Consider the following 115,343-nt stretch of genomic DNA (forward strand, 5'->3'; position numbering starts at 1 on the left):
ATCTGGCCGCGGTACTCGCGGACCTGTTTCTGCTTCGGCCCAGCCATCGCTCCACCTCTCGATCAAGGGTGTTGCGACGACCAGTTGAATTCACCGAGTGCACGGCACACCTGACCGCGCAGGCCTGTTTCCGGCACGGGCTGCGCCGATCGATGGGCGCGACCCGGATGACCTGCCGCGTGGACAAGGGCACGAGGTCCGCACTCGAACAAGGGCGTCCATTCGGGTGTGTTCCTTCTACCTTGTTGCACCGTCTGGAACGCCTGCTGCGGCCAAAGGGGGAACATCTGCCACGGACCGGTGAATCCGCCGGTTCGACGCGTGGATCGTATGTTGGCCGGTGGCACGCTCCGACCCACAGGACAGCGGACCGGTGCGGGCGGTCCGCCGGGTCGAGAAGGGATGTCATGAACGGGCACTCCACCGAGCGGCAGCATCCAGATTTCCCCTACGGGCCGAACGACGCGGCGTGGTCCTCGTTGTTGACCTCGGCCGGCTTGGGTGACGGGCGCGCGTCGGTCATCGCCGGGCCCGCTCGCGACCCGAGGGAGGTCTACCCGAGCGACCCGGAGTTGGAGATCGGGGAGTTCGAGATCCCCGCCGAGGGTTTGAACGCCCAGCAGCGGAAGCGGGCGCTCAACCGGTTGGAGACCTACCTGGTCGGCAAGCACGAGACCATGGTGGGGTTCCAGGGCAACCAGGACATGGGCCACTGCCAGCAGGACCTGGCGCGGTTCCTGGAGTTCCACCTCAACAACATCGGCGACCCGTTCCAGCAGGGCAACTACAAGCTCAACACCAAGATCGTGGAACGCGCGGTGCTCGACCACTACGCGTCGCTCTGGCGGGCGTCGTGGCCCTACGACGCCGACAACCCCGACAGCTATTGGGGTTACGTGCTGACGATGGGCTCCACCGAGGGCAACCTCTACGCCCTTGCCGCCGCCCGCGACTACCTGTCGGGCAAGAAGCTGATCACCGAACCCGGTGGCGGTGGTGAGCAGCAGGAGTCACAGATGATGTACGTGCAGGCCGCGCCGCCGACGCCGGCAGCCGGCAGCGGTGACACGGGCGCGGAGACCCCGAACAACGCCTACCGGCCGGTGGCGTTCTACTCCGAGGACACCCACTACTCGGTGATCAAGGCGGTTCGGACGCTGGCGATCGACACCTTCGCCGCGATCGGCAGGCAGGAGTACCCCGGGCTGTGCCCCATCGCGGACGAGTGGCCGATGGAAGTCCCGTCCAAGGGAGGCTCGGACGGCAGCGGCGAGATCGACGTGGACAAGCTGGAGCGACTGGTCCGGTTCTTCGCCGAGCGCGGACACCCGATCCTGCTGCTGCTCAACTTCGGTACCACCTTCAAGGGCGCCTACGACAACGTTGAGAAGATCGCCGTTCGGCTCGTCCCGATCCTCGCGGAGAACGGCCTGCTGGAGCGCGACATCGAATTCGAGCCCGAACGCGCCGATCGCCGCCGAGGCTTCTGGGTCCACGTCGACGGCGCGCTGGGCGCGGGGTTCATGCCGTACCTGCGGATCGCGGCGGCCGAGGAGCACGGCAGCGAACTGGCCATCCAGCTGCGCAGGGAGATCAAGGGCAAGATCCCCGAATTCGACTTCGGCTTGGAGGTCGACGGCGTCGACGTGATCAGTTCCCTGGTGATGAGCGGGCACAAGTGGCCCGGTGCGCCCTGGCCGTGCGGGGTGTTCATGACCAAGAACAAGTTCCGCGTCGAGCCATCGGCCAAACCGGCCTACACCGGTTCCCCTGACACCACGTTCGCCGGCTCGCGCAACGGCCTGTCACCCCTGGTGCTGTGGAACCACCTGGCGTCCAAGTCCATCCGCGAGCACGCGGCCTCGGCGGTGCGCGCGCTGCGCGTCACCCGCTACCTGGAAAGCTCGCTGCGCGAACTGGAGGACCGACTCGACCGGGAGGACAGGCTCCCCGAGGGCGGCCTGTACGTCGACCGCAGCGCGATGGCTCTGACCGTGCGCTTCCGCCGGCCCAACGAGGCGATCATCGAGAAGTGGTCCCTGTCCTGCCAACCGATGCGCATGAACTCCGGCGAACTGCGCCAGTACGCACACGTTTTCGCCATGCCGTCGGTCACCGAGGAGAAGATCGACGTGTTCGTCGAGGACCTCTTCGCGGCAGGCGCCTTCGACCGGCCCGAACCACAACCGCAGCCCGAACGACCGGTCGGCGCGCCGACCTTCGCCACCGACGTGCAGCCCCTGGCCCTGGTGCCCGTCATCGGCCGAGGGTTCCAGTGATCGGACGACGAGAAAGCTGATCCGGGTGCACAGGACGACTTTTCGAGCCGCACAACATCGACGGCGAGGTGCTGGCGCACATCTCGCCCGCGCACAGCGAGAACATCACCTTCTTCGGCGCGATCGAGCTCGACAGTGACGACGAACTCGCCCAGTTCGGCCCGACCGGCTACCGGCCGCCGCGGGTCCGCGACGCGCTGTTCCGATCTGCGTCCCGATCCGGGCACGGTGCGACCAGCTCGAGCGAGCGCAAGGCGTGCCCGGGTCTGATTCGCAGCAGCCCCGGCCGGCTGCCCCGTGTCGCCGTGCACGGCGGCTGCGGCGGTTCAACGGGGACGCGGCCGGTAGCCCGTCATGCCGGCGTAGTGCACGGTGCGGCCCAGCGGCCATGCCTGGGGTACTGGAAGATGCGCTGCCAGGTGTGGGCCAGCACGGGGCCGAACTCGGTGCGGAGGCGGTCCAGGCGGACGGCCATGACCGCGCCGATGTCGCGCCGGCTGGGCCAGTAGGCCTTGGTGAGGTCGGTCAAGCGCAGCCCGTTCAGGCCCGCGGTGCGCAGGGCGTCGCGGCAGTCGGTGGCGGGGCGGAAGCGCCAGGTGAACAGCGCGGCGAAGTCGTGCACGCGCGAGCCTGGCCGGTTGAGCACCGGCTCCACGAGGGTGAGCGGGGCGCCGGGTTTGAGCAGCGCGGCCATGGTGCGCAAGCCGTCGGCGAGGCGGTCGGGCGGGAAGTGCCCGACGACCTCGATCGCGGTGACCCCGTCGGCCTGCCCGACCAGATCGGCGGTGGCGGCCGGGTCCAGGATGTCGTCGACCCGGACGTCGACGCGGTCGGCGACGCCGAGGCGGGTGGTGATGCGGCGGGTGATCTCGGCCTGCTCGGGACTGAGGGTCAGGGTGACCACGCGGGCCGCCGGGTGGGCCAGCGCGAGGCGGGCGGCGGAGTTCCCCCTTCCGGTGCCGACGTCGACCGGCAGCGGCGCGGCCGACGCCATGGCCAGTGCGGGTTCCCAGGCCAGGTCGACGGTGTTGACCTGGCCTGCGGCCGGGCGTGTGACGGGGTCGGTCAGGGCGCGGTGCCGGGCGTCGTAGACACCCTAGCTGAGGCTGAGCCAGGCGTGCCGCATGATGCGGCCCCAGGTGTCGTAGAACTCCACCGGGCCGCCGAGGGCGCGGCCCAGCAGCGGTTTGGTCATGCTGGTCATATAGTGCCGCCGCAGCTCGGCCGGGAAGTACCTGCGGGTGAGGTCGGCGTAGTACTCGTCCTCCACCGCGTCACGAGCGTTGATGAACACGCGGGCGAAGGCCAGCTGATCGGCGACCTCGTCGGACACGCGTTCCTCCTTCCGCCAGATGGGCTTCGCCCTACCCGGGTGAACCGGGGTAGGGGTATTCGTAGTCGGCGGCCCACCACGGGGACTCCGCCAACTCCGCCACCGACCTCGGTTCCGGTCCGGGCACACGGGGATCACCCACGTCGTCCATGCCGGTCACGATGGCACGGCAGGACGCGCCCGCTGGCGCGCCACGTGTGCGCCGCGCACCGTCCGGGTGCACCACGCCGCGCTGCAACTCCGGCGCCGTCGTGGCCGCGCCCCGGAGCGCGGAACAGCCACAGCGGGTCCTCCCGGACCTGCCGCCCGGTCCGGGCGTCGATCGTCGAGCCCCACCACAACGGCCGCCCGTCCGCGTCGGTGCGGTCCAGCCGAGGCAGGCCCGGCGCCCGCCGTTGCTGCAACGACAGCAGCGAGCCCAGTTTCAGGTGGTCGTGGTAGTCGACGTCGGACTGGTCCATGGTTCCGGTTTCCTTCGCGAGCGGCGGACTCGATCGCGGACGGCTGGTCAGGGCAGGGGCAGCAGGCGGTGGGCGGCGAAGGCCTCTTCGGCGCCGGGGACTTCCAGCACGCCCGCAGAGCGGAACACCCGGACGGTGGCGCGACAGACGCGGGCAATGCGGTCGTCGCCCCCGTCGCCGCCGTAGCAGTCGGCGGCCACGTCACGGGCCGCGTCCGGGTCCAGTCCCGCCTGGCGCAGGGAGTCGACGACCGGGGCGATGTCCCAGGTGAGGCAGGCGCGCACGAGCGCCGGCAGGGCATGCGCCACCGGACCCCGGTGCGCCGGGTCGAGCTGGGTCCAGAACCGGTGGAAGAAGTCGGCGAAGAACCGGTGGTGGTGCCCTTCGTCCTTGGCGTGGTCGCGTGTCAGGTCGCGCACCACGGTGAACACGTCGGGGTCGTTGGGGATCTCGTTGAGCACGGCGGTCACCAGCGTCTCGAAGACCACCACCTGCAACAGCGGCACGATCTCAGGCGCGTGGGGGAGCAGGCGGGCACCGGTCGCCTCCAGCGCGTCAACGAAGCCGCCGTAGTCCCAGTCCGGCACCGCGACACCGGTCGCCGTGGCCACCTGGTCGGCGAGGTCGAGGCTGTAGAGCGAGTGGTACCCCTCGTCGCAGTAGACCTTGAACGCGTCGAGCCGGCGCGCGGTCGGCAGGTCGACCCCGGACCGGTCGTTCGCGATCAGCTCGGCGGCCCGGTTCACGATCCGGGTCTCCAGGTGCGCGGTGGACAGCAGGAACTGGTAGAGGTGGCGGATCGTCAGGTCGCGGCGCGCCCGCTCGGGGAGCGGGACCACCGCCTCGTGCGCGAGGTAGGGGATCTGGTCGAGCGGGTAGAACGTCTTGCCCTGGTCGGACTCGTCGTGGAACAGCCTGCGCGCGCCGCCGCGGACACCCGCGGTCTCGTACCAGGACGTGAACGGCTCGGGCATCACGCGCCCCCGGATGACGTGACGGCTCGGGCGAGGCGGTCGATGCCGACGGCGACCAGCTCCCGGGCCACCGCGTGGCACAGGCGGAACCAGCCCGGCTCCGCCGCGCCGAACGCCCCGCCCGGCAGGACGTTGACCCCGGAGGCGGCGAGGATGTGCTTCCACAACCGGTCCTCCGCGGCGAACGTGGGCTCGGTGAGCCGGTCGGTCAGGTCCACCCACAGGCTGAACCCGGCCTCCGCCCTCACGTGGTCGATGCCGTGCGCGGCGAGTCGCGCCGCGGCGTGCGTGTAGGAGGCCTCCAGCCGCCGCCTGCTCTCGGTGAGCAGGCGGCGGACGAACTCCTCGTCCTCGAGCACGTCGGCCAGCAGGGCCTGCGTGTCGGCGGAGACGGTCGCGAAGTAGGCCAGGGCCTTGGCCGCGGCGCCCGCGGGACCGGAGCTGCGCAGCACGCCGAGCTTGAGCCCGGGAAGGCTGAAGTCCTTGGCGAACCCCCAGACGACGTGCACCCGATCGGGATCGGCCTCGGGCACCACGCCGATGACCTGCGGGTCGAACACGCTGGTGAACCGGTTCGGGCCGAAGACGGAGTGGGTGTAGACCTCGTCGGAGATCAGGTCGATGTCGTGCGCGGTGGTCAAGCGGAGCAACGCCCTCAGGTCGGCGGCGGGGTGCACCCGCCCGTGCGGGTTCGCCGGCGAGGTGATCGCCACCGCCCGCACGGTGGCGCCCTCGCGGCGGAGGGTCTTCAACGCCTGGTCGATCCTGACCGGGTCCAGGGCGAAGCCGGTGTCGGAGCTCATCGGGACCGGGGCCAGCCGGGCGCCGGAACGACCGGTCAGGTCGGTGTTGAACGCCGAGTAGTAGGGCGTCGGCACCACGATCGCGTCGCCGGGGTCGCAGATGACGGTGGCGGCGATGTCGAGGGCGGCCGTGGCCCCGGCGACCACGACCAGGTGCTCCGGGTCGACGTCGGCGCGCCACGCTGTCCCGAGCAGGTGGGCCACGGCCGTCCGCAGTCGCGTGCTCCCGTGCGGGAGGCCGTAGTGGGCGTCGGCGGCGGAGCGCGGCCGTGCTCCGGCGAGCACGGGTCCGAGCAGGTCGCCGACCAGGCGGCTCTCCGCCGTGCCCAGGTTGATGTACCCGCGGGGGTTGTCGGTCGAGTGGTACGGGTTCGCCTCCGCCGCGAAGTGCGCCGCGGCGATGGCCGGGGTGTCGGCGGCGAGCCTGGCCCCGGTGCGCGACACCATCAGACCACGCTGCCGATGCCGGCCAGGGCGTCCACGGGCGGCGTCGTGCTCGCGGGCGCCTGCCGGTTCAGCAGCCCGGGGTGCACGCCGAGCCCCATCGACGCGTCGATGACGGCGCCGTGCAGCAGCGCCGCGGCGGGGAGGGTGAGCCAGTGGATCAGCTCGGCGACCTCCGCCGCGGTGATCAGCCTGCCGCCGGGCAGCCCGGCCACCAGCTCCGCCCGCCGCACGGGGTCCAGCGCCGCGAGGGTGCTGGCGTCCAGCATCGGCGTCTCCACCGCGCCGGGGCACACCGCGAGCACCCGCACCGGCTCGTGCGCCAGCTCGGCGGCGAGGTGCCGGGTCATGTACGCCAGCGCGGCCTTGCTCATACCGTCGGCGACGTCGAAGCCCGGGAAGGGGGCGACACCGCCGCCCACGCTGGACACGTTCACCACGACACCGCCGCGCAGCAACATGTCGGGGAGTAGCTGCCGGGTCAGCCACAGCGGCCCGACGCTGTTGATCCGCAGGAACGCCGCGGCCCGCTCCTCGTCGCCGCCGTCGACGTGCCGCTCGACGGTGCCGGACCCGACGGCGGCGTTGTTCACCAGGACGTCGACGGGCCCGGGCAAGCTCGCCACCAAGCGCTGGTGCGCCTCCCAGTCGCCCTGGTCGAAGGGGAACGCGACCACTGCGGACCCGTGCTCGGCCACCACCTCCTCCGCGCGATCGCGGCCGGTGCGGTAGGTGAACCACACGTGGTCGCCGGCGGCGGCGAACCGCGCGACCACCGCTCGACCGATCCCGCTGGACCCACCGGTCACGAGCACGGTGCGCATCGGCTTTCCTCTCCACGCGGTTCGGGGTGGTCGTGCTGCGGCGGTGCTCGCACCGGCCTCAGCCGTTCTCGAACAGGCTGGTGACCGAGCCGTCCTCGAAGACCTCGCGGATGGCCCTGGCCAGGAGCGGGGCGATGGACAGCACGGTCATCCGGGGGAAGCGGTGCTCGTCCGGGATCGGCAGCGTGTTGGTCAGGATCAGCTCGCGAACGCCGGAATCCGCCAGCCGTTGCGCGGCGCGGTCGGACAGCACTCCGTGGGTGGCCGCGACGATCACGTCGGCCGCGCCCGCCTCCAGCAGCTGCCCCACCGCCTTGACGATGGTGCCGCCGGTGTCGATCATGTCGTCGATCACCACGCACGTGCGACCGGCGACCTCGCCGACCACGCGGTTGGCCACGACCTCGTTGGGGCGCAGCGGGTCCCGCGTCTTGTGGATGAACGCCACCGGCCGCCCGCCGAGCTGGTCGGCCCACTTCTCGGCCAGCTTGGCGCGGCCGGAGTCCGGCGACACCACCGTGAGCGGCAGGTCGCCGTACCTGGACTTGACGTGCGCGGCCAGCAGGTGCTGCGCGAACAGGTGGTCCATCGGCCCGTCGAAGAAGCCCTGGATCTGCGCGGTGTGCAGGTCGACGGTCATGATCCGGTCCGCGCCGGCGGTCTTGAACAGGTCGGCGATCAGCCGGGCCGACACCGGCTCCCGCCCGCGGTGCTTCTTGTCCTGCCGCGCGTAGGGGTAGAAGGGCATGATCACCGTGATCCGCTCGGCGCTGGCGCGCTTGAGCGCGTCCACCATGATCAGGTGTTCCATCACCCACTTGTTGATCGGGGCGCAGTGGCTCTGGATGACGAAGGCGTCGCTGCCGCGCACCGACTCCTCGAACCGCACGAAGATCTCACCGTTGGCGAAGTCGTACACCGACTGGGGTGTCAGCGGCGCTCGCAGGTGCTTGGCGACCTCCTCCGCGAGCTCGGGGTGGCTGCGTCCGGCGATCAGGATGAGGTTCTTGCGCGGGGCGGTCGACATCGTGCTCATGGTCGGGTGTCCTCCAGGTATCGGGCGTGGGCCGCCGCCAGGCGTCCCCCGACTTCCGCGGTGCTGATGAGGACGGACGCGTTGGCCCGGGAGGACCGGCCTCCGGTCGCCGCGTCCACGGCGCGCATCAGGTACTTCGTGATGGCGCTGCCGCGGACCCCGTCGCGGTCGGCGGCGGCGATCGCCTCGGTGATGACGGCGTCCACCTCCGCGCTCTCGATCGCGTCCTCCGCGTCGATCGGCGTGGTGATGAGGAACGAGGTGCGGTTGCCCAGCGCCCAGTGGGTCTCCACGGCGCGGGCGATGACCTCGTCGTCGTCGAGCCGGCGCGGGCTGCGGATGCCGCTCGACACGCAGTAGAACGCGGGGAAGTCGTCGGAGCGGTAGGAGACCACCGGCACGCAGAGCGTTTCCAGGTACTCCACGGTCAGCGCCAGGTCGAGGATGCTCTTGGCCCCGGCGCAGACGACCGCGACTTTCGACCGGGTGAACTGGACCAGGTCCGACGAGACGTCCATCGTCCGCTCCGCGCCGCGGTGCACCCCGCCGATGCCCGCCGACGAGAAGAACGCGATCCCCGCCAGGTCGGCCGCGACCAGGCAGGACGCCACGGTCAGCGCGCCCATGCCGCCACCGGCCAGCACGACCGGCATGTCCCTGCTGCTCACCTTGGGAATCCCGGGCGTGCCGGCGAAGCGCTCGATGTCGGGGTCGGTCATCCCGACCACGATCCGGCCGTCCTCGACGCAGATCGTGGCCGGGACGGAACCTCCCGACCGGACCGCTTCCTCGACCTTCCTGGCCGTCATCGCGTTCTGCGGGTAGGGCAGCCCGTGGGTGATGACGTTGGACTCCAAGGCCACCAGGGGCCTGCCCTCGTTGACGGCGTCGGCCACCTCTTCGCTGAAGATCAACGGGGGAGCGCCGTGCCGGTCCCGTGCGGCCATGATCAGTTCGCCTCCGGCCGGGAGTTCGGCGCCTCGGCGAGCACGCCCTCGCGGTTGACGATCTCCGGGATGCCGACCTCTTCGTCCCAAGCCTCCCGTGTGACCGGTTCGATCAGGATGGAGACCGCCCCCTCGTCGCAGTCGAAGGCGTTGGTCACCGCCGTGGTCACGGCCACGACCAGTTCCGAGTGCTTCTCCCGGGTGAGCGCGGTCGGGAAGTGCTTGATGTTGACGTGCGGCAACTTGAGGCCCTTCCGGTCGGCGGTCCGCTCGTCGTGGCGGTGCCGGACCGCCCGCGCCAGTTCGTTGACGTCCGGCTGCTTGAGCATGGTGTAGTGGTCGGCTTCCAGGTCTACGACGACCGGATCGGCCGCGGAGTACCCGCTGCCGGTCTCCAACGAGGAGTAGTCGTCACCCTGGGCCTTGAAGATCGTCACGGGAGCCTGGATCCGGCGTCCGGCCAGCTCGCGGAACGTGTAGTCGAACTCGAAGGTGCGGGTGACCACGCCTATGATGCGGTGCACCAGGTCCGCGTCGAGGTCCTTGAAGGTCCTGCCGATGAACGCGGCGAAGCTCTCGTCGTCCACGGCCTCGGCCAGGCACTCCTCCAGCAGGGGGCCGGTGATGGTGCCGGCGAAGACCGAGAACAGGATCGTCACGTAGGTCTTGTCGGCGTAGTCCGCCCGCCGCCCGTGCCCCGGAGCGCTCGCCCCGCTCACCTTCGGCGACCCCGGCGCGATCAGGAACAGGTTCTCCACCCGCTCTCCGGACTGCTCGAGCTGGCGGGCGGCTTCGAAGGCCACGCGTGCGCCGAACGAGTACCCCCACAGCTCGTAGGGGCCGTGCGGCTGCACCTTCCTGATCGCCTGGAGGTCCTCGGCCGCCATCTCGACGATCGTCGAACGGGGTTCTTCGCCCTCGTTGATGCCGTGCGCCTGCACGCCGTAGAAGGGCCGGCCGACCCCTGTCTTGGCGGCCAGCAGCCGCAGGCTCATGGGGTAGCCGCCGAGGCCGGGCCAGCAGTAGACGGGCCGGCCGGAACCCCGGATCTGCAACGGCACCAGCCGCGAGACCTGCTCGACGTCGGCCCTGGTGACCAGGCGCGCCAGGCGCGCCACCGTCGGGGCCTCGAACAGCGACTGCAAGGGCAGCGCGCTGAGGAACTCACGGTTGATCTTGTTGATGATGGCGACCGCGATCAGGGAGTTGCCCCCGAAGGCGAAGAAGTCGTCCTGGGTGGAGACGCTCTCCCGCTTCAGCGCCTTCTTCCATATCTCCACGATCCGGCGCTCGGCGTTCGTGGCGGGCGCGACGAAGGGCCGGTCGCTCTGGTCCGCGTCGACGTCCGCCTCGGGCATGGCGGCCAGCGCGTTGGTGTCGATCTTGCCGTTGGCGCTGAAGGGCAGCGCGGCCATGATCACGACCTTGTTCGGGATCATGTAGTCGGGCAGGAAGTCGATCAGGTCCTCTTTGATCATCTCCGCCGGGCCCTGCATGTGGACGGCGTCCTCCTTCATCCCCTCGCTCCGGCGCTGCTCGTCGCTCACGCGCCCGCCGACGAAGAAGTACGAAGGGCCGGTGGGGCGACCGCAGGCCTTGAGGACGGCGTCGAGCCGCTTGGCCGACGGGAGGTCGTTGCCGGTCTTCGAGCTGTACCCGGAGGACATGAACCCGAGGTTGAGGTCGTTCATCGACAGGTGCTGGAGCTTGCGGCCGAGGTCGACGTACTCCAGCCGGTCGTCGTCGGTCCTGCTGACCACCGAGATCCCGATGTCGGCCCGGTCGTAGACCTGCTGGTTGATCGCGATGACGTCCTTCTTCAGCACGACCTCGTCGGCGATCCACTCCAGCCCGCCGTCCTCCCAGGCGTACATCCCCGCCGGCAGCCCGGCGACGCTACCGGCGTGCACCTGCACGTAGACGTCCACGGAGTCCGGCCGCGGCCCCGTGTGGGGGACGACCTCGAACGTGCCCAGGTAGAGGTCGTCGTCGGCGCCGCCCAGGGTCGCGGCGACGGCCGGGTCGTGCTCCAGCGCTTCGACGTCGAGCCCGTGCTCGGGCAGGACCTCCTCGAACAAGCCGATCATGTGACCGGTCTCGATCTCCAGGACTTCCCGGATGTTGTTCTTGTAGACCGGCTCGATCGCCTGGTTCTTGCCCATGAAGTGGAGCTTCAGCCGCGGCGCCGGGGAGTCGGCGGCCTCGCCGATCGGCACGAGTCGGTGGTCGACGGGGTGGTAGTAGTAGCACCCGGACTCGATGCCGGGGATCCCGCTCAGCTCCAGGAACATCTGCGTCGCGTACAGCGACCCGGGCGACGCGTAGCCGTACTTCGGCAGCAGCCGCTCGGTGCTGACGTGCTGCCCGAAGTACCTCAGGATCCCCGCGAGCTCGGGCAGGTCGAGGGTGTCGACACCGCGCGAACGCGTTCCCCGGACCTGCCGGTAGAGCAGCCGCAGGATGTCGTCCTCGGTGACGTCACCGCCCTCGTAGAAGCGGTAGGTCTTGCGGGCGAACGCCTGCGCGCGCTGCTTCGCCGTGCTCGTGCCGTCGGACAGGTCGATCGCCGGCCTGCCGCCGGGCTGCTCGACGTCGCGCAGCCCCGGGTTCGACAGCTGCGCCATGACCTGGAGCTTGCTCTCCTTCGACTGGTGGTGGGCGTCGTGGTTGCCCTGGTCCATCACCGCGGCTTCCCTGGGGTTGAGCTCGACGCAGGCGATGAGGTTCTGGAACCCGGTGCGCGGGTCCTTCTTGACCAGGACGGCGACGTGCTTGACCCACTCGTGGGTCTCGATGGCCAGCTTGATCTCGTCCAGCTCGACTCGGAACCCGCGCAGCTTCACCTGGTTGTCCACGCGCCCAGCGAACTGGACGGTGCCGTCGGCGTTCCAGTGGGCGAGGTCGCCGGTGCGGAACAGCCGCGCGAAGCGGGGGTCCGAGCTGTGCGGGTTGGCGGTGAAGCGCTCCGCCGAGAGCTCCGGCAGCCGCAGGTACCCCCGGGCGACCTGGACCCCGCTGACGCACAGCTCGCCGATCTCGCCGACCGCGACGGGCGTCCCGTGGGCGTCGACGACGTAGTACTCGATGCCGTGCGCCGGTGTGCCGATCGAGATCGCGTTCGGGCTCGCGCCGACGGTGTCCCGGTCGACGGTGAAGGACGAGGAGTTGATCGTGCACTCGGTCGGCCCGTAGAGGTTGATCAGCCGACAGCCGGGCATCGTCTCCAGGAAGCTCGTCGCGAGCACCCGGGAGAGCACCTCACCGCCCGAGAACACCTGCTCCAGCGACTTGCACGTCTGCAGCTCGTCGGTCTCCAGCAGCGCCTGCAACAACGTCGGGACGCACTGCACGGTGGTGACGCCGTGCGTCCTGATCGTGTCGATCAACGCCTCGGTGTCCCGGTAGATGCCGGGGCTGCCGATGACCACCGAGGCGCCGCAGCCCGGCGCCAAGATCTCCCACTGCGCCGCGTCGAAGCTCATGGGCGTCTTCTGCAGGATGACCTTCCCGTGGTCCAGCTCGAAGCTCTCGAGCAACCACCGCATCTGGTTGACCACGCCCCGGTGCTCGATCATCACGCCCTTCGGCTTGCCCGTGCTGCCGGAGGTGTAGATGAGGTACGCCAGGTCGTCCGGCCCGGGGCCGGCGCCGAGGTCGAGGTCGAGGTCGCCGCCGGGGGCCAGCGAGGTGGCGAACGCCGCCACGTCCTCGAGGGTGATGATCCTCGTGCCCGGCGGGGCCAGCTCGACCAGCCGCGCCCGGAGCTCTTCCTGGGCGAGGATGACCTTCGTGCGGGAGTCGTCGATCATGTACCGCAGTCGTCCCTCGGGGTACTCGGGCGATAGCGGCAGGTAGGCGGCCCCGGCGAACAGGATGCCCCACGAGCCGATCATCAGGTCCATCGAGGGGTCCACGAACAGGCCCACGCAGTCCTCGGCGACGACGCCGAGGTGCAGCAGGTAGGCCGCCAGCCGCGAGCTCGAGGTTTCGAGCTCCCGGTAGGTGAGCCGGTGGTTCCCGTAGGTGACGGCTGTGCGGTCGGGGTGGGCGCGGGCCTGGTCGCGGAGCAGGTCGGGAAGGCAGGTGTGGTCCGTTAAACCGGGCCCCGCTTCTCGAGCGGTCGAGGTCGTCATGGTGTGCTCCCCAGTGGGCGGCGGACCGAGCCGGGGCCCGGCTCAGGCGGATCTGGCGCTGGACGCGGATATCGGTTCGGGCGGTGCGGCGGGCGGCGTGCCCGCTCTCGGTTGGGAGATCACGACGGCCGCCACGATGATCACGGCCCCCACGACCTGCACGAGGGACAGCGCCTGGTCGAGGAACAGGTAGCCGAGGACGGTCGCGACGACAGGGCTGGCGAAGGCGAGGAACGAGACCGCCAGCGCGGGCAGGCGCTCCACGCCGCGGAACCACACGGTGTAGCCGAGCAACGAGCCCAGCACGGCCAGGTAGGCGAAGCCCACCACGTTCGGACCGCTGAGCTGGTCGGGCAGTCCCTCCACCAGCAGCAGCGCCGGCAGCAGCACGATCCCGCCCGCGGTGAGCTGCCAGCCGGTGAACTGGAGCAGGCCGACGCCCTCCGGGCGCTTCCACCGCTTGGTGAGCACGATGCCGGCCGCCATGCTCACCGCGCCGCCCAGCGCCGCCAGGACGCCGACCAGGTCCAGCGCCGCCGTGGGGCGCAGGACCAGCAGCGCGACGCCGACGGCGCCGACCGCGCAGGCCGCGACGTGGACCAGCTTGATCCGGTCGCCGAGCAGCGCCGCCGCAAGGAGCAGCACCAGCATGGGTTGGAAGGACATGATCAGCGCCGCGACCCCGCCGGGGAGCCGGTAGGCGGCGAAGAACAGCAGGAAGAAGAACGCCCCGATGTTCAGCGTGCCGAGCGCGAGTGCGCGCCACACCCAGATGCCGGTGGGCAGGATTCGGCCGACGCACAGCATGACCAGCCCGGCCGGGAGGGCGCGCAGCACCGAGGCCAGCAGCGGCCGCCCGGCCGGCAGCAACTCCGTGGTGACGAGGTAGGTGCTGCCCCAGATGGCCGGGGCCAGCGCTGTCACACCGGAGTCGAACAGCCGGCGGCTGCCCCTCATCGGACGATGTCGGTACCGAAGTACCGGTCCCCGAAGTCGCCGATGCCGGGCTCCATGTACGCGTTGTCGTTCAGCGCTTCCTCGATCGCCGAGGTCACCATCCGCACCTTCGGGTGGTGTTCGGACACGACCCGGATGCCCTCCGGCGACGACAGCAGGTTGATGAACACGATGTTCTCTTCGCGGACGCCCTTGTCGAGCAGGACCTCGATGGCGGCCAGGGCGGTTCCGCCGGTCGCCAGCATGGGGTCCAGGAGCAGCACGTGCCGCTGGGCGATGTCGACCGGCAGGGCCGAGTAGTACAGGTGCGGCAGCTTGCTGACCTTGTCGCGCTGGATCAGGATCTTGCCGATGCGGATCCCCGGCGACATCGCCCGCAGCTCCGCCTCCATGCTCTCGCCGGCGCGGGCGATGGACACCCCGCACAGGTGCGGGGTGAGCCGCAGTCCGTGGTAGGTCCGCCCGACCGGGGTGACCGTGTCGTGCGCCTCGAAGGGCAGCAGGTCCAGGCCCTTCTCGATGAGCAGGCGCATGATCCGGCCGGAGTGGAAGACGAAGTCGTCGCGGGTGGCGTCGCGGTCGCGGACGATCGTGTGCAGCGCGGACAGTTGGTTGGTCTGGGGGAGCAGGTGCACGGTCGTGTCGGCGTGGTTCTCCGGGGCCCGGACGGTCGTGTCGGTCATGCGGGTGGACCTCCTCGGTCAGGAGCGCGGCGAGCCGGCGGACATCAGGTCGAACGCCTTGCGGGACTCCGCCACGAACCGGCGGACCTTCAGCCTGTCCTTGCGGCCGGACGCGTCCTCGAGGCCGGTGTGCGCGTCGACGGCGGCCGGGCGGACCTGCTCGATGGCCGCCGCGACGTTGTCGGGGGTGAGCCCGCCGGCGAGCATCAGCGGACGGGGGGAGATCCGCGCGAGTTCGGCGCTGACGGCCCAGTCGTGCACCATGCCGGTCGCGCCCTTGGCCCCGGTCGCGGGGTTGAAGCTGTCGGTGATGAACATGTCGACCCACTCGGCCGCGTCTTCCACGATCTTGGCCAGCTCGTCGATGTTGTCCTCCTTGACGACCAGGCTCTTGAGCACGTAGAGGTCGGGTGCGGCGGACTTCAGCGCGCGCAGCTCGGACGTCGGCACGTCACCGTGGAGCTGGACCGCGGTCACGCCCAGCTCGGCGCAGAACGCCCCGACCTCCTCGGCGTCGGTGAGGTAGGTGATCACGACGCCCTTGTGCTCCGGCTGGATGGCCGCGATGATCGCGGTGGCGTCCTGCTCGGAGATGTCCTCGTTCTTCAGCGGCAGCCGCAGGGCGAAGCCCAGCCAGTCGGCGCCTTCCTCGCAGATCATGCTCGCCTCGGTCCGGTCGATGACCCCGGCCACCTGAATCAATCCCTGCACGTCGACCTTCTTCCCGAACCGATGGAGATCGGCTCGTCCAGAGCTGGACAATTTCAGTGACCATCCGTAGCGTTGCGATTACGCGATGATTTCCTGAAATGGTCGCCAGCATTTGCGCCGCACCGTGCCCGTGGGTCGGTTTGAGCGGCTGTACTAGTCGATGGTGTGCCCACGACGGGTGATGCGCAAGTGGTTCACTGGTGACAAAAGGGGAACCAGTCTATTCCACCTGACCGGGCCGGTGGTGCTCGTCTGTCGTATGTCGATCAGTCCAGGTCAAAGGTGCTGGAACGCGTTCCGGGTGAATCGACTCGGTTAATCGATACCTTTCCCGGGCGTACACCCGCAGTAAATGGTGCAACTCGTACCGGTTGCGACCGGTCGATTCCACCAAATGCGCTTCCGTCAACCGCTCCAGCGAACTCTCGATTTCGGAGGCTGGCAGGCCGGTGGTCGAGACCACCGCCGCCGTGTCGAATCCGGGACCGGGTTGCAGGCCGAGTAGTCGGAAGACGCGCGCGTCACGCTCGTCGAGGGCCAGGTACGACCAGGAGAACACGGTCCGCACCGCCGAGCGCGGATCGCCGAGGACGGTGAGCGCGTCCAGGACGCGATCGTCGGCCTGGAGGTCGACGGCGAACGCGCGGAACGTCGTGTCCGGGAGTGCCGCCAGTCGTCCCCCGGCCAGGCACAGCGCCAGCGGCAGACCCGCGCAGGCGCGCGCGACCGCCGCCGCGCTCTCGGGTTCGGCGTGGACGCGGTCCGCCCCCGCCAGTTCGCCCAGCAACCCGACCGAGTCGACCTCGTTCAACGGCCGCACGTCGATCCCCCGCGCGCCGTCGCGCACCGACAGGCCCGACAGGCGGTGCCGACTGGTGACCACGATCGCGCAGCCCGGAGCGCCCGGCAGCAGCGCGCGCACCTGTTGCACGCTCGCCGCGTCGTCCAGCACCACCAGCAGCTTCTTGTCGTGCAGCAACGAACCGAGCAGCGACACCGGCCGCGTCAGGTCGGCGGCGACCCGGTCGCTGCCCAGCGCTTCGAGGAAGTCCTCCAGCACGACGGCGGGGGAGCGTGGCGCACCGCCGTGACCGCCCAGGTCCGCGTACAGCACGCCGTCCGGGAACAGGTGGGTGTTCTGGTGTGCCCACCGGACCACCAAGGCGGTCTTGCCGACCCCGGGCGGACCGGTGACCGCGACCAGCGGCACGGTGCCCGACGGGCAGCGGTCCCGCACGAGCGACGCGGTCAGCAGCGCCAGCTCCGCGGCGTGGCCCGCGAACCGGGCGGGGCCCGGCGGCAGCTGCGCGGGTCGCGGCCACCGGTCGGCCGCCACCGGCGCGACGAGCAGTTGCAGCAGCGCCCCGTCCAACTCCAGCGTCCGGTCGCACTGCCGCGCGAACTCGGCCGACGGGTGCTTGACGCCGTTCTCGATCTTGGACACGTAGCTGTGGCTGTAGAAGGTGCGGCGGCCCAGCTCGCGCACGCTCAGGCGCTGCCTGATGCGCGCGGTGCGCAGCGACGGGCCGAACGCCGCGTCGCCGGGGGGCCGCGGTTCCACCTCGGTCGCCGACGGCGCCTGAGGTTGCGGCAACGGGTTCTTGGCGGTCACTCCACGATCCCCTTCCGGATCATCGAAGAACGCTGCGGGGCTCATCGGAGAACGCTGCGGGGCGCGTGGTCCCGCCGCTCAGTCCGAGCCGTCGCCGAGCGAGACCAGGAGGTTCCGCAGGACGTCGGCGAGTTCGTCGCGCTCGGCGCGGCTGAGCGCGACGAGCAGACGGGTCGAGGTCTCGAGGTGGTCCGGCAGGACCCGTTCGGTGAGCGCCAGCCCTGCCGCGGTGAGCGCGACCCGCACGCCGCGGCCGTCGAGGTCGCTGGGCGCGCGCGTCACCAGCTCGCGCGATTCGAGCCGGTCCAGGCGCTGGGTGATGGCGCCCGACGTGACCATCGAGGCGCGCATCAGATGTCCGGGGCTCGACCGGTGCGGCGGGCCGGCGCGGGTCAGCGCGGCGAGGATGTCGAACGACGCGGCGTCCAGCCCGTGAGGGTCGAACGTGCCGCGCAACGCCGTGGTGACGAGCCTGGTGAGCCTGATGAGTCGCCCCGTCACGGCCATCGACGACACGTCGAGGCCGGGCTGCTGCACACACCACTGCTCGATCACGACGTCGACGTGGTCCGCGTGCGCCATGCGGTCCCTCACCTCCGGCTTGGTCGACGGTTCACGGCGACCTGCCCGTCGAGCGGGTGTCGACTGTCGGTCATCGCTGTCCTCCTCGGCCGGCGGACTTCTTAGTGCTAAGCTACTCTAACTTAGCGCTAAGGAATCTGCTGTGCGGCTCGCCGTCGATCCCGGGAAGGCCCGCGGTCGGTCGCGCTCACCAGTTCGCGTCGACACCGACACCGATCCGACCGCCAGGTCCGCGGATGAGAGGTCCGAACCCGGCCGACGCACGATCTTTCGCCAGCCCGGAGAGGGCTCGAGTCCTAGGAGCACGCACATGACCAACGTCGACGCCGTCACCGAGCGGGCGCCAGTAGAACGGGTGCCCGTCAAGAACTGGCTCGCCGTGATAGCCGTCGCGGTCGGCACCTTCCTGGTGGTGACCGTCGAGAACCTGCCCATGGGCCTGCTCACCAGCATCGGCTCGGGGCTGCAGGTCTCGAACGGCCAGGTGGGCCTGATGGTGACGGTGTCCGGCCTGGTCGCCGCCATCACCGCACCGCTGCTGCCCGTGGCGATCCGGCGAACGGACCGGCGGATCGTCCTGCTCGCCCTGGTCCTGCTGGTGGTGGCGGCGAACGTGGTGTCCGCCCTGACCACCAGCTACGCCGTGCTGATGGTGGCGCGGCTGTTCGTCGGGGTCAGCATCGGCGGGTTCTGGTCGCTCGCGGCCGGTCTGGGCGTTCGCCTGGTGCCCGGCGCGCACGTCGCCAGGGCCACGTCGCTGATCTTCTTCGGCGCCATGGCCGCCAACGTCATCGGCGTGCCGGCGGGCACGCTGATCGGCGGGTTGACCAACTGGCGCGTTGCCTTCGCGGCGCTGGCCGGGCTCGCGCTGGTCCTCGTGATCATCCTGGCCGTGCTGCTGCCGCGCATGCCCGCGACCGAGCCGGTGCAGTTGCGCACCCTGGCCCTCCAGCTGCGCACCCCCGCCGTCCGTGTCGGGGTGATCGCCACGTTCCTGTTGGTGTCCGGGCACTACGGCGCGTTCACGTTCGTCAGCCCCCTCCTGCAGGAGGTCTCGGGCATCGACGTGAAGGCCATCGGCCCGCTGCTGCTCGCCTTCGGCGTCGCCGGCATGGTCGGCAACTTCGTCGCCGGCTCGTGGGCCGGGCGCAACGTCCGCGCGACCATCATCGCCGTCAGCATCGCGCTGGCCGTGATCCTGGCGTTGTTCCCGGTCCTCGGCGGCAGCCCGGTCGGCGGTGCGGTCCTGCTGGTCCTGTGGGGGTTCGCGTTCGGCGGCCTGCCGGTGAGCGTGCAGACGTGGATCATCAAGGCTGCGCCCCACGGCATCGAAGCGGCAACCGGCTTGAACACGTGCATGTTCAACCTCGCGATCGCCCTCGGAGCGCTGTTCGCCAGCGTCATCGTCGGCGCGATCAGCGTCTCAGCCGTCCTCTGGGTCGCGGCGGGCCTCGTGGCCCTCACCTCCCTCGCGGTGTGGAGCACCAAGCGGCTCTGATCGTGACGCGGCGCCCGCGGGCCGGGTCGACCCCCGGGCGCTGTTCGACCTCGATCGACGACCAGTCGGCCGTTCGCGCTTCGTCAAGGAAGAAGGACCATGCAGATCACGGTTTTCGGAGCAACGGGGAACGTCGGCAGCCGCGTCGTGGCGGAGGCGGTGTCCCGCGGTCACGAGGTGACCGCGGTGGCGTTGGACGCGTCGCGCTTCTCGGAGATGCCCGCCGAGGTGGACTCGCGCGTCGGTGACGCGTCCAACGTCGAGGACGTGGTGGCTCTCAGCTCGGGCCGGGACGTGGTGATCACCGCGACCGGGCCGAACCCCGGACGGGAGGACGAACTGGTCGCGGTGGCCGAGGCCATGCTGACCGCGGCCGCCGACACGGGCGTGCGGCTGGTGGTCGTCGGTGGCGCGGGCAGCCTGCGCGTGGAGGGCGGGGGCACCGTGATGGAGGAGGAGGGCTACCCGCCCCACCTGCTGCCGATCGCGGCGGCGTGCGTCGACCAGCTTGCGGCCTGCCGTGCGGACGGCAGCGCACGGTGGTCCTACCTCAGCCCGGCCCGGATGCTCGCCCCCGGCGAGCGGACCGGCCGGTACCGCGTCGGCGGTGACGAGCTGGTGGTCGACGCCGACGGGCGCTCGCAGATCTCCATGGAGGACCTGGCGGTGGCGCTGCTGGACGAGGCAGAGGAGCCCAAGCACCTCGGTGCCCGCTTCACCGTCGCCTACTAGTAGGACTTCGTTGGGTGCTGTTGAGCTGGGGTCTTGTCGGTGGTGTTCGGGTCTGGACGGGTTGTCTGCAGGTGTGGCAGTGGCCTGTCCAGACCGCGAGTAAGTGTTGGAGGTGGCGCAGGATGAGATTCCCCCGTAGCTCGGAGTCTTTGATCCTCACCTGGTGGTACGGAGTCGGGTTACTGGATGATCACTCGTCTCAGTAGCCCGGAAAACAGCCCACGATGCCCACGCGGTACCCACCCGAGTTCCGACGCAAGGTGCTCGACCTGGTCGCGTCCGACCGCCATCGCCCACCTGGAGGACTGGACGATCCTCGCCACCGGCTACCGCGCACGCCTCACCGAACTCCCGCCCCTCATCCGCATCGTCACCACCCTCGGGTACTACCGCGTCGGCTGGTGACCTTCTGAATAACGCCCCGGATCTCGTTTGCGAAGAAAGCTGTGGCACGCCGGAGGATCTCCATGTCCTCGGCCAGGCGGCGGTTCTCCCGCCGCAGCCGGGCCAGTTCCTCGCGTTCGTCGGTGGTCAGCCCGTCGGCGCGGGTCCCGGCGTCGCGCTCGGCCTGCACGACCCACTGCCGCACCGCGGTCTCGGTCAGGTCGAAGTCCTTCGCGACCTGACCGACCGACCGGTCGCCCCGCCAGCACAACTCGACGATCTCGGCCTTGAACTCCGGGGTGAACGACCGGCGAGGCCGCCGCTTCTTCCTGCCCATAGGCTCCATGATGGGACATCCTTCCGAGGACTCGCGTCCCCTGATCTCAGATGTCCGTCAAAATGGGACAAGCCCGCCGGCACTACGCCGATGCGATGGTCTCGCCTGAGCTATGCGCCCTCGGTTCCCTTAGGCCATGATGTCCGGCCATGGACACGGAGTCTGCGCAACGAGCTCAGTTACGTCCCTTGCGGTGGTGGTGGGTGGTCGTCTCTGCAGGGCTGGTCGTAGCCGCAGGGTTGGTTGTTGGCGCTTGGTTGTGGCACCAGGCTCGAGGACTAGCCGAGCCCGAACTAGTAAGGGCGCAGGCTGAGGCCATACGAACCGGGCTAGCCGCAGCCGCCGGCACCGGTGCTGCGCTGGCGCTGCTGTTGGCTGTACGTCGGCAGCGGGCAACCGAGTACGGCTTGCAATTACAGAAGGAGACCATTGCCGACACTCGGTACGACTCCGCCGAAAAGCGGATCACCGAACTTCAGACCAGGGCCGTCGACCAGCTCGGCAGCGACAAGGCTGCGGTTCGACTTGGCGGATTGTACGCGTTGGAGCGCTTGGCCCAGAGCAGCCCTGAACACCGGCAGGCGATCGTAAACGTCGTCTGCGCCTACTTGCGGATGCCCGCTCCATTGGCCACCGGCACGAACGGCCACCAATCACCGCGCCAGCGTCGTGTAGTTGCTGGACGTCCACGTATGGGTACTGCTGCAAGCATGCGAAATCAGAATATCGGCGAAGAATGGCACGTTAGACAAGCATTCCAACAAGTTTTGAAAAGTCACCTGCAAAACCCGCGTGAGAAAAAATCCGAGCAAAGCGGAGGAGGCGACACTGCGTTCTGGACTGGCATCCGGGTCGATCTCTCGGGAGCCGTTCTCCTCGACTTCGACCTCGCTGGCTGCCGTGTGACTGAGGCGATTTTCTCCAGGGCAACCTTCCTCGGCCAGGCGCGGTTTGTAGGAATCAATATTACTGACCGGGCCTTGTTTGACACTGCGACCTTTACTGGCGAAGCCAACTTCGCCCATGCCACCTTCACGCACAATGTATTCTTCGACAACGCGGAATTTCAAGGTGATTGTTACTTTGGTGGAGCGGCACTCAACGGGCTTGTCGCCTCGTTCGAAAATGTAACCTTTTGCTTCCATCCGCGGTTCTGGGGAACTCAATTCAAAGCGCATCCAATGGGTCTGGTCAATGTCGACCGCAGTAAGCAGGGAAGTCCTGCCAAGTGGTCGCCAGTAGGGTGGAAGGGTGGCGACGACAAGCTGAAGCTCGTAAGCGTCAAGCAGTTGCCCACGCTCACCGAAGAGGAGAAGCGATTCATGGTTGACGGTGTGACGCGGTCCGCGACTCCCGACGCGAAGGACCTGAAGGGCACCGACTCTTAATCAGTTTGTCAAGCGGCGGCGGTAAGGGGGTATGGCTTGGTAGGGCCGGTCGTCGCGCAACGGTGTCCACATGGCGTTGACTCGTCGGCGGGCGATGGCGAGCACGGCTTGGGGTGTGGTGGTTTGCCTTCGGCGCGTTTGCGCAGGAATTCTGCGGTGTCGCGAGCGCCATTCGGTCTCGGCACAGTTGAGCCTTTCTGATTCGACAACGGAGTGCGGCTGGTGGTTGTTTACGATGCCTTCGCCCCACGCGAGTCGGCAGGCTGCGGTGCCCTAGTAGGACTTCGTTAGGTGCTGTTGAGCTGGGGCTTTGTCGGGCTGCTTGTGGCCTGGACGGGTTGCCGGCAGGTGTGGCAGCGGCCGGTCCAGACCGCGAGTGAGTGTTGGAGGTGGCGCAGGACGGCGTAGAGCGTCAGTCCCGCGCAGGGGCTTTTGGGGTGCGGCGGAGCTTGGTGCAGATCGCTTGGGCGAGGGAGGCGAGGGTGACGTGGCGGTGCCATCCGAGCCAGCTGCGGCCTTCGAAGTGGTCCAGGCCGAGGCCGTCTTTGAGTTCGCGGTAGTCGTGCTCGATGCGCCAGCGGATCTTGGCGATCCTGACCAGGTCGCGCAGCCGGATGTCGGGTGGGAGGGTGGACAGCCAGTAGTCGGTGGGCTCGGCGGCGTCGGTGGGCCATTCCGCGAGCAGCCAGCACTCCGGGAGACTGCCGTCGGCGTTCTTCGGGATGTGCCGGTTGGCCGGACGCACCCGCAACGCCACGAACCGCGACCGCATCCGCCCGGTGGGGTTGGCCGGGCTCTTGTGGGAGCCGTAGCGCCAGACGACGAATTTCCCGGCCGACCGGCCCACGGCCGTCACCAGCGTCTTCAGGTCGGCGGGCGGGTCGGGGTAGCGGGGTTCGGGCCGACGGCCGGTCCCGCCGTAGGCGGGCGTGACCGGCGCCGCCGAGCCGGGATGCGCGGTGGCGATCGGGTTGACCGCCACCGCGTAGGTCAGTCCGCGGTCGGTGAGCCCTTGACGGAAGCCGGAAGCGTCGCCGTAGCCGGCGTCGGCGACCACGGGCCGAGCGGGCAGGCCCCACTCGGTGAGTTCGTCGATCATGTCCAAGGCCAGGCGCCACGTCTCCCGGTGCCGTTGGTCGTCCGGGATCGCGCACCGTTGCCGCCTGCGCCGGGCTTCGGCGGCCTGGTCCGGGGTGGCGGCCTTGCGGTCGTCCCAGGACTCGGGCAGGAACAACCGCCAGTCCAGCGCCGCCGACGCCCAGTCCGTCACCGCGTGCACGCTCACCCCGACCTGGCAGTTCGCGCGCTTGCCCAACGCCCCGCAGTACATCCGCGCCACCCCGGGCGAAGAGTGTCCGTCCTTGGGGAACGCGGTGTCGTCCACCACCCACGCGTCCGGATCGACGAAGTCCCGCGCCCACAACGCCAACCGCCGACGCACCTCGACGTGATCCCACGTCGAGGTCGTGACGAACTGCTGCAACTGCTGGTGATCCACCCCGAGACGCTCGCCCATCGGCTGCATCGACTTGCGCTTGCCGTCCAACAACAGGCCACGCAGATACAGCTCGCCCTTCGCCCGCTGATCACGCCGGGCGAACCCACCGAACATGCCGGCAGCGAAGTCCTCGATCACCGGGCGAACCAGCGCCATCTCCTCCGGCCTCACCGCCATAGAAGATCACACCACCGACACACCCCCACACTCGACCTAACGAAGTCCTACTAGGCGCCAGCCCGACGCACCGCGGGCGAGCCAGTGGTTCATCACGTCGGTGAGGTAGTCGAGCATGGCAGGGTGGAAGTGGTTGAGCGCCACGAGGTCCAAGGGCTTGTCGACGTAGGCAATGGGGTGGCTGCCGTGCTGGCCGCCACGTCGCGGGGCGGTCACATGCCGGGCGGCTTGGGGAACTTGACGAAGATCTTCGTCACCTTGTCCGGGATCGACGGTGGCTCGATCATTTTCGGACTCGAAATAGTTCCCGGCTTCGGTTGCATGGACATGGACGCCGGTCGGGCCGACGTAACCCTGGCCCAGGGTATAGCGGATGTCGCCGTTGCTGTCGGCATAGGCCATGGCGCTTTGGCTCCATTGCCCGTCGCGGTTGACGATGACCGCGCCGTCCAGGTAGTCGTCCTTGGCGTCCCCCAGGGCGGAGCCCTCGGTTGCGTTGGTGGGCGGCAAGGGGGCCGGTACGACCGCGCACGTGCCCTGTGGGGTGTCCTTCGGGCTTAGCGTGCTGACCCCATACTCACCCTTGCCGCTGGCCGGGTCGAACTTGATGATGCAGACCGCTATCTGCAAGGTCGAGGCGATCTCCCGGTCTGCGGCGACGAACAGGGGCACCTGCTGCTCGTCGTCAGTCGGTGCGGCGGTGACGGTGGACGGGCCGACGGCGGTCACGGTCATCACCGCGGCGAACGTCATCGTCAGAAGCTGACGGCGCATCACGATCACTCCCTGTTGTCGAGCGGGCGACGGGCCTCGTCGGATACCCACCACCGGGTACGGGGGACCGCCCCGCCCACCGATCCGCCCACTCGGTGACCTGTTGCTCGAAAGGACTCAGACACAGCACTCTCGCGGTCGCCCGGAATGCTGATCACAGCCGGCGATCGGACAGCTTCCGGGACGGGGTCGGCGAGTTCATGCCGGCACCTTGACGACGAGCGCTCCGGGGTCCACCTCGACCTTCAGCGTCCTGGTTGTCCCGCAGACTTCTCCGTCGACCTCGAACGGCTTGGTGCGGTTGCCGCGCAACTCCAGGCGTCGGAACCGGAACCGTTCCACCGCCGGTCCGTCCACCCGGCGGGAGCCGATCAGGCGTCCCGCCGTGACGAGCCACCCCCTGGTGTGCACGTCGCGCAGCAACGCCAGGTCCAGGAGACCGTCGGTGGGATCCGCCTCCGGCAGGAGGGAAACCCCGCCCTGCAAAGCGCCGATGTTGCCGACGACCGCCCCCAGGACGCGGCGGGTCAGCCACGGGCCGTCGTCCAACCGGACAGCCACCCGAACGGCTCCCGACCTCAGACCCCTGAGGACCGCCGGCAAGTATGCGGGCCATCCCAGGAGGCGCTTCATCCTGGGCGAGGTGTCACGGACCATCTCCGCGTCCAGGCCGATCCCGCCCATGCCGATGAAAGGGCGTCCGTCCAGCAGTCCCATGTCGACGCGGCGGTCCGCCCCGTCGAACGCCGACGCGACGGAGTCTTCCACCGCGCTGCCGATCCCCAGGTTCCGGGCCACGAGGTTGCCCGTGCCGATCGGCACGATGCCCATCGCCACCCCGGTGTGCGCCAACCCGGCGGCCACCGCGTTGACCGTGCCGTCCCCGCCACACGCCAGGACCAGGTGCGGGTGGTCGCGCAGGGCGAGTGCCGTCACCCCCGTCCCGGCATCGTCACGGGTGGTCTCGAACCACTGGGGCTCGCACCAGCCGCGGTCCCGGGCGGTACGGGATACCAGGTCCCGAAATCCGGAGTGATCCACTACGGCGACCGGGTGAACGACCACCGCCACACGAAGCCCGTCACGCCTTGGATCCACCCGAACCGCCTTCACGAGGTCGACACCGGACCGGATGCCCTGCGACAGGCGAACGTACACGTGGGTCACGACACGCAAAGCGCTGCGGACCCGGCCGGGTCGATCCACAGTCGCGCCCGTGTCGCCGGCGCGGATGCGGCAGGTGCCACAGGGGTGTCCGACCGGACTGAGCATTGCTCTACCAGCGGCGATGACTCTTGAGCGGCACAGGATGCCGGTGAGCAGGCTGCGGATGCGGTTGGAGATGCGGGTGGCCTCGGCGGCCAGGTCGTCGTCGAAGCCGACCAGGACGCCGAGTTCGGCCAGGGTGTCGTCGCCGATGTCGACCGCTCGGAGCGTGTGGGGCAGGGTGCGGGCGGCGTCGGCGTCGGCGTCGGCGATGACGTGGGCGTTGCGGGCGTCGGTCTTGGCGGTGACGGGGTGGAGGTCGGCGATGCGGCGCATGGCCAGGCCCGGCAGGTAGGCGACCCGGTGGCCGGCCGCGCGGGCGACCGCGACGGGCAGGGCGCCGGCCGCAGCGGCCAGGGTCACCGCGTGACCAACACGATGGGCTCGTCTGCCATCGACCGCGACGTGGTGCTGGACGAGCTGCTCGTCGAGGACCGCCCAGGAGACGCTCTCACAATCACCGAAACCCTGGCCGAGATCGACGTGCGGCTGCACACCGTCCGCGACACCGGGCACGAGTCGCCGCTGCGCGGCGTGCACCGCTACGTCAGACCGGACTTGGCCCTGTCCATCAGGACACCGAGGCGCTGTCCAGTTCCCATTGGCGCGACCGACGACGACTTGATCGTCGGGTGGTGTCCAGCCCAGTCGCAGCGGTTCTCGGTGAGCGCCAGCCGGGCGTGGTGTGCATGCGGTTGGTGACACGGCTTCACTGGTGAGGTCGGGTGCCGCTCTTGGAATTGCGGGATGGTGCGCTTGCGGAAAAGCGGCGCAAATCCCCTTCGGCCGCCCGCCGGGGGGTCAGGTGGGTTTGCGGACCAAGCCGGTGTAGGCGGCGATAGCGAGAGTGGTAAGGGCCCACAGCAGTGCCTGGAAACCCCAGAGTGCGTAGGTGAACGCCTGGCCGCGTCGGGTGGCGGTGTCGAGGTCACAGCGTGCGCGCAGCCCCGTCGCGCCTAAGGGGAGGCCACGGTCGATGCCCAGCCCGAGCAGTTCGGCGGTTGAGCAGGGCGTGCCTGGTAGGGACGGGGAGACGCGTTCGGCGGCGTGGTGGCCGGGGCGGGTTGGAGTCTGGCCGGCGACGTAAGCGGTGCCGCTGGCCAGAGTCAGGACCACGAACAGCGCGATGATCAGGCGATGGGCACGGTAGCCGTAACGGCCCAGCAACCCCCAGGCCCGATGCCTCCACCGCCCGACCCGGCCGCCGAGGGCATCGGGGTCGCGGCGACGCAGATCGTCCTGCTGGGCAACGAGGACAGCGCGGGCGTTGCCGTCGTGCCCCGCCACCCGCTCCACTGCGGCCAGCTGCTGGAACGGCTGAGGCAGGTAGTCCGGGGTGTGATGGACCAGCAAGTGCAGCCACTGCCGCCATGACACGTCTCCGAGCCGGGAGAACACGAGGTCGCGCACCTCGAGTTGCCGGCTACCGTCCGGGCAGCCCTGGCGATCCAACCCGGCCAGGGCCTGACGGCACACCGTCGTCATCGGCAGGACCAGAAGGCCGTCCACTCGCAGTTCGTCCAGGGCCATCAGCGGACCTGAGTCGTTGTCCAGTCGCGTGTCCACCACACCGAACTGCCCGCCGATGTGCGCGCCGGACAGCTGCACCGCGCCTTCCTCGCCGGTGCCGTACACCGTGGCTTCGCGCAGAAACAAGTCATGCTCGGTACGCAGGTTATGGGCGAGCAGAGCGGGGCCGCTGTCGTTGGTAATCTCCATCTGGTCGACGACCATTTGATCACCGCTGCGGACACCAAGTAGCCTCACCGCGCCTTTCTCGCCGGCGCCGCGTGCGGTGCTTCTGTACAGGAATATGGTGCGGTCGGCGCGTAGATCGTCGGCGTGGAGAGCGGGGCCGCTGTCGTTGGTGATCACCGTCTGATCGACGATCACCTGACCGCCGATGCGGGCACCGGACAGTTGCACCGCGCTGTGTTCACCTGTGCCACGGACCGTGGCTTCGCACGTCCCAGGAGGAGCACGACAACGCGTTGCGCTTCGACTTCCCGATGTTCTCGGTGCCGGTCACGGCCGACGTGATCGCCGCCCTGTCCTGACTTCGCCCTGGTCCGCGGAAGACAGCACTGGGCACCGCCGTCCGCGACAGGGATGATGGGCGGGGCCGGTGTGCCGATCGGGGGGAGTGGCGGCGATGAGAGCGTGTGTCGTGGGAGCCGGGCCGGCGGGGATCGTCACGGCCAAGGTGTTGCTGGAGCACGGCTTCGACGTCACGGTCTTCGACAAGTACGAGCGGGTCGGTGGGATCTGGTCGCCGGGTGGTTGCTACGACGGCTTGTCCAACCAGTCGGCGCTGCGCCTCTTCGAGTTCGCGGACCTCGCCAACCGCCTGCGCTTCGCCAGTTCGGTGGACAGCCAGCGCTACCTGGAGGACTACGCGCGGACGTTCGGCGTGCTCGACCACCTCCGCCCGGGCACCGAGGTGACCTCGATCCGGCCGGTCGACGGGCCGGGGCGGGTCGGGGCCTCCGGGTGGCTGGTCGACCACCGCCCGGTCGGGGACGAGGGCGCGCCGGTCCGTCGCGACACGTTCGACCACGTCGTCGTCGCCAGCGGAGCGCACCACCACGTGCACGTGCCCGACCTGCCCGGGCGCGAGTCGTTCCCCGGGACCGTGCTGCACGCCAACGAAGTGCGGTCCGGGACGTTCACCGGCAGGCGCGTGGTCGTCGTGGGCGGCGGCAAGTCCGCGTTGGACCTGGCCACCCGCGCGGCACGCGAGGCGGCCTCGGCCACGCTCGTGCAGCGCAGGGTCAACTGGATGATCCCCGAACGGCTCCTGCTCGGCACGGTCGGCTACCGGTGGATCCTGTTCACCCGCCTCGGCGAGGCGCTCCTGCCGCGCTACCACGACCCGGCCTGCGTCCGCCCGATCGACCGCCTCGACGACCGGGTCAAGCGGGTACTGTGGCGGCTCATCACCCGCGACATGCTGATCTCCGCCGGGTTCACCCGACTGCCGGAGCGGCTGCGACCGACCCGACCGCTGCCCTTCCACCTGGCCCACGCCGGCGTCATGCCACGGGGTTACGTGCGGGCCGTCCGCCGAGGCCGGCTCACCGCCGAGGTCAGCGCGGTGGAGGCCTACACCGACCAGGGCCTGCGCCTGGCGACCGGCCGGGAGGTGGCGGCGGACGTCATCGTGTTCGCCACCGGCCACCGCCGGGTCTTCCCTTTCCTCGACCTGCGGGTGCACGACGACGCCGGGCGGCTGCGGCTGTACCGGGGCATCGTGCCGCCCAGCGTCGACCGGCTGGGGTTCGTCGGGTTCCGCCAGATCTTCAACAACATCATGGGCGTGGAGCTCACCGCGCACTGGTTGGCCGGCCACTTCCTGGGCACGCTGCGCGCCACCCCGGACGAACGGGGGATGCACGGGGCCATCGACGCCCGCCTCGCCTGGCAGGAACGGGTGCTCCCGGGCACCGGCGGCTACGACTACGGTCCCTACGACATCCACTCCGCGGACGAGCTCATGCACGACATGGGCCTGCCGTCCCGTCGCACCGGCAACGTCCTGGCCGAGTACCTGCTCCCCGGCGGAGTCGCCCACCGCTACCGGGGCCTGACGGCGAGCCGCGAGCCGCGGTGAACTCGCGCCCGGGCCGAGTGGATCTCATCCTTCCGATATCTCGACCCGGTTCGGCGGGGCCGCCTACGGTTCGTCGCATGGCTTACGGCAAGGCACTGCGCGAGGCCGTCGCGGCTCCCGGGACGACGCCGCTGATCGGCGTGTTCGACATGCTGTCGGCCTCGATCGCGGCCCGGCACTACGACGGGCTGTTCGTCTCCGGCTTCGGCTTCTCCGCCTCGCACTACGGCCTGCCCGACGTCGGCTTCATCGCCTGGCCGGACGTGGTCGGGTTCGTGCAGCGGCTGCGCCTGGCGCTGCCGGACAAGCACCTGCTGGTCGACATCGACGACGGGTACACCGATCCCGAGGTGGCCTGCCAGGTGGTTCGCGCCCTGGAGCAGGTCGGCGCGTCCGGCGTGATCCTGGAGGACCAGCAGCGACCACGCCGGTGCGGGCACGTCGAGGGCAAGCGGGTGCTGCCGCTGGAGCAGTACCTGGAGAAGCTGGACCTCGTGCTGCGGACGAGGACCGACCTGGTCGTCGTGGCGCGGACCGACGCCACCGACGAGGACGAGATGCTGCGCCGGGCCGCCGCGTTCGCCGAGACGGACGCCGAGGTGGTCCTGGTCGAGGGCATGCCGTCGGTCGACGTGATCCGCCGGGTCCGGCGGGCGGTGGGCGGCAAGGCGCTGCTGTTCAACCAGATCGCGGGCGGCCGGTCGCCGAAGCTGTCGCTCGGCGAGCTGACCGGGCTGGGCGTCGACGTGGCGATCTACAGCACGCCGTGCCTGTTCGCCGCGCACGCGGCCATCGAGGACGCGATGGTGCGGCTGAAGGACCGCGACGGCGTGCTGCCGGACGACTCGATCGAGGTCGCCGAGTCGCAAGCCCTGCTGGAGCACAACATCAGCCGCCACCACCACGTGCCCGCGCCGCGCGCGTCGCGACCCGCCGTGACCCGCTGAGACCGGGTCAGCCCGGGTCGCCGCGCCGCTTGCGGTGCACCACCCAGCCGAAGTCGACGATCAGCCCGACCACGATCACCAGGAGCAGCACCGCCAGCCACGTCAGGCCGGCGCGCACGCACAGCACGGCGGCCACCCCGTTGAACACGACGCCGAACCCGGCCAGCCACAACCGCAGGGTCAACGCGCTGCGCGGCGGCGCCGGTGGCGGCAGGTCGTCGTCCGGGTGACCGCGCCCGGTCACGTCCGCCACTCCTCCTGCCACCCGTGGTGCGTGTCGTAAGCCGCGGCCAGCAGCAGGAGCACGGACCGGTCGGACCCGCCCTCGACCTCCGCGCGCAACCACCGCGCCTTCTCCTCGAACGGCACCGGCACGCGCTCGTCGGCGGTGCGCGCCTCGCCGGGCACGATCAGCAGCTCACGGCCGTCGTCGGACCGCAGGATCGCCAGCCGTCCCCGGCGCTCGGCCTCGTCCAGCAGCGGCAGCTCCTCGCGCGCCAGCCGCTCGGCGTCCTCGTCCAGCCGGTCCAGCACGAACCGGCGCAGGTCCACGTCCGACAGTCGGTTCGGCTCCACGTCCATGCCCAGGGGGTATCCAGTCCGACCCGGGCCACACGTCGTGGCGTGCGGGTGATCGTGCGGGGAGGTAGGAAGGAGTGATGACCAGGGCGAATGATCCGGACCCGCGCCGGTGGAAGGCGCTCGCGGTCACGCTCGTCGCCGGGTTCATGAGCCTGCTCGACGTGAGCATCGTGTCCGTCGCCCTGCCGTCCATCCAGCACGGCCTCGGCACCACCCCGGCGGGCGTGCAGTGGGTCGTCTCGGGCTACGCGCTGGCGTTCGGCCTGACCCTGGTGCCCGCCGGGCGCCTGGGTGACGCGATCGGCCGGCGGACCGTGTTCCTGGGTGCGTTGGGCGGCTTCGTGCTGTTCAGCGCGTTGGCCGGGCTCGCGCCGACCACGGAGGTGCTGGTCGTGGCGCGGCTCGCCCAGGGCATCTCGGCGGGCGCGCTGGCCCCGCAGAACTCGGCGTTGATCCAGCAGTTGTTCCGGGGCGCGGAACGGGGCCGGGCGTTCGGGCTCTTCGGCTCCACGGTCGGCATCTCCACGGCCGTCGGGCCGGTGGTCGGCGGCGTCATCCTGGCCGTGGCCGGCGAGGACGAGGGCTGGCGGTGGATCTTCTACGTCAACGTGCCGATCGGCCTGGTCGCGCTGGTGCTCGCGGCACGCCTGCTGCCGCCGGCCCGCGGTGGCCCGCGCGGCCACCTCGACCTGGTCGGCGCGGCCCTGCTCGGCACCGGCGTGCTGGCGGTGATGCTGCCGCTGGTGCTGGCCGAAGCGGGTGGGCTGGCGCGGCTGTGGTGGCTGTTCGGGCTCGGGGCGGCGTTGCTGGTGCTGTTCGTGCGGTGGGAACGGCAGGTCGCCGCGCGTGGCCGCGGCCCGATGCTCGACATCGCCCTGTTCACCGGCACGCCCGGTTACGGCACGGGCGCGTTGCTCGGGACGGTCTACTTCATCGGGTTCGCCGGGATCTGGCTCGTGTTCGCGCTGTACTTCCAGACCGGCCTCGGTTACACGCCGTTGCAGTCGGGGCTGGCCGTGACGCCGTTCGCGGTCGGGTCCGCGGCGTCCGCGGTGGTCGGCGGGCGGTTGGTGGAGCGGTGGGGGCGGAAGCTGACCGTCACCGGGTTGACCATGGTGGTGGCCGGCCTCGCGGTGACGGCCGTGGTGCTGCGGTTCGCGCCGCCGCACGTGGCCGGGTGGGCGGTCGCGCCCGCGTTGCTGGTGGCGGGCATCGGCGGCGGGTGGGTGATCTCGCCGAACACCACGCTGACGTTGCGGCACGTGCCGGTGTCGATGGCGGGTGCGGCCGGTGGGGCGTTGCAGACCGGGCAGCGCATCGGCGCGGCGATCGGCACCGCGGCGTTGACCGGCGTGTTCTACCTGGTGCTGACCTCGTCCGGGTGGGACTTCCCGGTCGCGGTGTCGGTCGCGGTCGGCGGTGCGACGGTGGCGGTGTCGCTGGCCCTGGTGGTGGCGATCGTCGAGCTGCGGGCCCGACCCCGTTGTCCGTCCGCTGTGGAGGGTGCGGAGCAGGCGGTCCCGGACGTGCCGTGAACCGTGCGGACCCGGGTGGTCGGGGCAGGATGGCGGGATGGACCTGCTACCGCTGACCGAACAGCTGCTCGGCATCCGCTCGACCGCCGACCGCCCCGACGACCTGCGCCGGGCGTTGGAGTTCGTGCTGGACGTGGTCGGGCCCGGGTTCACCGTGGAGCGGTTCGAGTCGGGTGGCAAACCGAGCGCGCTCGTCTACCCCGGTGAACGCCGGCCGCACTTCCGGGTGATCTTCAACGCCCACTTGGACGTGGTGCCGGGCGCGGACGAGCAGTTCCGGCCGCGTCGGGACGGGGACCGGCTCATCAGCCGGGGTGCGCAGGACATGAAGCTGTCCGCGCTCGTGCTGGCGTCGGTGTTCCGGGACGTGGCCGGGCGGCTGCCGTACCCCATCGGGCTCCAGCTGGTGACCGACGAGGAGGTAGGCGGGCGCAACGGCACGCTGCACCAGTTGGAACAGGGCGTGACGGGGTCGTTCGTGGTGATCGGGGAGCACAGCGCGCTGCGCGTCGTGGCCGAGTCGAAGGGCCTGGCCACCGTGCGGCTGCACGCGGTGGGACGTGCGGCGCACAGCGCGTACCAGTGGCTCGGTGACAACGCGTTGGTGAAGGTGATGCGCGCGGTGGACGGAGTGCTCGCCGCGTACCCGGTGGCGGGGGAGGAGGAGTGGCGGACCACGGTGAACGTCGCCCGCATCTCGTCCGGGAACCAGGCGCTCAACCAGGTGCCCGCCGACGCGACCGCGTGGCTGGACGTCCGCTTCCCTCCCGAGGACGACGACTTCACCGGCCGCTCGCGAGAGGAGGTCGCCGCGCACTTCACCGCGTTGTGCCCGCCCGGCGTCACGGCCGCGGTCGACCACGTCGAGCCGCCGCACCGGGCCGACCCGGACGGCCCGGACCTGCTGGCGCTGCAGCGCGCCGCCCGTGCCCAGGGGTACTCGGGCGACCTGCTGCGCAAGCACGGCGCGGCCGACTCCCGGTTCTACTCCCAGCGCGGCATCGACGCGGTGATCTTCGGCGTCGGCGGTGACGGGCAGCACGGGCCGGACGAGCACGCCGACCTGACCACGGTCGAGCCGTACCGGCGGGCGTTGATCGCGTTCCTGGAGGGCATTGCCTAACGTGTAACCCAGTGGTTACGCTTCAGGGGTGGACGAGGTGGCGGGTGCGATCGCCGACCGCGTACGGCGGGAGATCCTGGAGATGCTGCGTGCCGACGCGCGGCTGTCGGCCGGGCAGATCGCCGAGCGGTTCGCGATCAGCCGTCCGGCCGTGAGCAGGCACCTGCGGGTGCTGCGGGAGAGCGGGTTGGTGCGCGACGAGCTGGTGGGCCGACAGCGGTTCTACGTGCTGGACGCCTCCCGGCTGACGCCGCTCGCGCGCTGGCTGGCCGACTTCGGCGTGCTCGACCGGCCCCTGGGGTGGGCACACCGCCTCGACGCGCTGGAAACCGAGGTCTACCGCACCCGCCGGGAACGCCGCGCCGACCGGCCCGGCGTGGACGGACCGCCTGCCGACCGGTCGCGCGCTGACTACCCGTCCGCCGATGGATCCCCTGCCGACGAATCGAAGGAGCACACCGCATGACCCCCACCCCCACCGGTCGGCTGGTCCGCACTGACGCGGGCAGCGACCTGGTGCTCACCCGGACGTTCCGCGCGCTCGCCGACGACGTGTGGGCGAGCCTGACCGAGCCCGAGCGCACCGCCCGGTGGTTCGGCCCGTGGGAGGGCGAGGCCGCTCCGGGGCGCGCGGTGAAGGTGCAGATGGTGTTCGAGGAGCAGGAGCCGTGGATGGAGGTCCGCATCGACGTCTGCGACCCGCCCCGGCGGCTGGCGATGTCGATGGTGGACGAGGCCGGCACGTGGCGGATGGAGCTGCTGCTGTCCGAAGTGGATGGTGTGACCGAGTTGAGCCTCGTGCACCACCTGTCGACCGAGGAGGGCATCGGCGAGGTCGGCCCGGGGTGGGAGTACTACCTGGACATGCTGGTCGCCTCCCGCGCCGGCGCGCCGCTGCCCGCCTTCGACGACTACTACCCGTCCCAGAAGGAGTACTTCGATGGCCTGACCACCGCCGAATGACGTCAGCTCCTCTCCGTGACCACCACGCAGAACAGGTTGCCCTCCGTGTCGGCCAGCACCACGAAGTCGGCTCCCGGCGGATAGGTCCACGGCACGCGCACGGCGCCGAGCCCGATCAGCCGCTCGACCTCGGCCCGCAGTTCGGCCTCGTCGGCGACGTGCAGGTCGAGGTGCGTCCGGTCGTCCTCGTCCAGCGTGATGGTCGGCCCGTTGCCGTCCTTCGGGGCCAGGACCGGGCTCTCGTCGCCGATCGGGCCGTTGACCAGGTCGTAGCCGAGGGTTCGGGTCCAGAACTCCGCCGCGCGGCGGACGTCCGCGACCTTCAGGACCACGCTTCCGAGGTGCGTCATCGGTCCATTGTCGGCGATGGGCCGCGTCAGTCGGGGATGCGGGCGGCGACCTTGGCCTGGAAGTCCGGGCACGCGGTGATGTCCTCGGCGTCGCACCCCATCGCGTGTTCCAGCACCGACAGCGACGCCTGGAGCGCGGCGATCCGCTCGGCCAGCCGGTCGTGGTGCTCGCGGTAGAGCGCGCGGCGGGCCGGGCGGTCGGCGGTGGCGGCGAACAGCAGCCGGATCTGGTCCAGGCCGAGCCCGGCGTCCTTGGCGAGCAGGATCATAGCGATCCGAGCCTCGTCCGCCGGCCCGTACCGCCGCCGACCGTTCGCGTGGCGGCGCGGGTCGAGCAGGCCCACGTCCTCCCAGTGCCGCAGCACGTGCGTCGCCAGCCCGAACCGGTCGGCCAGCGCGCCGATCGACATCTCCTCGCTTGACTTCATGTCGACATGAAGTTGCACAGTCGGTGGTGTTGTCAACCACCGTCGTCTGTCGCGTCCAGGAGCTCCCGTGTCCGACTACCCGCAGGCCGGCTACTTCGACCGGAAGCGCAGTGCGTCCTACGAGCGTCGGGCGACCCGCCTGCTGGGAGGCCTGTACCGGCTGGTCGCCTCCGACGTCGCCGCGCTCGCGCCGCCCGGCGCCGTGGTGCTCGACGTCGGCACCGGTCCCGGACGGCTCCCGCACGCGGTGGCGGCCCGGCGTGCGGACCTGGTGCTGGGCGGCGTCGACCTGTCCGCCGACATGGTGGACATCGCCAACGCCCGTGCGGGCGCTTCGTCGTCGCGCATCACGTTCCAGGTAGCCGATGTGGCGTCGCTGCCGTACTCGGACGGCAGCGTGGACGTGGTCGTTTCGACGTTGAGCATGCACGAGTGGCCGGACCAGCGGCGTGCGGTGGCCGAGCTGGGGCGCGTGCTGCGACCCGGCGGCGTCGTGCTGGTGTACGACTTCCGCTTCGCCCGGTTCGACCGCGAGTCGTTCTCGGGGTTCGTCGATGTCCGCCGTGTCCCCGTGCGGCCGAAGTGGTGGCCGGCGGCGCTGTTCGCCAAGATCACCGCCTCCGGGGGATGACCCGTCTGCCATCACCCGTTCGAGGGGTTCCCGAAGCGTGCCGAAGTCGGGCTCTCCCGGTGGGCGGCCTGCACTGCTGCGGGGAGGTGCGGTGGCCGCTGGTGTGCCGTTGAGCTGCGGATTTGGGTGGGTGCGAGTACGGTCGGAGAACGCAGCGGGTTGACTCCACCAGTCACTGCCTTCTTCGACCCCCGAGGAGGCTGCGGGCCGTGCTAACCGAACCTTTCAGCCACTCGTTCAGGGTGGACCGCGAAGTCCACGGCTACGCCGTCGTGGTCCGCGTCGTCGGCGAGGTCGACGCGATGACCGTCTGCGGGCTGAAACACCAGATCGCGATCAGCCTGGCCCTGGCCACCCCGCCCGCCCCGGTCGTCGTGGATCTCAGCGAGGTGGACTTCTTCGCCGCCGCGGGCTTGAACGAACTCCACCGGGGTCACTTGGCGGCCCAGGCGGCCGGCGTGCCACTGCGCGTGGTCGCCAGCCACCGTCACGTCCTGCGACCGTTCGAGATCAGCGGCCTGGACCAGGAGATCACGCCGTGCTCGACGCTGGCCGAAGCCTTGGTGGTCCGCGCCCCGAGGGGCGTCCGACGTTTCGCCCTGCCCGCCACCTGACCCGGTGTCACCGGCGCGCCCGATCCGCCCCCTCCACGGCAGCCCTGCCACACCAACGGTCATGGCACACCGCTCCGCGCTCAGCGATCGGTGGTGATGGGTGTGGGTCGGTCAGCCCAGGGTGCTCACGTAGGCCAGGGCGCCCAGGGCCGGAACGGTGGTGAGGGTGAGCAGGACCGACTTGCGGGTTGGCCTGGGGCCGTCGAACGCCTGGCGGACGCCGAGTGGCACGAAGGCCGCGCACAGGCCCGCTACCGCGATCACCGAGGTGATCTCGGTGCCCTTCAGCACGCCCAACGGCAGCAGGCACATCGCGGCCAGGGCGGTGGCGCGGGCCAAGCCGAGCACACCGCTGCGGTAGGCGCCGAACGCCAGCACGAGCCAGCCGGACAGGATGGTGAACGAGAGGAAGCTGAACAGGTGCACGTCCTGGTAGGACTGGCTGACGAGGTCGGCCGCGAACGCCGCGCCCTGCCGTCGGACCACGCCGTGCGCGGCCTGGTCGATGCCCGCGTGGAACGTCCGTTCGAACAGGCCCACGAGCACCAGCGCGGCACCCCACGTCGCCAACACCGGACGCGTTCGCCCGATCCGGTGCGCCAACGCGATCACCGCGGGTGCGAGCAGCACGGTCCCGGCGAGCACCAGGGTGTGCGCCGCGGTCATCCGGGCAGGCTGCTCCGCCACGGCGACCAACTGCTGGGGGAAGAAGTAGTGGAACGGCCAGCGCAGCAGCGTCCCCACGAGCAGCAGCACCGGACCGAGGATCATCGCGCCGGCTCCTGCCCACCGGCCGGGGAATGGTGAGGTCATGGGGTAGACGATCGCAACGGTGGCTTGGGGGCGAATCGGTCCGGGGTCCGGAGTTCCGGGTCAGACCACGGTCCGATGCGGTCGCACGAACGGGTGGTCGGACACCGCCACGTCACCGATCGGCCCCGCCGCGCGCAGCACCACGTCGAGCGCCCGCGCCGGATCGGACATGTAGACCTGGCTGAACCACGCCATGTTCGCCTCCACCACGACCACCGCCGCACGAGGGTCGTCCGGTGGACCGGTCAGCCCCACGTCCACCACGACCGCGCCGGGCAGCCCGGGCAACGAGGCCGCGAACGCGCGCACCCGTGCCGCCGACGCGCACGAGTCGAGCGGCGCCGGGTCCAACCGGCCCCACGTCGCGTACCGCGAGCCCGCGCGCACCTCCCCGTCCAGCAGGAACAGCCGGAACTCGGCGGCGAACCCGACCACCTCGCTCACCAGCACGGCCGTGTCGTCGGGCAGGTCCGCGGGCAACTCACCACCGTGCTCGTACACCCGTGCGGGGAAGCTCTTGCTCGACGGCGGCTTCACGAACGCCCGACCGGACCGGACGCGGGCCTCACCCAGGGTCGTCGCACGGATCCGGCGGCCGACCAACTCCCGCGGCAGCCCGGGGAGCCAGTCGTCGGCCGGTTCGAGCAGCCCGAGGCCCAGCTCCGCGGCGACGCGGTCGGCGAACAACGGCCCGCCGCAGTAGTGCACCGGCCCCGCCGGAACGGCCGACACCGCGGACACGACGGCCAGCCCACGATCGACCGCCGCACGGGCGAGCGGACCGATGGTGGGCAACACCAGGGGAGGCACGAACAGGGAACCGGTCATGGTGCGCACATGGTGCGGCCCGCCGGCCGATCCGTCGAACGATTACCCGCCCTCGGCACGTCCCGGGTCCGTAGGATTCGCGGATGATCGACTACGAGTGGCGCGGCACGTTCGAGAACCAGGAGATCAACGCACTGCACGCGGAAGGGTTCGGCCACCGGATGCTGGACGACGACTGGTGGGGCCAGGTCACCCGGCACAGCCTGGGCTGGGTCACCGCACGCCGCGACGACGCCCTGGTCGGGTTCGTCAACGTCGCCTGGGACGGCGCGGTGCACGCCTTCGTCCTCGACGCCCTCGTCACCGCAACCGCGCGCCGTCAGGGCGTCGGACGACAACTCGTCGCGACGGCCGTGGACGGCGCGCGAGCCGCCGGCTGCGAGTGGCTGCACGTCGACTTCGACGACCACCTCGAGCCGTTCTACTTCGACAGCTGCGGTTTCCGACCCACCAAGGCGGGTCTCATCGCGCTCTGAACAACCGGGGAAGCCGCGTGTAGGTCGCTCCACCACGGGTAGTCGGCGTGAGACTGCCGACGAGGAGGAGCACGTGGACGCGTTCAAACCGGCCAAGGTCGTGAAGGAAGCCCTGGACAAGGCCGTGGAGAAGGTCGCCGACCTGGTCACGCCGCCCGTCCCCGGCACGCCGGGCAGCGCGCCGCCCCCGCTGGACCCGCCGGACGAGCCGCAGGGGCCGCTGCCGCGCAAACCGGACCAGGCCTCCCCCCGGACGCGGACCGCGACCGGCGCGGAGACCGGCGCCGCGGCGGATACCAGAGAGCAGCAGGGCGAGTACCTGACCACGTCGACCGGCGCGCGCCTGTACGACACCGACCACTCGCTCAAGGCGGGCGCGCGCGGACCGACACTGCTGCAGGACCACCACCTGCGCGAGAAGATCACCCACTTCGACCACGAACGCATCCCCGAACGGGTGGTTCACGCGCGAGGCGCGGGCGTCCACGGCGTGTTCGTGGGCTACGGCAACGCCACGAACGTGTGCAGGGCCGGTTTCCTGGCCGAAGGCGTGACCACCCCGGTCTTCACCCGGTTCTCCACGGTCGTGGGTTCACGCGGCTCAGCCGACACGGTGCGTGACACCCGGGGCTTCGCCACGAAGTTCTACACCGCCGAGGGAACCTTCGACCTGGTCGCCAACAACATCCCGGTGTTCTTCATCCAGGACGGCATCAAGTTCCCGGACATCATCCACGCCGCCAAGCCGCACCCGGACCGGGAGATCCCCCAGGCGCAGAGCGCGCACGACACGTTCTGGGACTTCGTCTCCACCCACACCGAGGCCACCCACCACGTGATGTGGCACATGTCCGACCGGGCCGTGCCGCGGTCCTTCCGGATGATGGAGGGCTTCGGCGTCCACACGTTCCGCCTGGTCAACGCCGAGGGGAGGACGTCGCTGGCCAAGTTCCACTGGAAGCCGAAGCTCGGCGTGCACTCCCTGCTGTGGGAGGAGGCGCAGTTGATCGCGGGCGTCGACCCCGACTTCCACCGGCGGGACCTGTTCGACGCGATCGAGTCCGGCGCGTTCCCGCAGTGGGAGCTGGGCATCCAGGTCTTCCCGGACACCCCCGAGCAGACCTTCGAGGGCATCGACCTGCTCGACTCGACCAAGATCGTGCCGGAGGAGCTGGCGCCGGTCCAGGCGATCGGCATGCTCACGCTCAACCGCAACACCACCAACTTCTTCGCCGAGACCGAGCAGGTCGCCTTCCACGTCGGCCACCTGCCGCCGGGCATCGACGTGACCGACGACCCGCTGCTGCACGCGCGCCTGTTCTCCTACATCGACACGCAGCTCAGCAGGCTCGGCGGCCCGAACTTCAACCAGATCCCGATCAACCGCCCGCACGCCCCGGTCAACGACATGCTGCGCGACGGCTTCCACCAGCACGCCGTGCACAGCGGCGCGGCGCCGTACAAGCCGAACACCCTCGACGGCGGCTGCCCGTTCATGGCGGGCCTGGAGACCGGCGCGTACGTCGAGTTCCCGGTCCCGGTGGCCGAAGGGGTCAAGGAGCGCCGCGCGCCCGCGTCGTTCGCCGACCACTTCACCCAGCCCCGGCTGTTCTACCGGAGCCTGAGCCCGGTGGAGAAGGAGCACCTGGTGCGGGCGTTCACGTTCGAGCTGGGCAAGTGCTACGAGCAGGCGATCAAGGAACGCGAGCTGCGCGTGCTCGCCAACGTGGACGCCGAGCTGTGCGCCTTGGTGGCCGCCGGTCTCGGGCTGCCCGCGCCGGAGGCGACCGAGCCCGCGCCCGAGGTCACGCCCAGCCCGGCGGTGTCCCAGATCGGGCAGGTGTGGCCGACGGAGGGCCGGTTGATCGGGATCGTGGTGGACGCCGACGACCCGGCGAGCCTCGACGGCCTGAACACCCTGCGCCAGGCGATCAGCGCGGGCGGCATGGTGCCGTTGATCATCGCCGCGCGCGGCGGGCAGTTGGCGGACGGGCTGGTGGCGCAGCGGACGTTCCTCACCGCCCGCTCGGTCGAGTTCGACGCGTTGCTGCTGGCCGCCGCGCCGCCGCCCGCCCCGGACGCGATCCCCGCACGTGACGACAAGGCCGGCGCCCCCGCCGTCACCGTCGACCCGCGCGTGGTGCTGATGGTCCAGGAGTGCTACCGGCACGCGAAGGCGATCGGCGTGTGGGGCGCGGGCCAGACGGCGCTGCTGGAGGCCGGGTGCGAGGCCGACGACCCCGGCATCGTGGTCGACGACACCCCGGCGGCCGTGTTCGAGCAGGTCCAGGAGCTGCTCGGCACGCACCGCGTGTGGGACCGGTTCCCCGCGACCATCGCCTGACCCGACGACGACCGGCCGCGGACGGGTGTCCGCGGCCGGTCGGTCACGTCAGCAGAGGCAGAGCGTGTAGTTCGCCTGGTACGTCGTCGCGGTCCCGGGCGCGGTCACGTTGTGCGTCTGCGCCCCGCCGTCGGACCAGCTGCTGTACCGGTAGCGGAACACCAGCGCGCCGCCTTGCGGGCTCGGCGCGCTGATCGAGTTGTTCGACCCGACGATCACCGTGCGGGTGAACGGTGTGGTCTGCGCCGTGCCGCCGACGCTGAGCTGCAATCCGCTCGGGTTCGACGTGAACGTCAGCGCCACCGTCCGCGGGTCGAGCTTCGTCGTGGTGCTCTTGGTGCGCCCCGACGAGTCCGTGGCGGTCAGCGTGAGGTCCAGGTACGACGGGTATTCGTGGTCGGGCGCGATGAACGAGCCCGACGCCACGCCCGACCAGTTCTGCACCACGTGCTCGTGGCACGAGCCGCCGGTCGCGCAGTGCTGGATGCTCAACTTCCAGCTCAACGCGGACGCGGGCAGCGCGCCGTCCTGCGGGTCGGTCGCGTGGCCGGCGAACGGCACCTGCTGACCCACCGACCAGTTCAGCGGCGCGGTCGGCGTGTCGATCACCGGCACGGGGTCCTCCGCGACCGGTGTGCCGACCGTGACGGTGACCGATGCGGTGCCCGACGCGCCGGACTGGTCGGTCACCCTGAGCCCGACGGTGACCGCGCCTTGCGTGGTGTAGGTGCGCGTCGGGGTGGCGGAGGTGGAGTCGTCGTACTGGCCGTCGCCGTCGAGGTCCCAGGCGTAGGTCAACGTGTCGCCCGGGTCCGGGTCGGTCGAGCCGGTTCCGCTGAACTGCACGGCCAGCGGCGCGGCCCCGGACTGCGGGGTGGCCGTGGCGACGGCGGTCGGCGCCCGGTTGCCGGTCGGGTAGGAGACCCGGCGCAACTGGCCCGCGCCCAGCGCGATGTAGAACAGGTCGCCACCGGGGCCGGTGGCGATCTGCACCGGCACGTTCACCCCGGTCACGAACGGCACCAGCTTGGTCGGGTCCGGCTGGCCGGCGGTCGTCTGCATGGCCCAGATGCAGCCGCGCGAGCTGTCGGCGAAGAACAGCGCGCCGTCGTAGGCGGGCGGGTAGTTGCTGCCGGACTCGAACGCGATGCCGGAGATCGACGACCCGCCGGTGGGGCACGGGTCGGTCGCGACGACCTTCGCCGAGTGGTTGTAGGCGTAGTACGGCGTGGTCTGGCCCGCTCCCGTGTACAACGACTCGCAGAGGGTCAGGTTCGCGCCGTCGTACCCGCCTTGGCGCGCCGAACCCTCGTAGCACGGCCAGCCGAAGTTCTCCGCCGTGGCGTCGTTCACGTCGGCGATCCGGTTGACCTCCTCCCAGGTGTTCCAGCCGACGTCGCCCGCCCACAGCTCCTCGGTGCCGGGCCGGAACGCGAAGCGGAACTGGTTGCGGAAGCCGTGGGCGATCACGCGCTTGGCGTTGGCGTCGGCGTTGCCCGCGAACGGGTTGCCGGGCAGTCCCGCGCCCGTGTCGGGGTCGATGCGGACGATCGTGCCGTCGAGGCTCACCGGCTCGCCCGCCGGGCGGCGGATCGACTGGGCGCGCAGGGCGCCGCCACGCGCGGTCGGCGCGGTGAGGTTCGTGCCGGCGGGCGACGGCGGGTCGGCGCACGGGTTGCCGACCTGGCCGTAGTCGGTGAAGTTGAAACTCGCGCCGTCACCGCCGCCGACGTACAGGCCGCCGTCGGGGCCGAAGACGACCGTGCCGAGGGAGTGGCTCGGGTACTGCTGGCACCAGTCGGTGACCAGCGGCTGCTCGGCGGTCATCGTGCCGCCGGCGCCCATGGTCAGCTTGGAGACCCGGCCGGTCACGACGCAGCCCTGGTCGGTGGCGCCGGGCGGGGTCGGGCACTGGTCGCCCCAGCGCGGGTGCGTGCCGCCGGGCGCGGCGTCGTAGGTGTAGGCGACGTAGACGTAGGGGCGGGCCGGGAACTGCGGGTCGACGGCCAGGCCGAGCAGGCCGCGGTCCCAGAAGTCCTGCGTCTGCGGTCGGAGGTCGGCGAACACGGTCGCGGTGGTGTCGGCGAGCGAGTCGAAGACCTTGACCAGGCCGCTCTTCTCGGCGATGAACACGCGGCCGTCCGGCGCGAACGAGACGGCGGTGGGCGTGGTGAGACCACCGATGGCGAGGGTGTCGGTGAAGCCCGTCGGCACGGCGGCGGAGGCCGTCGGCGGGAGTGCCGCCGTGGTGGCGGCGACCATGACAGTCGCGGCGGCCATGGCGGTCACGCGTCTCGAACGCGGTGAAAGTGGTGCACGGCGGAGTAAACGCATGGCCCGATTCGTTCCCTTCGTGACACTTTTGAGTGAGCACGGAAGGGTGACATGCGGGTTGCCGGTCACGCACTGCTTTGTCGGGCTGGGATCGGGTTGCTGTGTGGTCTCATCCGAGCGGGCTATCGGTCACCCCGAAAAATCGGCTCAGGCCTGGTCCTTCCGGCGTACCCGCGCTCGGCGTTCAGTCCAGCACGGCGTCGCGCTCGGCCCTCGTCCGGGACAGCAGCAACCCGGCCGCGGCGGCGAGCGGGAACATCGCCACCCCGTAGACGGCGGCCGGCACCGCCAGCTGCTCGCTGTCCAGCACGGTCATCGCGACCGTGATCGCCAGCGTGCTGTTGTGCACACCGACCTCGAACGCCGACGCGATCGCCTGCCGCTTGCCGACCCGCGCCAACCGGGGGAGCAGGTAGCCCGCGGTCAGGCTGCACGCGCAGAACAGCACCGCGACCAGCCCGACGTCGGCCAGGTACCCGCCGACGTTCTCGCGCTCGGCGACGATCGTGCCCACGATCACGGCCACCAGCACCACGGCCGAGAAGATCCGCACCGGCTTGTCCGCGCGGTCGGCGAACGCCGCCGACCGGCGGCGCACCAGCATGCCCAGCACCACCGGCACCAGCACGATCGCGAAGACCTGCGCGACCTTGCCGAACTCCAGCCCCACCGCGCCCTCGGCGGCGGGCTCGAAGTGGTCGAGGGCGAGGTTCACCACCAGCGGCAGGGTGGCCACGGCGAGCACCGAGTTCACCGCCGTGAGCGTGATGTTGAGCGCGACATCGCCGCGGAACAGGTGGCTGAACAGGTTCGCCGTGGTGCCGCCGGGTGACGCGGCCAGCAGCATCATGCCGACCGCGAGCACGGGGTCGAGGTCCAACGCGACCACCAGCCCGAAGCACACCAGTGGCAGCAGGACCAGTTGGGTGGCCAGCGCGACCGCCACCGCACGGGGCTCGCGCGCGATCCGGGCGAAGTCGGCGACCGTCAGCGACAGGCCGAGCCCGAACATGACCACGGCCAGCGCGATCGGGAGGCCGACGCTCGTCAGGGCGGAATCCACGGCGATCACCTGCGTTTCTGCGTCGAACCCGGACCGGGAGGAGCGCATCCTCCCCCAGAACGGGACGAATCGGGAGGTCCGAGTCCGGTTCGATGGCATTCGGTGATCACGGCTATGGTTGTCAGGCAGGGCCTGACAACGTGGGAGGGTCGATGACGTACCCGCCGGGCTGTTCGTTCTGCGGCAAGGCCGCCGCCGACGTGCGGAAGATCATCAGCGGGCCGGGGATCTACATCTGCGACGGGTGCGTGTCGGCGTGCGTGGCGATCCTGGAAGCCGACGACGGCGCGTCCGACGTGACGGTCCCGGAGTGGTCCGTGATGTCGGACGGCGAACTGCTGGCCCACCTGCCGCGCATCGCGGCGACCGCGAGCCAGGTCGAGACCGGGCTCAAGGAACGGGTCGCCGAACTGCGCGGCCGGGGCGTCACGTGGGCGCGGATCGGCGCCGCGCTGGGGATGAGCAGGCAGTCGGCGTGGGAGCGGTTCTCGTGAGCGTGTGGCGGGTCCGGGACTTCAGGCTGGTGTGGGCGGGGCAGACGCTGTCGTCGTTCGGCAACGGGGTGTCGCAGCTGGCGTACCCGCTGCTGGTGCTGGCGATGACCGGCTCCGCCACGGCGGCAGGTGCGTTGGCCGCCGTGCGCGCGCTGCCGTACCTGGTGCTCGGCCTGCCCGCGGGCGCGCTGGTGGACCACTGGGACCGCCGGCGCACGATGGTGCTGTGCGACCTCGGCCGTGCGGTCAACATGGCGACCGTGCCGGTGGCGTTGGCGTTCTCCGCGCTGACGCCGGCGCACTTGTTCGTGACCGGGTTCGTCGGTGGCGTGCTGCACGTGTTCTTCTCTGCCGCCGAGAACGCCGTGCTGCCCAACGTGGTCGGCAAGGACCAGCTGACCGGCGCCGTGTCCGCCGTGGAGACCGCGCAGGCGGCGACGGGTGTGCTCGCCGGGCCGGTCGGCGGCGCGTTGCTGCAGCTGTGCCGCGGGCTGCCGTTCCTCGTGGACGCGGTGTCGTTCCTGGCGTCGGCGCTGTGCCTCTCCCTGGTGCGGGCCGACTTCCGGGGCGAGCCCACCCGGTCCCGCGACGGCTTGCGCGCCGAGATCGGCGAGGGCGTCCGGTGGCTGCGGGGCCACCGGACGCTGCGCTCGATCGCGTTGACCGCCGCGGGGTTGCAGGTGGCGATCTCCGGTGTCGCGCTGGTCGCGATCGTGGCGGCGCGGGACGCGTCACCGGCCGCGATCGGCGGGTTGTTCGCGGCCCTGGGTGTGGGCGGGGTCGTGGGCGCGGTGATCGCGCCGGGGCTCAAGGCGCGCATGGGGCTGTTCCGGCTGCTGCTGACGGTGGTGTGGCTGCAAGCCGTGCTCTGGGCGGCGTTGGCGTTCGCCGACGGTCTGGTCGCGGTGGGTGTCGTGCTGGCCCTGTTCACGGTGTCGATGCCGTGCTTCGGCGTGGCCGCGCTCAGCTACCAGCTGGAGGTCACGCCCGACCACCTGCTCGGCCGCGTCGGCACCGCGTTCGGCCTGCTGATCTGGGCGGCGACACCGGTGGGAGCCGCCGCCGCGGGGGTCCTGCTCGACGTCGTCACGCCGCGCACGACGTCCCTGCTGTTCGCGGGGTGGGTGGTCGTGCTCGGGCTCGTGTCGACCCGCGTCCTGAGCGTTCAACTCGGGGGTCCTGAACGCAGGACACGGGTGACGCGAACGTAGGACACGCGGGTCAGGGTTTGTGGGACACCAGGAGGGACTGGCCGGGCGAGGTGGTCAGGGGGTGGGTGACGGGGGCGCCGAGGCCCGCCTTCGCCAGCCAGGTGGTGATCTCGTCGGCGCCGTAGACCTGGCCGCCCTGGCCGTGGAACAGGTTGAGGCTGAAGACGCGGGCGAAGGCGTCGGACGCGGGGTCGGGGGAGTGCTCGTCGTGTTCCAGCAGCACGACCGCGCCGCCGGGGCGGAGGGCCGACGCGACGCGTGCCAGCAGCTCCTCGTTCGCCGCGGCCGGTCGGCCGTGCACGACGTTGAACAGCAGCACGGTGTCGTAGCCCTCGCCCAGGTCGAGCGTGTCGTAGTCACCGGCGCGCAAGGTGATCCGCCGGGACATGCCCGCGTCGGTGACCGCCGCCGCGCCCACCGCCAACGCGTCGGGCAGGTCGACGACCGTCGCGTGGAGCGAGGGGTGCGTCGAGCACAGCCGGATCGCGTGCTTGGCGTGCCCGCCGCCCACGTCCAGCAACGTCGAACCGACGGGCACGATCGACGCCACCTCCGGCGCGATGGCGTCGGCGTGCCCGGACAGCATGCCCTGGAACCGGCGCAGCACGTCCGGCCGTTCGGCGAGCCACGCGTAGAAGTCGATCGCGGGCTTGCCGGTGCGCACCGACTCCTCCAAGCCCTCCCACGACTCGAACAGCACCACCGACCAGAACTTGTCCACTTCGGAGTAACCGCCGCCCGCCAACCACTTCGTGGTCTCGGCGGTGTTGGCGTACCCGTCCGGCCCGCGGGTCAGGTACCCGAACGACACCAGCGCCTCGGCCAGCAGCCCGGCGCCGCGCGGGTCGGCGCCGATCGCGGAGGCCAGCGAACCCACCGGACGGGGGCCGTCGGCCAGCGCGTCGAACACACCGAGCCGCAGGCCCGCCGCGACGGCCCGGTAGCCCGCGGTGGCGAGCAGGTCGTGGAACGACGGTGGACCGTCGTCCGGTCCCAGGTGCAGTGGCATGGTCAGCCCCTTTCCGGCAGCACGCCCGCGGCGGCGAGGAAGTCCACGTGCCGGGCGATCATCTCCGCGTCGGCGGGCGGGAACTGGACCCCGCACGACGCCGCGGCGGCCCACGTGGTCGAGCAGTCGAACACCGGGTGCGCCCGGTGCGTGGTGGTCAGGCCGAACGCCAGCGGGCCGAACGCGCTGTCCGGGCTCTCCAGCATCAACGACCGCCAGTCCGCGTACTCCAGCAGGCGGGTCGGGTAGCCCTTCGCGGTGAGCACCTCGCCCAGGTCGGCGTAGCTGAACCCGTCGGCCCGGTAGTAGTGGAAGTCCCGGCCGTGCAGCGACGGCCGGGTCGAGATGCCCGCGATCGCGCCCGCGAGCCGGTCGACCGGCAGCATGTCGATCACGTCCGGCGTCCTCGGCACCGCGCCCGCGTGCGCGCAGGTCGCGATCTGCCTGCTCAGGTACGACTCGGTCTTCGCCGTCCCGGTGCGCACGTCGCCCACGATCGCGGCGATCCGGTGGATCGACACGGGCACGCCCCGGTCCCGCGCCAGCACGCCCATCATGTCGGCCACCCACTTGGTGGTGTGGTACCCGGTGTCCAGGCCCGTCGGGTCCTCTGGCCGGTCGGCCTCGGTGATCAGCTGCTTGTCGTAGTTCGCGCCGAGGAACACGCCGAGCGTCGACATCAGGTGCAGCGGCTTGGTCGCGTACCGGGTGGCCAGCCGCAGCACGTCCACCGTGCTGCCCACGTGCGGCGGCATCATCCACTGGTAGGTGAGGACGAAGTTCATCACCGCGCCGTTGTGGTAGATCGCGTCCATGCTCTCGGCCAGCGCGTCGAAGTCCTTCTCCGCCAGGCCGAGCAGCGGCTGGGACATGTCACCGACCACCGGCACCACCCGGGCCAACCGCTCCTCGGGCACGTCGAGGTGCGCGCGACGCAGGTTGGCGCGGACGCGCGCGAGTGCGACGGCCGGCGTCTCCGCCCGGACCAGGCAGTGCACCTCGGCGTCCGTGCGGGCCAGCAGCTCGCCCAGCAGGTGCGCGCCGAGGAACCCGGTCGCGCCGGTCAGCAGCACCCGTTCCGCGGGCCCCGTCCGCACCGGGTGCCGCACCTCGATGTCGTCCGGCGGTGTCGCGTCGACCCGCATCTCCGCCACGGACGGCAGGCCGGACTTGTAGCGCTTGGCGAACGTGTGGTCCGACGCGGCGGCCTGCTCCACCACCTCGGCCAGCTCGGCGAGGTCGGCGGTGGCGAACAGGGCGCGCAGCGGCACCGTCACGCCCAGCAGCGAGCGCACCTTGGCGAGCACGGCGGCGGCGATCAGGGAGTGCCCGCCGAGGCCGAAGAAGCTGTCCCGGCGGCCGACCAGCGGCACGTCCAGCACCTCGGACCAGACCTCCGCCAACGTCCGCTCGACCGGTGTGCGCGGCGGCTCGTACGGCGTCAGCCGGGCCGCCGGGTCGGGATCGGGCAGCGCCGCCACGTCGACCTTGCCGTGCCGGGTGAGCGGCAGCTCGTCCAGCACCACGACCGCGCCGGGCAGCATCGCGTCCGGCAGCCGGCCGGCGCAGAACGCCCGCAGCTCGTCCAACGCGGGGGCCTCCGATCGCGGCACGACGTAGGCGACGAGGGTGTCGCCGCGCACCGCCACCGCGGCCTCGGCGACCGCCGGGTGCGCGAGCAGGGCCGACCGCACCTCGCCCGGCTCGATGCGGTGACCGCGCAGCTTGACCTGGTCGTCCACCCGGCCGAGGAACTCCAGCGTGCCGTCGGGCAGCAGCCGGACCAGGTCGCCGGTGGCGTACATCCGACCACCCAGGACGGTCGGGTCGGGCAGGTACGCCGACGCCGTGCGCTCCGGGTCGTTCCGGTAGCCGCGCGCGGGTGCGAGGCCGCCGATGTGCAACTGGCCGGGCACGCCGACGGGAGCCGTGCGCAGGTCCGCGTCGAGCACGTACGCCCGCACGCCGGGCAGCGGTCGCCCGATGGGCACCGTGGCGGCACGCGGGTCGACCTCCGACGCGTCGACCGTGCGGTAGGCCGTGGCGCAGACCGTGGTCTCGGTCGGCCCGTAGTGGTTGACCAGCGCGACCTTCCCGGCGGTCAGCGCGGCCCACTCGGCGACCGTCGCGGTGGGCACCGCCTCGCCGCCGATCATCATCACGGCCAGCGGACCGGGGTCGACGTCGAGGCCGGCCAGGTCCGACACCCAGCGCTTGAACAGCGCGGCGGGGGAGTCGACGGCGGTGATGGCGTGGTCGGCGCACAGCTTGAGCAGGTCCGCACCGCCGATCGCGGCCGGTTCGGGGTGCACGACGACCGCCGCACCCGCGCACCACGCCGGGAACACGTCGCCCACCGACGCGTCGAAGCTCAACGGCGGGATCATCAGGATCCGCTGACCGGGCCCGAACCCGTGCAGGTCGATGAACGCGCCGGTCAGGTTCGCGAGCGTGTCGTGCTGCACCTGCACGCCCTTGGGCACACCGGTCGAGCCCGACGTGTAGACGATGTACGCCAACCCGTCCTCGGGCACGGTCGCGGCCGGCGGCGCGTCGGCCTCGCCGGTGAACGCGTCGTCGGTGGTGTCCAGCAACGCGCCGTGGAACTCGCCGAACCGGTCCCGGTTGGCCGGCGCGGTGATCACCACGGGCGCGCCGCAGTCGGCCAGCAGCCCGGCGAGCCGCGCGGGCGGGTGCGCCGGGTCGAGCGGCACGTACGCGCCACCGGTCTTGAGCACGGCCAGCAGCGCCACCAACGCGTCCGGCCCGGCCTTCAACGCCAGGCCGACCGGCGTCTCCGGACCGACGCCCCACCCGGCCAGCACGTGCGCCACCCGGTTGGCCCGCCGGTCGAGCTGCGCGAACGTCACCTCCGTGCCGTCGGCCAGGTCGAGCACCGCGGTGACGTCGGGGTGGGCGGCGACCTGCTCCGCGATCCGGGTCAGGACGGCGGGGTGGCGCAGCGACAGCGCCGGGTCCAGGGCGTCCTGCGGTTCGCCGTTGAGCCGGCCCGCGGCGAGTCGGTCGGCCTTGGTCGTCGTGTCCACCGAGGACAGCCGGGCGGACGGGTCGGCGACCAGCGCGGCGAGCACCGCGAGCAGGTGGTCGGCCAGCCGCGCCACGGTGTCCGGGGCGAACACGTCGGTGCTGTAGTCGAGGTTCGCGGGCCAGTCGCCGTCGGTCTCCCGCACGTGCAGCGTGAGGTCGAACCGGCTGGTCTCGCGGTCGATCGGCACCTCCGCCGCGGCCATCCCGGCCCACGAGCCGATGGCGTCGCCCCGGTTGAGCACCAGCATCACCTGGAACAGCGGGTGGTGGGCGAGGTCGCGGCGCGGCGCGACCCGGGCGGCGACCTCGTCGAAGCTCACCTCGGCGTGGTCCAGCGCGTCGATCGCGGTGGCGCGGGCGCGGCCGAGCAGGTCGGCCACGGTCGGGTCGCCGGACAGGTCCAGCCGCAGCGCGGTGGTGGTGACGAACATGCCGACCGAGCGCTCCAGCTCGGGGAACGGCCGGTGCGTGGTCGGTGAGCCGATCACCAGGTCGTCCGTGCCCGACCGGCGGGCCAGCAGCACGCCGAACGCGGCCAGCAGACCGGCGAACGTGGTGCAGCCGTGCGCGCGGGTCACCTCGGCCAGCTTCCCGGCCAGCGCGGCGGGCACGGTGAACCGGTGGCTGCCGCCCGCGGTGGTGCGGTTCGGCGTCCGCGGCCGGTCCAGCGCCAGGTCGAGCACGGCCGGCGCGCCGGACAGGCGGTCGTGCCAGTGGTCCAGCTGCCGCTGCCGCTCGCCGTCGGCGAGCCGGTCGGCCTGCCAGTGCACGTAGTCCGGGAACTGCGCCCCGACCGGCTCGGGCGTCACGCCCGCGTAGACGTCGCCGACCTCGCCCGCCACCACGCCGAGCGACAGGTCGTCGCACACGATGTGGTGCGCGCTGAACACGACCGCCGTGTCGCCCGGACCGACCCGCACCACCCGGACCCGCAGCAACGGCGCGACGGCCAGGTCGAACGGCGTGTCCACCTCGGACACGAGGAACGCCTCCAGCTCGTCCTCGCCGTCGACCGACGAGAACGCCACGTCGACGGGCACGTCGGCCGGCACCTGCTGCTCGGGCACGCCGTCGACGTCCACGATCCGGGTGCGCAACGCCTCGTGCCGTCCCATGACGGTCCGCACGGCGGCGCGCAGCCGGTCCTCGTCCACCTCGCCGGCGACCCGGAGGGCGGCGAACATGACGTACGCGCCGGCGTCCAGGCCGAGCCGCCCGGTCAGCCAGAGGCCGCGCTGGTTGCCCGACAGCGGCACGACCGCGCCGTCGGGACGGCGCGGCACCGCCTGGCGGGGCGCGGGGGCCAGGCCGCGCTCGGCGAGCAGCTTGGCCAGCAGGCGTTCGCGGTGGTCGGAGAGCTCGGTCATCCCAGGGTCCTTTCAGGTGACGGCGTCTCGTCGGCCACCGCGTCGGGCAGGTCGTCCACGGTCCGCAGTCGCGGCCGAGTCCAGGCGTAGGCCGCCAACGCGAGCATCAGCACGCCGACGACCAGGAAGATCAGGGCGATGCCGCGGCCCTCGCCGGTGCCGATGAGCGCGCCGACACCACCGGCCAGCGGGCCGTCGACCGCCATCAGCGGCTCGGCCACGCCGTCGGTCAGCGGGCCGATCATGAGGAACGCGACGGGCATCGCGGCGGTGCCGATCATCCTCACCACGGCCAGCACCCGGCCGAGCACCGCCGGGTCGACCTTGGTCTGCAACAACGTCACGCAACACGTGTTGATCAACGGCAGGGTGAACAGGAACGCGGGCGCGGCGATCCCGATCAGCCAGGGCGACGGAGCCAGCGAGTGCAGCACCAGGAACACCCCGCCCAGCGCCACCCCCGCGTAGATGCCGTGCACCCGGCGTTGCGGGCCACCCCACACGCCCATCACCAGGCCGCCCGCGAACAGCCCGCTGCCGCCCACGGCCATCAGCACGCCGAGCGTCGCGGGACCGGAGAACGACAGGATCAGCGGCTGCACCAACCCGCCCGCGATGGCGAACAGGAAGTTCCACACCGCGAACACCGCGCACAAGGCGAACAGCCCGGGCGCGCCGCGCAGCCACCTCACCCCCGCACCGATGCCCTCGCGCTCCCCGTCCGAGGCGCCGGCCGGCCGCACGGCCTCGTCGGGCAGCCGGGCCAGCAGCAGCGCGCCGACCGCGAACACCATCGAGACGAGGTCGATCAGCAGCACGCCCCGCAGCCCCACCACGCCGAGCAGCGCGCCGGCGACCAGCGGCGCGGCGATCTGCACGCCCTGCGTGATCTGCATCAGCCCGTTGATCCGGCCCAGGTGCTCCTTGGGCACCAGCGCCGGCACCAGTGCCGTGTAGGCGATGATGTGGAACGAGTTGAGCGCTGCGGTCAGCGCCGTGGCGACGTAGATCTGCCACACGGCCAACGAGCCGGTCGACACGGCCACCAGCAGCAGGGTCGTCACCACGCCCGCGCCGGAGTCCGCGACCAGCATGATCTTCCTGCGGTCGTGCCGATCGGCCACCGCGCCCGCGTACGGCGCGAGGAGGATGCCCGGCACCACCGCGCAGAACTGGATCAGCACGAACGTCGTCACCGACCCCGTGCCCAGGTACACCCACACGCCGAGCACGAACGCGGTCAGCGCGGAGCCGATCACCGACACCAGCTGACCAGCCCACACCACGGCGAACCGGCGCACACCGGCCCGCGCGCTCATCGAGACTCACCGAGCATCGACTCGACCTCCTCGGCCGACATCCCGGCCAGTTGCAGGCGCAGCTCGGCGACCGCGGCGAGCCGGGCCGGGTCGTCCAGGGCGGCGAGCGCGGCGGCGACGCCGGCGACGGTCGGCGCGGCGAACATCCGGCCGATCGGCACCGTCACCGCGAACGCGGCCTGGACCCTGGCCAGCGCTTTCGCCGCGAGCAACGAGTGGCCGCCCAACGCGAAGAAGTCGTCGTGCACGCCCAGCTCCGGCACGCCCAGCACCTCGGCCCAGATACCGGCCAGCACTTCCTCCACCGCGTCGCGCGGCGGCACCCGGTCGCCTTCGACGTCCCACACCGGCGCGGGCAGCGCCTTGCGGTCGGTCTTGCCGTTGGGCGTCAATGGGAACGCGTCCAGCACCACCGCGGTGGCGGGCAGCATGTAGTCCGGCAGCCGTTCCGCCAACGCGGCCCGCAGCCGGGCCCACAACCCGTCCCGGGGCACGTCCGCCGGCACCACGTAGGCGACGAGCCGATCGTCGGCGGCCAGCACGACCGCCTCGCGCACCTCGCCGGACGCCAGCAACGCGGCCTCGACCTCGCCGAGCTCGATCCGGAACCCGCGCACCTTCACCTGGTGGTCGGCCCGACCCAGGAACTCCAGCGTGCCGTCCGACCGGTGCCGCACCAGGTCGCCCGTCGCGTACAACCGCCGGCCGGGCTCCCGGGCGAACGGGTCCGGCACGAACCGGCTCGCGGTCAGCCCCGGCCGGTCGTGGTAGCCGCGGGCCACGCCCGCGCCGCCGATGTGCAGCTCGCCGACCACGCCCGGTGGCACGGGTTCCAGACCCGGCCCCAGCACGTACAGGCGGGTGTTGCCGATCGGCGGGCCCAGCACCACGGGCGCGGGCGAGGGCTCGACCAGGCCGGCGGACGACCAGACCGTGGTCTCGGTCGGCCCGTACGCGTTCCACAGCACCGCGTCGTCGGTCAGCAGGTCGTCGGCCAGGTCGCGCGGCAGCGCCTCTCCGCCGCAGATCCGGGTCGCCACGACGGCGGGCACGCCACCGGCCGCGTGCAGCAGCCGCCACGTCGCCGGGGTCGCTTGCAGCGTGGTGACCCCGCGTCCGACCAGCAGCTCCCGCAACGCCGCACCGTCGGCGCTCAGGTCGGCGGGCACGACCAGCACCTCCGCTCCCGCGGTCAACGGCAGCAGCAGTTCCAGCACCGAGATGTCGAACGACAGCGTGGTCACGGCGGCCAGCCGGTCGGAGTGGGTGAGGGCGAACAGCCGCTGGAACGACACCAGCAGGTTCACCACGGCCCGGTGCGGCACCTCGACGCCCTTGGGCGTGCCCGTCGAACCGGACGTGTAGATGATGTACGCCAGGTCTTCGCCGGAGGCGGGGCACGGCACGGGCGCCGGCTCGAAGCGGTCCGCGTCGGCGAGGCCCACCACCGTGCCGGCGAACGGCAGCTCGCGGTCCGCGACCAGCACGGCCGCGCCGGAGTCGGCCAGCATCGCCGCCAACCGGTCCGCGGGCCAACCCGGGTCCAGCGGCACGTACGCGGCGCCCGCCTTCCACACGCCCAGGACGGCGGCCACCAGGTCCGGGGTGCGCGGCAGGCACAGCGCCACCGCCGACCCGAGGCCGACGCCGCGTGCCCGGAGCAGAGCGGCGATCCGCTCGGCCCGGGTGTCCAGTTCCGCGTACGTCAGCCGTGAGTCCACCCCGGACACCGCGGTGCCGTGCCCCGTGACCAGGTCCAACGCGGTGCGCGCGGGCGGCAGCGGCAGGTCGGTGGCGTTGAAGCCCTCCACCACCTCCCACCGCCGCACGCCGGTCAGCCCGTCCAGCTCGCTGATCCGCCGTTCCGGGTGCTCGGCGGCGGCGGTGAGCAGCGCGATCAGCCGATCGGTGAACTCGGCGATGGTCGAGGGGGCGAACAGGTCGGTGTTGTACTCGACGCCCAGGGCGAGCGCGTCGCCCTGCGGATCGGCGGCCAGCGTGAGGTCGAACTTCGCCACCTTCGGGTCGGGCACCAGCGGCGTGACGTCCAGCCCGGTCAGCGCGATGTCCAGTGGCGGGGTGTTGGTGAAGATCAGCTGGGCCTGGTAGATCGGCGCGTGCCCGGTGCTGCGCTGCGGGCTCAGGTGCTCCACCAGCTGCTCGAACGGCAGGTCGGCGTGCGCGAGACCGTCGGCGGCGACCTGCCGGATCCGGGCCAGCAGCTCGGTGAACGTCGGGTCGCCGCCCACCTGCGCGCGCAACGCGAGCGTGTTGACGAAGAACCCGATCAGGCCATCCAGGTCCGGGTGGGAACGTCCGGCGACCGGCGTGCCGACCACCACGTCGTCCTGCCCGGCCAACCGGCCGAGCCGGGCCGCGAACGCCGCCAGCAGCACCATGAACACGGTGACGCCGTGCGCGCGGGCCAGCTCCTCCAGCGGTCCCAGCGGGACGTAGCCGTACCTCAGCGCGCCTCGGTAGGTCACCACCGGCGGTCGTGGCCGGTCGGTCGGCAGGGTCAGCAGCTCCGGCGCGCCCGCGAGGTGACGCGTCCAGAAGTCGAGGTGCCCGGCGGCGACCTCGGCCATCCGGTCGCGCTGCCACACCGCGAAGTCCGGGTACTGCAGCGTCAGCGCGGGCAGGTCGGGGTCACGGCCGTTCAGCGCCGCGTCGTACGCCTTCCCCAGCTCGTCGAGCAGCACCGACAGCGACCACGCGTCGGCGGTGATGTGGTGCAGGTTGAGCACCAGCACGTGGTCGTCGTCGGCGAACCGGCCGAGGCTCGCCACGAACAGCGGTCCCCGGTGCAGGTCGAACCCGATGCCGCCGCGGTCGTCGGCGAACCGCTGCGCCTCCGTGTCGCGGTCGCCGTCCCGGAGGTCGTGGGTGGTGAGGGTGGCGACGCCGGTGGGCGCGACCAGCTGCACCGGCTCGCCACCCGAGTCGGGGAACGTGGTGCGCAGCGACGCGTGCCGGTCGACCAGCGTGTTCAACGCCCGCCGCAACGCGTCCTGGTCGAGCGTGCCGCGCAGCCGAAGCGCGAGCGGCACGTTGTAGACGGCGCTGCCGGGGGAGAACTTGTCCAGGAACCACAGGCGTTGCTGCCCGAACGACAACGGGTACGCGGTGGGCGCGGCGGCCCGTGCCCGCAGCCGTTGCGCCACCAGCTCCCGCTTGCGCGCCGACGCCGCCGCCGCGCCGGTGTCCCGCAGATCGGTCATGACGTGCTCCCCGATCTGGTCAGCCGGTCCGCCGCCGCGCGGACGTGGTCACGCAGGTGCGTGGGCACGCGGTCGCCGAAGCGCTCCAGGTAGGCGGCCACGGTGGTGTCGTCGTCCCGCAGGAACGGGAAGTCGGTGGGCACCATGTGCCGGATCGCCAGCAGCGGCACGGGGCTGTGCAGCGGCCGGAAGACCGGGTTCCACAGCCCCGCCTTCTGCGGCGGGCCGGGGTGGAACTCGCCCAGCATCAGCCCGTCCCGGGTGTACTGCGGTTTCAGCAGTTCCTGGGCCCGGTCGACCACGCCGAACTCGGTCAGGTCCGGGAACAGCACCACGATGGTCTTGAACTGCGCGCCCGGACCCTTCTTCGGCTCCAGCTCGGCGAACCAGTCGCGGTAGTGCAGCAGCAGCGCGGCCAGCTCGTCCGGCTGCTCCGGCACACCGGTGTGCACGGACAGGTAGAACAGCCCGCGCTGCAGGGACGTGTCGGTGAACGGGCACACCGCACCCCTCCGCCCCAGGTCCGGGTGCGGTCCGCACAAGTACTCACCGGCCCACTGGAACACGGTCCGCAGCGCCGTTTCGTGCGCCGCGACCGCGTCGGGCAGCCGAGGCGCGGCGAAGTCCGCCGGCTCGACCAGGGGGTGGGCCTGGTGGGTCGGATGGATCAGCATCAACTCCACCTGCCTTTGTTCCGGGACCGGCGGGTCAGGCCCGCCAGCGCCACACCGGTCACCGCGGCCGTGACGCCGCCGAGCACGCGGTCCTGCCGCCGTGCCCGCGCCAGCGCCTCGCCGTACGGGACCGTGGTGTGCGAGATCAGGGTGTAGAGCGGCACCCACGCGTTCGGGAACATCCGGTGCAGCGCGAGGTCCACCTTCTTGCGCACGGTGAACAGCGGTGAGCGCAGCTTGTCCCGCAGCTCCACGAAGTTGCGCTTGGACAGCTCCGCCAGCACGTCGGTGTGCGGCCGGCGCGAGCCCTCGAACTCCGCCAACGCGCGCGGCAGGTCGTGCGGGTGCGCGGCCAGGCACCGGTCGAGCACCGAGCAGTCCTCGAACGCCGCGTTCATGCCCTGCCCGAAGAACGGGTACACGGCGTGCGCGGCGTCACCGATCAACACCACCCCGCGTCCCTCGTCGGTGGTGACGTGCCAGGGCGAGGTGCGCACGGTGACCAGGCTCGCGGGCGGGTGCGCCAGGAACTGCTCGACCACGTCCGGGATGAGGACGAGCGTGTCGGGGAACCGGCGGGCGAAGAACGACCGCACCCGTTCCGGTTCGGTCAGCCCGGCGAACCCGTGCTCGCCGTCGAACGGCAGGAACACGGTCGCGGTGAGCGAGCCGTCCGCGTTCGGGTGCGCCACGATCAGACCGTCGTCACCCGGCCACACGTGCAACGCCCGCAGTTCGGTGCGCGGCCTGCCGTCGTCGCCGACTCCGATCAGCAGCTCCTTGTAGCCCCATTCCAGGAACTCCTGGTGCAGGTCCACCCGCAGGCCTCGGCCGAGGTGGGTGCGCACGGCGGAGAACGCGCCGTCCGCGCCGATGACCAGGTCCGCCGTGTGCACGGTCCCGTCGTCGGTGGTGACGGCGGGCTTGGCGCGGTCGACGGCGGTCACCCGGCAGCCCCAGGAGAACCCGACGCCGAGCCGTTCGGCCTCGTCCACCAGCGCCACGTTCAGGTCGTGCCGCAGCACGGAGTGCAGGATCTGGTCCTCGGCCAGGCCGTAGGGCTGGAAGCGCAGCGTGCCGTCGGGCAGGTGCACCGCCCGGCCGCGCATGGGCACGGTCAGCGGCGCCAACCGCTCCAGCAGGCCGACTTCCCGCAACGCCACGATGCCGCGTTGGGACAGGCCGAGGTTGATCGACCGGCCTTCCTCCCGCACGCCCGGCGCCCGCGGGTCGCCCCGCCGTTCGAGCACCCGCACGTCGAACCCGCGTCGGGCCAGGTACACGGCCGCCAACGAGCCGGCCAGCCCCGCGCCGACCACCACCGCGTCGCGGTTCACGCGTCGTCCTCGTCGACCAGGGTGCCGAGCAGGCGGTCGATCTCCTCGTCGGACAGCTCGTCGAGCTGGTCCAGCAGCGGCACCGGCCCCCGTGCCACCGGACCCGTGCCGCGGCCGAGGTTCGCGCGCAGCTCGGCGATGGTCGGCGCGGCGAACAGCGTCGCCAACGGCAGGTCCACGTCCAGCGCGACCCGGACCCGGGCCAGCATCTGGGTCGCGGTCAACGAGTGGCCGCCCAGGGCGAAGAAGTTGTCGTGCACGCCGAGCGGCGCGTCCGCGGGCATGCTCAGGACCTCGCGCCAGATCAGCGCCAGCCGCCGTTCGTCCTCGTCACGCGGCTCGACCCGGTCGACGTCGTCGGTCGTCCACACCGGATCGGGCAGCGCGTCCCGGTCGATCTTGCCGGTGCCGGTGCGCGGCAGCTGCGGCAGCACGACGACCGCCGCCGGGAGCATGTAGTCGGGCAGGCTCAGGGCCAGGTGCGGGCGCACCCGCCGGCGCAACTCGTCCTCGCCGACGTCCGGGTCGGCGGGCACCGCGTACGCCACCAGCCGCACGTCGGCGGCGTGCGCGGACCACGCGACGACGACGGCCTGCGCCACGTCCGGGTGAGCGCGGAGCACGGCTTCGACCTCGCCGGGCTCGATCCGGTAGCCGCGCACCTTGAGCTGCCGGTCGGCGCGGCCGAGGAACTCCAGCTTGCCGTCGGCGTGGCGGCGGACCAGGTCGCCGGAGGCGTAGAGGCGTCCGCCGGGCGGTCCGAACGGGTCGGGCCGGAACCGGTCCGCCGTCAGGCCGGGCAGCCCGTGGTAACCGCGGGCCACGCCCGCGCCGCCGATGTGCAGCTCGCCGATCACACCCGGCGGCACCGGGCGCATCAACGGGTCCAGCACGTGCAGCGACGTGCCCTTCACCGCCGGCCCGAGCCGCACGGGGTCGGGCGCGTGCGACACCTCGCCGGCCGCCGAGTACACCGTGGTCTCGGTGGGCCCGTAACCGTCGATCAGGGTCGCGCCGTCGGTCTGGAGGTCGTCGGCCAGGTCGCGGGTCATCGCCTCGCCGCCGCTGATCCGCAGCCGCACGCGCGCGGGCACACCACCGGCCGCGACGATCATCCGCCAACTCGCCGGACCGCCCTGCACGACCGTCGCCCCCGTCTCCTCGATGCGTGCGCGCAGCAGACCTCCGTCGGCCACGTCGTCCGCCGGGATCACCACGAGCGTCGCGCCGCTGATGAGCGGGGCGAACATCTCCACCGTGGACACGTCGAACGCCGGCGTGGTGATCGACGCGAGCCGGTCGGCCGGCGTCAGCTCCATCAACTCGCCCATCGCGCGCAGCAACGCGGCCAGCCCGCCCTGGGTGCACCGCACGCCCTTCGGCTTGCCGGTGGACCCGGAGGTGTGGATGACGTAGGCCAGCGTCCCGGGGTGCTGCTCCGCCGCAGGTGGGGGCGTGTCGGGTTGGGCGTCGAGCTCGGCGGTGTCCAGGTCGACTTCGGTCCACGGCCCGGCCAACGGTCCCGTGACCGCACGCGACGCGCCGTCCGTGACGAGCACCGCGACGTCGGACCCGGCGGCCATCGCGGTCAGCCGGGCCGGTGGCCACGACGGGTCCAGCGGCAGGTAGCCCGCGCCCGCCCGCCACGCGGCGAGGACGCCGACCACCATCGGCGCGCCCCGGTCGAGGCACAGCGCCACCGGCTGGTCCGGCCGCACCCCCGCGGCCAGCAGCACGTGCGCCAGGCGGTTCGCCGCCCGGTCCAGCTCGCCGCACGTCATCGCGCCCTCGATCGCGACCGCGTCCGGGTGCTCGGCCAACGCGGCGAACACGAGGTCGGCGGCGGTTTCGGCGGGCACCTCGACGGCGGGCTCCTGCGGTGCGTCGTCACCGAGCCACAGCTCGGCGACCCGGTCGGCGGGGGAGGCGTGCACGGCGGCGGCGAACACCGAGTGCAGCGCGGCGACCGTCTCCGGCGTGAACAGCTCGGAGTCGTACTGCCAGCGGGCGAACCACCGTTCACCGGCGCGTTCGACGGTCAACGACAGGTCGAACTTCGCACCGCCGTTCGCGACCGCCTCGGGCCTGATCGTGATCGGACCGGCCGCACGCGGGGGCGGCGCCGGCTCGACCGCGAACATCACCTGCACCAGCGGCGCGTGCGCGAGCGTCCGTTGTGGCGCGGCGATGTCCACCAGCTGCTCGAACGGCAGGTCCTGGTGGGCGAGCGCGGCGACGGTCGCTTCCTCGGCCGCAGCGACCACCTGGCCGAACGTGACCTCCGGCGTGAACCTCGCCCGCAACGGCAGGGTGTTGGCCACGAAACCGACCAAGCCCTCCGTCTCCGGCCTGGTGCGCGCCGCGACCGGCGTGGCCACCAGGAAGTCCGCCTGCCCGGTCACCCGGTGCAGCACGCACTGGAACACCGCGAGCAGCCGGGCGAACGACCCGTCCGCCACGGTGAGCTCCGCCCGCAGCTCCGCGCCACGTCCGGTGGGCGTCGCCGGCCGGGCCTTGTCGGTCGGCAACGGCAGCACGGTCGGCGCGCCGTGCAGCGCCTCGCGCCAGAACTCCTCGTCGGCGGCGAACGCGCCGCCCTCGGCTTGCTCCCGTTGCCACACCGCGTAATCCGGGTACTGCACGGGCAGCTCCGGCAGGTCGTGCGGCACGCCGGCGACCTCGGCCGCGTACAGCCCGGCCAGCTCGTCGAACAGCACCGCGCACGACCAGCCGTCGGCGATCGCGTGGTGCAGCACGAGGACCAGCACGTGCTCGTCGGGCGCGACCTCCAGCAGACCGGCGCGCAGCAACGGCCCGCCGTGCAACGCGAACGGTCGGCCGACCTCCTCGCGCACCGCGGCGTCCACGTCACCCGACAGCCGCGCCAACGGCACGGTCAACGCCGCCGACACCACCTGCACCGGCACGCCGTCCTCGGCCGCGAACCGCGTCCGCAACGCCTCGTGCCTGGCGACCAGCGCGTTCAACGCCACCCGCAACGCCTCGACGTCCAGCGGGCCGTCGATGCCGACCCGCCAGCCGATGTTGTAGACCGGGCTCGCGGGCAGCAGCTGGTCGACCAACCACAACCTGCGCTGCCCCGACGAGGCCGGGAACCGGAACACCTCGTCCTCTCTCGTCACCGCGCTCACCGCGGTCCCTCCCCCCTCAGGCCGACACCTTCCGGCCAACCCCTCCGGTCGACCGCGACCACCCGGAACTCCGCCGTGTGCCGAGCGCCCGCGGCGTCGGTCAACCACAGCTGGTCCGGTCCGGGCAGCATCTCGCCCACGCCCATCGGGACGTCCGGCTTCTCGCGGTCCAGCGCGCGCACCGCGTGCGCGAACAACTCGACCGACGGCTGGCTCTCCAGATCCACGTAGAACGGCTTGTGCTCCACCGGGCTCTTCACGAACACGAACCTCGGCATGCCGTGCTCACGCCGCCAGGCCTGCGCCCGCAGGAAGCGGGTCGCCTCGTCCGGGGCGAACGCGAACGCCGACCGCGCGGCGGGCAACCGCCACCCCTCCCTGGCGACGACCAACCGGTCCAGGCTGACCCGGGGCGTGTGCCCGCCCGCGGGCAGCAGCCGGAAGTGCTGCACCAGCTGCGCCATGATCTGCTCGTTCAGCAGCTCGACCAGGTCGACGTCCACCCGACCGTCACGGCTGCGCGCCACCAGCCGCCCGCCGCGCTCGGTCACCTCGCACGCGCCGACCGGCACCGCGTCGCGCAACCCGGGCCCGCACGCGTCGTGCCCGAACACGATCTTCAGGTCGTCCGGCGAGACGAGCGCGTCGGCGAGCCGTTGCGGCGTGCCGCCTTCCTCGCGCGTGGTGGCCAGCACGACGCGCGGGCCCGCCATGTCGTGCCGCATCGCCGCGCGCAGCTGGGCCGGGTCGGGGTGCTGGGACACGAACAACGCGGACCGCATGGTGTTCACGCCGGGGTGCACCTCGCCGAGCACCCACCGGTAGTCGCCCGCCCGGATCGCGTCCTCGTCGCGCGCCGCGATCAGGACGTCCGGGCTGTGCTGGACCGCGCCGCGCCAACCCGGCCGGGGTGCGGCGAACGCCTTGAGCACGGCGTCCCGCACGTCGCTCACCCGGTAGTGGGCCTCGCGCCCGTCCGGCGCCTGCCCGAGGGCCTTGGCCCAGCGGTCCTGCAAGGTCCGGACGAGCCTGCCGATCAGCCGTTCGTCGAGGCGGAAGATCGTGTCGTTGGCCCACAGCCAGAAGTCGGCCAGCCGCACGCGGTCCGAGCCGGTGGCCGCGACCCGGTCCCGGTACACCTCGCGCAACGCCCGCCCGTACAGGGCGGAGCCCGCGGAGGTGAACCAGCGTGCGGCTTCGAGCACCAGCGACAACGGCGTCCACAGCGTTTCCACCAGCGCGGGGGAGAGGGTGACGTCGAGGTCGCGTCGGCACTCCTCGTGCACCACCGTGCGACCGGCGTAGAAGAGGCCGGGTCGACGCACGGCCGCCGTGCCGGTGATGGCGGTGAACGTCTCGTGCAACTCGCCGATGGCGTGCACCAGCCGGTCCGGGTCGCCGACGGCTGCGGCGACCGCGTCCCGTCCCCGTTCGATCCGGTGGAGCGCCTGCTCCGCCCCGGCGCGGACGTCCGGGTCGCCGATGGCCGCGATCTGCTCGCGCAGGGCCGTTTCCGGCACCAACGCCTCCGGCGGCACCTCCAGCGTCCAGGCGATCCGCTTGGCCTGCCGCAGCCGTTCGAGCGTGGCGAGCACGTCGCCGACCGGCCGGTCGAGGTCGTGCGCGATCTCGGGCGCGCGGCGCAGGCCGTCGCAGGCGGCGAGCACGGCCGCGTCCGCCGCGGGCAGTCGCACCGGGTCGGTCATCGGGACGCGCATGGTGTCGCCCACCACGTCCACGAAGGGCATCCGCCTCGGCACCGCCCACGGCCGCACGGCGTCCGTGGTCAACGCCTCTGCCAGCTGCTGGACGGCCCAGTTCTCCAGGCAGGTGGTGCGCGAGTCGACCAGCTCGGGCCCGGGTCTCGCGGTGATCGCGGCCGGCGCGTCGTCCTCGACCCTGGCCCACCCGACCGGCCCGAAGAACCCGATCGTGTCGTTCTTGGCGCAGTAGCGCTGCAGGTAGCTGACGACCGTGTGCTCCCAGCGCCGGTAGTCGACGTTGCGGGACGCGGAGCGACCGCCGGACAACGCCTTGTGCAACGCGTCCACGGCGGTCTGGAGGGCGCGCGGGTTCTGCCACGCCACCGCTTCGCGGAACTTGGCGTCCCCGCTGACGACCCGGAGCACCTCGGCGGCTGCCTCGCGGCCGGCCTCGAACCGGGTCGCGTACTCGACGAGCAGCGCTTCGTGCCGGGTCGCGGCTTCCGCGGCCGTCGCCAACGCCGCGTCGGCCTCGTCGTTGTCGGCGGCCGTCGACCCTCCCGCGTCCTCGCGCGGTTCCGGGCCGACGACCAGCACCGCGGCCGGTCCGCCGTCGGCTTCGGGCGCGGTTCTCGCGGATCCCGTCACCACCGCCACGGGCGCTTCCCCGATCGGCAGCGTGACGGCCACGGGCGTCGGCGCCGCGGCCAGCGCCGCGCGGGCCTCGGCGAACCGTCCCTTGCGCACCAGCCGACCGATCCGGCGCAACGCGGACCGCCGCTCACCGTGCGCCCGGTCCTCCACCTCCCGCAGCACCCGGAACGCCGTCCACCGCGCCTCGCCCACCGCGTCCTCGGCCGCCAGCACGGCCCCCGCCGCGCGCGCCGCGTCCGGGCTCGCCACGGCCAGCAGCGGCTCGACGCCGAAACCCGTGCCGCGCAGCTCGACCCACCGCCACGCCGCCCAGTCACCACCGCTGGGCAACACCAGGTGGTCCGCGACCTGCCGGGCCGACGTGCGCGGCGCGGGCACCAGGTAAGCCGACCTGTCCCGCCGGGTGATCGGCGCGCCACAGGCCGACGAACCCGCCGCCGCCTCCAGCACCGCCGCGCACGCCGCCAGCGTCCGGGCCCGGTGCAGCTCGGCGACCGGCACCTCGACCCCGAACTCCTCGCGAACCCGGAACGCCAACCGCACCGCGAGCAGCGAGTTGCCGCCCACCGCGAAGAAGTCGTCCTCGGCGAACACCTCGGGCGCGCCGAGCAGGTTCTCCCACAGCGTCGCCAACCGCCGTTGCGTGGCGGTCGACGGCAAGGTCCGGTCCGTGCCCCGCGCGCCCGGGGCACGGACCGACCGCAGCGCCGCCCGGTCCACCTTGCCGCTGCGGTTCAGCGGCAGCTCCGGCAGCGGCACGTACCGCGCCGGGCAGAGGTAGGCGGGCAGCCGTTCCGCGACGTGCGCGCGCACGTCCTCGATCTCCGACGACCCGGTCGGCACGACGAACGCCACCAGGTGCCGCGCGTCGTCGTCGCCGATCGGCAGCACGGCCGCCGCGGCGACCGCCGGGTGTTCCCGCAACACGGCCTCGACCTCGGCCGGTTCCACCAGGAACCCGCGCACCTTGACCTGCCGGTCCGCGCGACCCAGGAACTCCAGCACGCCGTCCGGCCGCCACCGCGCCAGGTCGCCGGTCCGGTAGAGCCGGCCGCCGGGCACGCCGCCGAACGGGTTCGGCAGGAACTTCGAGGCGGTCAACCCCGGCGCGCCCCAGTACCCGCGCGCCAGCCCGTCGCCGCCGGTGTACAGCTCACCGGGCACGCCCACCGGCACGGGTCGCATCGACTCGTCCAGGACGTAGACGGTGGTCCGCTGGATCGGCGTGCCGATCGGCACGGTCGCGCCGAGGTCGTCGGCCGACCGCACGACGTGGCACGCGGTGAACGTGGTGTTCTCCGTCGGCCCGTACCCGTTGACCACCGGCTTCCCGCCGCGTGCCGCCAACGCCGCGCGCACCGCGTCCGGTGCGACCACGTCACCACCGGCCAGCAACTGCTCCACGTCGGCCACCAGCGACGGGTCGAGCTGGTGGAACAGCCCGGCGGTCAGCCACAGCACGCTCACCCGGTGCACGCGCAGCAGCTCGGCCAGCACCGCGGGGTCGGGCGGACCGGACGGCGCGGGCACCACCCGGCCGCCGGTCAGCAGCGCGCCCCACACCTCCAGCGTCGTCAGGTCGAACGCGGTCGCGGACAGGTGCAGGAACGTCTGCCCCGGCCCGAACCGCGCGAACGTCGGCCGCGTGACCAGCCGGACCACACCCCGGTGCGGCACGGCGACGCCCTTCGGCTTGCCGGTCGACCCGGACGTGTAGTTGACGTAAGCCACACTTGATGGATGCGCCCGGACCGCCGGAGATACCGGCGACTGCTCTGAAAGGTCCAATCCCGGCAACACGACCGACGCCACGCCGTCCGGCAGGGCACGCGGCCGATCGGACACCACCAAGGGTGTGCCGGACTCGCGCAGCGCCACCGCGTCCCGGGCCGCCGGGTTCGCCGGGTCCAGCGGCAGGTAGGCCGCACCGGTCTTCAGCACGGCCACCATCGCGGTCACGAAGTCCGCGCCACGCGGCAGCGACAGGGCCACCGGGCAGTCCACCCGGGCGCCCCGCGCCAGCAGCACGTGCGCCAACCGGTTCGACCGCTCGTCCAGCTCCGCGTAGCTCAGCCACCGCTCGCCGTCGAACACCGCGTCCCCGTCGGGTCTCAGTCGCACCTGCTCGGCGAACAGGTCGGGCACGGTCGCGTCCGCCGGGTAGTCGATCGCGGTGTCGTTCCACGCGGTCAGCACCCGCGCCCGGTCACGCGGCTCGTCCAGGTGTCGCACGGGCCGGTCCGGCGCTTCGGCCATGCCTGCCAGCAGGTCCCGGACCTGCGTCAACACCGCGTCCGGCGCCCAACCCGGGAACCGGCCGGTGTCGTGGATGAGCTGGAAGCTCAGGCGCGGCTCGGCGAAGGCGTACAAGGTCATGGCGTATCCGGGGGTGCGCAGGATGCGGACCCGCCTGCCCGGCGGCGCGGACGGCCGGGCGGCCAGCACCGTGCCGAGTTCGCGGTGCTCGAACAGCACGAGGCTGCGCATCAGCGACACGTCGTGCCCGGCCGCGCCCTGGATCACCGGCAGCGGGCACAACTGGTGGTCGCGCGCCCGCACGGACCGTTCCCGCACGGATCGCAGCCAGTCGGCCACCGACGCGTCCCGGTCGACCGGCAGCCGCAGCGGCACGGTCGCCAGCAGCAGGCCGAGCATCTCCTGCGCGCCTTCGACGGTGCCGTGACGTGCCGCCCGGGTCACCCCGAACACGGCCTCGTCGGCATGCGCGTGGGCGGTCAGCACCAGGCCCCACGCGGCCAGCACCACGGTGTTCACCGTGACGCCCGCCCGTTCGGCCAACGCCCGCACGGCCTCGGTCTCGGCGTCGGACAGGTCCAGCGCGGCCGTGGCCATGACGGGTGTGCCGGGCCCCGCGTGCTCCAGCGGCAGGGGAGCGGGCTCGGCCGACCCCGCCAGCTCCGAGGCCCAGAACCGCTCGTCGGCCAGCCGTTCCGGGTGCTCGGGCGCGATCCGGGCGTCGTGCCAGCGGGCGTAGTCGGCGAAGTCGGGGCGTGGCGCGAACTCCAGGGCGCCGCCGGCGAGCCTGGCCGCGTAATCGTCGTCGATCTCGCCCAGCAGCATCGCGAGCGACCGGCCGTCGAGGATCGCGTGGTGGAACGTCGCCACCACCACGTCGCCGGGCAGCGCCACGACCCGCAGCGGCGGCGCGGCCACCGGGTCCACCCCGGCCCGCCGGTCGGCGGCCAGGAACGCGTCCAGGTCCGTCACCGAGCCGTCGACCAGCACCGGGACGTCGTCGGCGGGCCCCGGCCACTGGTCCATGCCGCCGTCCGCCCGCCAGGTGAACCGGGTGCGCAACACCGGGTGCCGTGCGACGGCGGCGCGCCACGCCGCGAGGTACGCGGCGGTGTCCAGGCCGTGCGGCCAGTGCTGCACGCACTGGATGACGTCGGTTCCGGCCGACGGGTCGCGCAACCCGGCCGCGATCATTCCGCTCTGCAACGGCAGAGCGGGCGCGAGTCGCGGCGCAGAATCCGTGTGCACAAAGCCTCCCCGACGAATGTGTTTCGGGCGCGCACGACCGAACCGGCCGCCGGGAAATTCCCGGAGACCGATTCCGGACAGCGTGGGACACCCTTTAGTGCGGGCGTGTGGTAATGCGCGAGGTGCGGTCGGGCGGAGCGTCAGCCGCGGTGCGCGGCGATGTGCTCGCGGACGCTGCGCGGGCGCAGGTCCGTCCACACCCGGTCGATGTGGGTCAGGCAGTCTTCCCTGGTGCCGCGCGTTCCCTCGGCCCGCCATCCCGGCGGGAGGTCCCGGTCGGCGAACCAGACCGAGTACTGCTCCTCGTCGTTCACCACGACGAGGAATTCGTGGTAATTGGCGTGCTCGTCAGTCATGCAGTGATCTCCTGCCCTTGGCGGATGCGGGCGGGTTGCCGGTCCGCGCAACGTTACGCCGGGCGTCTCGTAATGTGGAATCCTCTGAACGGTCGAACCCTCCATTCGTTTTGTGCGGTGAGCACTATTTACCCTTCCTATGGAACGTCGCGCGCCGTGTCCGGTCGGTTACCAGAGGCTTTCCCGGGACCGCTGCCGACCAATTCCAGGCAGGCCTGGAATCGCGACCCTTGTTATCGCTAACAGAAGGGTGTAGCGCGGCCGAACGGCCCAGTACGTCGAAACCCTCCGACCACAGCGCGCTGTGCAGCGAGCGGAGACGTCCGGCTATTGAACTGTCGCCGATCCTGCTGTTAGCGTTAACAGACGCGAGGTCGAGTGGCCGGTGATCCCGGCCGCCCGCACCCGCCACCCGCCGCCACGCCGTTCCACCGCCCGCACCGGCTTCCACGCCGGCGGGCCGACCGCGTCCGTCCATGCAGCGTCGCAGGGAGAGCAACCATGAGATCGACTTATCGGAGCGCGCGCCGCGGCGGCGTCGTCCTCGCCACCGTGGCCACGCTGCTCGGTGGGATCACCTCGGCTCTACCGCCCACCGCGTCGGCCGCCGTGGTCGACACCAACGCCTCGTACGTGTTGGTCAACCGCAACAGCGGCAAGGCACTCGACGTCTACGACCTCGCCACCGCCGACGGCGCGCGGATCTCGCAGTACACGCGCAACGACGGCGCGTGGCAGCAGTGGCAGTTCGTGGACTCGGGCGGCGGCTACTACCGGTTGAAGTCGCGGCACAGCGGCAAGGTGCTGGACTTCGCCAACACCGCCGACCGCACCGGGCTGACCCAGTGGACCGACCGCAACGGCACCAACCAGCAGTTCCGGCTGGCCGACTCGGCGGGCGGGTTCGTCCGGCTGCTCAACCGGGCCAGCGGCAAGGCCGTCGACGTGCTGGACTTCTCCACCGCCGACGGCGCGCAGCTCATCCAGTGGCCGGACACCGACGGCACGAACCAGCAGTGGCAGCTGGTCAAGCTGGGCGCGCCCACGCCGGGCACCTTCACCAACCCGATCAAGCGCAACGGGCCGGACCCGTGGATGCAGTACTACAACGGGTACTACTACCTCGCCACGACGACGTGGAACTCCACGGTCACGATGCGCCGATCGCGGACGCTGGCCGGCTTGTCGACCGCGGCCGACCAGGTGGTCTTCAACCTGACGCGCCCGAACGGGTGCTGCAACATGTGGGCGCCGGAGTTCTTCCTGCTCAACGGCCGGTGGTACCTGTACTACGTGGCCGGGCAGAACGTGTCGGACTACAACCCGACGCAGCGGCTGCACGTGCTGGAGTCCTCGGGCACCGACCCGATGGGCCCGTACTCGTTCAAGGCCGACCTGGGCAGCACGTGGGAGCTGGACCCGAGCATCCTGCAGCACAACGGCAAGCTGTACCTGATGGGCAGCGCGATGGACGGCACCCAGTCGCTGACCATCACCCCGCTGTCCAACCCGTACACGATCAGCGGCGCGCGGCGCACCATCTCCCAGCCGACGCTGTCCTGGGAGCGGCAGACCGCGGCGGTCAACGAGGGCGCCGAGCCGCTGTACCACAACGGGCGCACGATGATCGTGTACTCGGCCAGCGCGTGCTGGGGACCCGACTACAAGCTCGGCCTGCTCACGCTGACCGGCTCCGACCCGCTGAACCGGGCGCACTGGACGAAGTCGCCCAACCCGGTGTTCCAGCGCAACGACGGCAACGGCGTGTACGCGCCGGGCCACAACGGGTTCTTCAAGTCGCCCGACGGCACCGAGGACTGGATCGTCTACCACGCCAACGACTCCGCGTCCGGCGGCTGCGACATGAACCGGTCGACCCGCGCGCAGAAGTTCACCTGGAACGCGGACGGCACCCCGAACTTCGGCACCCCCGTCCGGCTCGGCGCCACCCTCACCGCTCCCTCCGGCGAATGAGACTCCCCCGGGGCGGGTGTCTCCCGCCCGCCCCGGGGTTCCCCCGAAAGGCACACGGCTGATGCTGCAACGACGCACACTGCTGGCCGGAGGCCTGGCCTCGCTGGCGCTCGCCCGGACCGGGGTCGCCGCCGCGGCGCCCGGTGACTCCGCCTACGTGATGGGCTACTTCACCGAGTCCCCGAACAAGGTCGCCGACCGGTACGCGCTGCACCTCGCGGTGAGCGCCGACGGGCTCACCTGGACCCCGCTCAACCAGGGCAACCCGGTCGCCACGCCGACGGCGGGCACCGGCGGCCTGCGCGACCCGTTCATCCTGCGCAAGCAGAACGGCGGGTTCGTCGTGCTGGCCACCGACCTCACCGGCACCGACTTCACCAGGCAGAACCAGTACATCCACGCCTGGGACTCGGCCGACCTGCGGTCGTTCACCGGGTACCGCAGGCTCAAGATGCACTCGATGCCGACCCACACGTGGGCGCCGGAGGCGTTCTGGGACGCCGCGCGCGGCCAGTACGGCATCCTCTACTCGGCCAACAGCGGCGGCCGTGACGCGTTCTACGTCAACTACACCACCGACTTCGTCACCGTCAGCGCGCCGCAACTGTTCTTCGACCCCGGCTTCAACGTCCTCGACGCGACGATGCACGTCGGCAACGGCGCCAACTACCTGTACTACAAGAGCTTCGCCGACGGCCGTCTCTACGGCGCGCGGTCGAGCACGCTCAACCCCCGCAGCTTCGACCGGGGCACCTACACCAGCGGAGTCGTCAGCGGCGGCATCGAGGCGCCCATCGTCGTGAAGGCCCACAACCGCAACGAGTGGTGGCTGTGGGGCGACTCGTTCTCCCCGGTGAACGGCGAGCTGTACGCGTGGCGCAGCGGCGACATCAACGCCAACTCCTGGACACCGCTGACCAAGGCGCAGTACACCCAGCCGCTCAACGCCAAGCACCCCACCATCTGCGGCATCACGGCCACCGAGCACGCCAACCTGCTGTCCCGGTGGGGCGCGCCGACCTGGAACCGGATCAAGTCCTACAACTTCCCGGACCACCTGATCCGGCACGCCGCCAACGTCGCCCGCATCGACCCGTACCCGTTCGACCCCTACCAGGACTCGCAGTGGCGCCTGGTCCCCGGTCTGGCGTCGTCGGCCGGGGTGTCGTTCCGCTCGGTCAACTTCCCGGACCGCTACCTGCGGCACGTGAACTACGCGGTCACGTTGGCGGCAGACGACGGCAGCCCGACGTTCGCCGCCGACGCCACCTTCCACCGCGTCGCCGGCCTGGCGGACGCCGGCTGGACCTCGTTCCGGTCGCACAACTTCCCCGATCGCCACCTCCGGCACTCCGGTTACGTCCTGCGCATCGACCCGATCAGCACCACCTCGGACCGCGCGGACGCCACGTTCCAGGTCGGGCACTGACCCAAAGGTCAGCCCGATCGGGCTGTGGGCGCGGCACCTCGGCGGCGTGCCGCGCCCACAGAGCCCTCTACCCCGGCAGCTGGGCCAGCGCGCGGGCGATGTTCTGCTCGACGATGTCGACCATCCCGGCGCGATCGGGGAAGTCGCCGTCGAGCAGTCGCAGCGGACCCGCCACCAGTGAGAGGTAGGTGGCCAGGCGGTAGAGCGCCAGCCGGGCGCGGTCGAGGTCGACGCCCGGGTCGGCGAAGTAGTGGTAGTGCGGGCCGAAGCGGAGTTCCAGGAAGGCGTGCTCCCACTCGACGTCGAACGCCCTCGCGCCCTCGATGTCGATGAGCACCGGCTCGTCCAGGTCGACGTCGACCAGGACGTGATCGGGCCCCAGCTCGCCGTGCACCAGGCCGAACCGCGACCGCGGCGCGACGGCGGCGTGCCGCGTTCGGAGCAGGTCGGCCAGCCGTTCCCGCGTGTCGGAGATCCGGTCGACGCGGGCGGCGGCTTCGGCGAGGTGGGTGAGCGCCTGGCTCAGCACGGCGTGCTCCACTCCGTGCTGAGCCGCGTCGGAGGTCCGGGAGTGCATCGCGCGCACCGCCGCGCCGAGCTGTGCGAGCACGCCTTCGGCCCGCTGTGGATCACGAGTCATCAACTCCTCCAGCGTGCCGCCGCGCACGTCCTCGACCACGGCGACGTCACCGAGCGGTCCACCAGGCTCGCGCAGGAGCACTCGGGGCACCCGGACACCGGCCGCCGACAGCTGTTCGTGCGCGCTCTCGAACAGGCTCAACCCGGTCGTGGACTGCGTGTCGGGCCAGAAGTCCTCGTCGGGGTGCCACACGTAGGCGACCGCACCGGTGCCGTCGGCCAGGTTCAACCGGTAGACGCCCTTCCTGGTCCCACCCCGCAGCCGCTCGACCGACACCAACTCCCGTGCCCCGAACACCGCCCGCGCCACACCGCGCAGGTCATCGACCCCGAGGTGCTCCCGCCTCGCGTTCTCGCCCGAAGCCATGCCGAGCATGATCACGCACGCGCGACCGCGTTGTCGTGGGATTTCGGCCTCGTCGAGGGGGACGGTCGGGCATGATCAGGCTCGGGGTGGGAGACGTCCCGGGTTGTCACGTGGTCCGTGTGCGGGCTCGTCGTCGTCCTGGCCTTGGCGTGGAGCGTGGTGGCGCACCCGACATCCGTGCCCGGTGAGGCCCACCCGTGGTCGGGCAACACGGCGTTGGCGGACGCGGTGGCGGCGTTCGAGCGGTGTGCCGAGGAGGCCGGCCCCGACGAGACGTACGCCATGGGCCCGACCCACCTGCGCGAGGACGGCGAACTCGTGGTCGGCGCCGTCTCGGACGACACGCTGGTGCAATGCGGCGTCGCCCGGAGCGGTGTCTCGGTCAGCACCTCGAAGCCCGTCGACCACTCGGTCCGCGAGGTGCCGTTCGGCGTGATCACGATCTCGGGCTACGGGGATCGGCCCGGCGGGACCGTGGTCGGGTACGCGGGCGACGACGTGGCGGCGGTGAACTTCCGCACCCCGGACGGCCGGGTGATCCCCGCGCGCGTGCGACGAGGCGTCTACCTCTTCGAACTGCCCCGCACAGCGGACTGCTCCGACCTCACCCACGAGGCGTTCGACGCGACCGGAGCGGTGATCGCCGGCCGATGAGCCGCGTCACGGCAGGATCGAGTCGACGTAACCACCGTCCACGCGCACCGCGGCGCCGGTCGTCGCCGATGCCTGCGGTGAGGCCAGGTACACGACCAGGTTGCCGATCTCCTCGGGTTCGATGAGCCGGCCGAGCAGGGACTGCGGCCGGTGCGCGCGCATGAACTCGCGCTGCGCCTCCTCCCACGGCAGCGAGCGGTCCACCAGCTGGTAGACGAAGTCCTCCGCACCGCCGGTGTGCGTCGGCCCCGCGATCACGCAGTTCACCGTGACACCGCTGCCCGCGGCCTCCTTGGCGAACCCGCGCGACACACCCAGCAGCGCCGTCTTCGACACGCCGTAGTGGATCATCTCGGCCGGGATGACCACGGCCGAGTCGCTGGCGATGTACTGCACCCGGCCCCACCCGCGCTCCCGCATCCGCGGCAGGTAGGCGCGGGTCAGCCGGACCGCCGCCAGCACGTTGACCTCGAAGTAGCGCCGCCACTCGTCGTCGGTGATCTCCAGCGCCGGCCGCGCGCCGAAGACGCCGACGTTGTTCACCAGCACGTCCACCTCGGGCAGCGCCGCGACCAGCGACGCCGCGCCCTCCGCCGTCGAGACGTCCGCCGCGACGCCGACCACGTTCGCGCCCGGCACCACTTCCCGCAGCCGTGCCACCGACTCGTCGACCACGTCGGCCTTGCGCCCGTTCACCGCCGTGCGGGCGCCGGCCCGCGCCAGCGCCGTCGCGATGGCCTCGCCGATGCCCTGCGTGGAACCGGTGACCAACGCCGTCTTCCCGCTCAGATCCAGGTGCATGCCGGCCATGATCGCGCAAATGGCGCAACGCCGCCGTTCACGAGTACAGCGCGCCCAGGAACTCCACCAGCAGCCGCTCGCGCAACGCCGGACTCGCCGCCGCGAGCAGCGTGTTCACCGTCGCCATCCGTTCGGGCAGCACGCCGTCGCCACCGCCCATGCCCGCCGCCGCGAGCAGCCCGCCGAACTCCTCCGGCGTGAGCGAGTCCGGCTCCAGCCCGCCGACGAACGCCACGATCTCCGGCGCCACCCGCACGGGCCCGGTCTCCGCGGCGGCCTCCACCGACGCCCTCAGGTCGGCCAGCAGTTCCGACTCGTGCCCGGCGTTCGCCGCCGTCACGGTGAGGTGCAGGTTCGCGGGGGAGGAGCGGTGGGCGAACTGCGGCTGCACGTACCAGTTCCGCGCCTTCATCTCGTCGGCCACGGTGAACACGTCGAAGTCGTCCCGCGAGGCCGCGACCGCCAGCAACGTCGCCGACGGCTCGCCCAGTACCCGCAGGCCGTCGATCTTCGCGATGCCCTCGCGCAGCACGCGCGTGCTCTCCAGGGCCTGGCGCGCGAGCGAGCGGTACCCGTCGTCACCGATGTGCCGCAGCACGGCCCACGCGGCGGCCAGCGGCCCACCTGATCGGGTGGACTGGGTTGTGGAGTTCAGCATCGTGTAACCGGGCCACGCGGCGGACGCGAAGTACTGCGCCCGGCGCAGGTCGGCCGACGCGTGCAGCAGCACGGACGTCCCCTTCGGGCAGTACGCGTACTTGTGCAGGTCCACCGAGATGCTGGTGACCCCCGGCACGGAGAAGTCGAACGGCGGCGCGTCCGGCGCGTGCGGCAGCACCCACCCGCCGATGCACGCGTCCACGTGGCAGCGCACGCCGCGCTCAAGAGCGGCAGCCGCGATCTCGGGCACCGGGTCGACCACCCCGTGCGCGTACGACGGCGCACTGGCCACGACCAGCACGGTGGACTCGTCGACCGCCGCCGCCATCGCCGCCGGGTCCGCCCGGAACGTCCCCGGGTCGACCGGCACCGCGACCACCCGGACGCCGAAGTAGTGCGCGGCCTTGTGGAACGCCGCGTGCGCGGTCTCCGGCAGCACCATCGACGGTCGCGCGACGTCCGGTCGCGAGTCCCGTGCGGCGACCACCGCGAGCAGGCACGACTCCGTGCCGCCCGACGTGACCGTGCCGACCGTAGCGTCACCGCCGCCCAGCAACCGGGCGGCCGTGCGGACCACGTCGTTCTCCAGGCGCAGCAGGCTCGGGAACGCGGTCGGGTCGAGCCCGTTCACCGAGGACGCCAGCGCGTGTGCGGACGCGGCCAACTCGTCCAGGCCCGGCAGCGCGCTGTCGTACACGTAGGCCAACGTCCGCCCACCGTGCGTGGGCAGGTCACCGGCCCGCAAAGTACGCAGCTCGGCCAGCACGTCCTCGGTCACGCGGTCTCCTCACGCAGCAGGGGCAGAGCCGCCAACGCCAGCACGGCCGGGATGACGGTGAAACCGAGCAGTGCGGCCGTCACCGCGCCGGAGGGCTGCACGGCCGAGCCGTCGGTGCTCGCGACGTACCCGCCGAACTCCAGGACCAGCCCGTACACGCCGGGGCCGAGCGCCAGCCCCAACGTCTCACCGGCCGTCCACACCCCGGAGAACAGGCCCGCGCGGGTCGCGCCGGTCCGCCGCTCCTCCGCGGTGATCACGTCCGGCAGCATGGCCAGCGGGAACACCTGCATGCCCGCGTAACCCACGCCGATCACGGCCATCAGCGCCACCACCACCGCCACCGGCAGCACCCGTGACGCGGTCAGCCCGGCCACCGCGACCGCGAACAGCACGGACGCCGCGACCAGCCCGACCCGCTTGCCGTGCCGCCGCCCGACGCGTTGCCACAGCGGCATCACCAGCAGCGCGGGCCCGACGAACCCGGCGAACAACGCGGTCTGCAGCCCCGGTTCGCCCAGCACCAGCCGGGCGAAGTAGTCGACACCGGCGAGCATCGTGCCCAGGCCGACGGCCTGCACCACGAAGACCGCCAGCAGCAGCCGGAACGGCCGCGAGCCGCGCACCGCCGCCACCAGCTCGCCCACGCCGGCCGCCGCGGGCACCCGCCGTGACGCCGGCGCGCCGCGCGTGCCCGCGAACGTCGCCAGCGTGCCGACCACCATCAGCGCCGCGACGGCCGCACCCATCCCCGGGTAGCCGACCGCGTCGCGCACCGCCGGCGCGCCCGCGCCGCTGACCAGGATCGCCAGCGCCAGGAACGCCATCCGCCACGCCATCAGACGGGTGCGCTCGTCGTAGTCGTCGGTGATCTCCGCGGCCATCGCCACGTACGGCACCTGGAAGAACGCGTACGCCGTCGCACAAGCCAGGAACACCAGCGCCACGTACGCGACCGCGCCCGTCCCGGTGAACGGCCCGGCGAACAGCAGCGCGAACAACACCGCCGTCGCCAGCCCACCGCGCAGCAGGAACGGTCGCCGCGCGCCGGCCCGGTCGCTGATCCGGCCCGCCACGGGGTTGAACAGCACGTCCCACGCCTTCGGCACGAGCACCAGCAGGCCGGCGGCGGCGGCGGGCACGGCCAGGCCGTCGGTCAGGTACGGCAGGAGCAGCAGGCCGGGCACGGTGCCGAACGCGCCGGTGACGAACGACCCGGTCGCGTAGCCCGCCCGGGTGCCGCGCGTGATCTGCCGCATAGGCGGAAGAGTTTCGCATTCGACCCCCTACCTGCGCGAGGGCGACTTCGGGGTACGTGTCCCGGTCAGGTCCGTGCCACGCGGCCGGCGGGCGGCACGGCGCCCGTGAGCTCGGCGACCAGCGCCACCGCGACTTCGTCCGCCCTCTCCCCGCCGGGGTGCGCCGCGCTCGCGTACATGCCCTCGATGACGAGCCAGATCCGGTCCGCCAGCAGGTCCGGCCGGGCGGCGCCCGTCCGCGCGGCCAGGTCGGCGATGTGCCCGCGCACGTCCGCCAGGTGGTCGGCGGCGAACCCGCCCACCCGGTGGTCCGGGAACTCGGTGAAGCAGTTGCGGAAGGCGCAGCCGCGGTAACCGGGCTCCCGCACCTGACGGGCCGCCAGCTCCGCGATCGCCACCAGTTGGGCCGCGGGGTCGTCGGCCAACGGCGCCGTGACCTCCGCGACCTGCGCCAGCCAGGTCGCGCGCAACCCGGAGAGGTGGGCGAGCACCAGGTCGTCCTTGCTCGGGAACTCGCGGTAGAGCAGGTTCTTGCCACAGCCGCACTCGTCGACGATCCGCTGCATGCCGACCGCTCGCACGCCGTGCGCGGTGAAGAGCCTGGCCGCGGTGTCGAGGATGCGGTCCCGGGTGTCCGGTGCCGGCTGACGCGCCATTGCTGCCTCCCGTGCGGAGCTTAGCGGACCGTTCGGTCCGGTCGACTTGACGTGACGCCGCGGCCGGCACAGGATTGCCGGACCGATCGGTCCGGGACCGATCGGTCCGTTCAACGAGGGGGACTTGCGATGTCGGCACCCGGAGTGCTCGTGTTCGGCTCCACCGGCAGGACCGGTGGAGCCGTGGTGGACCGATTGCTGGACGCGCACCGGGCCGGTGAGGTGCGGCTGATCGCGGCGGTCCGCCGCGCCGAGGCCGCGGCGGCGTTCGAGGACCGGGGGATCGAGGCGCGGCACGTCGACCTCGACTCGGCCGAGCGGCACGGGTCGGACCCGATCGTCGCGGCGCTGCGGGACGTGCGACGGGTGTTCCTGGCGACCGGGTACGACGTGCGGATGCTGGGCCATGCGAAGGCGGTGATCGACGCGGCACGGCCGGCGGGCGTCGACCACGTCGTGCACCTCGGCGTGCACGCGGAGCCGGACACCACCGTCGTGCACTTCGGCTGGCACCAGGTGGTGGAGGCCTACCTGGAGCGGTCAGGGCTCGGGCACACGAACCTCCACCCGACCTCCTTCATGCAGAACCTCCTGATGCCGGCCATGAGCGACGCGGGATCGGCCGTGCTCACCCACTACGTCGGGGACGCCGAGACCAGCTGGGTCGACACCGACGACGTCGCGGAGGTCGCGTCGGTCGTGCTGCGGTCGCCCGCGGAACACCGGGGCCGCAGCTACGGGCTGGGCACGGAGACCGCCACGATCGGCGGGATCGCCGCCGTGCTCTCGGACGTGACCGGACGGGACTGGAGGTACGAGCCGAAGGAGCCGGCGGAGTTCTTCGCGACGATGACGGCGGCCGGCGCGGACCCGCTCTACATGGCCTGCGTCCGCACGGTCTTCGAGCGGACCCGGGAGGGTTCGTTGCCCGAGACCGCGGCCACGTTCGACACGGTCGAGCGGATCACCGGGCGGCCGGGCGCCTCGCTGCGGGACTTCCTCGAGCGCCACCGCGCGCGCTTCGCGCCGACGACCTCCTGAACCCGGGCGCCCGGGCCGGGCGACGACGCCGCCCGGCCCGGGGCCGGCTCAGCTCGCGGGCACCGTGTCCACGTGGTCCACGCCGGACGTGCGGTAACCCGCCACGCGGGACTGCACCTGGGCCGGGCTGAGCACCTGGTCCTTGGCGAAGTACACGTAGTCCACGTGCTGCTGGTAGGCGCGGTCGCCGGGCGCGCCCGCCAGGCCGCCGGAGATGAACCACAGGTTGACGTTGAGCGACATGGGGGTCTCCGGGTAGTACTTGTCACCGTGGTCGGCCACCTGCGCGCCGTCGATGAAGTACTTCACCCGGCCGCCGGACACCTGGATCACCAGGTCGTGCCAGCCCGCGTAGCTCTGCCGCTGTTCGGTGTGGACGTTGTCGGCGATCCACGGCTCGTTCTGGTAGGTCTCCCAGGTCGTCTCGTACATGATGTTGGCCGGCTCGCCCCACCCGCCGTTGGGCAGGTACTCGAAGTCCAGCTCGCCGTAGCTCGGGTCCATGTTGCTGTTCAGCGGCGTGATGGTGAAGAACGTCTGCACCACGTGGTCGCCGTCGGGACCGTAGACCGGCGCGTCGGAGAACTTCACCCGCGCCGCGTACGTGCCCTCGAAGAACTTCCGCTGGTGGTAGAGCTCGGTCTGCCGCGCGGACGAGCCGTTGTTGGACGACTCCAGCCGCATCGACTTCTGGCCGTCCACGGTCGGGAACGTCACCATCGCCGGATCCCACACCGCGCCCGGCACACCCGGACCGCCGCCGCCCGAGCGGACCGTCCAGCCGCGCTGGGAGATCCGCGAGTCGCCGGAGCCCGTGTAGTTGAAGTCGTCGAACAACGCCGGGCCGTTCGGGTTCGGCGGGGTCGTCGTCGTGGTGGTCGTGGTCGGACCGGTGCCGCCGGGCGGCGTGCCCCACAGCAGGGTCGCGCCGCGGTGCACGGTCACCCGCGACCACGCCGAGTAGGTGCTTGCCGAGCGGAACGAGTAGTCGTCGGACTGGGTGATCGGCCCCCAGTTCGACCGGTAGAACCGCAGTTGCAGGTCACCGCTGTCGGCGCCGGGCGCGAGCGAGCCCGCGCCCGCGGTGAACCCGACCTCCAGGTACCGGTCGGCCGGACCGCCGGTCAGCGCGCCGAACGCGCCGGTGACGTTGCCGCAACCGCGCACCGCCCACGAGCACGCGAAGCGGTAGCCGACGTCCGGCGTCTCGCTCTTGAAGTAGTAGCGGACCTTCAACTCGGCCAGCGGCACGGTCGTGCCGCCGGTGTTGACCAGCTTCAACCACGGTTCGACCTGGTCGGTCGTCGCACCGGACGCGCTGGTCCGGTACTGGGCGGTGACCACGTCGGCGGCCAACGCCATCGGGGCGGCCACCAGCGCGGCGACGGACACCGCGGCGGCTCCGATCGCGGCGATCATGCGTGCGTGCACTTCGTGTTCCTCCTCAAGTCAGCAGGGTGGGACAGGGGAGCGGGCGTCGTCCTCCTTCCTCGACAGGGGCACGGACAGCGCGCTCAGGCGGCCGGTGTGCGCGCGCATCCGTTCGGTGAAGTCGGCCCAGGACGGGCGTTGCGCCCAGAGCGTGTCGGCCAACGCCGCCAGCCGGGGGTACGCCAGCCGTTCCAGGTGGTGCGCGGTCGGCACGTATTCCGTCCACAGCGCGCACTGCGCGCCGAGCACGCCGTCCGGCAACGGCAGGTCGTAGACGTCCTGCGCGGTCACGGCCAGGCCGGGCTGCCCGGCGGGCTCGTCGGGGTCGGCGGACTGCGGGTAGTCCAGATAGGTCGACCGGTGCGGCGCCATCACGACGTCGTGCCCGAGGTCCAACGCCGTGCGCGCGTCCGCCGCGTCACGCCACGGCATCACCACCACTCGCGGGTCGCCGATCGGCTCCCACGACACCGGCACCCGCCCGCGCCCCGCCACGTGGTCGGCCATCGCGCGCAGGAACCAGCCGTGCAGCTCGTGCGGCCCGGCCAGCCCTTCCGTCCGGACCCGCCGTGCCGCGCCGGGGCTGGACTCCCACTCAGAGGTCGGGCACTCGTCGCCGCCGAGGTGCACGTGCGGGCCGGGGAACACCTCGATCACCTCGTCCAGCACGTCCCGGCAGAACTCCAGCACGGCGTCGTCCACCCCGAACACCTCGTCGCTGATGCCCCACCGCGTCCACACCGGCAACCGCCGCCGGGGGACGTTGCCCAGGTGGGGGTAGGCGGCCAGGGCGGCGCGGGCGTGACCGGGCATCTCGATCTCCGGCACGATCCGCACGCCGCGTTCGTCGGCGTAGGAGACCAGCCCGGCCAGCTCCGCGCGCGTGTAGGAACCCCCGTGGGGGACACCGTCGCCCATGCTCTCCGCACGCCACCCGCCGATCGAGGTCAACCGCGGGTGGCGCGGCACCGGCATCCGCCAGCCCTGGTCGTCGGTCAGGTGCAGGTGCAGCACGTTCAGCTTGTGCACCGCCATCAGGTCGACGAATCGGCGCACCACGCCGACCGGCTGGAAGTGCCGCGCCACGTCCAGCAGCACGCCCCGCCAGGGCAACCGCGGCGCGTCCCGGACGTCCACCCCGGGCAACGCCCAGTCCACACCGGACACCGGCCGCGAGCCCAATGCCGTCGGCGACACCAGCTGCCGGATCGTCTGCACGCCGTGCGCCAGCCCATGGCGCGTCGCCGCGCGCAGCACCACCGCGTGCTCGTTCACGGTCAGCGCGTAGCCCTCGTCGCCGAGCCCGACCAGCCGGTCGTCCAACGCGAGCACCACCCGGCCGTCCTCGTGCAGCGGCAACGGCAAGCCGGTCGCCGGGCGCAGCAGCGCGCGCAGCAGCCGGGCCGCGCCCTGGGCGCCGGGCGTGGCCCGGATCGCCGTGTCGCGGTCGAGCGCGAACCGGCCGTGCCGCCGGATCAGCCGGGTCGGTCGTGGCACGATCACGAGTACCTCCAACGAACGTCAGCCCTTGACCGCGCCGCCGACGATCCCGGTGGTCACCCGGCCCTGGAGCACGAGGAACACCACCAGCACCGGCAGCATGAACAGCGTCGAGGCGGCCATGGTCGCGCCCCAGTCCGTGCCGAACGTGTTGCTGAACGAGGAGAGCCACACCGGCAGCGTGCGGTCGTCCTGGTCCTTGATGATCAGCACGTTGGCGAAGGCGAACTCGTTCCACGCGGTGATGAACCCGAACAGCGAGGTCGCCAGCAGACCCGGCGCGAGCAGCGGGAACACCACCCGCCGGAACGCCTGCGCCCGCGAGCACCCGTCCACCAGCGCCGCCTCTTCGAGGTCGACCGGGATGGCGGCGAGGAACCCGCGCAGCGTCACGACGGTGAACGGCAGCGTGATCATGAAGTAGACGAGCGTGAGCATCCAGAGCGTGTCGAGCATCCCCGTGTCCCGGGCGATCACGTAGATCGGGATGAGCAGCGCCTCCCACGGCGTCATCTGCGCGACGAACACCATCAGGACGAACCCGCGCCGCCCCTTCCACCGCAGCCGCGCCACCGCGAACGCCGCCAGCAACGCGACCACCAGCGACAGCAGCACCGCGCCGCCCGCGACCAGGATGCTGTTGCGCCAGAACGACCAGAACCCCCGCGTCGACACCGCCGTGACGAAGTGCTCGAACGTCGACGACAGCGGCAGGAACGTCGGCGTCGCGGCCTGGATGTCCCGGGTCGGCTTGAACGCCGTCAGCACCATCCAGTACACGGGGAACACGGACACCACGAACACGACCACCGCCGCGACACCGCGCAGCACCCGGCCCGTCACGAGGCCTCCTCCTGCCGGTACATCTGCCGGAAGTACGCCAGCAGCACCAGCACGAGCAGCAGCACCATGAGCATCGACACCGCCGCGCCGAGGTCGTAGCGCTGCAACGACTGCGCGACCTGGAACGCGTACACGGGCAACGTGGTGGTCGCCCGCCCCGGGCCGCCCTGGGAGATGACCCGGATCTGCACGAACGCCTTGACCACCCAGATCACTTCCAGGCACGTGATCAGCCCGAACATGGCCCGCAGCACCGGGAACGTGATGGCGGCGAACACCCGCCACGCGCCCGCGCCGTCCATCCGCGCCGCCTCGTACAGCTCGGACGGGATCGTCACCATGGCCGCGTACAGCGACAGCGCCGCGAACGGCACGGACTGCCACACGATCAGCGCCACCAGGATGGCGAACGTCGCGGGACCGTCGGCGAACCACGTGTAGTCGCGGTAACCGTCGAACCCCAGCGCGACCAACGCCCAGTTGACCACCCCGAGCCGGGACTGGAACAGCCACTGGAACACCGTGGTCGCCGCGATCACCGGCGTCGCCCACACCAGCACGAGCCCGGACATCACCAGCAGCCGAGTCCACTTCCCGAGCCGCACCAGCAGCAACGCGACCACGGTGGACAGCACCATGATCAGCACGACGTTGATCGCGGTGAACACCAGCGTCCGCCGCACGACGGCCCAGAACTCGGGGTCCGTCAGCACCCGCGCGTAGTTCGCCAGGCCGACGAACCGCGCGTCGCCGCGCACCAGCTGCGGCAGGCCGAACTCCTGCACCGAGATGACCACGTTGCGCACCAGCGGGTACAGCAGCAGGAACCCGGTGGCCAGCACGGTCGGCGCGATCAGCAGGTAGGGCCACCAGGACGTGCGGCGGCGGCCCGGCGGGGGAGGGGACGGGGGCGGGCGGCGCTCGACCGCCCGCGTCAACGTCGTCGTCATCGCTAGGCACCCGAGTTGAGCGCCTGGGTGATCACCTTGTCCGCCTCGGCCGCGGCGGTCGCCGGATCGGCGCCGGTCAGCACCGCGGTCAGGAACTCCTTGATCGGGTTGCGCGCCTCGACCGCCGCCCAGTTCGGCGAGTTCGGCGTGGCGCGCCCGTTGACCGCGCCGACCGCCATCGCCGCCGCGCCGGGGTCGTCGCCGACCGCGTCCGCGAGCGACGCCCGGTTCGGCACGTAGTTCATCGCCTTGGCCAACTCGACCTGCCACTTCTCCCCGGCCAACGCCTTGACCACGGCGTACGCCCCGTCCTGGCGGGTTGAGGCGAGCGGGATGATCAGGTCCGAGCCGCCGGTGAACACCGCGCCCGGCGTGGTCGCGGTCTTGCCGGGGATGGGGAAGAAGCCGAGCTGGTCGGCCAGCGCGGGGTTGGCCTTGGCGACGAGCTTCGCCGCGCCGGGCACCGCGATGAACTGCGCGACCTGGCCGCTCGCGACCACGTCGGTCTGCTGCGGCTTGGCCTCGTCGGAGTCCTTCGGCCCGTCGCCCAGCGCCTGCAACCGCCGGTAGAAGTCCGCGCCCGCCAACGCCTCCGGCGTGTTCAGGGAACCGGACCACGCGCCGCCGTCCTGCTTGGCGAGGTCGCCGCCCTCGTCCCAGACGAAGCCGGACAGCACGTACCAGTTCTGGCCGGGCAGGTAGATGCCCTGCGTGTCGCCCTGGTCCAGCTTCTCGGTGGCGGCCAGCCACTCGTCCCGCGTCGTCGGCGGCGTCACGCCCGCCGCCTCGAACAGGTCCTTGCGGTAGATGACGACCCGGTTGGCCGCGTAGAACGGGATGCCGAACTGCTTGCCGCCCACCGCGCCCGGCTCGGCCAGGCCGGGGATCCAGTCGTCGCCGCCGAGCTCGCCGACCTTGCCCGACAGGTCGGTGACGCCGTCGCTGGACGCGTACTGGGCGACCTGCGTGTTGCCGACCTCGATCACGTCCGGCGGGTCGGTGCTGGCCAGCGCGCTGGTCACCTTCTGCGTGATGCCGTTCCACTCCTGGATCTGGATCTTCAGGTCGAGTTCGGGGTGGTCGCGCTCGAACTCGGTCTCGAAGCGGCTGACGAGGTCGTCGGTGGCCGTGTCCTTCATCAGCCAGACGGTGATCTCCTGCTTCCCGCCGGAGGCGCCCGGATCGGAACCGCAGGCGGACAGGGCGAGCAACGACGCGAGGACGAAGGCGACGGAGCGGTTCGGCACGTCTCACCTCTTATCTGACCAATTGGTAAACTCGCTGGAGCCACCCGAAGATGGCATAGACCAATGTGGCAGTCAACACCCAGTTCACAGCGGTGAGAGCGCTCTCGATCTTGGTGGTTATTGACCTGACCACTGGTCTGACATACTGGTCGACGACCGGCAAGACGAAGCGAGGCTGCATGGCCGAACCGATCCTCAAGCGCGAACGGGTGCGCGACTACCTGCTCGAACTCATCGAGACGCACCCGCCCGGCGCGCCCATCCCGGCCGAACGGGTGCTGTGCGCCCAGCTGTCGGTGTCCCGGCCCACGCTCCGCTCCGCGGTGGACGAACTGGTCAACACGGGCCTGCTCGTCCGCCAGCACGGCCGCGGCACGTTCGTCGCGCCCGCCAAGATCACCCAGGAGTTGGTGTCGGCCGACCGCGCGATGACCGTGCCGCAGGCAGGCGGCGCGTGGACCAGCCGGGTGCTGGAGCACGCCCGCATCCCGGCGGGCGCCCGGGTCGGCCGCAGGCTGCGCGTGTCGCCGGCGGCCGAGATCACCTACATCGCCCGGCTGCGCCTGGTCGACGGCGCGCCGATGGCGATCGAGTACCTGCACGTCCCCGTGGCCGTCGCGCCCGGCCTCACGGTGGCGGACATGGAGTCGGGCAACTTCTACGACCGGCTCGCCGACCACGGCGTCCACGTCAGCGACGCGGTGCAGTCCATCGAGCCGACGGTCACCAACGACGCCGAGTCGGAACTGCTCGGCGTGCCGGTGTTCGCGCCCGCGCTGCTGTTCGAGCGGCTGACCAACGACACCACCGGCCGTCCCGTCGAGTACGTGCACTCGCTGTACCGGGGCGACCGCTACCGGATCGTCTCGAAGCTGTCGCTCGCACCGTCCGCGCCCACTCCCGGTGCGCGGACCGGCCACCACCCCGGCATCCCGCCCGGCGACCTGTCCTCCGGTCAGGTCCGCTCGGCCACCACCGGTGACGTCCAGTAGCCCCTGGTGCTCTCCCGTGCGGCCGGTCGCCCGTGCTGCCAGGATGGGCCCGTCCTTACGACCTCCGAGGAGGACACGGTGACCTCTCGACTCAACCCGTACATCAGCTTCGCGGGGAACGCGCGCGAGGCGATGGAGTTCTACGAATCGGTCTTCGGCGGCACGCTGCGGCTCAACACGTTCGGCGAGTACGGCCAGGCCGACGCGCCGGAGGCGGAGAAGATCATGCACGCCATGCTGGAGACGCCGAGCGGCTACACGCTGATGGGCGCCGACACCCCGCCCGGGATGCCGCACAACCCCGGCGACAACATCACCGTCAGCCTCAGCGGCGACGACGTCGAGGAACTGCGCGGCTACTTCGAGAAGCTGTCCGACGGCGGCACCGTCACCGTGCCGCTGGAGAAGCAGATGTGGGGCGACGAGTTCGGCTCCTGCCAGGACCGGTTCGGCATCGTCTGGATGGTCAACATCAGCGGCGCGTGAGCCCGCCCGCCGCCGCGCCTCGTACCATCGCCACGTGACAGGTGGAGGTGGGCGGTGACCGGGCTCGGCGAGCTGGAGCGGGCCGCGATGGACGTCCTGTGGGACCGCGGCGAGCCGGTCGCGGTGCGGGACGTCGTCCGCGCGCTCGCCGACCGCGACCTCGCCTACACGACCGTGATGACCGTGCTGAACCGGTTGGCGAAGAAGGGTTTCGTCCGTCGCGAGGCGGGTGAGGGCCGTGCCTGGTACTACACGCCGGTGGCCAGCCGCGAGCAGTACGTCGCGCGGCTGATGCTGGACGCGTTGTCGCTGACCGGCGACCGGGAGACCGCCCTGGCGCACTTCGCGCAGTCGATGACCGCGCCCGAGGCGGAAGCGCTGAGCCAGGCGTTGGACGAGCGGTGAACGCCGCGCTGCACCTCGCGGCGACGCTCGTGCTGTGCGTGGCGGCGGCGGGACCGCTCGCCCGTGCCCGCTGGGTGTGGCGGGCGCCGCGTACCGGGATCCTGCTGTGGCAGATGCTCGGCCTGTCCTGGGCGCTGTCCGCGGTCGGGCTGCTGCTCGCCCTCGGTCTCGCGCCCTACGACGCGCCCATCCCGGTGGCGTTGGGACGGTGGGTGGACGACGCGGTGCGCGGCGACGTGACGCCGCTCGCCGTGCTGGTCGTGCTCGGCCTGCTGTCCGCGTTGGACCTGGTGATCGGGCTGCTGTGGACGTGGGGCTCGGTGCTGCGGGTGCGGCGGCGGCACCGCGACGTGCTGGCGCTGGTGGCCCGCCGTGACGACGCCGCGCCCGGCGCGTTCGTGCTCGACCACCCGCACGTGGTCGCCTACTGCGTGCCCGGCGCGCGGTCGGCCGTCGTGCTCAGCTCGGGCGCGCTGACCGCCTTGACCCGCGACCAGGTGGACGCCGTGCTCGGCCACGAGCAGGCGCACGGGCGTGAGCGGCACGACCTGGTGCTGCTGCCGTTCAGCGCGTTGTGCTCGGTGCTGCCGAAGGTCCGCCTGGTGCGGTCGGTGGCGCGGGCCGTGGCGTTGCTGGTGGAGATGCGCGCCGACGAGAGCGCGAGCCTGCGCCACGGCGCCCAGCCCCTCGCCGCGGCACTGCGCAGGTTCGGCTCGGCGCGTCCGCCCGAGGGCGCCCTCGGCGCGGCCGACGTCGCGGTGGCGGCACGGCTGGTCCGCCTGGCCGGGCTGCCGCCGCTGCCCACCGCCCTCCGGTCCTCCGCCCTGGTCGGCGGACTGGTGCTGGTCGCGACCCCGCTGAGCTTCCTGGTGTGGTGACCCTCCCCGAGGACTACTACAACGTGTAGTGCTACGTTGCGTAGTAGTCCTCTCGGAGGGGTTCCTCGATGATCCAAGTCCTGGCGACCGCGTTGACGGTCGTCGCGTTGACGGCCGCGGCCTGGGCGCTGGCGCTGGCCGTGCTCGACCACCCGATCACGTTGCGCACCAAGCCGACGCTCGGGTTGGCGGCGGTCGTCCTGCTGCTGGAGGCGGGGCTGCTGGTGCAGGCCGTGGCCGGTGTGGTGGCGATGCTCGGCTCGGACCGGGAGCTGGACCGGGCGACGTTCGTCGGCTACCTGGTCGGCGTGGCGGTGGTGCTGCCGCTCGGCGCGGTGTGGTCGGTGGCCGAACGGTCCCGGTGGGGCGCGGGCGTGCTGACCGTGACCTGCCTGAGCGTGCCGGTGATGATCCTGAGGCTCGACCAGTTGTGGGCCGGCCATGGGTGACCGCCTCGCCGTGCCCGCCCTGCTCAGCGACTGGCTGTTCACCAGCGCGTTCGGCGTCTACATGCTCGCCGCCCTGCTCTGCTCGGCCGAGTACGCCCTGACCCGGCACGCGGCGAACCCGCCCGCGTTCGCCGTGCGGCTCGGGCGCTCCGGCGTCGCCCTGACCGTCCTGGGTGGACTGCTGCACCTGGGGTCGGTGGTGCTGCGCGGTGTGGCGACCGGCCGCGTGCCGTGGGGCAACATGTACGAGTACCTGTCGGCGGTCGGCCTGATCGCCGTCGTCGCGTGGCTGTACCTGGTGTCGCGGCACGACGTGCGCCGGATGTCGGTGTTCGTGCTGCTGCCGATCGCGTCGCTGCTGTTCCTGGCGGGCAACAGGCTCTACGCCGAGGCCGCGCCGCTCGTGCCGCCGCTGCGCTCGTACTGGATCATCGTCCACGTCGCCGCGGCGATCATGGCCAGTGGCGTGTTCCTGCTGTCCGGTGTGGTCAGCGCGCTGCACCTGGTCAGCTCGGGCGAGTTCACGAGGAAGGGCACGCCGAGTCGTCGGCTGCCGCCCGTCGAGCACCTCGACAAGATCGCCTACCGCACCGGCGCGGTCGGGTTCCTGACCCTCACGTTCGCGATCATCACCGGCGCGGTGTGGGCGGAGCAGGCGTGGGGCCGGTTCTGGGGTTGGGACCCGAAGGAGACGGTCGCCTTCGTGTCGTGGGTCTGCTACGCCGCCTACCTGCACGCGCGGGCCACGGCGGGCTGGCGTGGCCGGCGCTCGGCGTGGCTCAACGTCGTCGGCCTGGTCGTGGTGCTGTTCAACCTGTTCTTCGTCAACCTGGTCGCGGTCGGCCTGCACTCCTACGCGGGGGTCGACTGAGCCGGCCGCCGGAAGGCGGAGCGGTAGGCGTGGGGTTGGTGCCGACGACCCGCTTGAACCGGTCCCGGAACGCGGTGGGCGAACCGAAGCCGACCCGCGCGGCGATCCGGTCCACGGGGTGGTCGGTGGCCTCCAGCAGGTGCTGCGCCCGGCGGATGCGCGTGCGGTGCAGCCACTGCAACGGCGTGGTGCCGGTCTGCTCGCGGAAGCGGCGGTTGAGGGTGCGGGTGCTCATGCCCGCGTGCGCGGCGATCTCCGCCAGGCCGAGGTCGCGCGCGCAGTTGTCGTCCATCCACCGCAGCACGGGTTCGAGCACGGAGCCGCGCGTCGTCGGCGGCTGCTCGTGCACGATGAACTGCGCCTGCCCGCCTTCGCGTTCCAGCGGCATCACCGACAGGCGGGCGGCGTCGGCGGCCACCGCGGAGCCGTGGTCCTGGCGGATCAGGTGCAGGCACAGGTCCAGCCCGGCGGCGGCGCCGGCCGACGTGAGCAGCCGCCCGTTGTCCACGTAGAGCACGTCGGGGTCGACCTCGACGTCGGGGTGGCGTGCGGCCAGCGCGCCGGCCGCCGACCAGTGGGTCGTGGCACGCAGCCCGTCGAGCAGGCCGGTGGCCGCGAGGATGAACGCGCCGGCGCAGATCGACGCGAGCCGCGCGCCACCCGCGGCGGCGGCACGGAGGGCGTCCAGGACCTCGTCCGGGATCGGCGCGGTCGCGTCGGCGCAGCCGGGCAGGATCACGGTGTCCGCGTCGGCCAGGGCGTCCAGGCCCCGCGGCGGCTGGAGGGTGAACGCGCCCGCGTCGACCGTCGGCGTGGCGCCGCAGACCAGCACGCGGTAGGCGGGCTCGCCGTCGGGCAGTCGGGTGCGGGTGAACACCTCGATCGGCGTGGACAGGTCGAACGGGACGACCCGGTCGAGGGCAAGGACGGCCACCGTGCGCATGGTGGAACCGTAGCCGCGCGGCCGGTCACGACGGGCGGCGCGCCTCGGGGGCTCGCGACCTGCTCGGAGGTCGCCGGAAACCTGATCCTGCCGGGTGTGGCCGATCGCCGTCCGCACCCGGCAGGCCGGGGTCAGGCCGCGATCGGCCCGAAGATCCAGTTTCCCCTGGCGTCCTCCTCCGTGCTGCGGAAGAACTGCTCGTTGGCGGCGTGCAGTTCGCCGCGGTCGAGCGAGCCGTTGCCGTCCAGGTCGAGCTTGTCGAACGCGGCGTTGCCCGCGTCCTCGGACAGGCGGAAGGCGCTGGCCGCCATGCGCACGTACTCGGTCCTGGTGATCCGGCCGTCGCCGTCGACGTCCATCAGGTCGTAGAAGGCGTCCGCGACCGGTGCGATGTGGGTCTGGTAGCCGCCGTCGGACGTGGTCACGAACCGGTCCATGCCCGAGGAGTACTCGTCGACGTCGACGCGGTCGTCCCCGTCGGCGTCCATCGGGCGCGTGACCGCCTCCCACAGCGCGTTGTAGCGGTCCCGGACGAGTTCGCTCTCGGGCGAGCCCGGCGCGTACCCGAACGCGGTGACGAGCCGATCGGCGGACGCGGTGTAGTCCATCCTGTCGATGGTCCCGTCGTCGTCCACGTCCAGCAGGGCGAAGAGGTGCGCGAGTTTCCGTTTCAGCAGTTCGTTGAGCATGCGATGCTCCCCTTTCTCCGGCGGCGTATTACGCTGGCGACGTGAACGCTACTGTTTGCGCTGTGGCCACGATAAGGTTGCCGAATGGCTGACCATGTGGTAGACGGAGCCAATGGGTTTGTCGCCTCACATCTGATCGGTGCGCTCGTGGCCCGCGGTGACGCGGTGGTCGCCTTGGCGCGCGCCAGTGGGGAAGTGGTCAGGAGGAAGGTCTCCGACGCGCTGGTCACGCTGCACCTGGACCCTTCCCTGGTGAGGAAGGTGCAGGTCAGGCCGTTCTCGCTGGCCGAAAGGGAGCTGGGGATATCGGCTTCCGACGTGTTCGTCGAACCGTGCACGTATTGGCACAGCGCCGCCCTCATCACGTTCTTCCCGCGTCGCGAGGCCGAGTTGCACGCGGTCAACGTGGTCGGCTCCGCCAATGTCACCGCCGCGTTCGCCAGGCACGCCAAACCCGGTTCCCGTTATGTCCACGTCAGCACGGCCTACCAACACGGGACCACGGACGGTAGAGCGCTCGAGCAATGGCCTGAACACGCTCACCCGTCCGAGTTCCGGAATGACTACGAACACTCCAAGAGATTGGCCGAAGTAGAGCTCTCGCAGACCGGATTAGCTCACAAGGGTGACATACTTGTCGCCCGATTGGGCGTCATGGTCGGCCACTCCGGGACCGGCCGGGCGCTGACCGACCTCGGGATGTACGACTTCCTCAGGGTCATCGCGCTGTTCGCCAGGCGCACCCCCGGCCAACGCGTCCGCTTCGTCTGCCACCCGAGGGCCGCTCTGCACCTGACACCGGTCGACGGCACCGTGGACCGGATGCTCGCGCTGGCGAGCGGCCCGCTCGACCGGCCGGTGCGCCACCTCGTGCCCCCGACCGCGGTGCCGGTGACCGACCTGTTCGCCGCGATCTCCGCGCACCTGCCCGTCGAGCTGGTCGCGGTCACCGCCGCGGAGGTCGAAGCCGAGCCCTTCAGCAGGTTCGAGGCGATCGTCAACATGCGGTGCAAGTTCACCTCCCCGTACCTGCGCTACGAGTACGAATTCGAGTCCCACGCGGACGCCGAGCCGCCACCCGTCACGCCTCGCATCCTCGACCTCCTCATCTCCTGGTACACCCGCGAGGGGCTCCCCGAATGACGGACTTCGTCACCCGCTTCCGCGCCCGCCCGCGCTCAGACCGGAAGGTCACCTACCTCCCCGAAGGACGGCCGGCGGCCGAACTGACCCACCTGGAGCTCGACCGGAGGGCCAGGGCCGTGGCGTCCTGGCTGACCGGGTCCGGGATGGCGGGTAGACCGGTGCTGCTGCTCTACCCCGCCGGACTGGACTTCCTCGTCGCGTTCCTGGGCTGCCTCTACGCGCGTGCCGTGGCGGTGCCGGCGCCCCTGCCGCTGTCCGGCGCCTCGCGAGTGGACCGGGTGGACCGCCTGCTCGAGGACTCGGGCGCGCGACTGGTGCTCACCGACGCGGCGCACGTGGCCGCGTTGGACGGGCTGTCGGCGCGGACCTTCGACGAGACGCCCGCCCCCGACTCGTGGGAGCCGCCGGAGGCGGACACCGGCACCGTCGCCTACCTCCAGTACACCTCGGGGTCGACCAGCCGGCCGCGCGGCGTCGAGGTCACCCGCGGCAGCCTGACGCACAACCTGGAGCTGTTCGGGAAGATCGCCGCCGACGTCCCCGTCCGGCGCATCGGTGGCTGGCTGCCGCACCACCACGACATGGGGCTCGTCGGGCTCCAGCTGCAGGCGCTGCACGCGGAAGCCGACCTTGTCCTGCTGTCGCCGGAGGCGGTGGTGGCCCGGCCGATCCGCTGGCTGCGCGCGATCAGCGACCACCGGGTGGACTGGACCGTGGCCCCCGACTTCGGCTACGCGTGGGCGACCCGGCGGATCGGTGACGAAGAGCTCGAAGGACTCGACCTGTCCTGCCTGACGATGGCGGTCAGCGGAGCCGAGCCGATCCGGATCGCGACGCTGGACGCGTTCGCCGAGCGGTTCGCGCCGGTCGGGTTCCGGCGCAACGCGCTGAACCCGGGGTACGGGCTCGCCGAATCCACCCTCGTGGTCACGTGCACCTCACGTGGCCTCGGACCGACCGTGCGCTCGTTCGCCCCGACGTCGCTGGCAGCCGGGGTGGCCGTGCCCACGTCGGACGCGGACGGCGTGCCGCTGGTCGGGTGCGGCGAGCCGGGCGACATGGAGGTGCGCATCGTCGACCCGGTTGCGGGCGGCGGGGTGGGCGACGGCACGATCGGGGAGATCAGGGTGGCCGGGCCCAGCCTGGCCGCGGGCTACCACCGCGACCCCGCCGCGACGCGCGCCACGTTCGTCACCGACTCGGCCGTCCGGTGGCTGCGGACCGGCGACCTGGGCTTCCTCCTCGACGGGCAGCTGTACGTCACCGGGCGGCTGAAGGAACTGATCATCGTCCGCGGCCGGAACCTGTACCCGCAGGACTTCGAGTTCTCGGCGCGGGAGGCGCACCCGGACGCGGGCCGGGGCGCGGCCTTCGGCGTGCGGGCCGCCGACGGGGAGGAGCACGTGGTGCTGGTGCAGGAGCTGCGCCGTGCCTCGCGGGTGGACCCCGCCGAGTTCGCCGACGCCGTGCTCGACGTCGTGACCAAGCAGTTCGGCGTGTCGGTGAGCCTCGCGGTCGTCCGCCCGAACACGATCCGCCACACCACGAGCGGCAAGGTGCGTCGGGGGCACATGCGCGACCTGTTCCTCGGCGGCGGGCTGTCGGCGCTGCACCGCGAGCTGTCACCCGCCGTCGCCGCCGTCCTCGCCGTCCCGGAGGTCGACCATGCCTGACGAGTCGTTGAGGGCGTGGCTCGTCGACGCCGTGGCGGGATACGTGGGTCTGCCGCCCTCGCGGGTCGGCACCGGGGTGGCGCTGCGCTCACTCGGCTTCGACTCCGTGCACGCCATGGGTCTGTGCGTCGACATCGAAGAGCGCTGGGGCATTCTCGTGGAACCCACGTTGGCCTGGGACTTCCCGACCATCGACACCATCGTGGCGCACCTCGGCCCGCAGATCGACCGGACGTGAGCCGTGGCGGTGGGCGCGACCAGCGCCACCACGACCGGCCGGGTGGTCGCCGTGGGCGGCGGGCTCACCCGGCGTCGGCTCGACGGAGGCGTTCGACGGACTGCGCGCGGACGGCCTCACCGGACACCGGCGTGCTGCCGTGCAGGGCCTCCCAACGGGCGTTGTGCGCCGCCTGCCAGAGGCTCGCCGCCCACGCGACCTCCAGCTCCTCCGCGGTGAACCGGCGTCCCCGGAGGCCCTGGTAGGCGTCGAGGAACGCGGCGGAGCTCTCGATCGGGGCCAGCGTCGGCGGCGAGGCGTGCACGAACGACCCGCACGCCGCGCCCACCAGCGCCGCCTCCGGCTGCCACGCCAGGCTGTCCCAGTCGTGCACGGCCCACACCTCCCCGTCCCGCCAGCGGAGGTTCTGCCCCTCGTAGTCGGCGTGCCCCAGCACGCGCGGCAGGTCGGCGGCCAGGAGGCGCTCGCGCACCCGGGCCGCCGTGTCCACGACGTGCTCGGGCACGGCGGCCTGGTCCCGGTCGTCCAGCAAGGAGATCGCCGGCCACAGCCCCGGATCCGCGTGGTCCCACCGCGCCCAGCGCGGGTTCGGCAGCGGCGGCGGGACGGTCACGTCGGCCAGGCCGGCCATCAGCCGGGCGAACACCTCCGCGTAGCGCACGGCGACGTCCGGCGAGTCGCCCACCAGCGGCTCGCCGCCGGGCAGGTGCTCCTCGGCGTGCACGGCCAGCGTGCCCACGGTGTCCGCGGGCGTGAGCGGCCGGGCGCACGGGAAACCCCGCTCCGCCAGCCGGGCCTGCGCGGCGACGCACGACGCGGCACGGCCCCCGTCCTCGCGCGCCTTCACCACGACCTCGCGCCCACCGGCCAACCGCAGCCCGAACACCGCCGACATCTGCCGCACCTCGAACAGCACGCCGACCGGCTCGTCGCCCAACCGGTCCGCGCACCACCCCGGCAACCAGTCCGGCAGGCCGTCCGACATCACGTGGACCACTGTGCCAGGCGGGGGCTTGCCCGCGTGTCCTGGATCACCTACCGTCGAGTAGAGGTGAAGACGTTTCGCGTATGGCGAACCGGATCGGTCGGGGAGTGCGGATGCGGGTCTCGCGACAGTCGTTGGCGGCAACGGCGCTGGTCGGCGCGCTGGTCGTGGTCGGACTGCCGGTCGCGGACGCCGCGCCGCAGCCGTACCTGGTCGGTCGAGGCATCTCCGATGTCACCGGGCCGGCCGCCGAGAACGGGATGATGGGCTACTCGGCGTTCGACCAGAAGACCACCGGCATCCACCAGCGGCAGCGCTCACGCGCGTACGTCGTGGTCGACCAGGTCACCGGCAAGCGCGTCGCGTACGTCAACGCGGACCTGGCGATGATCTTCCGGGCGGTGCAGGAAGCCGTGCTGGCCAAGCTCCAGGCCCGGTACGGCTCGCTCTACACCCGCGAGAACGTCCTGCTGTCCGCCACCCACACGCACGCCGGACCCGGCGGCTACTCGCACAACCTCGCCTACAACCTCTCTATCCTGGGCATGCAGCCGCAGACGCTGGCCGCGATCACCGACGGCATCACGGAGTCGGTCGTGCGCGCGCACGAAGACCTCAAGCCCGGTGAGCTGTCCCTGGGCCGCGGCGAGCTGACCGACGCCAGCGTGAACCGCTCCCGGGCCGCGTTCGAGCGCAACCCCGACAAGGGCCACTTCCCGCGGGCGATCGACCCCGCCATGACGGTGCTGCGGTTCCGGCAGAACGGCTCGGACGTCGGCGCGATCAGCTGGTTCGCCACCCACAACACGTCGATGACCAACAAGAACACGCTGATCAGCCCCGACAACAAGGGGTACGCGTCCTACCAGTGGGAGCACGACGACCGGGGCGTGCGGTACCTGGAGGACCGGCCCGGGTTCGTCGCCGCGTTCCCCAACACGAACGCCGGCGACATGTCGCCCAACCTCGACCTGCGCCCCGGTTCCGGCCCGACCGGGGACGAGGTGGAGAACACCCGGATCATCGGCGAGCGGCAGAACCGCAAGGCCCAGCAGGTGTTCGCGGGCCCGCAGACACCGGTCACCGGCGCGGTGGACTACCGGATGCGGTTCGTGGACATGGCCGCGGTCACCGTCGACGGCCGGTACACCACCGACGGACGACCCGGCACCACCTGCCCCGGCGTGGTCGGCGCGTCCACCATGGCGGGCAGCGTCGAGGACGGCCCGGCGATCCCCGGTTTCCGCGAGGGCATGACCAGCCCCTGGAAGGCGCTGTTCGAGCCCTTGGACGTCGAGGTGCCGCAGTGGCTGCGGGACTGCCAGTACCCGAAGGCGTCGCTGGTGCCGACCGGCCTGGTGCAGGCCACGCCGAACGTGCTGCCGCTGCAGGTGGTGAAGATCGGGCCGCTGCACCTGGTCGCCGTGCCCGGCGAGGTGACGATCGTGGCGGGCCTGCGGATCCGGCGCGCGGTGGCCGCCGAGGCGGGCGTGCCGCTGGAGGACGTGCTGGTGCAGGGCTACGCCAACGACTACAGCCAGTACGTGACCACGCCGGAGGAGTACGACCTCCAGCAGTACGAGGGCGGCTCGACGCTGTTCGGCCGCAACACCCTGCCCGCCTACCAGCAGGAGTTCGCCAAGCTCGCCGCGTCCCTGCGCGCCGGCACGCCCCTCGCGCCCGGCGCCACGCCCACCAGGCCGCCGTTCACCGAGCTCAACCTCCAGACCGGGGTGGTGTTCGACGACAAGGCCCCGTGGCACTCCTTCGGCCAGGTGCTCACCCAGCCCGCCGCCACCTACGCCCGCGGCCAGACCGCCACGGCGGTGTTCGTCACCGGGCACCCGAAGAACAACCTCCGTCGCAACGGCACGTTCCTGGAGGTGCAACGGCTGGTCGACGGCGCCTGGACGAGGCACGCCGACGACGGCGACTGGTCCACCCGCTACCGCTGGCAGCGCGACGGTGTGGCGAACTCGAACGCCACGGTCACGTGGACGATCCCGGCCGACACGGCCGCCGGCACCTACCGCATCGTCCACCACGGCGACTGGAAGAGCGGCTGGACCGGCGCGATCACCCCGTTCACCGGCGCCACGCGGACGTTCACCGTCGGCTAACCCTCGCGGTCCAAGGGACCCCACGACGTGGCGGCGTGCTCCTCGACCAGGCGCTCGCACTCGGCGAGAACCTCGTCCGTGATCCACCCGATCGGGTGACGGCATTCGACCAAGGGCTCGTTGTCCGGGCCGCGACCGACCTCGGTGCCCTCCAGGATCCACGGTCGGGTGCCCGGCCCGCGGCGTTCCCGCAGGTGGCGGTAGTCGTGCAGGCGGCGGGCGACCCAGAGCCGGAGGGGTCTGTCGCCCCACCACGGTTCGATCGCCAGCGAGTTGGCGGACAGGCCGGGCAGCCGCACGCCGCTCAACCCGTCCCGGCTGCACCGGTCGCTGTCCGCCTCCGGACCGCGCGACCAGCGCACGTACAGCTCACGGGCGGGCGCGCGGTCCTCGACCAGGGCGACCAGGTCGGCGAGATCGGCGAAGGTGCGCATGCGCCCGGGTTACCGCAGGGACGGAGGTTCGAACACGGAACGCCCGGGTACCAGCTAGAGCATGACGGAAGCGACCACGACCGCACGCCACTCGCTGTGGTCCGAGGCGGTACCGCACGGCCGGTTCCCCGTGCTCACCGGCGAGACGGCGGTGGACGTGGCGGTGGTCGGGGGTGGCATCACCGGTATCACCACCGCGTTGCTGCTCAAGCGCGCGGGCCTGCGGGTCGTGGTGGTGGAAGCCGACCGGGTCGGCAGCGGCGTCAGCGGCAACAACACCGCCAAGGTGACCGCCCTCCAATCCACTGTGTACTCGACCATCGAGCACAAGCACAACGCCGAAGCGGCGGCCGACTACGCCTCCGGCAACGCCGCCGCCGTCGAGCGGGTCGCCGCGCTGGTGTCCGAGGTGGGCATCGACTGCGACTTGCGCCGGATGCCCGCTTACACCTTCGCGTTCGACGACCGGGAACTCGACGCGGTCGAGAAGGAGGCCTCGGCCGCCGCGAAGGCGGGCCTGCCGGTGTCCCGTGACCGCGGCGAGCTGATGGGCGTGCCGTTCCCGATCGCGGGCGCGGTGCGGCTGGACGACCAGCTGGCGATCCACCCGGTGAAGTACGTGCGCGGCTTGGCGCAGGCCGTGGACGGCGACGGGTCGCGTGTCTACGAGGCGAGCCGGGTGCTGCGCATCGAGGACGGCACGCCGTGCCGCGTCCACACCGACGAGGGCACCGTCGTCGCCGAACGCGTGGTGATCGCCACGCACTACCCGATCCTGGACCGCGGCCTGTACTTCGCGCGGCTGGAACCCGTGCGCTCCTACTGCGTCGCGATCCGGTTGGCGTCGGGCACGCCGCCGACGGGCCTGGGCATCAGCGCGGGCGGCACCACGTGGTCGCTGGCGAGGTCGGGCGACCTGCTGATCGTCGCGGGGCGCGGCCACGCCGCCGGCTCGTCGCCGGGCGAGCCGTACGAGGAGCTGGCGAAGTTCGCCGCCGAGCACTGGGACATCGCCGAGGTCACCCACCGCTGGTCCGCGCAGGACCCGACGTCCTACGACAACCTGCCGATGATCGGCCCCTACCTCCCGGGCTCGTCCACGTTGTACGGCGCGACCGGGTTCATGAAGTGGGGCCTGAGCAACGGCACCATGGCCGCGGAACTGCTGACCGACCTGATCGTGGGCCGGGAGAACCCGCTGGCGGCGCGGTTCAGCCCGCACCGGCTGACCCTGGGCGCCACGCCGAAGCTGGCCAAGCTGAACGCGAAGGTGGCCGTCGACCTGGTCGGCGACCGGCTGAAGTCCGCCGAGGTCGACTCGGTCGCGGACGTGCCGGTCGGGCAGGCGCGGGTGGTGCGCGACGGCACGGGCAAGGCGGGGGTGTACCGCGACGAGGCGGGCGGCGTGCACGGCGTGTCCCTGCGCTGCACCCACCTGGGCTGCCTGGTGCGGTTCAACCCCGCCGAACGCAGCTGGGACTGCCCGTGCCACGGGTCGCGGTTCGACGTGGACGGCGCCGTGCTGGAAGGCCCGGCGACCAAGCCGCTGCCGCGGCGCGATCCCGCCTGATGACGGTGGGCGTCGAGGAGGAGTTCCTCCTCGTGGACCCGTCGACGCGTCGACCCGTGGCACGTGCGGCGGACGTGCTGGCACGCGTGCGCGACCTGCCGCCGGGCGCGCACGTCCACCTCGAGCTCAGCGCCGTGCAGGTGGAGTTCGCCAGTGGTGTGTGCGGGAACCTGGACCAGCTGCGGGACCAACTGGTGGTCGGTCGGCGCGCGTTGGCCGACGCCGCTCACGCCGAGGGGTTGTGGCTGGTCGCGTCGGGTGCGCCGCCGTTGGTCGACCCGCGACCGGCGTTGAGCGCGGGGGAGAGGTTCGAGCGGGTCGGGTCGATCTTCCGCGGGCAGGTGGACGGCTACCAGTGCTGTGGCTGTCACGTGCACGTCGGCGTGCCGGACCGGGAGACCGCCGTGCACGTGGTCAACCACCTGCGGCGGTGGCTGCCGACGCTGCTGGCGCTCGGCGGCAACTCGCCGTTCGACCGGGACCGCGACACCGGCTACGCGAGTTGGCGGATGATGGACCAGGCGGCGTTCCCCGGCTCGGGCGTGCCGCCGTTCTGCCGCACGGCCGCCGAGCACGACGATCGGGTGGCCCGGCTGGTGGACTGCGGCGCGCTGGTGGACGCGAGCCAGACGTTCTGGCTGGCGAGGCCGTCGCCGCGGTACCCGACCGTCGAGGTCCGAGCCGCCGACACCGCGGCCACGGTGGACGACGCCCTGCTCCAAGCGGGCCTGACCAGGGCGCTCGTCGACACGGCACGCACGGCCGGAGCCGCGCCCGAGCTGGACGACCAGGTGCTGGCCGCGGCCGTGTGGTCGGCGGCCCGTCACGGGCTGTCCGGTCCGGGGGTCGACCCGGTCACCGCACGTCAGGTGCCCGCCGTCGAGCTGGTGGAGGCGTTGCTGGCGCACGTGTCCGAAGCGCTGGGCGACGACCGCGAGCTGATCCACGCGCTGGTGCGCGACGTGCTCGACCGGGGAACGGGCGCGCAGCGGCAGCTGAGGGCGGGATCACCAGAAGCCGCCGCGGAGCTGCTCGCGTGCACCCCGACCGGAACGGGTAGTCCACGGTCATGACCACTGTGGACCCTGCCGTCGACCGAGCGGTGCTGCCCGCGCCGCGCGGCCCCCTGTCCGCCGCCGTCCTGGACGCCCTGCGCGGCGACCCGCCCGCCGCCGGCCTGCCGTCGCACGTGTCGGCCGAACCGTACGGCGAAGACCTGCAACTGGCCCTGCACGTGTGCTACGAGCTGCACTACCAGGGCTTCGCGGGCGTGTCGGACTCCTGGGAGTGGGATCCCGGGCTGTTGGGCTTCCGCGCCGTGCTGGAACAGGTGTTCCTGGACGCGCTGCGCGCCGACGTGCCCGGCGGCGCGGACATCGGCGGTGTGCTGGACGAACTGCTGGTGGAGCCGGTCGACGGCGTCGGCGTGAGCCACTTCCTCAAGGACGAGGGGGAGTGGTGGCACATGCGCGAGTACCTGGTGTTGCGCTCGATCTACCACCTGAAGGAGGCCGACCCGCACGCGTGGGTGATCCCGCGCCTGCGCGGTGCGGCCAAGGCGGCGCTGGTGGCCGTGGAGTTCGACGAGTTCGGCGGCGGACGCGGCGACCGCATGCACTCGCGGCTGTTCGCCGACCTGCTCGCGGGCGCCGGGCTGGACAACGGCTACCTCCGGTACCTCGATCACGCTCCCGCGGTGATGCTGGCGACGGTCAACCTGATGTCGCTGTGCGGGCTGCACCGGGCGTTGCGCGGCGCGCTGGTGGGGCACTTCGCCGCCGCCGAGATCACCACCGCGCCCAGCGCCACGCGCATGGCGAAGGCGTTGGAACGGCTGGACGCGCACCCCGACTGCGTGGAGTTCTTCACCGAGCACATCGAGGCGGACGCGGTGCACGAGCAGGTGATGCGGCGGGACGTGATCGGCGACCTGCTGGCCCGTGAGCCGGAGCTGACCGAATCCGTCGTGTTCGGCGTGCAGGCCACGGAACTGCTCGAACAACGGCTCGGCGACCACCTTCTCGGCGCGTGGGAAGAGGGGCAGACGGCCCTGCGCCTGCCCCTCTGACGCACATCGGTCAACGTCGTCTGCGGTGGCTCGTGTCGCACAGCGGGTAACGCTTGCTGCGGCGGCACGCGCACACCGCGACGACGAACCGGTCCGAGCACACCACCTCGCCGTCCTCCAGCCGCAGTTCGACCGGGCCCTCCACCAGGACCGGCCCGACGGGCACCACCCTCACCACCCGGGCGTCACGCTGCGTCGGCACGGATCACCACCAGTTCCTCGTGCTCCTGCTCGTGGTCGATGAGCCCGCGCCGGGCCAACCACTCCGCGCGCTCACGCATCACCGGCCCGAACGCGACCGTGCGGCGGGCCACCACCGACGCCTTCAGGCCACCGCCGCGCAACTGCCTCAGGGTGACGTCCGGTTCGCACAGCCCGGAGTGCACCACCAGCCCCATACCCCTTTCCTCCAACAACAACGGCATCACCGCGCACAGCCGGTCGAGCACGGAACGGCCGTCCGGCCCGGCGTCCCAGGCCCGCGCGGGCCCTCGGTCCGGCACGCCGTTGCTGGGCACGTAAGGCGGATTGGCCGTGATGACGTCGAACTTGCCCTGCCCGACCAGGTCGCCGAAGTCGCCGCGCAGCACGCGCACCGGCATGCCGCGCAACCGGGCGTTGACCCAGGCGGCGAGGAGGGCGCGTCTGCTCACGTCCACCACGGTGACCTCACGCGCACCCGCCATTCCCGAGGCGACCGCCAGCGCGCCGGTGCCGGTGCACACGTCGAGCACCCGGCCGCCACTGGGTATGCCGGCCTCCTCCAACGCCTCGGCCATCAACCACGTGTCTTCCTGGGGCCGGTACACGCCCGGCGGCCTCAACAACCACATAGGACTGTTGTTCCCGTCCTTCCCGCTGACAAACGGAAGGAATGGATCGCTCCGGATCGGGGAATCCCAGTGGCCCGGCGACGCAGGGAGGTCGGATGGGCGCGGTGGAGGTGCCTCGGGCGGTGGCCGGCGAACAGGTGCTGGTGGCGTTGCTCGGCATCCCGCGCCTGTTGGCCCATCCGGCGTGGCGCGCCGTCGACCGGGACGAGGGACGCGGGCTCGGCGTGGTGCTGGTGCCGGGCTTCGGCTTCGGCGACTGGAGCCTGCGACTGGCCAGGACGTGGCTGCGCAAGCGGGGTTACGCGCCGATCGGAGCGCGGATCGGGATGAACGTCGGCTGCACGTCGGAGTTGGTCGACCGGTTGGAACGCAGGCTGGAGAAGCACGTCGAGGCGACCGGTGGGCGGGTGGTGCTGCTCGGGCAGAGCCGCGGCGGTGGCCTGGCCAGGCTGGTGTCGGTGCGCAGGCCCGAGCTCGTGCGCGGTCTGGTCATGCTCGCCAGCCCGGTGCTGGACCAGCTCGGCGCGCACCCCAGCGTGATGCGGGTGGCGCGGACCATGGCACGGCTGTCGAATGCGGGCGTTCCGGGCCTGCTGAACGAGGAGTGCTTCGCGGGCGCGTGCTACGACACCAATTCCACCGCGATGGCGCAGCCCTTGAAGGTGCCCGCCATCGCGGTGTTCTCCCGCAACGACCTCATCGCGCCGTGGGAGCTGTGCGCCGACCCGTGCGCGGACTGCATCGAGGTGACCAGCACGCACACCGGCATGGGCCTCGACCCCGAGGTGTACCGGCTCCTCGCGCCGCGACTGGCCGAATGGGCGCGGAGCCGGGAGCCGGTGTCGACGGCGAGCTGACACGCGGCCCGAAGCCTCCCCGCGGTCGGGACGCCGGCGACCGTGAGAAGATCGAACTGCGGGTGCCGGAGACGGCGGCGTGTTCTCGGGGACTGGTGGTCCCGGTGTCCGCGAACCGGGGTCCGGAGGTGAGCACGTCATCGAACCGTCGTCGCGCTTGGAGGCGTTCGGGAACCAGCTCGTGCAGGCGCACATCGCGCTGCGCGAACGCCTGGAGGCGTTGAGCGAGGGCTTGGCGGCCGGCGCGCGCGTCACCGACCTGTGGTCGCACTGCCTGTCGTTCTGCGCCGCCCTGGAGCGGCACCACACCGCCGAGGACGACGGCGTGTTCCCCGTGCTGGCCCGCGAGCACCCCGAGTTGCGGCCGGTGCTCGACGAGCTGGGCCGCGACCACCGGATCGTGTCGGACGCCTTGGCCGCGCTGGGTGAGTTGGGCGACGTCGAGCCTGATGTGCTGCAGCGCGAGCTGGCCGGCGTGGCCGCCTTGATGGAAACGCACTTCACGTACGAAGAGCGCAAGATCGCGGACGTGCTGTCGGTGTTGACCGGGCGGCTCGGTGAGACCGACGCAAAGCTGATCACGCGTGCCACCACCGGGTACGACGCCTAAGTGCCCTTAATAGCTTCAGTGTTGACTAAAAAAGAACCAGATCTCCTGACGAATGTTCCGTGATCATTCACTCGGACGTGTGATCTTTCGTGCGATCCTGCCTGCGTGCGGCCACCCTGCGCCGCGCTTGGGAGGAGACACCCCATCGTGCGACTACGACCCCTGCTGAATCCCGTTTCCGTTGTCGTTTCCGTTGTCGCCGTCGCAGCGGCCCTGCTGATCCCCACCGCTGCCGCCGGCGCCACGCCGATCACCGTCGCCGAGGCCACCGGCCGGCAGGGCGGCGCGTCCGCGACCGTGCGCGGCTACGTCGTCGGGCAGCCCACCGCCACCAACACCGTTGTGCGGTCCGGCTTCCCGTCCGACTACGCGTTGGCGCTGGCCGACTCGCCGACCCAGACCAGCACGAGCCAGATGCTGTACGTGCAGATCACGTCGGCGTTCCGGGCCCAGTGGGGCCTGCGGACCAACCCCGGCCTGCTCGGCGCGCGGATCGACGTCACCGGTCCGTTGAACGCGTACTTCTCGCACGCGGGCCTCACCTCGCCGACCGCGTTCGCCAACGCCGGCACCACGCCGACGTCCACCACGACCCGGCCCACCTCCACGTCCACGACGACTCCCGGCGGCGGCTACGACGACACTTACTACCGCAACGCGCTCGGCAAGACCGGCGCGTCGTTGAAGACGGCCCTGAACGGGATCGTCCGGACCAACACCAAGCTGTCGTACGACCAGGTGTGGGAGGCGTTGAAGGTCACCGACCAGGACCCGAACAACAGCGCCAACGTGATCCTGCTCTACACCGGGCGTTCGCAGAGCAAGACCACCAACGGCGGTGACCCCGACGACTGGAACCGCGAGCACGTCTGGGCCAAGTCCCACGGCGACTTCGGCACTGCGACCGGTCCGGGCACCGACATCCACCACCTGCGGCCGACGGACGTGTCGGTGAACGCCGAGCGGGGCAACAAGGACTTCGACCTGGGCGGTTCGTCGGTCGGCGAGGCTCCCGGCAACTACACCGACGCCGACTCGTGGGAGCCGCGCAACGCGGTGAAGGGCGACGTCGCGCGGATGCTGTTCTACATGGCGGTGCGGTACGAGGGCGGTGACGGCTACCCGAACCTGGAGATGAACGACAACGTCAACAACGGCACCGCGCCGTACCACGGCAGGTTGTCGGTGTTGCTGCGGTGGAACGCGCAAGACCCGCCGGACGCGTTCGAGAAGCGTCGCAACCAGGTGATCTACGACAGCTACCAGCGCAACCGCAACCCGTTCGTCGACCACCCGGAGTGGGCGGCGTCGATCTGGGGCTAGGTCCGCGCTCGACACGCCCGGTCCGGACTCCCCGGTCGAGGGTCGGGACCGGGCGTTCGCGCGTCGGCGGACAGCAGATCACCCGATCCGGTGTTGACCGCTCACGCCTCCTCTGTTCGAATGAACGCATCGCTTGTTCAATCAGAGGGGGAGTCATGCGTGCCGGGATCACGATCCTGCCGGAGTACCGCTGGGCCGAGGCGAAGCCGCGGTGGTTGGCGGCGGAGGCGTACGGGTTCGCTCACGCGTGGACGTTCGACCACTTGGGCTGGGGTCCGCTGGTCGGCCACACGTGGTTCGGCTCGGTGCCCACGTTGAGCGCGGCGGCGTTGGCGACGTCGCGGATCGAGCTGGGGCTCATGGTCGCGTCGCCGAACTTCCGGCACCCGGTGCCGTTCGCGCGGGACGTGCTGGCGTTGGACGACCTGTCGGACGGCAGGATCTCGGTGGGCATCGGCGCGGGCGGGGCGGGTGGCTACGACGTCGAGGTGTTCGGCGGTGCGACCAAGGCCGCGAGCCCGGCGCGTCGGTACGAGGAGTTCGTCGAGCTGTTGGACGCCTTGCTGACCAAGGATCGGGTCGACTACTCCGGTGAGTACTACACGGCCGTGGACGCCCGGAACGCGCCCGGCTGCGTGCAACGGCCACGCACACCGTTCATCCTGGCCGCGGACGGGCCGAGAGGGCAGGCCTTGGCCGCGAAGCACGGCCAGGGGTGGGTGACCTTGGGTTCGGCGCGGGATTCGCTGGACTCGTGGTGGAAGTCGTTGGCCGAGCTGTCAGCGCGGTTCGACGAGGCGCTGGCAGCCGAGGCCCGCGACCGGGCGTCGGTCCGCCGGTTCCTGCAGACCGACGCCGCGCCGGTGTTCTCGCTGTCGAGCGTCGAGTGCTACCGGGACTTCCTGGGCCGGGCGGACGAGCTGGGCTTCACCGACGTGCTGGCGCCGTGGCCGAGAGCGGACGGCCCGTTCGCCGGTGACGAGGCGATCCTGGAGACCGTGGCCGCCGACGTGCTGCCGACGTTGTCCTGACGGGCCGGACGCCGGATCAGGCGACGACGTAGCCGGACTGGCGGGCAGGCACCGGAACGCGTGGGCAACCTGGTGGCGCGAACCGCGACCAGCGGGCCGGGGACGTGCATCCTCGCGGCACCGCCACGAACCCCGCATCGGTCGACTTGTGCTGTCTGCTCAGGCGCAGGCTGCCCGCCAAGCGTTGCTGATCTCTCGCATGACACGCCTGAGCACGTGGCGCAAGAGTCTTGTCCGAAACCTTCGGGCGCCTGGGTGAGGCCCAAGGCTCGGCGGCGGTGATGTGCCTCTCAGGGGCGGTGGCGAGTTCGCCCGGTGCCGGGTGTCCAGGAGGGCGGCGATGCGGGTGCGGACCGGCCGCCCGCCGTGGACGTCCGCTGTGGTCGCGCGGGCAGTCCGTGTATGCCGGCGGTCCGTTGTAGACGGTGAGGAAGGAGGTTTCGCTGCTCGCCGGGATGCGGCGGGCGACTTCGGCGGCACGGTCGGGCGTCGACGATCGGGCGGTGGCCGTCCTGTCCGTAGGCGGTGTGGGTGAACCACGTCGCGAGGGCGCGCAGGCGGCGGGAGTCCGCCGGGGTGAGGCGGGCGAAGTCCGGCTTACCGGTCGGCAGGCTGAGGTGCACCCTGACAGGCCCCAGCGCGGCGACGCTCGACTCGGCCACCGACACCCGGCTGCTCACCCGGCCGTTGCCTGCCCAGGCAGCGTTCGACATCGTCGCTCCGGTGACGAAAGCCCGGTGCGGACGTGGCCGAGCCCGAACATCGACGCCAACCACCGCGCGGTCTCCCGTTCCGCTTCGGACGCGGAACACCCGTCGGAAGCGGCCGGATTCTGGTCGAACGACGCCGTCAACAAGTCACCGGCGATACCCGCCGGCCTGTTCGCCATTCCCGCCGCATGGGTAGGAGTTCTGCCGCTCGTCTCCCGCCTGTGTCGAAGCCCGCCGTCCCCTGGATGGTGTTCCGGTTACTCTTCGCAGGTCCATTGTGGACCGCACGGCGACGCCACTCCGGTGCCCTTCATCCGTTCGGCCCGGACGCCGTCGCTCGTGGCCGGGTGATCCCCGACCCGGTCATCCCGCGGCCCGCAGGGCGGGCGCGATCGAGCGCAACTCCTCGTACAGCTCGACCGGCACCGGGACGCCGTGCACCCGCCGCCACCGCGCGCGTTCCCTCTCGTGCCGGCTCGGGTAGCTCACCGGCTTGCGCGGGTCGACCGGCTTGGCGCCCGCCACCGCGCCGAACAACGCCGCCGCGTCCTCCCAGAACCCCGGCCGCAGCGCCGACGGCGCGACCACCAGCGCCATCACCCCCGATGTCGTCATCCCGCGACACCGACGACAGCGGCCCCGTCGCCGCACCCGGCACCAGCGCCGCCAGCACCTCCACCAGCAGGCCCAGCCCGAAGCGCCTGTACGCGCCCGTCTCCGGGGTCCCACCCGGCCAGCGCAGCCGCCCGTCACCCCGGTCGAACGCCGCCGGGTCGGTCACCGGCGTGCCGCCGGCCGCACCCGGCCCGTGGGCACGGTCGTGCTCATGTCCAGCACGAACGGCAGCCGATCGGCCGCCGGGCAGGCCGACGCCAACGGGTTCGTGCCCAGCAACGGCTCCCGGCCGTCCGGCGCGGGCGCGATGCGCTGCCCGCCGCAGTTCGACGCGATCAGCCCGACCATGCCGTGCGCCACCGCACGCGCGGCGTGGTACCCGGCGCAGCCGATGTGCGTCGCACCGCGCAACGCCACCATCCCGATCCCGTGCCGCGACGCCCGCGCCGAGGCCGGCTCCGCCGCCTGGGACGCCGACCACGACCCGAACGCCCGACGCGCGTCGGCCAGCACGGACGCGCCGAGATCGGCCACGACCGCCGCCCGGTCCGGCGGCACGCCACGCGCCCGGAAGACACCGGTGACGGTGTCGAGCAGGGTCGGGTAGGGCACCAGGACGGTCATGTTCCCGCTTCCCGTTCCTTGATCGGAGTTGATCGGGTTCGCGTGGTCCTCGTACCTCACCCGCCGCCCGCGGCCGATGCGGATCCGGTCAGGTCCTCGGCCGTGCCGACACCGTCGACCGGGGCGTGCTCGCGCCGGACCCCGGACCGGATGAGGGACGTCCTCGAACCGGCACTAGACCGCTCCTCCGTTCCGCGCGAACCTCACGACGATGTCCCGCACCACGTCGGCGAACCGGTCGAGATCGGCGACGTCGGCGTGCTCGCCGCGCGCGTGGGCCTGGTTGCCCTCCAGCGAGCCGGGGCCGAGGACGGCGGTGTGCGCGCCCGGCACGTCGGCCAGCCAGATCGCGTCGCAGGTGAACGCGGGCTCGTGCGCGGGCCAGCGCGGCACGATGCCGTCCAGCAGCGGCACGTTCTGCGGCGGCAGCGCGGGCAGCCCGCGCTTGCGCCACACCAGCCGGGTGATCAGGGCCGCGTCGACGGCGGTGCGGTGGAACGGCGGCACGCCCCGGAAGCGGGCGGTGAACTCGGCCAGGCCTTCCCGCAACGCGGCGTCCAGCGCCACGGCCAGCACCCGCGCGGACGCCGTGCTGCCGTACGAGAGGTTCAGCAGCAGTTCGCCGCCGCCGTAAACGCGGTCGTGCATCCGTCCCGTGTGCAGCCCGGCCACGCACACCCGGCCGTCCGGCACCCGTCCGGCCAACGCGCCCGCCAGGTGCTGGGCGAGGAACCCGAGCAGCACGGACGCGTTGTGGCCGGCCTGCGGCTGGTCGCCGATCGCGTCCTCGCCGCGCACCTGCACGCACGCCGTCATCGCGGCCGTCGACCGGGGCAGGTAGCGCATCCCGGTCGGCTCGCAGAACACGTTCAAGCTGCCGCGGTACCCGGCCTCGACCAGCGGACGGGTGCCGAACACGCCCATCGCGCCGCCCTCCTCGCCGGACACCGCCTGGATCAGCACGCTCACGTCCCGCCCCACCGCCGGATCGGTCATCGCGGCGCGGACACCGGCCAGCAGCGCCACCGCGGGCCCCTTCGCGTCGATCGCGCCGCGCCCGTGGAACCGGGCGCCGTCGAACCCCGCCGGTTCGAACGGCGCGACCGTGTCCAGGTGCACGTTGAACATCACCACCGGCTCGGCCTGGCCGACCCGCAGCACCAGGTTCGGCTGCCGGGCCAGGAAGTCGGGGTCCTCGGCGATCGCCTCCCGCACCACGGAGGGCACGTCGTGCCGCAGCACGTCGGCCTCCCGCGCGGGCCCCAGGTGCACGGTGCGCATCCCGAAGCACTCGGCCGCCTCGGAGTACGCGTGCACCGCGTCCCACAAGCACACCTGGTCGGTGGTCTCCAGCGGACCCGCGGTCGGCATCGCCAGCAGCCGCAGCAACAGGTCGCGGTCCTCGCCGATCACCGCACGGCCCCCCTCGCCGCCCAGGGTCCGATCACCGCACCAGCCCGGCCATCGCCCGACCGGCCGCCACGAACGCGGGCGCCGCGTCCGCTGCGAGCGCGCCCGACTCGTGCGGGCGCAGCGACACGTGCGGCTCCAACGACCACGCGCCCCGATAACCGCCGGCGCGCAACAACTCCACGCAGTCGGCCACCCGCGCGTCACCCGAACCGGGTAGCACGAACCGGTCACCCGACGCGTCCTTCACGTGCACGTGCTCGACGTGCGCGGCCACCTCGCGCAACATCGCGTACCCGTCGTAACCGTGCGCGACGCCGTTGCCGGTGTCGAACAGCAGCCGCAACGCGGGGTTGTCCACCGCGTCGAGCAGGTCCAGCGCGCGCTCCGCGCTCGTGCCGGCCCACCCGGAGCAGTTCTCGTGCAGCAGCACGACCCCCGCCGCCTCGGCGAGCTCGGCCAGCATCGACACCCGAGTGATCACCCGGTCGCGCCACCGCCGCTCGGACAGGCCCGCGTTCGGGTAGGACATGATCCGCACGTACCGGGTGCCCAGCGCGGCGCACCGGCGCAGCAGCACGTCCAGCTCGGCCAGGTCGTCCTCGAACGGCGTGCTGATCGGCCGGGCCCACCCGCCGATCCGCGAGGCCAGGCACACCACCCGCACCTCCCGCGCCGCCAGCTCCTTCGCCACCACCGCGAACTCGTCGTCGTCCAGGTCCGCCGCCGCCCGACCGTCCACGGTGCGCAGCTCGAGGTGCGACCAGCCCAGCTCGGCGAGCACCGCCAACTGGCCCGCCAGGTCCGGCGCGGCCTCGTCCGCGATGCCCGCCAGCACCGGCTCAGCGGACATGCGCGGCCACCGGGCCCGGTGAGGCCTCGCCACGCGCCGCGGGTATCACCGGCTCGGCGCAGATGTTCTTGGCCACCGACAGCAGCTGCACGACGTCCGTGGCGAACGAGAACCCCCGCGCGTGCTGGTCGCCCGCCGCGTGGAACAGCCGGTAGGCGCGCAGCACCCACTCGGTGAGCGAGTCGTCGCGCAGCACCTCGTGCTCGCGCCGCCCGTTGAGCGTGACGGTGAGCTGCGCGTGGTCGTCGTCGTCGCTCACCGCGTAGTGGCCGACCGCGCTGCCCTTCTCGAACTCCACCGTGATCCGGCGCTCGCGCACCGGCGAGGTGAGGTCCGAGCCGATCTCCGTGCGCACGCCGCTGTTGTGCCGCAGCCCTATCCGGGCGCCGCCCATCCGCGGCACGACCACGTCGCCCACGGTCAGGTCGTAGCCGGCCGCGTGCGTGACCCGCGCGCTGCCCGCCAGCCGCAGCGCCAGCGCCACGCCGTGCGGCAGCTCCACGTCGAACGCGGTCAGGTGGCTCGGCCTGGTCAGCGACCGGCGGAAGCGCGGCTTGTTCTGCACGATCGAGATCGACTTCGGCTCGCCGAGCGTGCCGCCGCGCATCAGCTCCATCAGCCGCGCGGTGAGCGAGCTGGTCAGCCACGGCTCGACCACCGCGATCCGCAGGCCGTGCTTGCGGCGCAGCCGGATCACCCTGGCCAGGTCGTCGGTGTCGGCGGCCAGCGGCTTCTCCGCGATCACGTTGCGGAAACCGCGTTCGGCGAGCTCGGTCATCACCTCGGCGCGCACGGCCGGCGGTGTGCACAGGTGCGCCACCGTGTCGCCGGGGTCGAGCAGGGTGGCGGCCTCGGCGAGGCTGCCGACCATCGCCAGGCCCGGTCGTTCCGCGGGCAGCCGCCGCGGGTCGCACGCCACGATGGGTCGGTCGTCGAACAGCTGTCGGACCGAGGTCCGCGCCCTGGCCAGCACCGGCAGGTGCAGTTCCGCACCGGCTCGGCCCAGTCCCACGACGAGTGTGCGCACTAGTGGGCCCCGTCTTGTCTCGTCCGGTCTCGAAGGCATCAGGAATGAGTGATGTCAGCTCTCAATTGGTGGCCCCGACGTTGTCCCAATCGCGAAGGTATGTCAACTCCACAAGGGTGATGTGACCAGGAAGAGTGAACCGGCCGGTGGTCGGTCGCCGGCCCGGTGACCTGCCATACGCTCACCTCCGGAAGCGGTGACCGCGGAGGTGAGTGCGCTGACCGTGCCATTCTTCACGCAATCGGCGACATTTTCCGGATTGTGGCCGATAATGCGACGGCACATTGTGGAAGTCATCGGCAACGGCAAGTGCTCGCACGGGCGGAAAGTGCTGGAATCGGACCGGGCGCCGGTCTCGTGCACCGGGGCCGCGCACGTCGTCGGCGTGAACGGCGGCACCGACGCGCTGGTGTTGTTGGTGCGGGCGTGCGGGCTGCGCCCCGGCGACGAGGTGGCCCGCCGGCCGGACCTCACCGTTGGTCGAGGACGGCGCCGAGGCGATCGGCACGCGTCACGACGGGGCGCACGCGGGGCTGCTCGGCGCCGGGGGAGTGCTGTCGTCCTTCCCGACCAAGACCCTCGGCGCGCTGCGCCACCGCGGCCGGTTCGGCCGCACGATCGACAACCCGTGGTGGTTCACGCCCGCGCTGCCGCCGACGGTCCTGCTGCGGGCCGGGCAGCTGCGCGTCGGGTTCGGCGACGGCGACGGCCTCCGCGCCCGGCGCATCGGCATCCACGTGCACCGGGTCACCGTGGTGACGCCCGTCGTGGTGAACCTGGTGGCGCGGGGATCGCGGCGGCGCACGAGCCGGCGCGGCGCGGGTTGGCGCACCTGTCGGGCCTCGTCACCGCGGCGGGGCTGTCCGTGCGGGCACGGCTGGACTTCGCGCGGGCGTCGCGCGGCCGATTCGACACCGAACGGCCCGAGGCGTCCCGGGTGGGCGGGGCCGCCGTCGCCGTCGGATCGGTCGTCCACCGGTTCCGCCACGGCCTGCCCGGAGCCACACCGCACGCCCTGGCGCCGCGCGGCGAGTTCGCGTCCCGCCTCGGCGGGGTCATGGACCGCGCGGGCGACTGGATGACCCTGACCTCGTGCGGCGAGGCGGCGGTGCGAGCCGGCCGCCGTGCCGCCGCACGGGTCCACGCCGCGTCCCCGCGGACCGGCACGAGGAGGCAACCCGCATGAAGCCGCACGACATGGGCACGCTGTTCGACGAGGTCGCGGCGCGCGGCACGCACACCACCGTGCACCTGGACCGGCCGTTCGACATCCTCCCGACCGGGTACGGGCCGGGGGTCGACTACACCGTGCCCCAGTTGGCCGGGCTGGTCCGCGAGGCCGCCGCCTGGCTGTACGAGGCGGGCGCGCGGCGCGGCGACCGGGTGGCGGTGGTGAAGCGCAACCACTACGACTACGACCTGCTCGCGTGCGCGGCGGTGCGGATCGGCGCGGTGCCCGCGCTGCTGTCCGACCACCTCCCCGACGACGTGCTGGAGATCCTGCTCAAACGGCTCGACCCGGCCGTGCTGGTGACCGACCGCGTGCCGCCCGTCGGACTGGCGCGGCGGGTGCTGTCGCTGGGCCCGCCCGTGCCGGGCGCGTTGACGTTGGACGACGTGCGCGGCGCGCGGGTGCCCGCACCCCGGCGCAGGCGCGACGACGACCCGCTGGTCGTCAACCACACCTCGGGCACGACCGGTGTGCCCAAGCTGGTCGTGCACACCACCCGCACGATCGTGCGCCGGCTGGCCCGGTTCGAGGCGGTGCGCTGGCCCGTGATCGGCGTGCGCCGCGACGACGTGGTCGCCAACGCCGGTTGCTACGCGCACGGCCGCACGTTCTGCTGGACGGCCAGCGTGTTCTGCCTCGCGCCGCGCAAGATCGTGGTGCTCAGCGACCCCGAGTCGGCCGCACCGGTGCTGGCCCGGCACCGGCCGACGACCGTGGAGGCGCTGCCATCGGCCTACGTGCGGTGGCAGCCGCTGGCGGCGCGGCCGGACAACCCGTTCCGCGACGTGCGGCTGTTCGTCAGCGCCCACGACGCCATGCACCCGCCGGCGATCCGGGCGATGCTGCACGCCTCCCGGCGCAGGCGTCCACTGTGGATGCAGGGCTGGGGCCAGACCGAGACGGGCCCGCTGACGTTCCGCTTCTTCACCCGCCGCGCGCTCGACCGGTCGCCCGACGCCCGCGACCTGGGACGGCCGGTGCCCGGCCGGACCCGGCTGCGCGTGGTGGACCCGGTGACGCTCACGCCCGTGCCGCGCGGGCACAGCGGCCTGGTGCTGGCCCGCACGGCGGCCCGGTGCGCCGGGTACGTCGGCGAGCAGGACCGGTGGCACGCCAAGAACACCGGGGCGTGGTGGAACACCGGCGACCTCGGGGTGCTGACCCGCGGTGGCGCGGTGCGGCTGCTGGACCGCGAGGTGGACGCCGTGCCGGGCCTGAGCTGCCTGCGGGTGGAGGACCTGGTCGAGGACCGGCTGCCCGAGGTGGTCGAGTGCGTGGTGCTCGGCACGCCGGGCAGGCCGCCGATCCCGGTGCTGGTGACGTCCGGGCCGCTGGACCCGATGGCGTGGCGGCACGCGGTGGCCGACCTGCCGGCGATGGCCGACCCGCACGTGCTGGCCTGGGACGACGTGCCGCGCACCGGCACCGGCAAGGTGCGCAGGCTCGACCTGCTCACCCGGCTGGCCGGCACCGCCGCGACCCACGGCAGCGGGCGGTGGACGTGACCACCTCCGGGTTCGACCACGCGCGGCGCCGCGTGTCCGCCGCCCACGTCGCGCACAGGTCGCGGGACGAGCCGGTGGAGGCGGGCGCCGAGCGGTTCCCGGCCACGTCGCCCGTCGTCTGCTCCGTGCACCGGCGGTCGGCATGACGTCGACGTTGACGGCGACGCCGTGGTCCGGGCCGGTGGACCTGCCGCTGGGCGGCGAGCTGGACGTGCAGGCGGCGTGCGGGATCATGCACGTGCACGGCAGGCGGTTCGGGCGGCCGACGGCGCTCGGCCTGGACTACGCCTCGATCGTGGCCGCCGAACTCGACGCGATCGGGGTGTCGGCGCTGGACGTGGCGCGGTTGCGCGGTGTCCCGCTGGAGGCGGTGTCCACGTCGGTCGCGCAGGCGGCGCTGCTGGCGGTGTCGCAGTACCTGGCCGCGGCCACCGCCGACGAGCCGGACCCGGTGCCGACGGGGGTCGGCGGGCCGCCGTTCCTGTCCGCGGACGGGGTGGCGTTCGAGGTCGAGGCGTTGGACGCCGCCGTGTGGCGGCGGTTCTGGGCGGCGTTGGACGCGGACCCCGGCTCGGTGGCGTCGGCGTGGCGGCCCTTCCACCAGCGGTCCTCCACGGCGACGTGCCCGTTGCCGCCGGCGCTGACCGGGCTGACCGCGCGGCTGCCGATCGTCCGGCTGGAACGGGTCGCCGCGGCGACCGGGATGACGTTGGTGCGGGTGGCGCACCGGGCCGTCGACGACGTGCCGCCGTACGTCGTGCGGCCGTTGGGTCCGGGCGCGGGGCCGGTCGGGTCGCCGCACCCGGGCTCGCTGCCGTTGACGGGGATGGTCGTGCTGGAGTCGTGCCGCCGGGTGCAGGGGCCGATGGCCGGGCACCTGCTGTGGCAGTTGGGCGCGTCCGTGGTGCGGGTCGAGCCGCCGGGCGGCGACCCGCTGCGGGGCGTGCCGCCGATGGCCGGTGACGTGTCCGCCCGGTTCCACGCCTTGAACCGCGGCAAACGGGTCGTCACCGTGGACCTCGCCACCGTGGCCGGGCGGCGTGAGCTGCTGGAGCTGGCGTCGGGCGCGGACGTGTTCCTGCACGACTGGGGGCCGGGGAAGGCCGCCGCGTGGTCGTTGCGGGCCCGGGACGTCGCCAGGGTGCGGCCCGGGATCGTGTACGCGCACGCGTCCGGCTGGGGTGACGCCCTGGGCCCGCGACCGCCGTTGGGCACGGACTTCGTGGTGCAGGCGCACGCCGGCGTGCCGCCGTCGTTGATGGCGATCGTGGACGTGTTCGGCGGCGTGGTGTGCGCCCGCGGTGTCGTGGACGCCCTCGCGGGGCGGATCCGGTCGGGGACGGGGCAGTCGGTGGCGTCGTCGTTGCTCTCGGCGGCTTCGCGGCTCAACGCGCGGGCGACGCGGAGGTGCACGGCGCCGTTGAGCGTGCCGGTGTGCACGGATCTGGCGGAGTTGGCGCGGGACCGGCGGTTCTCGCAGGCCCTGGTGTCGGACCGGTGCGTGGTGCCGAGGTCGGCTTGGGAGTTCGGGTGACGTGGACGTCGTCTACCGGGGTGGTGTTGCGGCACCTGGTGCCCGCCGCGCTGCGCCGGTCCCGGGTCGCGGTGAAGTGGCCGGCGAGGTCACTCCGTGGTTATGGCGGGTACCAACCAAGAGCGCGGACGTGCCGGAGCAGCCGTCACTGGTAGCCCCGACCTCGTAGGAAGCCATTCCCACGAGGGAGGCATGGCGGGCGTGAGCAGGGAACGGACTGGCTGAATGAGCTTCAGCAGCTTTGTCCGCTTTGGACGTGGAACTCCAGCCTGCCCGAATAATCCTCATCGGCGCAGCGTTTGCCCTGGTCACAGGCTTGGTCGCGTTCGCGCTGAAACTGGCCCTGGGTTTGGCCGACCTAGTACTTGAAATTGTCGGCGAGGCTCTGCGGAAAGAGCTGCCAAGTGCGGACACCGCCTCTGCTCCGGACGTCCGCAATCACCTCGACAACGCCACGGGCAACATCATCCAAGCCGGCCACATCCACGGCGACGTGCACCTCCACGGTCCACCCTGCCCAGGCTGCTGCCGACGACGCCCACAACACGGCGAGCACGACGGCGCCCCTCCCGCCCTGCGGCCACCTAGCCATCCACCGGGACCCCGAAACCCAACTCGCGCCTCATCGACACCCCCGCGCTACGAGCAGTTCACCTACAGCTCAGGGACAACGCCGGTCAGCGGCCGCAGCTGCACCCCGCTGCCGCCGCGTGGTGTCGAACTCCGCCACTTCCAAACCCGGCTGGCGGCCGAACGACAGCGTGTCGACCGGCAGGGGGTCGACGCGCTGGGCCTGGTTGCCGTGGCCGGCGGTCGGCCGCGCGCGGCCGGGATGGCGATTCTCGGGATTCTCCGGAGAGGTGGAGATGAGACTCGATCCGTTCGCCGGGCCGGGGTTCGCGGCGTCGGGGGAGACCGTGACGTCTCCTCCTCGCGGACCGACCCGGCGTTCACGGAGCCGGAACGGGCGACGGTGGCGGTGACCCTGGTGCACGACGGGCGCGTGCCGGACACCGTCCTCGACGCGGCGATCCACGCGGTGGGCGAGGTGCGGACGCAGCAGGTCGTCTGGGCGGTGACCGTGGTCAACGCGACAACCGGTCGGCGATCAGCGCGCGGCTCACGTGACGGTGGTCAGCCCGTCAGCCCGTCAGCCCGACCACCGCGGCGGGCGTGCCGCCGAACGTCGTGCGCGTGACCACGATCGCGCCGGGCACGGAGACGAGCCGGACGTCGCGGCGGCCACGCGAGCCCGAGCCGTCGAGGCGGACCGGCGTGGCCGTTGGCGGTGAGCCGTCCAACGGCTGCGTCACCACGGTCAGCTCACGGCCGTTGTCCTCGCACGCGCGCACGTAGGTGGTGCGCGTGGTGAGGTCCGCCGTGCGCCGGGGGCAGGCCTCGACCGACAGCGGCGTGGTCGCGCCGGTGGTCGGGTCGAGCGCGAGGAGGCCGGTGACCTGGCCGGCTTCCGCTTGCTCCAC

At 72.0% G+C, this 115,343-nt stretch carries 99 protein-coding genes and 6 pseudogenes (1 of these 105 running past the window's edge); 44 read left to right on the top strand and 61 right to left on the bottom strand.

Features of this window, described 5'->3' with window-relative positions:
• The first annotated feature begins 407 nt into the window (after positions 1-407).
• A complete protein-coding gene (locus AB0H12_RS29540; RefSeq protein ID WP_499627230.1) occupies positions 408-2,279 on the top strand; it encodes a PLP-dependent aminotransferase family protein in 1,872 nt (623 codons plus the stop codon).
• Between the two features lie 352 nt (positions 2,280-2,631).
• Here AB0H12_RS29540 and AB0H12_RS29545 read toward each other — a convergent pair whose 3' ends face one another.
• The 14 genes from AB0H12_RS29545 to AB0H12_RS29610 all read right to left on the bottom strand — a co-directional run bounded on the left by AB0H12_RS29545 (position 2,632) and on the right by AB0H12_RS29610 (position 17,779).
• Entirely contained in the window at positions 2,632-3,273 is a 642-nt protein-coding gene (locus tag AB0H12_RS29545) for an SAM-dependent methyltransferase (RefSeq protein WP_499627231.1), read from the bottom strand.
• Between the two features lie 102 nt (positions 3,274-3,375).
• Entirely contained in the window at positions 3,376-3,612 is a 237-nt protein-coding gene (locus AB0H12_RS29550) for a hypothetical protein (RefSeq protein ID WP_499627232.1), read from the bottom strand.
• Between the two features lie 134 nt (positions 3,613-3,746).
• A complete protein-coding gene (locus AB0H12_RS29555; protein ID WP_499627235.1) occupies positions 3,747-4,073 on the bottom strand; it encodes a hypothetical protein in 327 nt (108 codons plus the stop codon).
• A 47-nt stretch (positions 4,074-4,120) separates the two neighbouring features.
• The gene (locus AB0H12_RS29560) at positions 4,121-5,047 is read right to left on the bottom strand and encodes a diiron oxygenase (protein ID WP_499627236.1); all 927 of its coding nucleotides are present in this window, start codon (positions 5,045-5,047) and stop codon (positions 4,121-4,123) included.
• A complete protein-coding gene (locus AB0H12_RS29565; RefSeq protein WP_499627238.1) occupies positions 5,047-6,297 on the bottom strand; it encodes an aminotransferase class I/II-fold pyridoxal phosphate-dependent enzyme in 1,251 nt (416 codons plus the stop codon). The genes AB0H12_RS29560 and AB0H12_RS29565 overlap by 1 nt, the downstream gene beginning before the upstream one ends.
• Complete coding sequence (locus AB0H12_RS29570; RefSeq protein ID WP_499627240.1) at positions 6,297-7,118, bottom strand: SDR family NAD(P)-dependent oxidoreductase; 822 nt, start codon at positions 7,116-7,118, stop codon at positions 6,297-6,299. Before AB0H12_RS29570 ends, AB0H12_RS29565 begins: the two co-directional genes overlap by 1 nt.
• A gap of 58 nt (positions 7,119-7,176) precedes the next feature.
• Complete coding sequence (locus AB0H12_RS29575) at positions 7,177-8,154, bottom strand: ribose-phosphate diphosphokinase (protein WP_499627241.1); 978 nt, start codon at positions 8,152-8,154, stop codon at positions 7,177-7,179.
• Positions 8,151-9,101 carry a pseudouridine-5'-phosphate glycosidase gene (locus tag AB0H12_RS29580; protein ID WP_499627243.1) on the bottom strand — a complete coding sequence of 317 codons (951 nt, stop codon included), beginning with the start codon at positions 9,099-9,101 and terminating at the stop codon, positions 8,151-8,153. The genes AB0H12_RS29575 and AB0H12_RS29580 overlap by 4 nt, the downstream gene beginning before the upstream one ends.
• Before the next feature lie 2 nt (positions 9,102-9,103).
• Positions 9,104-13,234: an amino acid adenylation domain-containing protein gene (locus AB0H12_RS29585; RefSeq protein WP_499627245.1), complete on the bottom strand. Its 4,131-nt coding sequence runs from the start codon at positions 13,232-13,234 to the stop codon at positions 9,104-9,106.
• A 42-nt stretch (positions 13,235-13,276) separates the two neighbouring features.
• The gene (locus AB0H12_RS29590; RefSeq protein ID WP_499627247.1) at positions 13,277-14,191 is read right to left on the bottom strand and encodes an EamA family transporter; all 915 of its coding nucleotides are present in this window, start codon (positions 14,189-14,191) and stop codon (positions 13,277-13,279) included.
• On the bottom strand, positions 14,188-14,874 hold the full coding sequence (upp, locus tag AB0H12_RS29595) for a uracil phosphoribosyltransferase (protein WP_499627249.1): 687 nt from the start codon (positions 14,872-14,874) through the stop codon (positions 14,188-14,190). Before upp ends, AB0H12_RS29590 begins: the two co-directional genes overlap by 4 nt.
• Positions 14,875-14,892: 18 nt before the next feature.
• Positions 14,893-15,585, bottom strand: a complete 693-nt coding sequence (locus AB0H12_RS29600) for a phosphoribosylanthranilate isomerase (protein ID WP_499627250.1) — start codon at positions 15,583-15,585, stop codon at positions 14,893-14,895.
• Between the two features lie 220 nt (positions 15,586-15,805).
• Positions 15,806-17,197, bottom strand: coding sequence for a helix-turn-helix domain-containing protein (locus tag AB0H12_RS29605; protein ID WP_499627252.1), 1,392 nt, complete (start codon positions 17,195-17,197; stop codon positions 15,806-15,808).
• 78 nt (positions 17,198-17,275) lie between these two features.
• Entirely contained in the window at positions 17,276-17,779 is a 504-nt protein-coding gene (locus AB0H12_RS29610) for a MarR family winged helix-turn-helix transcriptional regulator (RefSeq protein ID WP_499627253.1), read from the bottom strand.
• Positions 17,780-18,089: 310 nt separating this feature from the next.
• Here AB0H12_RS29610 and AB0H12_RS29615 point away from each other — a divergent pair, with 310 nt between their 5' ends.
• Positions 18,090-19,277, top strand: a complete 1,188-nt coding sequence (locus AB0H12_RS29615) for an MFS transporter (protein WP_499627254.1) — start codon at positions 18,090-18,092, stop codon at positions 19,275-19,277.
• Positions 19,278-19,376: 99 nt separating this feature from the next.
• The gene (locus tag AB0H12_RS29620) at positions 19,377-20,009 is read left to right on the top strand and encodes an NAD(P)-dependent oxidoreductase (protein WP_499627256.1); all 633 of its coding nucleotides are present in this window, start codon (positions 19,377-19,379) and stop codon (positions 20,007-20,009) included.
• Between the two features lie 436 nt (positions 20,010-20,445).
• Here the strand turns inward: AB0H12_RS29620 and AB0H12_RS29625 are convergent.
• A pseudogene (locus AB0H12_RS29625) lies at positions 20,446-20,739 on the bottom strand (transposase); the annotation flags it as partial.
• Between the two features lie 398 nt (positions 20,740-21,137).
• On the opposite strand from AB0H12_RS29625, the gene AB0H12_RS29630 reads away from it, so the two are divergent.
• On the top strand, positions 21,138-22,118 hold the full coding sequence (locus AB0H12_RS29630) for a pentapeptide repeat-containing protein (RefSeq protein WP_499627258.1): 981 nt from the start codon (positions 21,138-21,140) through the stop codon (positions 22,116-22,118).
• A gap of 412 nt (positions 22,119-22,530) precedes the next feature.
• Here the strand turns inward: AB0H12_RS29630 and AB0H12_RS29635 are convergent, their stop codons facing one another.
• From AB0H12_RS29635 to AB0H12_RS29650, 4 genes and pseudogenes are all read right to left on the bottom strand, one after another.
• A complete protein-coding gene (locus AB0H12_RS29635; protein WP_499627460.1) occupies positions 22,531-23,787 on the bottom strand; it encodes an IS701 family transposase in 1,257 nt (418 codons plus the stop codon).
• Between the two features lie 42 nt (positions 23,788-23,829).
• Positions 23,830-24,570 (bottom strand): hypothetical protein, encoded by a 741-nt coding sequence (locus tag AB0H12_RS29640; RefSeq protein ID WP_499627259.1) that lies wholly within the window; start codon positions 24,568-24,570, stop codon positions 23,830-23,832.
• Positions 24,571-24,765: 195 nt separating this feature from the next.
• Positions 24,766-25,839, bottom strand: a complete 1,074-nt coding sequence (locus tag AB0H12_RS29645) for a diacylglycerol/lipid kinase family protein (RefSeq protein ID WP_499627461.1) — start codon at positions 25,837-25,839, stop codon at positions 24,766-24,768.
• 36 nt (positions 25,840-25,875) lie between these two features.
• A pseudogene (locus AB0H12_RS29650) lies at positions 25,876-26,184 on the bottom strand (IS110 family transposase); the annotation flags it as partial.
• Positions 26,185-26,199: 15 nt separating this feature from the next.
• On the opposite strand from AB0H12_RS29650, the gene AB0H12_RS29655 reads away from it, so the two are divergent.
• Positions 26,200-26,535 carry a response regulator gene (locus tag AB0H12_RS29655; protein WP_499627261.1) on the top strand — a complete coding sequence of 112 codons (336 nt, stop codon included), beginning with the start codon at positions 26,200-26,202 and terminating at the stop codon, positions 26,533-26,535.
• A gap of 99 nt (positions 26,536-26,634) precedes the next feature.
• Here AB0H12_RS29655 and AB0H12_RS29660 read toward each other — a convergent pair whose 3' ends face one another.
• The gene (locus AB0H12_RS29660) at positions 26,635-27,759 is read right to left on the bottom strand and encodes a hypothetical protein (protein ID WP_499627263.1); all 1,125 of its coding nucleotides are present in this window, start codon (positions 27,757-27,759) and stop codon (positions 26,635-26,637) included.
• Between the two features lie 226 nt (positions 27,760-27,985).
• Between AB0H12_RS29660 and AB0H12_RS29665 the strand changes: the two genes are divergently transcribed.
• A complete protein-coding gene (locus AB0H12_RS29665) occupies positions 27,986-29,443 on the top strand; it encodes a flavin-containing monooxygenase (RefSeq protein ID WP_499627265.1) in 1,458 nt (485 codons plus the stop codon).
• 77 nt (positions 29,444-29,520) lie between these two features.
• Positions 29,521-30,390, top strand: coding sequence for an isocitrate lyase/PEP mutase family protein (locus tag AB0H12_RS29670; RefSeq protein ID WP_499627267.1), 870 nt, complete (start codon positions 29,521-29,523; stop codon positions 30,388-30,390).
• A gap of 7 nt (positions 30,391-30,397) precedes the next feature.
• Here the strand turns inward: AB0H12_RS29670 and AB0H12_RS29675 are convergent, their stop codons facing one another.
• Together AB0H12_RS29675 and AB0H12_RS29680 are read right to left on the bottom strand one after the other, a co-directional pair.
• Positions 30,398-30,634, bottom strand: coding sequence for a DUF6343 family protein (locus tag AB0H12_RS29675; RefSeq protein ID WP_499627268.1), 237 nt, complete (start codon positions 30,632-30,634; stop codon positions 30,398-30,400).
• Positions 30,631-30,972 carry a hypothetical protein gene (locus tag AB0H12_RS29680; RefSeq protein ID WP_499627270.1) on the bottom strand — a complete coding sequence of 114 codons (342 nt, stop codon included), beginning with the start codon at positions 30,970-30,972 and terminating at the stop codon, positions 30,631-30,633. Before AB0H12_RS29680 ends, AB0H12_RS29675 begins: the two co-directional genes overlap by 4 nt.
• Before the next feature lie 77 nt (positions 30,973-31,049).
• Here AB0H12_RS29680 and AB0H12_RS29685 point away from each other — a divergent pair, with 77 nt between their 5' ends.
• Genes AB0H12_RS29685 through AB0H12_RS29700 form a run of 4 tightly spaced genes read left to right on the top strand, consistent with a single transcriptional unit; the run spans position 31,050 to position 34,593 of the window.
• The gene (locus AB0H12_RS29685; protein ID WP_499627271.1) at positions 31,050-32,507 is read left to right on the top strand and encodes an MFS transporter; all 1,458 of its coding nucleotides are present in this window, start codon (positions 31,050-31,052) and stop codon (positions 32,505-32,507) included.
• A gap of 37 nt (positions 32,508-32,544) precedes the next feature.
• On the top strand, positions 32,545-33,630 hold the full coding sequence (locus AB0H12_RS29690; RefSeq protein WP_499627273.1) for a M20 family metallopeptidase: 1,086 nt from the start codon (positions 32,545-32,547) through the stop codon (positions 33,628-33,630).
• A 28-nt stretch (positions 33,631-33,658) separates the two neighbouring features.
• Complete coding sequence (locus tag AB0H12_RS29695; RefSeq protein ID WP_499627274.1) at positions 33,659-34,096, top strand: metalloregulator ArsR/SmtB family transcription factor; 438 nt, start codon at positions 33,659-33,661, stop codon at positions 34,094-34,096.
• Positions 34,093-34,593, top strand: a complete 501-nt coding sequence (locus tag AB0H12_RS29700; RefSeq protein ID WP_499627276.1) for an SRPBCC family protein — start codon at positions 34,093-34,095, stop codon at positions 34,591-34,593. The genes AB0H12_RS29695 and AB0H12_RS29700 overlap by 4 nt, the downstream gene beginning before the upstream one ends.
• Before the next feature lie 2 nt (positions 34,594-34,595).
• Here AB0H12_RS29700 and AB0H12_RS29705 read toward each other — a convergent pair whose 3' ends face one another.
• Both AB0H12_RS29705 and AB0H12_RS29710 read right to left on the bottom strand, forming a co-directional pair.
• Positions 34,596-34,943: a VOC family protein gene (locus tag AB0H12_RS29705; protein ID WP_499627278.1), complete on the bottom strand. Its 348-nt coding sequence runs from the start codon at positions 34,941-34,943 to the stop codon at positions 34,596-34,598.
• A 26-nt stretch (positions 34,944-34,969) separates the two neighbouring features.
• Positions 34,970-35,371 carry a MerR family transcriptional regulator gene (locus tag AB0H12_RS29710; RefSeq protein ID WP_499627280.1) on the bottom strand — a complete coding sequence of 134 codons (402 nt, stop codon included), beginning with the start codon at positions 35,369-35,371 and terminating at the stop codon, positions 34,970-34,972.
• A 67-nt stretch (positions 35,372-35,438) separates the two neighbouring features.
• Here AB0H12_RS29710 and AB0H12_RS29715 point away from each other — a divergent pair, with 67 nt between their 5' ends.
• Positions 35,439-36,002, top strand: coding sequence for a class I SAM-dependent methyltransferase (locus AB0H12_RS29715; RefSeq protein ID WP_499627282.1), 564 nt, complete (start codon positions 35,439-35,441; stop codon positions 36,000-36,002).
• 209 nt (positions 36,003-36,211) lie between these two features.
• Positions 36,212-36,616, top strand: coding sequence for an STAS domain-containing protein (locus tag AB0H12_RS29720; RefSeq protein WP_499627284.1), 405 nt, complete (start codon positions 36,212-36,214; stop codon positions 36,614-36,616).
• A gap of 111 nt (positions 36,617-36,727) precedes the next feature.
• Here AB0H12_RS29720 and AB0H12_RS29725 read toward each other — a convergent pair whose 3' ends face one another.
• A complete protein-coding gene (locus tag AB0H12_RS29725) occupies positions 36,728-37,429 on the bottom strand; it encodes a hypothetical protein (protein ID WP_499627286.1) in 702 nt (233 codons plus the stop codon).
• 60 nt (positions 37,430-37,489) lie between these two features.
• Positions 37,490-38,257: an ATP-grasp domain-containing protein gene (locus AB0H12_RS29730; protein ID WP_499627288.1), complete on the bottom strand. Its 768-nt coding sequence runs from the start codon at positions 38,255-38,257 to the stop codon at positions 37,490-37,492.
• A gap of 83 nt (positions 38,258-38,340) precedes the next feature.
• Between AB0H12_RS29730 and AB0H12_RS29735 the strand changes: the two genes are divergently transcribed.
• A complete protein-coding gene (locus AB0H12_RS29735) occupies positions 38,341-38,733 on the top strand; it encodes a GNAT family N-acetyltransferase (RefSeq protein WP_499627289.1) in 393 nt (130 codons plus the stop codon).
• Positions 38,734-38,806: 73 nt separating this feature from the next.
• A complete protein-coding gene (locus AB0H12_RS29740) occupies positions 38,807-41,077 on the top strand; it encodes a catalase (protein WP_499627291.1) in 2,271 nt (756 codons plus the stop codon).
• Between the two features lie 48 nt (positions 41,078-41,125).
• Here the strand turns inward: AB0H12_RS29740 and AB0H12_RS29745 are convergent, their stop codons facing one another.
• Both AB0H12_RS29745 and AB0H12_RS29750 read right to left on the bottom strand, forming a co-directional pair.
• Complete coding sequence (locus AB0H12_RS29745; protein ID WP_499627292.1) at positions 41,126-43,357, bottom strand: PQQ-dependent sugar dehydrogenase; 2,232 nt, start codon at positions 43,355-43,357, stop codon at positions 41,126-41,128.
• 238 nt (positions 43,358-43,595) lie between these two features.
• Positions 43,596-44,474, bottom strand: a complete 879-nt coding sequence (locus tag AB0H12_RS29750; RefSeq protein WP_499627294.1) for a bile acid:sodium symporter family protein — start codon at positions 44,472-44,474, stop codon at positions 43,596-43,598.
• A 152-nt stretch (positions 44,475-44,626) separates the two neighbouring features.
• Between AB0H12_RS29750 and AB0H12_RS29755 the strand changes: the two genes are divergently transcribed.
• Both AB0H12_RS29755 and AB0H12_RS29760 read left to right on the top strand, forming a co-directional pair.
• The gene (locus AB0H12_RS29755; RefSeq protein WP_230568438.1) at positions 44,627-44,968 is read left to right on the top strand and encodes a ClpX C4-type zinc finger protein; all 342 of its coding nucleotides are present in this window, start codon (positions 44,627-44,629) and stop codon (positions 44,966-44,968) included.
• Complete coding sequence (locus tag AB0H12_RS29760) at positions 44,965-46,179, top strand: MFS transporter (protein WP_499627296.1); 1,215 nt, start codon at positions 44,965-44,967, stop codon at positions 46,177-46,179. Before AB0H12_RS29755 ends, AB0H12_RS29760 begins: the two co-directional genes overlap by 4 nt.
• A 10-nt stretch (positions 46,180-46,189) precedes the next feature.
• On the opposite strand, the gene AB0H12_RS29765 is transcribed toward AB0H12_RS29760, so the two are convergent.
• The 9 genes from AB0H12_RS29765 to AB0H12_RS29805 form a co-directional block, all read right to left on the bottom strand.
• A complete protein-coding gene (locus AB0H12_RS29765) occupies positions 46,190-47,188 on the bottom strand; it encodes a class I SAM-dependent methyltransferase (RefSeq protein ID WP_499627298.1) in 999 nt (332 codons plus the stop codon).
• A gap of 2 nt (positions 47,189-47,190) precedes the next feature.
• Positions 47,191-51,603, bottom strand: a complete 4,413-nt coding sequence (locus tag AB0H12_RS29770; RefSeq protein ID WP_499627301.1) for a non-ribosomal peptide synthetase family protein — start codon at positions 51,601-51,603, stop codon at positions 47,191-47,193.
• Positions 51,600-52,922: an MFS transporter gene (locus AB0H12_RS29775; protein WP_499627303.1), complete on the bottom strand. Its 1,323-nt coding sequence runs from the start codon at positions 52,920-52,922 to the stop codon at positions 51,600-51,602. Before AB0H12_RS29775 ends, AB0H12_RS29770 begins: the two co-directional genes overlap by 4 nt.
• Positions 52,919-56,143, bottom strand: a complete 3,225-nt coding sequence (locus AB0H12_RS29780) for an amino acid adenylation domain-containing protein (RefSeq protein ID WP_499627305.1) — start codon at positions 56,141-56,143, stop codon at positions 52,919-52,921. The genes AB0H12_RS29775 and AB0H12_RS29780 overlap by 4 nt, the downstream gene beginning before the upstream one ends.
• Entirely contained in the window at positions 56,140-56,817 is a 678-nt protein-coding gene (locus AB0H12_RS29785) for a DUF6875 domain-containing protein (protein ID WP_499627308.1), read from the bottom strand. The genes AB0H12_RS29780 and AB0H12_RS29785 overlap by 4 nt, the downstream gene beginning before the upstream one ends.
• A complete protein-coding gene (locus tag AB0H12_RS29790; RefSeq protein ID WP_499627310.1) occupies positions 56,817-58,154 on the bottom strand; it encodes an FAD-dependent oxidoreductase in 1,338 nt (445 codons plus the stop codon). Before AB0H12_RS29790 ends, AB0H12_RS29785 begins: the two co-directional genes overlap by 1 nt.
• On the bottom strand, positions 58,151-61,297 hold the full coding sequence (locus AB0H12_RS29795; RefSeq protein WP_499627312.1) for an amino acid adenylation domain-containing protein: 3,147 nt from the start codon (positions 61,295-61,297) through the stop codon (positions 58,151-58,153). Before AB0H12_RS29795 ends, AB0H12_RS29790 begins: the two co-directional genes overlap by 4 nt.
• 5 nt (positions 61,298-61,302) lie before the next feature.
• Positions 61,303-67,167, bottom strand: coding sequence for an amino acid adenylation domain-containing protein (locus AB0H12_RS29800; RefSeq protein ID WP_499627313.1), 5,865 nt, complete (start codon positions 67,165-67,167; stop codon positions 61,303-61,305).
• Between the two features lie 140 nt (positions 67,168-67,307).
• Positions 67,308-67,523 carry an MbtH family protein gene (locus tag AB0H12_RS29805; protein ID WP_499627315.1) on the bottom strand — a complete coding sequence of 72 codons (216 nt, stop codon included), beginning with the start codon at positions 67,521-67,523 and terminating at the stop codon, positions 67,308-67,310.
• 501 nt (positions 67,524-68,024) lie between these two features.
• On the opposite strand from AB0H12_RS29805, the gene AB0H12_RS29810 reads away from it, so the two are divergent.
• Complete coding sequence (locus tag AB0H12_RS29810; RefSeq protein ID WP_499627317.1) at positions 68,025-69,497, top strand: family 43 glycosylhydrolase; 1,473 nt, start codon at positions 68,025-68,027, stop codon at positions 69,495-69,497.
• Positions 69,498-69,558: 61 nt separating this feature from the next.
• Positions 69,559-70,926: a glycoside hydrolase family 43 protein gene (locus tag AB0H12_RS29815; RefSeq protein ID WP_499627319.1), complete on the top strand. Its 1,368-nt coding sequence runs from the start codon at positions 69,559-69,561 to the stop codon at positions 70,924-70,926.
• A 67-nt stretch (positions 70,927-70,993) separates the two neighbouring features.
• On the opposite strand, the gene AB0H12_RS29820 is transcribed toward AB0H12_RS29815, so the two are convergent.
• On the bottom strand, positions 70,994-71,932 hold the full coding sequence (locus tag AB0H12_RS29820; RefSeq protein WP_499627321.1) for a phosphotransferase family protein: 939 nt from the start codon (positions 71,930-71,932) through the stop codon (positions 70,994-70,996).
• Between the two features lie 117 nt (positions 71,933-72,049).
• On the opposite strand from AB0H12_RS29820, the gene AB0H12_RS29825 reads away from it, so the two are divergent.
• Positions 72,050-72,586, top strand: coding sequence for a hypothetical protein (locus AB0H12_RS29825; RefSeq protein WP_499627323.1), 537 nt, complete (start codon positions 72,050-72,052; stop codon positions 72,584-72,586).
• Between the two features lie 6 nt (positions 72,587-72,592).
• On the opposite strand, the gene AB0H12_RS29830 is transcribed toward AB0H12_RS29825, so the two are convergent.
• From AB0H12_RS29830 to AB0H12_RS29845, 4 genes are all read right to left on the bottom strand, one after another.
• Complete coding sequence (locus tag AB0H12_RS29830; protein WP_499627325.1) at positions 72,593-73,387, bottom strand: SDR family NAD(P)-dependent oxidoreductase; 795 nt, start codon at positions 73,385-73,387, stop codon at positions 72,593-72,595.
• A gap of 37 nt (positions 73,388-73,424) precedes the next feature.
• Entirely contained in the window at positions 73,425-74,825 is a 1,401-nt protein-coding gene (locus tag AB0H12_RS29835; protein ID WP_499627327.1) for a pyridoxal phosphate-dependent decarboxylase family protein, read from the bottom strand.
• Entirely contained in the window at positions 74,822-76,084 is a 1,263-nt protein-coding gene (locus AB0H12_RS29840) for an MFS transporter (protein ID WP_499627329.1), read from the bottom strand. Before AB0H12_RS29840 ends, AB0H12_RS29835 begins: the two co-directional genes overlap by 4 nt.
• Positions 76,085-76,149: 65 nt before the next feature.
• Positions 76,150-76,740, bottom strand: coding sequence for a TetR/AcrR family transcriptional regulator (locus AB0H12_RS29845; protein WP_499627331.1), 591 nt, complete (start codon positions 76,738-76,740; stop codon positions 76,150-76,152).
• A gap of 129 nt (positions 76,741-76,869) precedes the next feature.
• Between AB0H12_RS29845 and AB0H12_RS29850 the strand changes: the two genes are divergently transcribed.
• Positions 76,870-77,781, top strand: coding sequence for an NmrA family NAD(P)-binding protein (locus tag AB0H12_RS29850; protein ID WP_499627333.1), 912 nt, complete (start codon positions 76,870-76,872; stop codon positions 77,779-77,781).
• Positions 77,782-77,829: 48 nt separating this feature from the next.
• On the opposite strand, the gene AB0H12_RS29855 is transcribed toward AB0H12_RS29850, so the two are convergent.
• From AB0H12_RS29855 to AB0H12_RS29875, 5 genes are read right to left on the bottom strand one after another with little or no spacing between them, the layout of a single operon-like run.
• Positions 77,830-79,212: a cellulose binding domain-containing protein gene (locus tag AB0H12_RS29855; protein ID WP_499627335.1), complete on the bottom strand. Its 1,383-nt coding sequence runs from the start codon at positions 79,210-79,212 to the stop codon at positions 77,830-77,832.
• A gap of 18 nt (positions 79,213-79,230) precedes the next feature.
• Positions 79,231-80,715 (bottom strand): beta-N-acetylhexosaminidase, encoded by a 1,485-nt coding sequence (locus AB0H12_RS29860; protein WP_499627337.1) that lies wholly within the window; start codon positions 80,713-80,715, stop codon positions 79,231-79,233.
• Between the two features lie 18 nt (positions 80,716-80,733).
• Positions 80,734-81,555: a carbohydrate ABC transporter permease gene (locus AB0H12_RS29865; protein WP_499627339.1), complete on the bottom strand. Its 822-nt coding sequence runs from the start codon at positions 81,553-81,555 to the stop codon at positions 80,734-80,736.
• Complete coding sequence (locus AB0H12_RS29870; protein ID WP_499627340.1) at positions 81,552-82,505, bottom strand: carbohydrate ABC transporter permease; 954 nt, start codon at positions 82,503-82,505, stop codon at positions 81,552-81,554. The genes AB0H12_RS29865 and AB0H12_RS29870 overlap by 4 nt, the downstream gene beginning before the upstream one ends.
• Before the next feature lie 2 nt (positions 82,506-82,507).
• Positions 82,508-83,752: an extracellular solute-binding protein gene (locus AB0H12_RS29875; RefSeq protein ID WP_499627342.1), complete on the bottom strand. Its 1,245-nt coding sequence runs from the start codon at positions 83,750-83,752 to the stop codon at positions 82,508-82,510.
• A 179-nt stretch (positions 83,753-83,931) separates the two neighbouring features.
• On the opposite strand from AB0H12_RS29875, the gene AB0H12_RS29880 reads away from it, so the two are divergent.
• The 6 genes from AB0H12_RS29880 (at position 83,932) to ccsB (ending at position 87,833) form a co-directional block, all read left to right on the top strand.
• Positions 83,932-84,744, top strand: coding sequence for a GntR family transcriptional regulator (locus AB0H12_RS29880; RefSeq protein WP_499627344.1), 813 nt, complete (start codon positions 83,932-83,934; stop codon positions 84,742-84,744).
• Positions 84,745-84,822: 78 nt separating this feature from the next.
• Positions 84,823-85,230, top strand: coding sequence for a VOC family protein (locus tag AB0H12_RS29885; RefSeq protein WP_499627345.1), 408 nt, complete (start codon positions 84,823-84,825; stop codon positions 85,228-85,230).
• Positions 85,231-85,317: 87 nt separating this feature from the next.
• Positions 85,318-85,635 (top strand): BlaI/MecI/CopY family transcriptional regulator, encoded by a 318-nt coding sequence (locus AB0H12_RS29890; RefSeq protein WP_499627463.1) that lies wholly within the window; start codon positions 85,318-85,320, stop codon positions 85,633-85,635.
• Entirely contained in the window at positions 85,632-86,513 is an 882-nt protein-coding gene (locus tag AB0H12_RS29895) for a M56 family metallopeptidase (protein WP_499627347.1), read from the top strand. The genes AB0H12_RS29890 and AB0H12_RS29895 overlap by 4 nt, the downstream gene beginning before the upstream one ends.
• A 68-nt stretch (positions 86,514-86,581) precedes the next feature.
• Positions 86,582-86,962 (top strand): hypothetical protein, encoded by a 381-nt coding sequence (locus tag AB0H12_RS29900; protein WP_499627348.1) that lies wholly within the window; start codon positions 86,582-86,584, stop codon positions 86,960-86,962.
• Positions 86,955-87,833, top strand: coding sequence for a c-type cytochrome biogenesis protein CcsB (gene ccsB, locus AB0H12_RS29905; RefSeq protein WP_499627350.1), 879 nt, complete (start codon positions 86,955-86,957; stop codon positions 87,831-87,833). Before AB0H12_RS29900 ends, ccsB begins: the two co-directional genes overlap by 8 nt.
• Here ccsB and AB0H12_RS29910 read toward each other — a convergent pair.
• Positions 87,815-88,776, bottom strand: a pseudogene (locus AB0H12_RS29910) (GlxA family transcriptional regulator). The gene ccsB and the pseudogene AB0H12_RS29910 overlap by 19 nt on opposite strands.
• A gap of 131 nt (positions 88,777-88,907) precedes the next feature.
• A complete protein-coding gene (locus AB0H12_RS29915) occupies positions 88,908-89,465 on the bottom strand; it encodes an EF-hand domain-containing protein (protein ID WP_499627352.1) in 558 nt (185 codons plus the stop codon).
• Positions 89,466-89,549: 84 nt separating this feature from the next.
• Here AB0H12_RS29915 and AB0H12_RS29920 point away from each other — a divergent pair, with 84 nt between their 5' ends.
• The 3 genes from AB0H12_RS29920 to AB0H12_RS29930 are packed head-to-tail and all read left to right on the top strand — an operon-like array spanning position 89,550 to position 92,522.
• Positions 89,550-90,608 (top strand): SDR family oxidoreductase, encoded by a 1,059-nt coding sequence (locus tag AB0H12_RS29920; RefSeq protein ID WP_499627354.1) that lies wholly within the window; start codon positions 89,550-89,552, stop codon positions 90,606-90,608.
• Positions 90,605-92,284 carry a fatty acyl-AMP ligase gene (locus AB0H12_RS29925; protein WP_499627356.1) on the top strand — a complete coding sequence of 560 codons (1,680 nt, stop codon included), beginning with the start codon at positions 90,605-90,607 and terminating at the stop codon, positions 92,282-92,284. Before AB0H12_RS29920 ends, AB0H12_RS29925 begins: the two co-directional genes overlap by 4 nt.
• Complete coding sequence (locus AB0H12_RS29930) at positions 92,277-92,522, top strand: acyl carrier protein (protein ID WP_499627358.1); 246 nt, start codon at positions 92,277-92,279, stop codon at positions 92,520-92,522. The genes AB0H12_RS29925 and AB0H12_RS29930 overlap by 8 nt, the downstream gene beginning before the upstream one ends.
• Before the next feature lie 64 nt (positions 92,523-92,586).
• Here the strand turns inward: AB0H12_RS29930 and AB0H12_RS29935 are convergent, their stop codons facing one another.
• Positions 92,587-93,510 (bottom strand): phosphotransferase enzyme family protein, encoded by a 924-nt coding sequence (locus tag AB0H12_RS29935; RefSeq protein WP_499627360.1) that lies wholly within the window; start codon positions 93,508-93,510, stop codon positions 92,587-92,589.
• Between the two features lie 110 nt (positions 93,511-93,620).
• Between AB0H12_RS29935 and AB0H12_RS29940 the strand changes: the two genes are divergently transcribed.
• Entirely contained in the window at positions 93,621-95,627 is a 2,007-nt protein-coding gene (locus AB0H12_RS29940) for a neutral/alkaline ceramidase (RefSeq protein WP_499627361.1), read from the top strand.
• Here AB0H12_RS29940 and AB0H12_RS29945 read toward each other — a convergent pair.
• Positions 95,624-96,061, bottom strand: a complete 438-nt coding sequence (locus tag AB0H12_RS29945) for a DUF6098 family protein (protein ID WP_499627362.1) — start codon at positions 96,059-96,061, stop codon at positions 95,624-95,626. The genes AB0H12_RS29940 and AB0H12_RS29945 overlap by 4 nt on opposite strands.
• A 61-nt stretch (positions 96,062-96,122) precedes the next feature.
• Between AB0H12_RS29945 and AB0H12_RS29950 the strand changes: the two genes are divergently transcribed.
• From AB0H12_RS29950 to AB0H12_RS29960, 3 genes are read left to right on the top strand one after another with little or no spacing between them, the layout of a single operon-like run.
• A complete protein-coding gene (locus tag AB0H12_RS29950) occupies positions 96,123-97,631 on the top strand; it encodes an FAD-dependent oxidoreductase (RefSeq protein ID WP_499627364.1) in 1,509 nt (502 codons plus the stop codon).
• Positions 97,631-98,704: a carboxylate-amine ligase gene (locus AB0H12_RS29955; RefSeq protein ID WP_499627366.1), complete on the top strand. Its 1,074-nt coding sequence runs from the start codon at positions 97,631-97,633 to the stop codon at positions 98,702-98,704. The genes AB0H12_RS29950 and AB0H12_RS29955 overlap by 1 nt, the downstream gene beginning before the upstream one ends.
• The gene (locus AB0H12_RS29960; RefSeq protein ID WP_499627368.1) at positions 98,701-99,699 is read left to right on the top strand and encodes an iron-containing redox enzyme family protein; all 999 of its coding nucleotides are present in this window, start codon (positions 98,701-98,703) and stop codon (positions 99,697-99,699) included. The genes AB0H12_RS29955 and AB0H12_RS29960 overlap by 4 nt, the downstream gene beginning before the upstream one ends.
• Before the next feature lie 10 nt (positions 99,700-99,709).
• On the opposite strand, the gene AB0H12_RS29965 is transcribed toward AB0H12_RS29960, so the two are convergent.
• Positions 99,710-99,901: a CDGSH iron-sulfur domain-containing protein gene (locus tag AB0H12_RS29965; RefSeq protein WP_499627370.1), complete on the bottom strand. Its 192-nt coding sequence runs from the start codon at positions 99,899-99,901 to the stop codon at positions 99,710-99,712.
• On the bottom strand, positions 99,885-100,532 hold the full coding sequence (locus tag AB0H12_RS29970; protein ID WP_499627372.1) for a HemK2/MTQ2 family protein methyltransferase: 648 nt from the start codon (positions 100,530-100,532) through the stop codon (positions 99,885-99,887). The genes AB0H12_RS29965 and AB0H12_RS29970 overlap by 17 nt, the downstream gene beginning before the upstream one ends.
• Positions 100,533-100,627: 95 nt before the next feature.
• Between AB0H12_RS29970 and AB0H12_RS29975 the strand changes: the two genes are divergently transcribed.
• The 5 genes and pseudogenes from AB0H12_RS29975 to AB0H12_RS29995 all read left to right on the top strand — a co-directional run bounded on the left by AB0H12_RS29975 (position 100,628) and on the right by AB0H12_RS29995 (position 104,353).
• Positions 100,628-101,389: an alpha/beta fold hydrolase gene (locus AB0H12_RS29975; RefSeq protein ID WP_499627374.1), complete on the top strand. Its 762-nt coding sequence runs from the start codon at positions 100,628-100,630 to the stop codon at positions 101,387-101,389.
• A 157-nt stretch (positions 101,390-101,546) separates the two neighbouring features.
• Positions 101,547-101,999: a hemerythrin domain-containing protein gene (locus AB0H12_RS29980; RefSeq protein ID WP_499627375.1), complete on the top strand. Its 453-nt coding sequence runs from the start codon at positions 101,547-101,549 to the stop codon at positions 101,997-101,999.
• 147 nt (positions 102,000-102,146) lie between these two features.
• Positions 102,147-102,545: pseudogene (locus AB0H12_RS29985) on the top strand (DUF6359 domain-containing protein); the annotation flags it as partial.
• A 93-nt stretch (positions 102,546-102,638) separates the two neighbouring features.
• Positions 102,639-103,322 (top strand): annotated as a pseudogene (locus tag AB0H12_RS29990) (endonuclease I family protein); the annotation flags it as partial.
• Between the two features lie 155 nt (positions 103,323-103,477).
• Complete coding sequence (locus AB0H12_RS29995) at positions 103,478-104,353, top strand: LLM class flavin-dependent oxidoreductase (RefSeq protein WP_499627377.1); 876 nt, start codon at positions 103,478-103,480, stop codon at positions 104,351-104,353.
• Between the two features lie 1,073 nt (positions 104,354-105,426).
• Here the strand turns inward: AB0H12_RS29995 and AB0H12_RS30000 are convergent.
• The 5 genes from AB0H12_RS30000 to AB0H12_RS30020 form a co-directional block, all read right to left on the bottom strand.
• Positions 105,427-105,678: a hypothetical protein gene (locus tag AB0H12_RS30000; protein WP_499627380.1), complete on the bottom strand. Its 252-nt coding sequence runs from the start codon at positions 105,676-105,678 to the stop codon at positions 105,427-105,429.
• Between the two features lie 162 nt (positions 105,679-105,840).
• Positions 105,841-106,302, bottom strand: coding sequence for an Ldh family oxidoreductase (locus tag AB0H12_RS30005; protein WP_499627381.1), 462 nt, complete (start codon positions 106,300-106,302; stop codon positions 105,841-105,843).
• 174 nt (positions 106,303-106,476) lie between these two features.
• A complete protein-coding gene (locus AB0H12_RS30010; protein ID WP_499627383.1) occupies positions 106,477-107,715 on the bottom strand; it encodes a M20/M25/M40 family metallo-hydrolase in 1,239 nt (412 codons plus the stop codon).
• A 31-nt stretch (positions 107,716-107,746) separates the two neighbouring features.
• Positions 107,747-108,565 (bottom strand): sugar phosphate isomerase/epimerase family protein, encoded by an 819-nt coding sequence (locus AB0H12_RS30015; RefSeq protein ID WP_499627385.1) that lies wholly within the window; start codon positions 108,563-108,565, stop codon positions 107,747-107,749.
• Positions 108,555-109,577: a Gfo/Idh/MocA family protein gene (locus AB0H12_RS30020; protein WP_499627387.1), complete on the bottom strand. Its 1,023-nt coding sequence runs from the start codon at positions 109,575-109,577 to the stop codon at positions 108,555-108,557. Before AB0H12_RS30020 ends, AB0H12_RS30015 begins: the two co-directional genes overlap by 11 nt.
• A 286-nt stretch (positions 109,578-109,863) precedes the next feature.
• Between AB0H12_RS30020 and AB0H12_RS30025 the strand changes: the two are divergent.
• A pseudogene (locus AB0H12_RS30025) lies at positions 109,864-109,986 on the top strand (DegT/DnrJ/EryC1/StrS family aminotransferase); the annotation flags it as partial.
• 76 nt (positions 109,987-110,062) lie between these two features.
• Here the strand turns inward: AB0H12_RS30025 and AB0H12_RS30030 are convergent.
• Positions 110,063-110,335, bottom strand: a complete 273-nt coding sequence (locus AB0H12_RS30030) for a hypothetical protein (protein ID WP_499627464.1) — start codon at positions 110,333-110,335, stop codon at positions 110,063-110,065.
• Between the two features lie 80 nt (positions 110,336-110,415).
• Between AB0H12_RS30030 and AB0H12_RS30035 the strand changes: the two genes are divergently transcribed.
• Genes AB0H12_RS30035 through AB0H12_RS30050 form a run of 4 tightly spaced genes read left to right on the top strand, consistent with a single transcriptional unit; the run spans position 110,416 to position 113,862 of the window.
• Positions 110,416-110,778, top strand: coding sequence for a hypothetical protein (locus AB0H12_RS30035; RefSeq protein WP_499627466.1), 363 nt, complete (start codon positions 110,416-110,418; stop codon positions 110,776-110,778).
• Positions 110,775-112,328, top strand: a complete 1,554-nt coding sequence (locus AB0H12_RS30040) for a class I adenylate-forming enzyme family protein (protein WP_499627389.1) — start codon at positions 110,775-110,777, stop codon at positions 112,326-112,328. Before AB0H12_RS30035 ends, AB0H12_RS30040 begins: the two co-directional genes overlap by 4 nt.
• Positions 112,325-112,474 carry a hypothetical protein gene (locus tag AB0H12_RS30045; protein WP_499627391.1) on the top strand — a complete coding sequence of 50 codons (150 nt, stop codon included), beginning with the start codon at positions 112,325-112,327 and terminating at the stop codon, positions 112,472-112,474. The genes AB0H12_RS30040 and AB0H12_RS30045 overlap by 4 nt, the downstream gene beginning before the upstream one ends.
• On the top strand, positions 112,471-113,862 hold the full coding sequence (locus AB0H12_RS30050; RefSeq protein WP_499627392.1) for a CoA transferase: 1,392 nt from the start codon (positions 112,471-112,473) through the stop codon (positions 113,860-113,862). Before AB0H12_RS30045 ends, AB0H12_RS30050 begins: the two co-directional genes overlap by 4 nt.
• A 358-nt stretch (positions 113,863-114,220) precedes the next feature.
• Here AB0H12_RS30050 and AB0H12_RS30055 read toward each other — a convergent pair whose 3' ends face one another.
• Positions 114,221-114,418 (bottom strand): hypothetical protein, encoded by a 198-nt coding sequence (locus AB0H12_RS30055; RefSeq protein ID WP_499627394.1) that lies wholly within the window; start codon positions 114,416-114,418, stop codon positions 114,221-114,223.
• A gap of 586 nt (positions 114,419-115,004) precedes the next feature.
• Positions 115,005-115,343 carry the end of an outer membrane protein assembly factor BamB family protein gene (locus tag AB0H12_RS30060; protein WP_499627396.1) on the bottom strand. It continues 1,470 nt past the right edge of the window, so 339 of the gene's 1,809 nt are visible here — the last part of the coding sequence; the start codon falls outside the window, past its right edge — the gene reads right to left on this strand; the stop codon is at positions 115,005-115,007.

The sequence above is a fragment of the Actinosynnema sp. NPDC023794 genome, assembly GCF_040639675.1.
Taxonomy (GTDB): domain Bacteria; phylum Actinomycetota; class Actinomycetes; order Mycobacteriales; family Pseudonocardiaceae; genus Actinosynnema; species Actinosynnema luteola.

Coding starts and splice junctions, on each gene's coding strand:
- AB0H12_RS29945 (WP_499627362.1), bottom strand. CDS start 96,061: ATGCGCACCTTCGCCGATCTCGCCGACCTGGTCGCCCTGGTCGAGGAC.
- AB0H12_RS29620 (WP_499627256.1), top strand. CDS start 19,377: ATGCAGATCACGGTTTTCGGAGCAACGGGGAACGTCGGCAGCCGCGTC.
- AB0H12_RS29840 (WP_499627329.1), bottom strand. CDS start 76,084: ATGCGGCAGATCACGCGCGGCACCCGGGCGGGCTACGCGACCGGGTCG.
- AB0H12_RS29680 (WP_499627270.1), bottom strand. CDS start 30,972: ATGGACGTGGAGCCGAACCGACTGTCGGACGTGGACCTGCGCCGGTTC.
- AB0H12_RS29845 (WP_499627331.1), bottom strand. CDS start 76,740: ATGGCGCGTCAGCCGGCACCGGACACCCGGGACCGCATCCTCGACACC.
- AB0H12_RS29925 (WP_499627356.1), top strand. CDS start 90,605: ATGACGGACTTCGTCACCCGCTTCCGCGCCCGCCCGCGCTCAGACCGG.
- AB0H12_RS29805 (WP_499627315.1), bottom strand. CDS start 67,523: ATGACTGACGAGCACGCCAATTACCACGAATTCCTCGTCGTGGTGAAC.
- ccsB (WP_499627350.1), top strand. CDS start 86,955: ATGGGTGACCGCCTCGCCGTGCCCGCCCTGCTCAGCGACTGGCTGTTC.
- AB0H12_RS29810 (WP_499627317.1), top strand. CDS start 68,025: ATGAGATCGACTTATCGGAGCGCGCGCCGCGGCGGCGTCGTCCTCGCC.
- AB0H12_RS29725 (WP_499627286.1), bottom strand. CDS start 37,429: ATGACCTCACCATTCCCCGGCCGGTGGGCAGGAGCCGGCGCGATGATC.
- AB0H12_RS29570 (WP_499627240.1), bottom strand. CDS start 7,118: ATGCGCACCGTGCTCGTGACCGGTGGGTCCAGCGGGATCGGTCGAGCG.
- AB0H12_RS29665 (WP_499627265.1), top strand. CDS start 27,986: ATGAGAGCGTGTGTCGTGGGAGCCGGGCCGGCGGGGATCGTCACGGCC.
- AB0H12_RS29540 (WP_499627230.1), top strand. CDS start 408: ATGAACGGGCACTCCACCGAGCGGCAGCATCCAGATTTCCCCTACGGG.
- AB0H12_RS29560 (WP_499627236.1), bottom strand. CDS start 5,047: ATGCCCGAGCCGTTCACGTCCTGGTACGAGACCGCGGGTGTCCGCGGC.
- AB0H12_RS29745 (WP_499627292.1), bottom strand. CDS start 43,357: ATGGCCGCCGCGACTGTCATGGTCGCCGCCACCACGGCGGCACTCCCG.
- AB0H12_RS29710 (WP_499627280.1), bottom strand. CDS start 35,371: ATGAAGTCAAGCGAGGAGATGTCGATCGGCGCGCTGGCCGACCGGTTC.
- AB0H12_RS29900 (WP_499627348.1), top strand. CDS start 86,582: ATGATCCAAGTCCTGGCGACCGCGTTGACGGTCGTCGCGTTGACGGCC.
- AB0H12_RS29565 (WP_499627238.1), bottom strand. CDS start 6,297: ATGGTGTCGCGCACCGGGGCCAGGCTCGCCGCCGACACCCCGGCCATC.
- AB0H12_RS29690 (WP_499627273.1), top strand. CDS start 32,545: ATGGACCTGCTACCGCTGACCGAACAGCTGCTCGGCATCCGCTCGACC.
- AB0H12_RS29830 (WP_499627325.1), bottom strand. CDS start 73,387: ATGCACCTGGATCTGAGCGGGAAGACGGCGTTGGTCACCGGTTCCACG.
- AB0H12_RS29995 (WP_499627377.1), top strand. CDS start 103,478: ATGCGTGCCGGGATCACGATCCTGCCGGAGTACCGCTGGGCCGAGGCG.
- AB0H12_RS29955 (WP_499627366.1), top strand. CDS start 97,631: ATGACGGTGGGCGTCGAGGAGGAGTTCCTCCTCGTGGACCCGTCGACG.
- AB0H12_RS29700 (WP_499627276.1), top strand. CDS start 34,093: ATGACCCCCACCCCCACCGGTCGGCTGGTCCGCACTGACGCGGGCAGC.
- AB0H12_RS30040 (WP_499627389.1), top strand. CDS start 110,775: ATGAAGCCGCACGACATGGGCACGCTGTTCGACGAGGTCGCGGCGCGC.
- AB0H12_RS30000 (WP_499627380.1), bottom strand. CDS start 105,678: ATGACGACATCGGGGGTGATGGCGCTGGTGGTCGCGCCGTCGGCGCTG.
- upp (WP_499627249.1), bottom strand. CDS start 14,874: ATGACCGACACGACCGTCCGGGCCCCGGAGAACCACGCCGACACGACC.
- AB0H12_RS29765 (WP_499627298.1), bottom strand. CDS start 47,188: ATGCCACTGCACCTGGGACCGGACGACGGTCCACCGTCGTTCCACGAC.
- AB0H12_RS29685 (WP_499627271.1), top strand. CDS start 31,050: ATGACCAGGGCGAATGATCCGGACCCGCGCCGGTGGAAGGCGCTCGCG.
- AB0H12_RS29850 (WP_499627333.1), top strand. CDS start 76,870: ATGTCGGCACCCGGAGTGCTCGTGTTCGGCTCCACCGGCAGGACCGGT.
- AB0H12_RS29615 (WP_499627254.1), top strand. CDS start 18,090: ATGACCAACGTCGACGCCGTCACCGAGCGGGCGCCAGTAGAACGGGTG.
- AB0H12_RS29950 (WP_499627364.1), top strand. CDS start 96,123: ATGACGGAAGCGACCACGACCGCACGCCACTCGCTGTGGTCCGAGGCG.
- AB0H12_RS29815 (WP_499627319.1), top strand. CDS start 69,559: ATGCTGCAACGACGCACACTGCTGGCCGGAGGCCTGGCCTCGCTGGCG.
- AB0H12_RS29820 (WP_499627321.1), bottom strand. CDS start 71,932: ATGGCTTCGGGCGAGAACGCGAGGCGGGAGCACCTCGGGGTCGATGAC.
- AB0H12_RS29940 (WP_499627361.1), top strand. CDS start 93,621: ATGCGGGTCTCGCGACAGTCGTTGGCGGCAACGGCGCTGGTCGGCGCG.
- AB0H12_RS29780 (WP_499627305.1), bottom strand. CDS start 56,143: ATGACCGATCTGCGGGACACCGGCGCGGCGGCGGCGTCGGCGCGCAAG.
- AB0H12_RS29880 (WP_499627344.1), top strand. CDS start 83,932: ATGGCCGAACCGATCCTCAAGCGCGAACGGGTGCGCGACTACCTGCTC.
- AB0H12_RS29975 (WP_499627374.1), top strand. CDS start 100,628: ATGGGCGCGGTGGAGGTGCCTCGGGCGGTGGCCGGCGAACAGGTGCTG.
- AB0H12_RS29890 (WP_499627463.1), top strand. CDS start 85,318: ATGGACGTCCTGTGGGACCGCGGCGAGCCGGTCGCGGTGCGGGACGTC.
- AB0H12_RS29555 (WP_499627235.1), bottom strand. CDS start 4,073: ATGGACCAGTCCGACGTCGACTACCACGACCACCTGAAACTGGGCTCG.
- AB0H12_RS29545 (WP_499627231.1), bottom strand. CDS start 3,273: ATGGCGTCGGCCGCGCCGCTGCCGGTCGACGTCGGCACCGGAAGGGGG.
- AB0H12_RS29705 (WP_499627278.1), bottom strand. CDS start 34,943: ATGACGCACCTCGGAAGCGTGGTCCTGAAGGTCGCGGACGTCCGCCGC.
- AB0H12_RS29920 (WP_499627354.1), top strand. CDS start 89,550: ATGGCTGACCATGTGGTAGACGGAGCCAATGGGTTTGTCGCCTCACAT.
- AB0H12_RS29735 (WP_499627289.1), top strand. CDS start 38,341: ATGATCGACTACGAGTGGCGCGGCACGTTCGAGAACCAGGAGATCAAC.
- AB0H12_RS29590 (WP_499627247.1), bottom strand. CDS start 14,191: ATGAGGGGCAGCCGCCGGCTGTTCGACTCCGGTGTGACAGCGCTGGCC.
- AB0H12_RS29960 (WP_499627368.1), top strand. CDS start 98,701: ATGACCACTGTGGACCCTGCCGTCGACCGAGCGGTGCTGCCCGCGCCG.
- AB0H12_RS29915 (WP_499627352.1), bottom strand. CDS start 89,465: ATGCTCAACGAACTGCTGAAACGGAAACTCGCGCACCTCTTCGCCCTG.
- AB0H12_RS29645 (WP_499627461.1), bottom strand. CDS start 25,839: ATGCTCAGTCCGGTCGGACACCCCTGTGGCACCTGCCGCATCCGCGCC.
- AB0H12_RS29770 (WP_499627301.1), bottom strand. CDS start 51,603: ATGACCGAGCTCTCCGACCACCGCGAACGCCTGCTGGCCAAGCTGCTC.
- AB0H12_RS29970 (WP_499627372.1), bottom strand. CDS start 100,532: ATGTGGTTGTTGAGGCCGCCGGGCGTGTACCGGCCCCAGGAAGACACG.
- AB0H12_RS29670 (WP_499627267.1), top strand. CDS start 29,521: ATGGCTTACGGCAAGGCACTGCGCGAGGCCGTCGCGGCTCCCGGGACG.
- AB0H12_RS30015 (WP_499627385.1), bottom strand. CDS start 108,565: ATGTCCGCTGAGCCGGTGCTGGCGGGCATCGCGGACGAGGCCGCGCCG.
- AB0H12_RS29580 (WP_499627243.1), bottom strand. CDS start 9,101: ATGGCCGCACGGGACCGGCACGGCGCTCCCCCGTTGATCTTCAGCGAA.
- AB0H12_RS29730 (WP_499627288.1), bottom strand. CDS start 38,257: ATGACCGGTTCCCTGTTCGTGCCTCCCCTGGTGTTGCCCACCATCGGT.
- AB0H12_RS30050 (WP_499627392.1), top strand. CDS start 112,471: ATGACGTCGACGTTGACGGCGACGCCGTGGTCCGGGCCGGTGGACCTG.
- AB0H12_RS29585 (WP_499627245.1), bottom strand. CDS start 13,234: ATGACGACCTCGACCGCTCGAGAAGCGGGGCCCGGTTTAACGGACCAC.
- AB0H12_RS30005 (WP_499627381.1), bottom strand. CDS start 106,302: ATGACCGTCCTGGTGCCCTACCCGACCCTGCTCGACACCGTCACCGGT.
- AB0H12_RS29575 (WP_499627241.1), bottom strand. CDS start 8,154: ATGAGCACGATGTCGACCGCCCCGCGCAAGAACCTCATCCTGATCGCC.
- AB0H12_RS29930 (WP_499627358.1), top strand. CDS start 92,277: ATGCCTGACGAGTCGTTGAGGGCGTGGCTCGTCGACGCCGTGGCGGGA.
- AB0H12_RS29610 (WP_499627253.1), bottom strand. CDS start 17,779: ATGGCGCACGCGGACCACGTCGACGTCGTGATCGAGCAGTGGTGTGTG.
- AB0H12_RS29870 (WP_499627340.1), bottom strand. CDS start 82,505: ATGACGACGACGTTGACGCGGGCGGTCGAGCGCCGCCCGCCCCCGTCC.
- AB0H12_RS29755 (WP_230568438.1), top strand. CDS start 44,627: ATGACGTACCCGCCGGGCTGTTCGTTCTGCGGCAAGGCCGCCGCCGAC.
- AB0H12_RS29775 (WP_499627303.1), bottom strand. CDS start 52,922: ATGAGCGCGCGGGCCGGTGTGCGCCGGTTCGCCGTGGTGTGGGCTGGT.
- AB0H12_RS29785 (WP_499627308.1), bottom strand. CDS start 56,817: ATGCTGATCCATCCGACCCACCAGGCCCACCCCCTGGTCGAGCCGGCG.